General features: G+C 45.1%; 99 protein-coding genes (2 of these 99 running past the window's edge). 44 read left to right on the top strand and 55 right to left on the bottom strand.

The genetic code is table 11. The annotated features are described in order from the left end of the window. The 10 genes from era to rpoE form a co-directional block, all read right to left on the bottom strand. Nucleotides 1-134: the beginning of a GTPase Era gene (era, locus tag ACSSU7_RS00985; RefSeq protein WP_492516893.1), read on the bottom strand. Its footprint begins 796 nt before the window's first position; 134 of the gene's 930 nt are visible here — the first part of the coding sequence; its start codon is at nucleotides 132-134; its stop codon lies beyond the left edge, outside the window. Then, entirely contained in the window at nucleotides 131-823 is a 693-nt protein-coding gene (gene rnc, locus ACSSU7_RS00980) for a ribonuclease III (protein WP_492516892.1), read from the bottom strand. The genes era and rnc overlap by 4 nt, the downstream gene beginning before the upstream one ends. Before the next feature lie 45 nt (nucleotides 824-868). Continuing rightward, nucleotides 869-1258: a DUF4845 domain-containing protein gene (locus tag ACSSU7_RS00975; protein ID WP_492516891.1), complete on the bottom strand. Its 390-nt coding sequence runs from the start codon at nucleotides 1256-1258 to the stop codon at nucleotides 869-871. Nucleotides 1259-1326: 68 nt separating this feature from the next. After that, on the bottom strand, nucleotides 1327-2106 hold the full coding sequence (gene lepB / locus ACSSU7_RS00970; protein WP_492516890.1) for a signal peptidase I: 780 nt from the start codon (nucleotides 2104-2106) through the stop codon (nucleotides 1327-1329). A gap of 19 nt (nucleotides 2107-2125) precedes the next feature. Beyond that, complete coding sequence (gene lepA / locus ACSSU7_RS00965) at nucleotides 2126-3919, bottom strand: translation elongation factor 4 (protein ID WP_492516889.1); 1794 nt, start codon at nucleotides 3917-3919, stop codon at nucleotides 2126-2128. 188 nt (nucleotides 3920-4107) lie between these two features. Then, nucleotides 4108-5517 (bottom strand): DegQ family serine endoprotease, encoded by a 1410-nt coding sequence (locus ACSSU7_RS00960; RefSeq protein ID WP_492516888.1) that lies wholly within the window; start codon nucleotides 5515-5517, stop codon nucleotides 4108-4110. A gap of 63 nt (nucleotides 5518-5580) precedes the next feature. Beyond that, nucleotides 5581-6039 carry a SoxR reducing system RseC family protein gene (locus ACSSU7_RS00955; RefSeq protein ID WP_492516887.1) on the bottom strand — a complete coding sequence of 153 codons (459 nt, stop codon included), beginning with the start codon at nucleotides 6037-6039 and terminating at the stop codon, nucleotides 5581-5583. Between the two features lie 26 nt (nucleotides 6040-6065). Beyond that, nucleotides 6066-7061, bottom strand: a complete 996-nt coding sequence (locus ACSSU7_RS00950) for a MucB/RseB C-terminal domain-containing protein (protein WP_492516886.1) — start codon at nucleotides 7059-7061, stop codon at nucleotides 6066-6068. Next, nucleotides 7058-7546: a sigma-E factor negative regulatory protein gene (locus ACSSU7_RS00945; RefSeq protein ID WP_492516885.1), complete on the bottom strand. Its 489-nt coding sequence runs from the start codon at nucleotides 7544-7546 to the stop codon at nucleotides 7058-7060. The genes ACSSU7_RS00950 and ACSSU7_RS00945 overlap by 4 nt, the downstream gene beginning before the upstream one ends. 70 nt (nucleotides 7547-7616) lie before the next feature. After that, the gene (rpoE, locus tag ACSSU7_RS00940) at nucleotides 7617-8234 is read right to left on the bottom strand and encodes an RNA polymerase sigma factor RpoE (protein ID WP_492517803.1); all 618 of its coding nucleotides are present in this window, start codon (nucleotides 8232-8234) and stop codon (nucleotides 7617-7619) included. Nucleotides 8235-8549: 315 nt separating this feature from the next. On the opposite strand from rpoE, the gene nadB reads away from it, so the two are divergent. From nadB to ACSSU7_RS00910, 6 genes are all read left to right on the top strand, one after another. Continuing rightward, entirely contained in the window at nucleotides 8550-10187 is a 1638-nt protein-coding gene (gene nadB / locus ACSSU7_RS00935; protein ID WP_492516884.1) for an L-aspartate oxidase, read from the top strand. A 282-nt stretch (nucleotides 10188-10469) separates the two neighbouring features. After that, a complete protein-coding gene (locus ACSSU7_RS00930) occupies nucleotides 10470-11975 on the top strand; it encodes a DEAD/DEAH box helicase (RefSeq protein WP_492516883.1) in 1506 nt (501 codons plus the stop codon). A 12-nt stretch (nucleotides 11976-11987) separates the two neighbouring features. Next, nucleotides 11988-12467, top strand: a complete 480-nt coding sequence (locus ACSSU7_RS00925) for a YaiI/YqxD family protein (protein WP_492516882.1) — start codon at nucleotides 11988-11990, stop codon at nucleotides 12465-12467. Between the two features lie 85 nt (nucleotides 12468-12552). Then, nucleotides 12553-13032: an FKBP-type peptidyl-prolyl cis-trans isomerase gene (locus ACSSU7_RS00920; protein ID WP_036302393.1), complete on the top strand. Its 480-nt coding sequence runs from the start codon at nucleotides 12553-12555 to the stop codon at nucleotides 13030-13032. A gap of 168 nt (nucleotides 13033-13200) precedes the next feature. Then, on the top strand, nucleotides 13201-13587 hold the full coding sequence (locus ACSSU7_RS00915) for a hypothetical protein (RefSeq protein WP_492516881.1): 387 nt from the start codon (nucleotides 13201-13203) through the stop codon (nucleotides 13585-13587). 181 nt (nucleotides 13588-13768) lie between these two features. After that, nucleotides 13769-14383: a DUF4202 domain-containing protein gene (locus ACSSU7_RS00910; RefSeq protein ID WP_492516880.1), complete on the top strand. Its 615-nt coding sequence runs from the start codon at nucleotides 13769-13771 to the stop codon at nucleotides 14381-14383. Nucleotides 14384-14511: 128 nt separating this feature from the next. Here the strand turns inward: ACSSU7_RS00910 and ACSSU7_RS00905 are convergent, their stop codons facing one another. The 11 genes from ACSSU7_RS00905 to mutS all read right to left on the bottom strand — a co-directional run bounded on the left by ACSSU7_RS00905 (nucleotide 14512) and on the right by mutS (nucleotide 31461). Further along, the gene (locus tag ACSSU7_RS00905) at nucleotides 14512-17229 is read right to left on the bottom strand and encodes a nitrate reductase (RefSeq protein WP_492516879.1); all 2718 of its coding nucleotides are present in this window, start codon (nucleotides 17227-17229) and stop codon (nucleotides 14512-14514) included. Between the two features lie 5 nt (nucleotides 17230-17234). Continuing rightward, the gene (nirD, locus tag ACSSU7_RS00900; RefSeq protein WP_135278346.1) at nucleotides 17235-17549 is read right to left on the bottom strand and encodes a nitrite reductase small subunit NirD; all 315 of its coding nucleotides are present in this window, start codon (nucleotides 17547-17549) and stop codon (nucleotides 17235-17237) included. Between the two features lie 28 nt (nucleotides 17550-17577). Then, entirely contained in the window at nucleotides 17578-19272 is a 1695-nt protein-coding gene (locus ACSSU7_RS00895; protein ID WP_492516878.1) for a bifunctional protein-serine/threonine kinase/phosphatase, read from the bottom strand. Between the two features lie 53 nt (nucleotides 19273-19325). Further along, a complete protein-coding gene (locus ACSSU7_RS00890) occupies nucleotides 19326-20531 on the bottom strand; it encodes a nitrate/nitrite transporter (protein ID WP_492516877.1) in 1206 nt (401 codons plus the stop codon). Nucleotides 20532-20561: 30 nt separating this feature from the next. Next, on the bottom strand, nucleotides 20562-22991 hold the full coding sequence (nirB, locus tag ACSSU7_RS00885) for a nitrite reductase large subunit NirB (protein ID WP_492516876.1): 2430 nt from the start codon (nucleotides 22989-22991) through the stop codon (nucleotides 20562-20564). 236 nt (nucleotides 22992-23227) lie between these two features. Next, nucleotides 23228-24676, bottom strand: a complete 1449-nt coding sequence (locus tag ACSSU7_RS00880) for an alginate export family protein (RefSeq protein ID WP_492516875.1) — start codon at nucleotides 24674-24676, stop codon at nucleotides 23228-23230. 54 nt (nucleotides 24677-24730) lie between these two features. After that, a complete protein-coding gene (locus ACSSU7_RS00875) occupies nucleotides 24731-25534 on the bottom strand; it encodes an ABC transporter ATP-binding protein (RefSeq protein WP_492516874.1) in 804 nt (267 codons plus the stop codon). 30 nt (nucleotides 25535-25564) lie between these two features. Then, nucleotides 25565-26407 (bottom strand): nitrate ABC transporter permease, encoded by an 843-nt coding sequence (ntrB, locus tag ACSSU7_RS00870; RefSeq protein ID WP_492516873.1) that lies wholly within the window; start codon nucleotides 26405-26407, stop codon nucleotides 25565-25567. A 44-nt stretch (nucleotides 26408-26451) separates the two neighbouring features. Then, complete coding sequence (locus tag ACSSU7_RS00865) at nucleotides 26452-27756, bottom strand: CmpA/NrtA family ABC transporter substrate-binding protein (RefSeq protein ID WP_492516872.1); 1305 nt, start codon at nucleotides 27754-27756, stop codon at nucleotides 26452-26454. Nucleotides 27757-27987: 231 nt separating this feature from the next. Next, nucleotides 27988-28551: an ANTAR domain-containing response regulator gene (locus tag ACSSU7_RS00860; protein ID WP_492516871.1), complete on the bottom strand. Its 564-nt coding sequence runs from the start codon at nucleotides 28549-28551 to the stop codon at nucleotides 27988-27990. A 282-nt stretch (nucleotides 28552-28833) separates the two neighbouring features. Further along, a complete protein-coding gene (gene mutS / locus ACSSU7_RS00855; protein WP_492516870.1) occupies nucleotides 28834-31461 on the bottom strand; it encodes a DNA mismatch repair protein MutS in 2628 nt (875 codons plus the stop codon). Between the two features lie 209 nt (nucleotides 31462-31670). Between mutS and ACSSU7_RS00850 the strand changes: the two genes are divergently transcribed. Both ACSSU7_RS00850 and ACSSU7_RS00845 read left to right on the top strand, forming a co-directional pair. Further along, nucleotides 31671-33494, top strand: a complete 1824-nt coding sequence (locus ACSSU7_RS00850; protein WP_492516869.1) for a GGDEF domain-containing protein — start codon at nucleotides 31671-31673, stop codon at nucleotides 33492-33494. A gap of 120 nt (nucleotides 33495-33614) precedes the next feature. Further along, nucleotides 33615-36809: a methyl-accepting chemotaxis protein gene (locus ACSSU7_RS00845; RefSeq protein WP_492516868.1), complete on the top strand. Its 3195-nt coding sequence runs from the start codon at nucleotides 33615-33617 to the stop codon at nucleotides 36807-36809. 69 nt (nucleotides 36810-36878) lie between these two features. Here the strand turns inward: ACSSU7_RS00845 and ACSSU7_RS00840 are convergent, their stop codons facing one another. The 7 genes from ACSSU7_RS00840 to ACSSU7_RS00810 all read right to left on the bottom strand — a co-directional run bounded on the left by ACSSU7_RS00840 (nucleotide 36879) and on the right by ACSSU7_RS00810 (nucleotide 45779). Then, nucleotides 36879-37757, bottom strand: a complete 879-nt coding sequence (locus ACSSU7_RS00840) for an efflux RND transporter periplasmic adaptor subunit (RefSeq protein WP_492516867.1) — start codon at nucleotides 37755-37757, stop codon at nucleotides 36879-36881. 11 nt (nucleotides 37758-37768) lie between these two features. After that, nucleotides 37769-37966 (bottom strand): DUF1656 domain-containing protein, encoded by a 198-nt coding sequence (locus tag ACSSU7_RS00835; RefSeq protein WP_492516866.1) that lies wholly within the window; start codon nucleotides 37964-37966, stop codon nucleotides 37769-37771. 2 nt (nucleotides 37967-37968) lie between these two features. Continuing rightward, a complete protein-coding gene (locus tag ACSSU7_RS00830) occupies nucleotides 37969-40143 on the bottom strand; it encodes an FUSC family protein (protein WP_492516865.1) in 2175 nt (724 codons plus the stop codon). A 2-nt stretch (nucleotides 40144-40145) separates the two neighbouring features. Next, complete coding sequence (locus tag ACSSU7_RS00825; RefSeq protein ID WP_492516864.1) at nucleotides 40146-41711, bottom strand: efflux transporter outer membrane subunit; 1566 nt, start codon at nucleotides 41709-41711, stop codon at nucleotides 40146-40148. A gap of 40 nt (nucleotides 41712-41751) precedes the next feature. Then, the gene (locus ACSSU7_RS00820) at nucleotides 41752-42255 is read right to left on the bottom strand and encodes a MarR family winged helix-turn-helix transcriptional regulator (RefSeq protein ID WP_492516863.1); all 504 of its coding nucleotides are present in this window, start codon (nucleotides 42253-42255) and stop codon (nucleotides 41752-41754) included. A gap of 310 nt (nucleotides 42256-42565) precedes the next feature. Beyond that, entirely contained in the window at nucleotides 42566-44599 is a 2034-nt protein-coding gene (locus ACSSU7_RS00815; RefSeq protein WP_492516862.1) for a site-specific recombinase, read from the bottom strand. A gap of 367 nt (nucleotides 44600-44966) precedes the next feature. Next, nucleotides 44967-45779 carry an inositol monophosphatase family protein gene (locus tag ACSSU7_RS00810; RefSeq protein WP_492516861.1) on the bottom strand — a complete coding sequence of 271 codons (813 nt, stop codon included), beginning with the start codon at nucleotides 45777-45779 and terminating at the stop codon, nucleotides 44967-44969. Between the two features lie 122 nt (nucleotides 45780-45901). Between ACSSU7_RS00810 and ACSSU7_RS00805 the strand changes: the two genes are divergently transcribed. From ACSSU7_RS00805 to fdx, 11 genes are all read left to right on the top strand, one after another. Next, on the top strand, nucleotides 45902-46645 hold the full coding sequence (locus ACSSU7_RS00805; RefSeq protein WP_492516860.1) for an RNA methyltransferase: 744 nt from the start codon (nucleotides 45902-45904) through the stop codon (nucleotides 46643-46645). A 126-nt stretch (nucleotides 46646-46771) separates the two neighbouring features. Then, complete coding sequence (locus ACSSU7_RS00800; protein ID WP_492516859.1) at nucleotides 46772-47824, top strand: trypsin-like peptidase domain-containing protein; 1053 nt, start codon at nucleotides 46772-46774, stop codon at nucleotides 47822-47824. Between the two features lie 155 nt (nucleotides 47825-47979). Then, complete coding sequence (cysE, locus tag ACSSU7_RS00795; RefSeq protein WP_492516858.1) at nucleotides 47980-48729, top strand: serine O-acetyltransferase; 750 nt, start codon at nucleotides 47980-47982, stop codon at nucleotides 48727-48729. 152 nt (nucleotides 48730-48881) lie between these two features. Next, complete coding sequence (locus tag ACSSU7_RS00790) at nucleotides 48882-49388, top strand: Rrf2 family transcriptional regulator (protein WP_492516857.1); 507 nt, start codon at nucleotides 48882-48884, stop codon at nucleotides 49386-49388. A 22-nt stretch (nucleotides 49389-49410) separates the two neighbouring features. Beyond that, a complete protein-coding gene (locus ACSSU7_RS00785) occupies nucleotides 49411-50586 on the top strand; it encodes a cysteine desulfurase family protein (protein WP_492516856.1) in 1176 nt (391 codons plus the stop codon). A gap of 25 nt (nucleotides 50587-50611) precedes the next feature. Beyond that, nucleotides 50612-51865 carry an IscS subfamily cysteine desulfurase gene (locus tag ACSSU7_RS00780; protein WP_492516855.1) on the top strand — a complete coding sequence of 418 codons (1254 nt, stop codon included), beginning with the start codon at nucleotides 50612-50614 and terminating at the stop codon, nucleotides 51863-51865. A gap of 190 nt (nucleotides 51866-52055) precedes the next feature. Further along, complete coding sequence (gene iscU, locus ACSSU7_RS00775; RefSeq protein ID WP_019897763.1) at nucleotides 52056-52451, top strand: Fe-S cluster assembly scaffold IscU; 396 nt, start codon at nucleotides 52056-52058, stop codon at nucleotides 52449-52451. Between the two features lie 170 nt (nucleotides 52452-52621). After that, nucleotides 52622-52945, top strand: coding sequence for an iron-sulfur cluster assembly protein IscA (gene iscA / locus ACSSU7_RS00770; protein WP_492516854.1), 324 nt, complete (start codon nucleotides 52622-52624; stop codon nucleotides 52943-52945). A gap of 11 nt (nucleotides 52946-52956) precedes the next feature. Further along, nucleotides 52957-53487 (top strand): Fe-S protein assembly co-chaperone HscB, encoded by a 531-nt coding sequence (gene hscB, locus ACSSU7_RS00765; protein WP_492516853.1) that lies wholly within the window; start codon nucleotides 52957-52959, stop codon nucleotides 53485-53487. 34 nt (nucleotides 53488-53521) lie between these two features. Next, on the top strand, nucleotides 53522-55417 hold the full coding sequence (hscA, locus tag ACSSU7_RS00760; RefSeq protein WP_492516852.1) for a Fe-S protein assembly chaperone HscA: 1896 nt from the start codon (nucleotides 53522-53524) through the stop codon (nucleotides 55415-55417). A 112-nt stretch (nucleotides 55418-55529) separates the two neighbouring features. Next, on the top strand, nucleotides 55530-55871 hold the full coding sequence (gene fdx / locus ACSSU7_RS00755; protein WP_135278372.1) for an ISC system 2Fe-2S type ferredoxin: 342 nt from the start codon (nucleotides 55530-55532) through the stop codon (nucleotides 55869-55871). A 173-nt stretch (nucleotides 55872-56044) separates the two neighbouring features. On the opposite strand, the gene ACSSU7_RS00750 is transcribed toward fdx, so the two are convergent. The 3 genes from ACSSU7_RS00750 to ACSSU7_RS00740 all read right to left on the bottom strand — a co-directional run bounded on the left by ACSSU7_RS00750 (nucleotide 56045) and on the right by ACSSU7_RS00740 (nucleotide 58582). Further along, nucleotides 56045-56689 carry a carbonic anhydrase gene (locus ACSSU7_RS00750; RefSeq protein WP_492516851.1) on the bottom strand — a complete coding sequence of 215 codons (645 nt, stop codon included), beginning with the start codon at nucleotides 56687-56689 and terminating at the stop codon, nucleotides 56045-56047. 48 nt (nucleotides 56690-56737) lie between these two features. Next, nucleotides 56738-58291: a SulP family inorganic anion transporter gene (locus ACSSU7_RS00745; RefSeq protein ID WP_492516850.1), complete on the bottom strand. Its 1554-nt coding sequence runs from the start codon at nucleotides 58289-58291 to the stop codon at nucleotides 56738-56740. Between the two features lie 84 nt (nucleotides 58292-58375). After that, nucleotides 58376-58582, bottom strand: a complete 207-nt coding sequence (locus ACSSU7_RS00740; RefSeq protein ID WP_492516849.1) for a hypothetical protein — start codon at nucleotides 58580-58582, stop codon at nucleotides 58376-58378. Between the two features lie 165 nt (nucleotides 58583-58747). On the opposite strand from ACSSU7_RS00740, the gene ACSSU7_RS00735 reads away from it, so the two are divergent. From ACSSU7_RS00735 to ACSSU7_RS00725, 3 genes are read left to right on the top strand one after another with little or no spacing between them, the layout of a single operon-like run. Beyond that, entirely contained in the window at nucleotides 58748-59479 is a 732-nt protein-coding gene (locus tag ACSSU7_RS00735) for a response regulator transcription factor (protein WP_492516848.1), read from the top strand. 29 nt (nucleotides 59480-59508) lie between these two features. Then, nucleotides 59509-61467 (top strand): hybrid sensor histidine kinase/response regulator, encoded by a 1959-nt coding sequence (locus tag ACSSU7_RS00730; protein WP_492516847.1) that lies wholly within the window; start codon nucleotides 59509-59511, stop codon nucleotides 61465-61467. Then, nucleotides 61464-61925: a response regulator gene (locus tag ACSSU7_RS00725; RefSeq protein WP_492516846.1), complete on the top strand. Its 462-nt coding sequence runs from the start codon at nucleotides 61464-61466 to the stop codon at nucleotides 61923-61925. Before ACSSU7_RS00730 ends, ACSSU7_RS00725 begins: the two co-directional genes overlap by 4 nt. 66 nt (nucleotides 61926-61991) lie before the next feature. Here ACSSU7_RS00725 and ACSSU7_RS00720 read toward each other — a convergent pair whose 3' ends face one another. The 3 genes from ACSSU7_RS00720 to prfB all read right to left on the bottom strand — a co-directional run bounded on the left by ACSSU7_RS00720 (nucleotide 61992) and on the right by prfB (nucleotide 66234). Next, nucleotides 61992-63389, bottom strand: a complete 1398-nt coding sequence (locus ACSSU7_RS00720; protein ID WP_492516845.1) for a putative porin — start codon at nucleotides 63387-63389, stop codon at nucleotides 61992-61994. 188 nt (nucleotides 63390-63577) lie between these two features. Next, a complete protein-coding gene (lysS, locus tag ACSSU7_RS00715) occupies nucleotides 63578-65128 on the bottom strand; it encodes a lysine--tRNA ligase (RefSeq protein WP_492516844.1) in 1551 nt (516 codons plus the stop codon). A gap of 1 nt (nucleotide 65129) precedes the next feature. Further along, a protein-coding gene (gene prfB, locus ACSSU7_RS00710) for a peptide chain release factor 2 (RefSeq protein WP_492516843.1) occupies nucleotides 65130-66234 on the bottom strand; the annotation gives its coding sequence in 2 pieces (ribosomal slippage) (nucleotides 65130-66152 and nucleotides 66154-66234; 1104 coding nt in all). A gap of 389 nt (nucleotides 66235-66623) precedes the next feature. Here prfB and ACSSU7_RS00705 point away from each other — a divergent pair. The 7 genes from ACSSU7_RS00705 to ACSSU7_RS00675 all read left to right on the top strand — a co-directional run bounded on the left by ACSSU7_RS00705 (nucleotide 66624) and on the right by ACSSU7_RS00675 (nucleotide 72945). Next, nucleotides 66624-67280: a DUF47 domain-containing protein gene (locus ACSSU7_RS00705; RefSeq protein WP_492516842.1), complete on the top strand. Its 657-nt coding sequence runs from the start codon at nucleotides 66624-66626 to the stop codon at nucleotides 67278-67280. A gap of 10 nt (nucleotides 67281-67290) precedes the next feature. After that, complete coding sequence (locus tag ACSSU7_RS00700) at nucleotides 67291-68292, top strand: inorganic phosphate transporter (protein WP_492516841.1); 1002 nt, start codon at nucleotides 67291-67293, stop codon at nucleotides 68290-68292. Between the two features lie 155 nt (nucleotides 68293-68447). Beyond that, nucleotides 68448-69449 carry a PstS family phosphate ABC transporter substrate-binding protein gene (locus ACSSU7_RS00695; protein ID WP_331019515.1) on the top strand — a complete coding sequence of 334 codons (1002 nt, stop codon included), beginning with the start codon at nucleotides 68448-68450 and terminating at the stop codon, nucleotides 69447-69449. Nucleotides 69450-69543: 94 nt separating this feature from the next. Further along, nucleotides 69544-70491, top strand: a complete 948-nt coding sequence (gene pstC / locus ACSSU7_RS00690) for a phosphate ABC transporter permease subunit PstC (protein WP_492516840.1) — start codon at nucleotides 69544-69546, stop codon at nucleotides 70489-70491. Between the two features lies 1 nt (nucleotide 70492). Then, the gene (gene pstA / locus ACSSU7_RS00685) at nucleotides 70493-71440 is read left to right on the top strand and encodes a phosphate ABC transporter permease PstA (protein ID WP_492516839.1); all 948 of its coding nucleotides are present in this window, start codon (nucleotides 70493-70495) and stop codon (nucleotides 71438-71440) included. Between the two features lie 46 nt (nucleotides 71441-71486). Continuing rightward, the gene (pstB, locus tag ACSSU7_RS00680; protein ID WP_135278386.1) at nucleotides 71487-72266 is read left to right on the top strand and encodes a phosphate ABC transporter ATP-binding protein PstB; all 780 of its coding nucleotides are present in this window, start codon (nucleotides 71487-71489) and stop codon (nucleotides 72264-72266) included. A gap of 181 nt (nucleotides 72267-72447) precedes the next feature. Beyond that, complete coding sequence (locus ACSSU7_RS00675; RefSeq protein ID WP_492516838.1) at nucleotides 72448-72945, top strand: GNAT family N-acetyltransferase; 498 nt, start codon at nucleotides 72448-72450, stop codon at nucleotides 72943-72945. A 9-nt stretch (nucleotides 72946-72954) separates the two neighbouring features. Here ACSSU7_RS00675 and pepN read toward each other — a convergent pair whose 3' ends face one another. Next, nucleotides 72955-75561 carry an aminopeptidase N gene (gene pepN / locus ACSSU7_RS00670; RefSeq protein ID WP_492516837.1) on the bottom strand — a complete coding sequence of 869 codons (2607 nt, stop codon included), beginning with the start codon at nucleotides 75559-75561 and terminating at the stop codon, nucleotides 72955-72957. 133 nt (nucleotides 75562-75694) lie between these two features. Further along, a complete protein-coding gene (locus ACSSU7_RS00665) occupies nucleotides 75695-76885 on the bottom strand; it encodes a glycosyltransferase (protein ID WP_492516836.1) in 1191 nt (396 codons plus the stop codon). A gap of 200 nt (nucleotides 76886-77085) precedes the next feature. On the opposite strand from ACSSU7_RS00665, the gene ACSSU7_RS00660 reads away from it, so the two are divergent. After that, nucleotides 77086-77931 (top strand): zinc dependent phospholipase C family protein, encoded by an 846-nt coding sequence (locus ACSSU7_RS00660; protein ID WP_492516835.1) that lies wholly within the window; start codon nucleotides 77086-77088, stop codon nucleotides 77929-77931. 62 nt (nucleotides 77932-77993) lie between these two features. On the opposite strand, the gene ACSSU7_RS00655 is transcribed toward ACSSU7_RS00660, so the two are convergent. The 5 genes from ACSSU7_RS00655 to rlmE form a co-directional block, all read right to left on the bottom strand. Next, nucleotides 77994-78530: a phosphatase PAP2 family protein gene (locus tag ACSSU7_RS00655; RefSeq protein WP_492517802.1), complete on the bottom strand. Its 537-nt coding sequence runs from the start codon at nucleotides 78528-78530 to the stop codon at nucleotides 77994-77996. A gap of 213 nt (nucleotides 78531-78743) precedes the next feature. After that, the gene (glmM, locus tag ACSSU7_RS00650; RefSeq protein ID WP_492516834.1) at nucleotides 78744-80099 is read right to left on the bottom strand and encodes a phosphoglucosamine mutase; all 1356 of its coding nucleotides are present in this window, start codon (nucleotides 80097-80099) and stop codon (nucleotides 78744-78746) included. Nucleotides 80100-80162: 63 nt separating this feature from the next. Next, nucleotides 80163-80999 carry a dihydropteroate synthase gene (gene folP, locus ACSSU7_RS00645; protein WP_492516833.1) on the bottom strand — a complete coding sequence of 279 codons (837 nt, stop codon included), beginning with the start codon at nucleotides 80997-80999 and terminating at the stop codon, nucleotides 80163-80165. A gap of 160 nt (nucleotides 81000-81159) precedes the next feature. Beyond that, nucleotides 81160-83058: an ATP-dependent zinc metalloprotease FtsH gene (gene ftsH, locus ACSSU7_RS00640; RefSeq protein ID WP_492516832.1), complete on the bottom strand. Its 1899-nt coding sequence runs from the start codon at nucleotides 83056-83058 to the stop codon at nucleotides 81160-81162. 83 nt (nucleotides 83059-83141) lie between these two features. Continuing rightward, nucleotides 83142-83762: a 23S rRNA (uridine(2552)-2'-O)-methyltransferase RlmE gene (gene rlmE, locus ACSSU7_RS00635; RefSeq protein ID WP_492516831.1), complete on the bottom strand. Its 621-nt coding sequence runs from the start codon at nucleotides 83760-83762 to the stop codon at nucleotides 83142-83144. Between the two features lie 72 nt (nucleotides 83763-83834). On the opposite strand from rlmE, the gene yhbY reads away from it, so the two are divergent. Further along, nucleotides 83835-84143 carry a ribosome assembly RNA-binding protein YhbY gene (gene yhbY, locus ACSSU7_RS00630; RefSeq protein ID WP_492516830.1) on the top strand — a complete coding sequence of 103 codons (309 nt, stop codon included), beginning with the start codon at nucleotides 83835-83837 and terminating at the stop codon, nucleotides 84141-84143. Nucleotides 84144-84204: 61 nt separating this feature from the next. Here the strand turns inward: yhbY and ACSSU7_RS00625 are convergent, their stop codons facing one another. The 7 genes from ACSSU7_RS00625 to ACSSU7_RS00595 all read right to left on the bottom strand — a co-directional run bounded on the left by ACSSU7_RS00625 (nucleotide 84205) and on the right by ACSSU7_RS00595 (nucleotide 92308). Continuing rightward, nucleotides 84205-84642, bottom strand: a complete 438-nt coding sequence (locus ACSSU7_RS00625) for a DUF4149 domain-containing protein (RefSeq protein WP_492516829.1) — start codon at nucleotides 84640-84642, stop codon at nucleotides 84205-84207. 14 nt (nucleotides 84643-84656) lie between these two features. Continuing rightward, nucleotides 84657-85139, bottom strand: a complete 483-nt coding sequence (gene greA, locus ACSSU7_RS00620; protein ID WP_492516828.1) for a transcription elongation factor GreA — start codon at nucleotides 85137-85139, stop codon at nucleotides 84657-84659. Between the two features lie 90 nt (nucleotides 85140-85229). Then, nucleotides 85230-88433: a carbamoyl-phosphate synthase large subunit gene (carB, locus tag ACSSU7_RS00615; protein ID WP_492516827.1), complete on the bottom strand. Its 3204-nt coding sequence runs from the start codon at nucleotides 88431-88433 to the stop codon at nucleotides 85230-85232. A 107-nt stretch (nucleotides 88434-88540) separates the two neighbouring features. After that, a complete protein-coding gene (gene carA / locus ACSSU7_RS00610; protein WP_492516826.1) occupies nucleotides 88541-89680 on the bottom strand; it encodes a glutamine-hydrolyzing carbamoyl-phosphate synthase small subunit in 1140 nt (379 codons plus the stop codon). A 164-nt stretch (nucleotides 89681-89844) separates the two neighbouring features. After that, nucleotides 89845-90462 carry a DUF2238 domain-containing protein gene (locus ACSSU7_RS00605; RefSeq protein WP_492516825.1) on the bottom strand — a complete coding sequence of 206 codons (618 nt, stop codon included), beginning with the start codon at nucleotides 90460-90462 and terminating at the stop codon, nucleotides 89845-89847. An 11-nt stretch (nucleotides 90463-90473) separates the two neighbouring features. Continuing rightward, complete coding sequence (dapB, locus tag ACSSU7_RS00600; protein WP_492516824.1) at nucleotides 90474-91283, bottom strand: 4-hydroxy-tetrahydrodipicolinate reductase; 810 nt, start codon at nucleotides 91281-91283, stop codon at nucleotides 90474-90476. A 41-nt stretch (nucleotides 91284-91324) separates the two neighbouring features. After that, nucleotides 91325-92308 (bottom strand): outer membrane protein assembly factor BamE, encoded by a 984-nt coding sequence (locus tag ACSSU7_RS00595; protein ID WP_492516823.1) that lies wholly within the window; start codon nucleotides 92306-92308, stop codon nucleotides 91325-91327. A gap of 90 nt (nucleotides 92309-92398) precedes the next feature. Here ACSSU7_RS00595 and fur point away from each other — a divergent pair, with 90 nt between their 5' ends. Then, complete coding sequence (gene fur, locus ACSSU7_RS00590; protein WP_135278402.1) at nucleotides 92399-92824, top strand: ferric iron uptake transcriptional regulator; 426 nt, start codon at nucleotides 92399-92401, stop codon at nucleotides 92822-92824. Nucleotides 92825-92864: 40 nt separating this feature from the next. On the opposite strand, the gene recN is transcribed toward fur, so the two are convergent. Both recN and ACSSU7_RS00580 read right to left on the bottom strand, forming a co-directional pair. Then, nucleotides 92865-94517 (bottom strand): DNA repair protein RecN, encoded by a 1653-nt coding sequence (recN, locus tag ACSSU7_RS00585; RefSeq protein ID WP_492516822.1) that lies wholly within the window; start codon nucleotides 94515-94517, stop codon nucleotides 92865-92867. 188 nt (nucleotides 94518-94705) lie between these two features. Continuing rightward, nucleotides 94706-95533: an NAD(+) kinase gene (locus ACSSU7_RS00580; protein WP_492516821.1), complete on the bottom strand. Its 828-nt coding sequence runs from the start codon at nucleotides 95531-95533 to the stop codon at nucleotides 94706-94708. 285 nt (nucleotides 95534-95818) lie between these two features. On the opposite strand from ACSSU7_RS00580, the gene ACSSU7_RS00575 reads away from it, so the two are divergent. The 12 genes from ACSSU7_RS00575 to galE all read left to right on the top strand — a co-directional run bounded on the left by ACSSU7_RS00575 (nucleotide 95819) and on the right by galE (nucleotide 109209). Continuing rightward, entirely contained in the window at nucleotides 95819-97711 is a 1893-nt protein-coding gene (locus ACSSU7_RS00575) for a sulfatase-like hydrolase/transferase (protein WP_492516820.1), read from the top strand. 37 nt (nucleotides 97712-97748) lie between these two features. Next, complete coding sequence (gene hrcA, locus ACSSU7_RS00570; protein WP_492516819.1) at nucleotides 97749-98771, top strand: heat-inducible transcriptional repressor HrcA; 1023 nt, start codon at nucleotides 97749-97751, stop codon at nucleotides 98769-98771. A 52-nt stretch (nucleotides 98772-98823) separates the two neighbouring features. Next, nucleotides 98824-99927 (top strand): ferrochelatase, encoded by a 1104-nt coding sequence (hemH, locus tag ACSSU7_RS00565; protein WP_492516818.1) that lies wholly within the window; start codon nucleotides 98824-98826, stop codon nucleotides 99925-99927. Nucleotides 99928-100006: 79 nt separating this feature from the next. Continuing rightward, nucleotides 100007-100996 (top strand): ADP-glyceromanno-heptose 6-epimerase, encoded by a 990-nt coding sequence (gene rfaD, locus ACSSU7_RS00560; protein ID WP_492516817.1) that lies wholly within the window; start codon nucleotides 100007-100009, stop codon nucleotides 100994-100996. Then, the gene (locus ACSSU7_RS00555) at nucleotides 100996-101559 is read left to right on the top strand and encodes an SIS domain-containing protein (protein ID WP_492516816.1); all 564 of its coding nucleotides are present in this window, start codon (nucleotides 100996-100998) and stop codon (nucleotides 101557-101559) included. Before rfaD ends, ACSSU7_RS00555 begins: the two co-directional genes overlap by 1 nt. A 113-nt stretch (nucleotides 101560-101672) precedes the next feature. After that, nucleotides 101673-103133, top strand: a complete 1461-nt coding sequence (gene hldE, locus ACSSU7_RS00550; protein ID WP_492516815.1) for a bifunctional D-glycero-beta-D-manno-heptose-7-phosphate kinase/D-glycero-beta-D-manno-heptose 1-phosphate adenylyltransferase HldE — start codon at nucleotides 101673-101675, stop codon at nucleotides 103131-103133. Between the two features lie 12 nt (nucleotides 103134-103145). After that, nucleotides 103146-104183, top strand: coding sequence for a lipopolysaccharide heptosyltransferase II (waaF, locus tag ACSSU7_RS00545; protein WP_492516814.1), 1038 nt, complete (start codon nucleotides 103146-103148; stop codon nucleotides 104181-104183). A gap of 4 nt (nucleotides 104184-104187) precedes the next feature. Then, a complete protein-coding gene (locus tag ACSSU7_RS00540; protein ID WP_492516813.1) occupies nucleotides 104188-105753 on the top strand; it encodes a hypothetical protein in 1566 nt (521 codons plus the stop codon). A 15-nt stretch (nucleotides 105754-105768) separates the two neighbouring features. Then, complete coding sequence (locus ACSSU7_RS00535; protein ID WP_492516812.1) at nucleotides 105769-106704, top strand: WaaZ-like lipopolysaccharide core biosynthesis protein; 936 nt, start codon at nucleotides 105769-105771, stop codon at nucleotides 106702-106704. Nucleotides 106705-106729: 25 nt separating this feature from the next. Further along, nucleotides 106730-107395, top strand: coding sequence for a cytidylyltransferase domain-containing protein (locus ACSSU7_RS00530; RefSeq protein ID WP_492516811.1), 666 nt, complete (start codon nucleotides 106730-106732; stop codon nucleotides 107393-107395). Nucleotides 107396-107449: 54 nt separating this feature from the next. After that, complete coding sequence (locus tag ACSSU7_RS00525) at nucleotides 107450-108202, top strand: glycosyltransferase family 25 protein (RefSeq protein ID WP_492516810.1); 753 nt, start codon at nucleotides 107450-107452, stop codon at nucleotides 108200-108202. A gap of 23 nt (nucleotides 108203-108225) precedes the next feature. Further along, nucleotides 108226-109209, top strand: coding sequence for a UDP-glucose 4-epimerase GalE (galE, locus tag ACSSU7_RS00520; protein ID WP_492516809.1), 984 nt, complete (start codon nucleotides 108226-108228; stop codon nucleotides 109207-109209). On the opposite strand, the gene ACSSU7_RS00515 is transcribed toward galE, so the two are convergent. The 5 genes from ACSSU7_RS00515 to ACSSU7_RS00495 all read right to left on the bottom strand — a co-directional run. Then, the gene (locus ACSSU7_RS00515) at nucleotides 109190-109852 is read right to left on the bottom strand and encodes an HAD family hydrolase (protein ID WP_492516808.1); all 663 of its coding nucleotides are present in this window, start codon (nucleotides 109850-109852) and stop codon (nucleotides 109190-109192) included. The genes galE and ACSSU7_RS00515 overlap by 20 nt on opposite strands. A 112-nt stretch (nucleotides 109853-109964) precedes the next feature. Beyond that, the gene (eda, locus tag ACSSU7_RS00510; RefSeq protein WP_015832665.1) at nucleotides 109965-110591 is read right to left on the bottom strand and encodes a bifunctional 4-hydroxy-2-oxoglutarate aldolase/2-dehydro-3-deoxy-phosphogluconate aldolase; all 627 of its coding nucleotides are present in this window, start codon (nucleotides 110589-110591) and stop codon (nucleotides 109965-109967) included. Between the two features lie 176 nt (nucleotides 110592-110767). Further along, nucleotides 110768-112582 (bottom strand): phosphogluconate dehydratase, encoded by a 1815-nt coding sequence (gene edd / locus ACSSU7_RS00505; protein ID WP_492516807.1) that lies wholly within the window; start codon nucleotides 112580-112582, stop codon nucleotides 110768-110770. 182 nt (nucleotides 112583-112764) lie between these two features. After that, on the bottom strand, nucleotides 112765-114483 hold the full coding sequence (locus ACSSU7_RS00500; protein ID WP_492516806.1) for a carbamoyltransferase family protein: 1719 nt from the start codon (nucleotides 114481-114483) through the stop codon (nucleotides 112765-112767). Between the two features lie 74 nt (nucleotides 114484-114557). After that, on the bottom strand, nucleotides 114558-115343 hold the 3' portion of the coding sequence (locus tag ACSSU7_RS00495) for a lipopolysaccharide kinase InaA family protein (protein ID WP_492516805.1). It continues 732 nt past the right edge of the window; 786 of the gene's 1518 nt are visible here — the last part of the coding sequence; its start codon lies beyond the right edge, outside the window; the stop codon is at nucleotides 114558-114560.

The raw sequence follows: 115343 nt of genomic DNA, 5'->3' as shown, positions 1-115343 counted from the left end.
ATCCCTAAAATATGGTTTAACAGCGTGGATTTACCCACGTTCGGGCGCCCCACGATTGCCACTGTACCGCACTTAAAGGGGCCATCGAAAGCAGTCACTGCCTTCACTTCAAGCTCTTGATTAATATCTGTCATTTTTTAACTTTTCCAATATGGAGTTTATTTAACGCAAGCAAAGCAAGTTCTGCTGCCTGCTGTTCAGCAATGCGACGGCTCCGGCCTTCACCTACTGTGCGAATTTGATGTTTTTCCACTAAGCACTCCACCACAAACTTTTGCTCGTGCGCTTCACCGCTGGTGTGTGTGACTGTATATTCTGGGACTGCGATTTTTCTACTTTGCAACAACTCTTGCAATAAGGATTTAGGGTCTTTATCGATGACTTTAGGATCTATCGTTTCCAACTTACCTGCGTAGAGACCCAAGACAAAAGTTTGCGCGGCATCGAACCCGCTATCAAGATAAACTGCGCCTATAATAGCCTCTAGCGCATCAGCTAAAATAGAAGGCCTACGCCAACCTGCACTTTTTAACTCGCCTTCACCCAGCAACAGTGCATCACCAAGGTTGAGGGATAGCGCGATTTCTGACAACGTTGCCTCCTTCACCATTTGTGCTCGCAGACGGCTTAAATCACCTTCTGCCAGTTTAGGGAAACGCTGATATAACTGGTGTGCAATGATGAAATTGAGAACACCATCACCCAAAAACTCAAGGCGCTCATTATTTTGGCCAGCATAACTACGGTGAGTGAGTGCCTGCGTTAACAAGCTTTCATTCACAAACTGATGCGACAAGCGCTTTAATAACTCTTGTTTAGACATCAATACCGCCAGAAGTTAGCTGCTTATTCAAATATCTTAAATACACTACTTACCATCACTACGTGCTGAAAAATCTATCAGCACACTTACATTGCCCATAATCGGCTTCACTACTTCATATGAAACAGACACTACCGCATTACCATCAGGGGTTTTTTCTATCACTAAGTCTGAGCCTTTTACCGTATCAACATAGGCAACTGAAGCGCGCTTTTCAAACGAGTCTTTAATTTCTTTATTACTCATCGTGCCCAGAGATTCAGACTGCATGGCTTTCAGCACTTTCTTGACTGACATAAACTCTATATAAGCTGGAGCCATTTTCATCGCAATCAAAGCGACAAACACAACGAAAGCACCAACGATTAGCATACCTAACAAAGTTGCGCCTTGTTGTTTTTTAACGCTTTGCATATGCATTAATTTATTTATCATGTTTATCTCCATGCCTAGTCAAGTTAGTACGGCCAAGTAGTACATTCAAGTTTAGTACAGCCAAATAATTAATCTATTTTATTGCCGATTCTAGAACCCTGATCAAAATTCATCCAGATAAAAAATGCCTTACCGACCAGATTCTGCTCAGGTACAAATCCCCATACTCGGCTATCTGAACTATTATCCCGATTATCCCCCATTGCCAAATATTGTCCATCCGGCACAGTGACTTCTTCACCATCTGCAAATTTAGCGCCTATCGTGTCCGCCTCATAATTGCCAACCACGTTATGCACCAAAATATCATGATTCTTGCTGCCTAATTGCTCATGGTATTGTTTCGCTTGCACCACATTAAGCCCAGACATCACATACTCATAATAACCAGCACTTTCAACCGCAATCGGCTGCCCATTAATGGTGAGACGCTTATCTTGATAGCCCACTTTATCTCCAGGCAAACCTACTACGCGTTTAATGTAGTCAATAGAGGGGTTCGGTGGGTAATGAAACACGATGACATCGCCACGTGCAGGCTTATTCACCGCTAAGAATGTGTTATTTAAAATTGGCACACGCAGACCATAGGTAAACTTATTCACCAAAATAAAATCGCCTGCCAGCAAAGTCGGCATCATAGAACCTGATGGAATCTTGAACGGCTCGACAATAAATGAGCGTACTAAAAACACCACCAAAATAACGGGGAAAAAGCTCTTAGCATACTCAACTAAAACCGGCTCATCAGCCCCAGCAGGGCGTTTCTTACTTAATACTAAAATATCAAATAGCCATATCAACCCGGTAACCAGCAGTACGACTATCATAAAAAGCGCGAACATCATGGCGTTTTACCTTATTTTCTTATTTATCTTCTACTCTTAAAATCGCTAAGAATGCTTCTTGCGGAATCTCAACGTTACCCACTTGCTTCATGCGTTTTTTACCTTCTTTTTGCTTCTCAAGCAACTTACGCTTACGCGTAATATCACCGCCATAACATTTTGCAATCACGTTTTTACGCATGGCTTTTACAGTTTCACGCGCAATGATGTTGGCGCCGATCGATGCCTGAATTGCCACATCAAACATCTGACGTGGAATTAATTCACGCATTTTCGCTGCAACTTCACGGCCACGATAAACACTGTTACTACGGTGCACGATAAGGCTTAATGCGTCTACGCGCTCGCCGTTCACCATGATATCCAGCTTAACCAAATCAGCCGCACGGAACTCTAAAAACTCGTAATCCATACTTGCGTAACCACGTGATACAGATTTTAATCGATCAAAAAAGTCCAATACCACTTCATTTAATGGCATTTCATAGCTCAACATCACCTGACGGCCCAAATACTGCATATTGCGCTGAATACCGCGTTTACCATTACACAAGGTCATCACTGGGCCTACATAATCTTGCGGCATCAGCAGATTCACCACAATCACCGGCTCACGAATTTCTTCAATGCGTGATGGCTCTGGTAAGCGAGATGGATTTTCAATCTGCTGCACCTCGCCATTTTTGAGTAACAGTTCATATATTACTGTTGGCGCGGTGGTAATCAAGTCCATGTCGTACTCGCGCTCTAAACGCTCTTGCACAATTTCCATGTGCAGTAGACCTAAGAAACCACATCTAAAACCAAAGCCTAATGCTGTTGAATTTTCTGCCTCAAATAATAAAGACGCATCATTCAAACTCAGCTTTTCTAGCGCGGTGCGCAACGCTTCAAACTGGTTAGACTCAACCGGATACAAACCTGCAAACACTTGCGGTTTAACCTCTTTAAAGCCTGCCAGCGGCTCAGTTGCGGGCTTGGTAGCCAAAGTCACAGTATCGCCAACTTTAGCTGCAGCCAACTCTTTAATCCCTGCAATAACAAACCCTACCTCACCAGCTGACAATGATGTTTTTTGCAGTGATTTTGGTGTAAACACGCCAACCTGCTCACACAAATGCTCAGAACCAGTCGCCATCAAGCGAATCTTATCTTTAGGTTTAAGTGTACCGTCCACCACGCGCACCAACATGACCACACCCACATAGTTATCAAACCATGCATCAATCACCAAGGCCTTTAATGGTTTAGTGACATCGCCCACCGGTGGCGGCACTTTAGCAATCACTGCTTCCAATACATCACGCACACCCAAGCCGGTTTTAGCTGAACAGCGCACAGCATCTGAGGCATCCACGCCAATCACATCTTCAATCTCTTGAATCACGCGATCCGGGTCTGCTGAGGGCAAGTCAATTTTATTCAGCACTGCCGTCACTTCCACGCCCAAATCCAATGCGGTATAACAGTTAGCTACACTTTGCGCCTCTACACCTTGGCTAGCATCAACCACTAGCAACGCACCTTCGCAAGCTGAGAGTGAGCGCGAAACCTCATAGCTAAAATCCACGTGACCTGGGGTATCAATTAAATTCAGGTGGTAAATCTGCCCGTCATCCGCCTTATATTCCAAAGCCGCTGTTTGCGCTTTAATCGTAATACCACGCTCACGCTCAATATCCATAGAATCAAGCACTTGCGCTTCCATCTCACGATCTGCCAAACCACCACACAGGTGAATAATTCGGTCTGCCAAGGTGGATTTACCGTGATCGATGTGAGCAATAATGGAAAAGTTACGAATATTTTTCATGTTTAATTTTTAATAATGACTAAATTGACGACTAACGGGCTGTTCAGATAACAATAAAAGCGTGCTTAACAATAAGGGCGCACTAGGCGCCCTTATTGTTAACCGAACAGCTCGGATTTTACAGCAAATTCAAAGTATTAACATCTATAGATTAATGCTTACCCTTTAATTATGCGACGAGATGGCATTTACTTAGCACTTGGTATTTTAACCGGCACATACAAGGTGCTCTCACCGCGCAACACAAGTAAAGCAATGGTCTTGCCTGCACCAAAACTAGCTAGCTGCTTGTTAAATTGCTCGAGACTTTGCACTTCGGTATTGTTCAAACCTAGTATCACATCACCACGTCTGATGCCCGCTTGCGCTACAGCACCCAATGCATCCATCACCAAAAGACCATTTTTTCCATTCAGTTTTTTCTTTTGCTGTGGTGTAAGCTCTTTTAAAATTAAGCCAACACGATCAGCTTCCTGCTTCACTGCCGGTTTATTCGCTTGCACAGACTCTGATGCATCTGATGGCATCTCGCCAATCGCTACACTTAAGGTTTTATCAGCGCCTTTACGTAATACTTCTACCGGCACAGCCTTACCTGGTTTAGCAGCGCCAACGGCACGTGGCAAATCGGAAGAGTTTGCAATTGGCTTACCATCAAATTTAATGATGACGTCACCAGCCTCTACCCCACCCCTATCTGCAGGGCCGCCTTTTTCAACACCAGCAACCAAAGCCCCGTTGGTATTCTTCATACCAAATGACTCAGCCAGCTCCTTACTCAATTCTTGAATCACAACACCCAACCAACCTCTAGTTACCTTACCAGAAGCTTTTAATTGGTTGGTTACCTCAAGCGCCACGTCAATAGGAATACTGAACGACAAACCCATTGAGCCACCGCTACGACTATAAATTTGTGAGTTAATACCAACTACTTCACCGGCTAGATTAAACAATGGCCCACCTGAGTTACCTGGATTAATCGCAACATCGGTCTGAATGAACGGCACAAAGTTTTCTTGCGGCAAGGCTCTACCCTTTGCACTCACAATACCGGCTGTCATGGTGTTTTCTAAGCCAAATGGAGAGCCAATCGCAGCCACCCACTCACCTACCTTCAGCTTATTGGGATCACCAATCACTACTTTAGGTAAGCCTGTTGCTTCAATCTTAACCAGCGCAACATCGGTACGCTTGTCCGCGCCGATAATCTTGGCCTTAAATTCACGCTTATCTGATAACTTAACAATCACCTCATCGGCTTCAGACACCACATGTGCGTTGGTTAGGATATAGCCATCACTACTGATCACAAAGCCGGAACCGAGAGACTGCGACTTATACTCTGGCTGTGCTCCGCCATTTTGGCCAGGAAAATTGGGGATGCCAAAACGCTTAAAGAACTCCTGTAGTTGCTCATCACCTAACATACCAGGAAGCTGTGCAGGACTTGTACGCATATTTTGCGTAATACTGATGTTAACCACAGCAGGCCCTTGCTTTTCTGCCAATTCAGTAAAATCTGGCAAATCCTTAGCATTCACATTCACTGCAGAGCATAAAATAAATATAACTGCAGCAAGCCAACTTCTCATCATCTACTCACCCCACTTAATGTTTGAAAATCTGTTTAAGTTTGCAAAATCCAATTAGTTAATACGTCATGCATCGTTGCTTGCATCATCAGCATAGCGCAATACTACAGCTTGATATTGATTAGTATCGCTACCAGTAGGCTGGCTAGCCAAATACCATTTAACCCAGACAAAACCCATGCATAGACCAAATATGGCAGCCAGCACCACATACAACTGGTTGTTAAATAAAACCTCGGCTAACACTGAAAAGAAAGTCAGGCCCACTAGAGGTAACACATAAAGCAGAAAAACCGAGCGTAATGCCACACGTTCATCAATGCCAACCACCACACTGTCGCCAACCTGTGCATTAATGGTATTTTCTGCTAGAAATGTGTGGCTTTTATGACCAAGCATTTTGCCCCAAGTTGCATTGCCACAACCACGTCGCTGCCCACAAATGCTACATGCAGTCCTGCGCTCTATTTCCAGTTCAGCTGCGCCCTGCTTGCATCTAATCACTACTGCGTGTTCTTCTATCATAATGACGAGTAAAACTTACCTGACGATTATTTACCAATAACTACCGCATTTGCAATCTGCACCACAGTCGCCTCAGGCACTTCGCCGACAGCAGTCACAAGATATCCGTTATTCACTCCGGCATAAAAACTGGTATAGCCGCTTGAGGCTAAAGCCACTTTGGTTTTACCGCTTTTATTGGTAGGTTCAATAAACAATGAAACTGAAGCCAACCCATCTGAAAAAATCATATGCATAACCGGATAAGGTTTACCGGGCACCATACGCACAATTTGATCTACTTTACGATAGCCGGCTGGCAGCTCTTTAATTTCCCATGTCACCGACAACTTGCCATCGGGCAAAATCACCGGCTCATCTGCCATCACGTAATTCTTTTTGCTATCAATACGCGGCGTAAACCAATCAAGCCCAACTGAATTTAAGAGTGACAGACGGTTAAAGCCAATACTTTCGATAATCTCGCTACGCTGATTAAACCTGACGGACTTCAATAGCAAGCCATATTCGTCGTCTATCCAAAACTTATAGCTATAACGTAACCTATCTTTAGGCTCTAAGAACAGAATCTGCGCCTGGCGATCTGCTACCCGCTCATGCGTGCTTAGATGCACAGTGTAATTTTCTTTGATCGTATCAAAATTTAGCGGCAACATGGCTGGAAACATATTCTGACCGCGTTTTTTTTCAATGACTATTTTTTCATTTTTTGAATTGTAGATAACGAGATTACTACCCTGACTCAACACCTCACGTGATGCGCCATCTAACACCACATTGCGAGAAAACTCGTTTCTGCCATCAAACAAATGGGTGATTTGCACAGCCTTAGCTTGCTGGCCAGTTTGACAGACAAAAACACCTTCATAACTTAAAGCGCGCGCGGCAACGGCTGCCTTTTGCAACATTGCCCACAGTTCATCATCGGTAGCCGCATGACCAGCAAAACTCGTTACACATAAGACAAATAGCATTACCCCTGCGAAGGGTTTAGCCAATAAAACGCGACTGCTTGAAATCATTCTGAATAATTCACTGATTGAATATAGTATGAGCTCGTTGAGGGTGCTAATGATTGGTGCGCCATTAAATACTCATTAGGGATGGATTCACTAGTTGTTGTCACTTTAGCTACCTCTACGGGAGCAACTGGATTTGGTTGAGACTGTTGCTGTAACGCCATCCAGCCCACCACCATGACCGCAGCAAAAGATGCTGCAATTGACCAGCTAGCGGGTAACTTATCTTTCAACATTTCTGTTTTTGCGTTGCTTGTCACTTTTGATGCATAAGGGGCCAGCACCGTGGGCTCCTGCTCAATTTTTTGCATGAGTTTTTGTTTAAAGCTTGCGCCAAGCGCCACATCGCCACGCATCGCATCGCCAATTAAATGGTATTGATGCCAGGTTTGCGAAGCTTGCCTACTACTGTGTATGGATGTAATCAGATGCTCAGCATCCTCTACTGCAATTTCATCATCCATTAAAGCAGAAATTTGTTCACTCATCACTTACTCCTAATACACTACAAACTACGCATTGATACTTTCGTGCTTTAATTTAACTGCCTAAATCTAACTACCAGCGTTTATTCTCTGGAGTATCTAACAAAGGTCTTAATTTCAGCGCAATTGTCTCGCGTGCTCTAAATATTCTTGAGCGCACTGTGCCGATTGGGCAACCCATGATGGTTGCAATCTCTTCATAGCTCAAACCTTCAATTTCACGCAAGGTGATGGCTGTTTTCAATTCATCAGGTAAGCCCTCAACCGTATCGTTGACCGTTTGCGCAATCTGTTTGGTCATCATGCTAGATTCAGGGGTTTCAGTGGTGCGTAACTCATCACCACTGTCAAAATTTTCAGCATCTTCGATTTCAATGTCGGTAGACACCGTTGGACGGCGCCCCATAGAAACCAAGTAATTTTTTGCCGTATTAATACCAATACGATATAGCCACGTATAGAAAGCACTATCGCCTCTGAAGTTTGGCAATGCGCGATAAGCCTTAATAAAGGACTCTTGCACTACATCTTCGATTTCAGCCTGATCGCGAATCATGCGCGACAACAGGCGTGCCAACTTACGCTGATACTTATCAACAAGCAAACCAAACGCACGCTTATCCCCGCGCTGCGCACGCACAACGAGCTCATGATCAATCTCACGATTACCAGAAACTGGTGCATTAGCCACTACGTGCAACCCCTCTGCCAGACCCACCTTAGTCTGTTCAATTTTATTGTCGAATTTCTCACTTCTGTAAGTATAACCTTGGCTAGCAGGTTGAACGAAGTTAAATTGGACTAATTCCTGAATTTTACTGGGTTGTATCATTACTTTGCCTCCACAGCTTTAAGATTTTTAATCTAATTACTTTTCATTTAATGACAACTAAACAATTACTTTTTTATGTTTACTACGTTATTTCTATTGCCTTTTATAAAGACCGCGATACACTCTTAGAAGTTCCGAACAATTCAACCCTCTCCCACATAATCCTTGTAAATTATGCAGCAATTTGATGTTTTAATTATTGGCAGCGGCCTAGCCGGACTCTCGCTTGCACTAAGAACTGCCGAGCATAAAAAAATCTGCTTAGTCAGTAAACGTAGCATTAACGACACTGCCAGTAATTGGGCACAAGGCGGCATTGCAGCCGTACTCAACAACGAAGACTCTATAGACGCACACATTCAGGACACGCTAATTGCAGGCGCTGGACTTTGCGATGAAGCCGTCACCAAAAAAGTAGTAGAGCATGGTAAAGAAACCGTGGAGTGGTTAATAGAACAAGGGGTGAAGTTCACTCGTGAAAACAATAACAGCAACTATCATCTAACCCGTGAGGGCGGCCATAGCCACCGCCGCATCATTCATGCCGCAGATGCTACTGGCAATGCGGTACAAACCACACTTGCTGACCAAGTAAGGCAGCACCCCAATATCACGCTGCTTGAAAACCACATTGCAGTCGATTTAATCACAACGCACAAGGTTAAAAACCTTGACCCTAAAATCATTGAAAACAATGCTTGCCTAGGTGCTTACGTACTAGACAACAGCACAGGAAAAGTCATTACCATCGGCGCGCACAATACTGTTTTAGCAACCGGTGGTGCAGGCAAAGTTTACCTTTACACCACCAACCCGGATGTGAGTACTGGCGATGGCATCGCGATGGCATGGCGAGCTGGCTGCCGTGTTGCCAATATGGAGTTTATTCAGTTCCACCCTACCTGTTTATTTCACCCTCATGCTAAATCATTTTTAATTTCTGAAGTGGTAAGAGGTGAAGGTGGCCTGCTCAAGCTGCCAGATGGCACTAGATTTATGCCAGAACATGACCCGCGTGCAGAACTAGCATCCAGAGATATCGTGGCACGCGCCATAGACTTTGAAATGAAAAAACGCGGTCTGGATTGTGTGTATCTGGATATTTCACACAAACCGCTTAGCTTTATACAAGAGCACTTCCCCAACATCTACAAGCGCTGCTTGGAGCTAGGCATAGACATCAGCAAGAGCGCCATTCCCGTTGTACCTGCAGCACACTATACTTGCGGCGGCGTCATGACGGACGATAAAGGCCAAACTGACGTTCATCACCTATATGCGATTGGTGAAACCTCTTGCACTGGCTTACATGGGGCAAACCGATTAGCCAGCAACTCATTATTAGAGTGTTTGGTATTTGGCAAAGCTGCGGCTGAAGATATCCTGAGCCAGACACAACACACTGTGACCCACTTACCATATTGGGATGAAAGCCGTGTCACAGATGCAGATGAAGAAGTGCTCATCACCCATACCTGGGATGAACTACGCCGATTTATGTGGAATTATGTTGGCATTGTACGTACTGACAAACGCCTCAGCCGAGCACTGCATCGCATTCATATGCTGCGTGATGAAGTGCATGAGTTTTATAGCAACTTTAAAATTAGCAACGATTTAATTGAGCTGCGCAACCTGCTGCAAGTAGCAGAACTGATTGTATTAAGTGCAATTGAGCGCAAAGAGAGCCGTGGTTTGCACTATAGTAAAGATCATCCAAATTTAGAACAAGAAGCAATACCCACCGTATTAGAGCCGTCTAATTACTATAGCCTGCTGGATAGAGAGCATGGGCTCAAACATAATCATTAAAATCTGCATTTTAAAACCCACATGGCGGAGAGTAAAAGTCCCTCCAAAATCATTTGGGTGAATGGGTAATACAATACATATCAACAAAATCTGACTTTAATCTGAATACTCCGTATAATTGACAGCATTCCCTGCGCAAACCAATCAGCGTAGCGGTCTTAAAATACTAAATCTTTCCTGATTCACACAATCACGTTAATGATTTTTACATATGCCTACCTCGATTGGTGTTGCTTCACAAAGTAATAGGTCGGCTTAAATTTCCAAGCTGAGGCTATCACTTTGACTATTGAAACAACAAACACACTTACATTTGACTCTCTAGGTTTATCTGAACCTATCTTGCGCGCAATTAATGACGCAGGTTACACCGCACCAACCCCGATTCAGGCCAATGCCATTCCACTCGTATTAACTGGTGGTGACTTATTAGCAGGCGCACAAACCGGCACTGGTAAGACTGCAGGCTTTACCCTGCCAATCTTGCACATACTCAGCCAAAAACCACTCGCGGAAACTGCGAAAAGCCGCCCGCGCTGCTTAATGCTCACGCCTACGCGCGAACTTGCTGCGCAAATTGAAGAGTCAGTAAAAACTTATGGCAAATATCTGCCACTGACCTCTACCGTGATTTTTGGTGGCGTTAATGCAAACCCGCAAATTGCGCGCCTGAAAAAACCACTGGATATTTTAGTGGCAACGCCAGGCCGTTTACTAGACCATGCGAATCAAAAGAATGTTGATCTATCTGGTATTGAGATTTTAGTTTTAGATGAAGCTGACCGCATGCTGGACATGGGCTTTATTCGCGATATTAAAAAAATCTTGGCAATGCTGCCTAAGCAACGCCAAAACCTACTATTTTCAGCCACCTTCTCAGAAGAAATCAAAGCATTGGCAGACAGCCTATTGCACAACCCGGGCTTTGTAGAAGTGGCACGCCGTAATACTGCATCAGAGCTGGTGGAGCAAACAGTACATATGGTGCCGCAAGCCCATAAGCGTGATTTGGTGACCCATCTGATTAAACATCATGACTGGAAGCAAGTGCTAGTATTCACGCGTACCAAGCACGGTGCCAACCGCTTAGCGGAGAAACTAATCAAAGACGATATTCAAGCAGCGGCGATTCATGGCAATAAGAGCCAAGGCGCTCGTACCAAAGCACTGGCACAATTTAAAGATGGCAGCATGCGTGTATTAGTGGCTACAGACATTGCAGCTCGCGGCTTAGATATTGATCAATTGCCACAAGTGGTGAATTTTGAATTGCCGAATGTTCCAGAAGATTACGTACATCGCATTGGCCGTACTGGCCGTGCCGGCAGTAGTGGCGCAGCAGTTTCCTTAGTTGATAGAGAGGAAATTAAGCTATTAAAAGACATTGAAAAACTAATTAAGCGCGAAATTCCTAGGGTAAGCGTTGAAGGATTTACGCCAGCAGCCAATCCAGAGCCAGAGGCGCCACGCGCCCCTCGCCCGCAACAAGGCCAACGTCGTAAACCGCAGGAAAACGGCAAGCAAGCTGCACCGCAAAAAAATGGCGCCTCAACTCACGGCCAACAACCTAAACGTACACAAACAGCACCAGCGCAGCCTCGCTCACAAAAGCCAATGTCTGAGGCTGCTAGACATCAGGCCATGCCGCAAGCTGCTATTTTTTCACCACAGCCAACGAACAATGGCAATCGCGGCAATGGCGCGCGTAGTCAGGCACCGCGTGGTCAGCAAAGCCGGAGCAACCAGAGCGCTGGCGGCCAACATAGAACTGGTGGCAGAGGCCGCTAAACAGTATCAGCAATGAAGATATGGGTAGATGCAGACGCGTGCCCAGTGGTGATAAAAGAAATTTTATTCAGGGCCGCTGACCGCACCAAGATTACAACCACACTGGTTGCTAATCAGTTTTTACGCACTCCGCCTTCTGCCTATATTAAAACGATACAGGTTGCCAGCGGCTTCGATGTCGCTGATAACCACATCGTGCTCGCGCTGCAAGCTGGTGACTTAGTAATTACCGCAGATATTCCACTCGCAGCACAAGTAGTTGAAAAAGGCGCCTATGCGCTGAACCCACGTGGTGAACTCTACACCGATGCCAACATTAAAGAACGCTTAAGTATGCGTAACCTCATGGAGGAGTTGCGCAGCAATGGTGTAGAAATCAGTGGGCAATCAGCATTTAATCAAGGTGACCGCCAGGCTTTTGCTTCTGCACTGGATAAACTAATTGCTAAACACCTGAAAAATAATCAGGTTTCACCATCAAATATAAAATAAATATTGCCTACATTTAAGCAATTTCAAAAATATAGATTAAAATTTCAACATTATTTTTTAAAAAACCTAGGTAGAGGATTTCACCATGCAAATTGCAATGAACACTGTTGTCACAATGACTTACGAACTTAAAGATGCTGATGGCAACGTGCTTGAATCTAGCAATGATCCAGTAGCGTACCTACATGGTGGTTATGACAATATTTTCCCAAAAGTAGAAGAAGCTATGCATGGTAAAGATGTAGGCGACGTGGTGATTGTAGATTTACAACCAGCAGATGCTTTTGGTGAATATGATGAAGAGCTAGTACAAATTGAACCAGCAAGTGCTTTCCCTGCTGCTGAGCTTAAAGTAGGCATGCAATTTGAAGGTGAAGATGAAACTGGTGATGTTGTGCTATACACCGTTACTGAGATTGCTGACGGTAAAGTGATTGTAGATGGCAACCACCCTTGGGCTGGTGAGCGCGTTGTGTTCACAGCGACCATTAAAGATGTACGCACCGCAAACAAAGAAGAGGTTGCACACCAACATGTACACGGTGCAGGCGGTCACCACCATTAATCATTAGCAACTAGAAATTAGTTGAGCATATTGATGAAGCCGTTTTTGCTAAACGTGATAGCCTGCGCGTTACTTTGCTGTGCGCAGGCTTTGCCTGCCGCAACGATGTATCGTTGTGGCAATAGCTTTCAGGATACGCCGTGCGTTAACCACAGCTATAGTAAAGCCATGAGCACTGCAGCAAAACCGGCTAATGGTACTGAAGCAAAGAAAGACCTATCCCCCTATGTTGTGGACGCAGGCTGCAAACAACGTGGTGATGCAGCAAAAAAAATCATGTGGCAGCGTCAGGTAGGAAAAACAAAAGAAGAACAGTTAGAAGCAGCACAAGATACGCAAACGCATGCACTAGTCAGCGAAGTTTATAACCATCGCGGCACTATTTTAGAAGTCAGAAACAGCATCGAACAAGCATGTATGCAACAGAAAGAGCAAGACCAGCTTGCCGAGCAACTGTTATTAGCTGCAAAGAAACTGAAGCAACGTAATGGCTCATCAGCCTCAGTTAGTTCATCTGGTGCTGTATCTGAACAGACCGCCACCAGCAAACCCTAAAAACAACTGACCGAATCAAAACGCGCATTTAGCAACTGATATGCGCCCAAACTCAATATCAGCATTTAACCCAAGCCTTTAACCTAAGCCTTGAAACTAGCATACGCTAAATACATCGCACAACTGGCTAAGTAAAATGCTTTTCAAGATACATTAACGTGACAAGGATGCGCATTAGCACATGAATATCTCAGATCAATCAAAGTTTGACCAAGCCATCGCGCGCTTTGACGCATTTAATGCGTTAGACCCTAACCTAGAAGAGGTGGCTGGAACAAGCCAGCCTAAAGAGTTAGTTTATGCACACCGTATGACGGAGATGCTCAAGCGCTACAGCTCAGAGGCCTCTGAGGCATTATTGCTTGCAGCAAGATGCCAGCATATTGGCCGCTGGAAAACGCCGCGTAGCGACTACCCGATGACCAAGCCAGGGTACCACCAATGGCGAAATGCACTGAAATTATTTCATGCAGATACTGCACGCGGCATGCTGAGTGAACTGGCCTATGATGCTACGACTATTGACTGTGTGTGCGCGTTGGTGAAAAAAGAACTACCAAGGTCTAACCATGAAGCACAAACCCTTGAAGACGTCATCGTATTAGTATTTCTTGAACACTACCTTGCGCAGTTTGTCGCCACACATAGTGACTATGAAGAATCAAAATTTGTAGATATCTTGGTCAAGTCTTTGATGAAAACCTCCAAAGAGGCACATCAATTTATTTTATCCATGACCACATTACCAGCGGCACTGGCGCCACTGGTGAAACAATTAGTGACAGAACGTTTCTAGCTAAAACTGACTATGCTTTCAGCCGCATAGTCATGATGATAATAAAAAAGCGCACTACATCAGCAGTGCGCTTTTTTTGTACTTATCTTAAGAACTTAGGCGTTAAAAGCAATGCAACACGGCGCACTTTAATGTTTAGCGTGTATGCGCACCAACTGTTTTAACTCTGGCACACATGAACCGCACTGCGTACCGCACTTAAGCTTGTTCTGCAATGTCAGCAAGTCTGCACCCAATTGGATATTGTCGATAATTTCGTTCTCAGCAACATCCAAGCAGTTACATACGATTTTACCGCGGCTACGCTGACCTGCTGGCGGCGCGCTCAAGGGTGCCAATGCCCAGCGACGCAACTCAGGACTAAACTCCCCGGTCCCCATCACATCTTTAAGCCAAGCAGTGGCTAAGGTTTCACCTACCAACCTAACCCCTGTCACCTCTGCTTTATTTTCCAAGTTTGTTTCAACTAAAATACGCTTACTGATACCACGCTTAGCGTCCAGATAGTTGAGCAAAGGTGCGTCGCCGGTCATGCCAAGCAGCGCATCTATGTCTTGAATCAGTTGCTCATCAGGGGCTTCTGTATGTGCGGCTCTTAAGATAAGCATACCGCAATGCGTTTCGGTCTCACGACCAAACAGCCCACAACTGGCATACTCAAAATGAGATAGAAAACCTCTTATTTTTTGCAATACATCTAAACTATGGATAGTGCGCATTACCGTCATACGCCAAGGCAGCTCTAACTTCTCTATCTTAATCGCAGTGTGCTTTAATTCTGGCTGCTTAGAGGTTTTGTCGTAGCTTGGCGGCATTAATGCATTAACGCCTAAACCGTGCATAGATTGACTACCCCAGTGCATCGGAATAAAGGTCTGTGACGGCCTTACCTCATCTGAAGCTTGAGCTGGCAATACTAAACTACCGCGCTTGTTACTGACTTTGACAATATCCCCGTTTTTAATGGAGCGTCGCATCATATCGTCAGCATTCATCTGAATCACTGGCTCTTCAGCATGGTTAAAGAGCTGGGCAACATTACCGGTGCGGCTCATGCCATGCCATTGGTCGCGCAAACGACCTGTAAGCAAGTGCAGCGGATAACGCGCATCGGTTTTATCGGCAGTAGCTTTATAAACTGCATTCACAAATTGCGCTTTACCATCCGGCTTTTGAAACACACCGTCAGCATACAAGCGTGCTAAACCAGTGACATCACCTTCTTTAAACGGCCATTGTTGCGGGCCTTGCTCATTGAGCAAGGCATAGCTCAAGCCGGTAATATCCAAGTCTCGTCCGCGTGTGGTCTCGCGATGCTCATTAAAGATTTGCTCAGTGGTGCTATAGGGAAATAGTGCACTGTTTTTTGCAAGCCTTTGCTCTAAACGCTGTGCAAAATCCACCACGATCTCCCAATCATGGCGCGCCTCTGCAGGGGTTGCGACTGCTGGGTTCACTCGCGTGATACGGCGCTCAGAGTTAGTCACTGAGCCTTCTTTTTCACCCCATGTGCTAGCTGGTAGCAACACATCGGCATAGGGACCAGTTTCAGTATTATTGAAGGCATCTTGTACCACCACGAACTCAGCAGTGTCTAATGCTTCCAGCACGCTATTCAGATCTGGCATGGAGTGCGCAGGGTTAGTGCAGGCAATCCAGATGGCCTTAATACTGCCCTCTTTTACTGCATCAAACATTTCTATGGCGGATTTACCAGGTGTATCCGGTACGCTTTCAACACCCCATAACTTGGCGACCTCTGCGCGATGCTCTGCATTTGCTAAGTCGCGATGGCCAGATAACAGCGTAGCCATACCACCCACTTCACGTCCGCCCATCGCATTAGGCTGTCCCGTCAATGAGAATGGGCCTGCACCAGGCTTACCAATTTGCCCTGTGGCTAAATGTAAGTTGATGAGTGCAGCATTTTTCTCTGTGCCGTGGATAGACTGGTTCAAGCCCATGCAGTACATAGAAAGGCTTGGACCTTTACCAAACCACTTGGCCGCAGTAATGATATCCGCTTCTTTAATGCCGCAAATATCGGCCACCATTTTAGGGGTATATTCGCGCACGGTTTCTTTTAGCTCAGCAAAACCATTGGTATATTTTTCGATATAAGCATGATCCAACATGCCTTCCCACAGCATGACATGCAACATGCCGTTAAATAACGCAACATCAGTACCCGGCAAAATAGCCAAGTGCAAATCTGCAGCCTTGGCTGTGTCAGTCTGGCGTGGATCAACCACCACTACTTTTAAATTAGGATTCTTCTCTTTCGCATCTTCAATGCGTCGATAAATAATTGGATGCGCAAATGCAGTATTGGAGCCTGCAATAAATAGACACTCAGTATGATCGATATCTTCATAGCAGGCTGGCGGTGCATCTGCACCTAAAGTCACTTTATAGCCAGCAACCGCGGATGACATGCACAGGCGCGAGTTAGTATCTACGTTGTTAGTACCAATCAAGCCTTTAGCGAGCTTATTAAATACGTAATAATCTTCAGTGAGCAATTGCCCAGAAAGATAAAAAGCAACACTATCAGGACCATGTGTTTCAATAGTTCTAGCAAACTTCTCAACCGCTAAGTCGAGTGACTCGTCCCATGTCGCTCTCTTACGTGGTAAATCACGATTGGTGCGCAACTCAGGGTACAACAGGCGATTATCCAGCTTGGCTGAAAGATGCAACGTTGAGCCTTTGGTACATAAGCGCCCAAAGTTTGCTGGATGCTGCGGATCACCTTTAACATCGATAATTTTGTCGTTTTCAGAGTGAATAATCACCCCGCAGCCAACGCCGCAGTAACAACAAGTACTTTTAGTTTGCTTAATCAAGTCAATTACTCTTTTAATTCTAAATAAACTACGCCATCTTCAATCTTAGTATTAAAACATGCAGTCTCGCCTACATCTGGCTCATCAGCCTTGCCATCCACTAGGCTGATTTTCCAGCTATGTAATGGACAAGCGATTCTGTCACCGTACACAATACCTTCTGAAAGCGGGCCACCTTTGTGTGGGCAGCTATTATTCACAGCGTAGATACGGTCATCTTCTAAGCGAAACACACCGATATCAACCTCTTTGCTGCGCACAACGCGTGCACCTAATTTAGGGATCTCTTCAAGAGGTGCAACTCTTACCCAATTACTCATTTTAGTCCTACCTTTATATCAAGTTAAATCATGAAACAGCTAATAAATAAATCAATAAAAAATTCAAGATAAGCGAAAATATCGCTATCCATTGCCACTTAACCAGCCTAGCGCGTGCAATTAATGGTGTGCGTGTCGGCGGCAAAATGGGCTTTAATTCCCCATGTTCCAGTGCTAGCAACATTTCTTCTGCAGTTTCAAAGCGTTGCTTAGGGTCCGTTGCAATTGCTTTTAAAACTATATTCTCTAACCAGTACGGAATATCAGGGCGGTATCTGGTTGGCGCAGTTGGACTGCCAAATTTTGGATTCTGAAAAGGTTCTATTTCACCATGCGGATACTTGCGTGTCAGCAGATGATACAACGTAACGCCTGCTGCATAAATATCGCTCTGCGGCGTTGCCACTTCACCTTCAAACAATTCTGGCGCCATATAGCTAGGCGTACCTGGATTTTGCACCACATCCGATTTAGACATCTGCATGCTTAAAGCCACACCTAGATCCAATATGCGCAGCCGCTGATCACTACCTTGATGCACATTAGCAGGTTTAATATCACGATGTACAATATTTAAACGATGTAACGCGCCTATACCGCGCATCATATCCACGCCCACTTTACCGATACCGGCCACCGTAAAGTGATGTCCGCTATCTAAGCGCTGTTGCAGGGTTGAACCTTCATGCCAGCTCATTACGTAGTATAGTTTACTGCGCTTTTCTACAGAAACCGGGAATACTTGCGGTACATACTGAGAAACAACACGCTTTGCCAGCCACTCTTCATTGAGCAGCCCATTACAACTCTCGGTATCTGTTGCCAGGGCAGGCTGCAAGGTTTTCAGCACAAAAAATTGTTTAGTCGTCGTGTGCCTTACTTTATATAGCAAACTAGCGCGCGACTCATACATGACCTCAAGCACTTCAAAATCATCAATCAGGTCACCCACATTGAGCTTATCTGGCACGGTGAGGTGCTTGCCACCTGCTAATAGTTCGAGCAAAGTATCTTCGCCCAAGGCTGTCACCCGTAGCGCAACTGCAGTAGAGTTATCTTGACTACCTTTTTCAATAGCGGCTTTAGTCAGGTGATCGCACATCATTTGCGGGTTGTTGTATAAGCCTAACACCTTATGGATGGTTTGCTCACCTACACTATCCCACACACCATCGCTCATTAAGGCGAATACATCACCTTCTTGCAAAGCGCCTTCAGAAAAATCAACCTCAAGATGTCGATCCAGCCCTACAGCACGCTTTAAAACGTGACGCATATCTGGCCTATCCCACACATGGTCTGTAGTCAGTTGCTTTAATACACCATTGCGTAATAGATAAATACGCGTATCGCCAACATGCGCAGCGTAATAACGCTGACCACGCAATACCAGCAAAGACAAAGTGGTTGCCATGCCAGCCATGTCACTGTTGGAATTGGCCTGTGCAATTAACCAGCGATTAGCAGCGACCAGCACTTTATCTAGAGAAGTAAACGGCTCCCAAGTATCCGGTGTGGCGTAGTAGTCTGTAGTGACAGTTCGTACCGTCATCTCAGAAGCTTCGCCACCACCGGCATTGCCACTTACGCCATCGGCGATTGCAAACAGTGCGCCCTTCACACTTAATTGCTCACCGGATGGCGTTACAACACCAACATAATCTTCATTACGTGTTCTAGGCCCGGTTAGGCTAGACTGACCAACAGTGAATTTAAGTGACATATTTTACTTCGTTACCTAGCTTGACGCCTTGGGTTTTATTATTGCTTTGGGGATTATACCTTTGCAGTTGTTGCTGCACCCCAAGTTGTACGCCAGCGTGTTTTCACACCAGTTAAACCCAATACCGCTAAAGCAGCTAAGCCAGCAAAAATCAATATGCCTACTTGATAATTACCTGTAGCTTGCTTAATGAATCCTAAGCTTGAAGCTAGGTAAAAACCACCTACGCCGCCTGCCATGCCCACCAAACCGGTCATCACACCGATTTCTTTACGGAAACGTTGTGGCACTAACTGGAACACCGCACCATTACCCATGCCCAAAATTGCCATGGTTGGGATAATGACCATCAGCGCTGATTGATAAGTTGGTTGACCGAAACTCATGATCACCAACAAAACTGCAGCCAGTATATACATCGTTAACAAAGTACGGATACCACCGACACGGTCAGCTAACCAGCCACCTAATGGACGTACAAGTGAACCTGCAAACACACATGCAGCAGTACAGTAACCAGCAACGACTGGGCCTAATGCATACAAGTCATTAAAGTAAATGGTTAATGATGAAGCTAAACCTACAAAACCACCAAAAGTAACGCTGTAGAAGAACATGAACCACCAAGCGTCTTTGTCTTTAAGAATCATCAGATATTGGCTTAATGATTTTGCGGGCGGTGCATCAGGCGCATCTTTAGCAAAAACGATATAAACAAACATAGCAATAGCTAATGGAATCAACACTATGCCAAATACATTATTCCAGCCATAGGCAACCGCTAAGCTAGGTGCAAACAATGCTGCAAATACAGTACCTGAGTTACCTGCACCCGCAATACCTAATGCAGTGCCTTGATGTTCTGGCGGATACCAACGGCTAGCCAAAGGTAAGGCCACAGCAAATGCTGCGCCAGCAAAACCTAGACCCAAGCCCAGCATTAACGCATGCTGGAATGTTTGCAAACCATGCAACCATGCTGTTAGCAAGCTTGCCATCACAATTACTTGGCCAATCAAACCTGCCATTTTAGGTTTAATTTGATCAACCAACACGCCCATTACAATACGCAATAAGGCGCCTGCCAGCACAGGCGTTGCCACCATTAGACCTTTTTCTGCCGGAGTAAGCTGTAGGTCTGTAGCAATTTGCACTGCTAACGGGCCTAACATTACCCACACCATAAAGCTTAAATCAAAATATAAAAAGGATGATAGTAAGGTCGGGGTATGACCTGATTTCCAAAAACTAGACTTCATTATGTCGTTTCCTAATCTTTAAACAAAATATTACACAGTAATTGTTTCATATTCTTTATGTTGTTCACGGTTGTTCACGCGTTCAGCCCAAGGGTCAGATGCGCCTTGTAGTGCGTAAATCAAGCGCTCGTATGCAGCTTTACGGCCTTCCGCATCTTCCAGAACACGCTGTTTCACGTACTCTAAACCTACACGCTCAATCCAATGCACGGTACGATCCAAATAGCGCGCTTCTTCACGGTAAATCTGGATAAATGCGCCAGAGTACTCCATGACTTCTTCTGAAGTTTTCACTTTGCATAAGAAGTGCGCAGCCTCGGTTTTAATACCGCCGTTACCGCCTACGTAAATTTCCCAACCTGAATCCACACCGATAATACCAACGTCTTTAATGCCTGACTCAGCACAGTTACGTGGGCATCCTGAAACCGCAAATTTCACTTTATGTGGTGCCCACATATGGTCAAATGCTTTTTCGATATCAATACCTAATTGCGTAGAGTTTTGTGTACCAAAACGACAGAACTCAGAACCTACACAGGTTTTCACTGTACGAATGCTCTTACCGTAAGCATAGCCAGATGGCATGTCTAGGTCTTTCCACATATCAACCAAATCATCTTTTTTCACGCCTAGCAAGTCGATACGCTGACCGCCGGTTACTTTAACCATAGGCACTGCGTATTTATCTGCAACATCAGCAATTTTCCTCAGTTGGTCTGGTGTGGTTACACCACCGTACATACGCGGAATCACTGAATATGTGCCATCTTTTTGGATGTTTGCATGCACACGCTCGTTGATGAAACGTGATTGCGGATCATCTTTTGCCTCATGTGGCCATGTTGATAGTAAGTAGTAGTTAAGCGCTGGGCGGCAAGTTGCACAGCCGTTTGGTGTAGACCAAGCCATACCTTGCATTGCATCTGGGATGCTCAAATATTTATGGGTACGGATTTCTGCACGTACTTCTTCGTGGTTCTTCGTGGTACATCCACACACCGCTTTGCTGGTTGACGGAGGTGCATAACCACCACCTAAAGTAGAAGCAAGAATCTGCTCAACCAAGCCTACGCAAGAACCACAGCTAGAACCTGCTTTAGTTTGTTTCTTCACATCATCGATAGTGAATAAACCTTTATCTTGAATTGCTTTAACGATGGTACCTTTACATACACCGTTACAGCCGCACACTTCCATCTCGTTGGTCATGGCTGCGGCTTTATCCTGGCCTTGGTGACCAGTGTTGCCAAGGCTATCTTGACCAAACATCAAATGGTCGCGAATCTCATGGATTGCCTTGCCATCTCTAAGCATTTGAAAATACCACGAACCATCCGTGGTATCCCCATAAAGCACGCTACCAACGATTTTGTCATTTTTGATGATGAGCTTTTTGTAAACCCCACCAACTGCGTCGTGCAAAACAATCTCTTCTGTATCACCACCACCCATAAAGTCACCAGCACTAAATAAATCAATGCCTGTTACTTTTAGTTTAGTAGAAGTGACTGATCCTTTATATTGGCCGATACCAAAGTTAGCCAAGTGCGTTGCGCAGACTTTAGCCATTTCAAACAATGGTGCTACTAGCCCGTATGAAATACCGCGGTGCGCTACGCACTCACCCACTGAATATACGCGCGGGTCATAGGTTTGCATGGTGTCATTCACCACAATACCTTTATTACAGTAGATGCCAGCTGACTCTGCCAATGCATAGTTAGGACGAATACCAACCGCCCACACGACTAAGTCTGCCGGGATTTCTTGACCATCGCTAAATCTCACCGCCTTCACGCGACCTTTGTCATCTCCAACCAACTGCTCTGTGTTTTTATTCAACAAGAAATTCAAACCTTTAGCTTCAAGGTTTTTTTGCAGCATGCCGCCCGCAGTTTTATCTAACTGACGCTCCAGCAACCACTCGTTCTTGTGGATAACAGTGACTTCCATGCCTTGGATTTTCAAGCCATTTGCAGCCTCCAGACCCAATAAACCACCACCGATCACCACTGCATGCTTGTAGACTTTTGCAGCCTCAATCATGTCATTGGTATCTTTAATATCACGATAGCCCAGCACGCCTGCAAACTCATTACCTGGGATTGGCGGCATAAACGGCTTAGAGCCTGTTGCAATTAATAGTCGATCGTAGCCGGCACTCACACCATCTTCCGTATAAACCACGCGGTTTTTACGATCGATCTTGTTCACCCGTGCACTTGTGTGCAGGGTGATATTGTTCTCTGCATACCATTCTCTGGTATTTAAAATGATGTCATCAATCGTTTGCTCATTTGCAAGCACCGGAGACAACATAATGCGGTTGTAATTAGGGTAAGGTTCATCGCCAAACACGGTGATATCGTAAAGATCGGGCGCTATTTTCAGCAACTCTTCCACTGTACGCATCCCGGCCATACCGTTACCAATTACTACTAATTTCATCTTTTGCATGTTTTCACCATCAATTAATCTAAATTGTCACTCTGCTCACATATAGGCAGGATTCATGCCAAGTTCCACATTTTAGTAAAATAATTTTTATTATTAAAAACAATTACTTATTTTTTTAAGGCAATAACCACTTTTAAAAAGCAGGCTCTCTAACAGTGCTAATGCACCATTATGGAATTCCATAATGGTGCATTTTATTTTACACCTATTCTATGCAATATCTTTTGGTGCAATATTTAGAATGTGTACATTGCAGTGGCCCAAATGATTTCTTTATCGCCTTTACGGAACGCAGTAGTTTTCGAGACGCCATATAAATCACCCTCTCTAAAGTTTGCATACTCTAGCTTACCGGTTAGGTTATTATTGAACGCATAGGTCGCACTCACATCAAACTCTGTACCGTACTTGTCACCAAACTTATTAACAGCTCCTGATTGGAATTTCTCATCAGACTTAAATACATGGTATTCAGCATACAGTTTTACTTTATCGATGGCACCAGCCACTGTCACAAAGCTATCTTCAATACCTTGACGCGGCGTCACCAAGAAGTGATCCGCCCAACCTTGGAACAAGTGGTTAGTACCTAGTGGCGTTTGGAATGCATACTGACCATCATTACTTGAGAGTTTTTCATGATCAAAACGGACTGACCATGCACCATAGGCTGCACCGCCACCAAGCTTGAAGTAATGCGCATCAATCAAATCGCTACCACCACGATAATCTGTTTGTTTTGCGTATTCTGCTGTGTATAACACTTTCCAATCAGGATTGATAGCACGCACACCATCTAAACGCAAACCAAAAGTTTTGCTGCTTGCATCAGTAGTTGCCGTAGAGGTAGTCGCTGTATCTTGACTAGCGCCCAAACCGTTACCACCACCTGCTACATAACTAGCAGCATTAGGACCACCTGTCGGCTGTCCATTCTGACCCAAATTATCTACATCGATCAAATAACCATAACCAATCACTGATTCAGATGGTGAGATACGGTATTTAGCATTCAACACTTCAATGTTGCCACGACGATCTTTAGTTGTAATCTGACGTACGTTATCAAAGTGCGCAGCAAATAACTCTACATCAGGGATGCTCTTATTGATGACAGAAACACCATCAAACACCTGCATATTTTGTCTAAAGCCGATGTCACCAACAAAACGTACGTTATCTAGGTTCAACTGCTGGCGACCTAGACGCAGCTTGGTGTTTTTAATACCGGTCCAATCCACATACAATTGATTAATATCGGTATAACCTGGGTCTACAATATTTGGATATTGCGCTTTATCCAGACCAAAACCAGTTCTACCACCACGACTATGCTCAGGTACATTATTTCTACGATCATTAAAGTCGTCGTTAAACTCATGCACATCGGTGATTTGTGCACCAATGCTGAAGTTTTTGTATGGAGCAGTCTGCCAGCCGATCAAGCTGCGTAAAGTGAACGCTTCGCCAGTCTTCAATTTCTTACCATTGGCATATGCCTCTTGATTCACATTTTCGTAACGTAAACGAAAGTTAGTCATTTGCTTGCCTTCTTTGATTGAATCCAAGAAGGTATATTCTGCAACCGCATCTTCCTCTGCGAAAGCTGATTGCCCCATTCCAGCCAAAGCTAGCGCGGTGCAAGCCATGACCATATTTGTCTTAAATGTTGCTTTAGTTTTCATGTTAGTAATCCCTTTTAAATTAAAATTAATGTCGCAATGTTTAAATTACAAGTTTTATGCTGATTTTTTAGCATGACGCTCATACAAGAAGCGCAATACTTCACTACGTAAATGGTTGTACTCTTTGTCTTCTGCCAAGGCTAAACGCGCTCTTGGACGAGGTAAGTTAACCTCCAAAATTTCGCCGATAGTAGCACTTGGGCCGTTAGTCATCATCACTACTCGGTCAGATAACAACACAGCCTCATCCACGTCATGCGTCACCATCACTGCGGTGCAGCCTGACTTCGCCATAATTTTCATCAACTCATCTTGCAGGTTAGCACGGGTCAGTGCATCCAGCGCGCCAAATGGCTCATCCAACAACAGAACTTTTGGCTCCATCGCCAATGCACGCGCAATACCAACACGTTGCTTCATACCACCTGAAATCTCACTAGGTCGCTTGTCACTAGAATGTGTAAGCCCAACCAACTCAATTGCCGCATGAGTGCGCGCCTCAAGCTGTGCTTTAGTTTCAGTTTCAAATACACGCTCTACTGCCAAGTACACATTTTCAAAACAAGTGAGCCAAGGCAATAATGAATGATTTTGAAACACTACCGCACGCTCTGGGCCTGGGCCTGCAATTTCACGGCCAGCACAGAAGATCAAACCATCTGACGGATTTAATAAGCCTGCAATTAAATTCAATACCGTAGACTTACCACAACCAGAGTGCCCAATGATTGAAATGAACTCACCCTCTTTAATATTTAGATTAATACCCTTAAGTGCATTGAATGTACCTTTTTTAGTATGAAAGGTCATATCAACATGCTCTAACTGTACGTATTTATCGGTGTTTGCTTTTTCCATGATCATTCCTAAAGGATATATTTAAGTGTGTTACTCGTAACTAAATCTTTTGGCGATTTGTGTGAGTGCATACTCAAGCAACAAACCAACAATACCTACGACGAAAATTGCGATGATGATATGTTCCACATTCAGATTGTTCCATTCATCCCACACCCAGAAACCGATACCAACTCCGCCCGTCAGCATTTCAGCTGCCACAATCACCAACCATGCCACGCCGATAGATAAGCGCACACCGGTCATCATGTAAGGCAATACGAACGGAAACAAAATTTTGGTTACGATTTTCCACTCACTTAAGTTCAACACTTTGGCAACGTTCATATAGTCTTGTGGGACTTTATTCACACCAACCGCCGTATTGATAATCATAGGCCATACTGCAGAAATAAAGATTACCCAAATCGCCGCAGGATTTGCCGCTTTAAACACCAGCAAACCAATCGGCAACCATGCCAGTGGGGAGACTGGGCGCAGCAAACTGATGACTGGTGCGGTCATTCTTGCAACAAACTCAAAACGACCGATAATAAAACCCAGTGGTATTCCAATCAGTGCAGCCAATCCAAACCCTAAACCAACGCGTTGCAATGATGCCAAGATATTCCAACCCACCCCTTTATCATTGATGCCATGGTCATAAAACGGATCACTAAACAACTCAACGGCAGAAGCCCATGTTTTGATTGGTCCAGGCAACTCTGGTGTGTGCTCAGCAATCATGGCCCAAATTACAGCCAACAAGAACAAACCAAAGATAGGTGGCAATATCCATCTAAAAAAACGATATGCCTGAACATTTAAACTACGTGAACTGCCGAAAGAGAAACATTTAGCAATAGGCATTAATTTATTTACAGTATTTGTCATTTCAATTCCTTAAGGCGCAACTCTATTGACGCTGTGTATATGGCTTACGCTTTAATCTTAAATGATGCAGCATAAGCAGCTGGATTAGAGCCATCCCACACTACGCCATCCATCAACTTACTGCTACGCATTGTGCTTTTTGGCACACTGATACCTAATTGCGATGCAGCTTCAGTATAAAGTTTGGTTTGGTTAACCTTGGTAGCAACCGCTAAGTAGTCAGGGTCTGACTTGAGCAAGCCCCAACGTTTATGCTGCGTTAAGAACCACATACCGTCTGACAAGAATGGGTAGTTCACTTTGCCATCATCAAAGAACTTCATGTAGTTAGGGTCTTTCCAAACTTTACCATTACCGTTGTCGTAATCACCCACAAAACGGCCAGCAATCACTTGTTCTGGTGCGTTCACGTATGCTTTACCTGCAATCAATTTAGCTACTTTTGCACGATTCTCAGTTGCATCAATATAGCGACAAGCTTCCAGAATCGCCATCATGATGGCACGTGCTGTATTTGGGTTTTTCTCAACAAACTCTGCAGTCGCGCCCAATACTTTTTCAGGGTGATCTACCCAGATATCTTGTGTAGTTGCAACCGTAAAACCTACTTTGTCGAAAATAGCCCTAGCGTTCCATGGCTCACCTACACAGTAACCATCCATATTACCAATACGCATATTGGCAACCATTTGCGGTGGAGGCACGACGATATTTTTAACGTCTTTTACCGGATGGATGCCATTTGCAGCCAGCCAGTAGTTAAGCCACATCGCGTGGGTACCGGTAGGGAAAGTCTGTGCAAAGGTATAGTCACGATTCTCGTTATCAAGTAAACGTTTTAAGCTCTTACCATCTTTCACACCTTTGTCTTTAAGCTGGTTAGAAAGCGTAATACCTTGACCGTTATGGTTTAAGCCCATCAGCACTGTCATGTCTTTTTGCTGACCGCCGATACCAAGCTGAACGCCATACACCAAGCCATATAGAATATGCGCTGCATGCAACTCACCGTTAGCTACTTTATCGCGCACAGCAGCCCAAGATGCTTCTTTTGAAGGCGTGATTTTGATACCGTATTTCTTATCAAAACCCATCTCCGCAGCCACAATAATTGGCGCACAATCGGTAAGCGGAATAAAGCCAATTTTCACTTCTTTGATTTCTGGTGCATCAGAGCCTGCTGCATATGCCTGTGTACGGATACCGTTTGGTACTAATCCCATCATTGCCGCTGCTCCCAATGCGCCAACTGCACTCATTTTAAAAAAGTCACGGCGTGCTGGGTCAACCACCACATTTGATTGCTGACCTAATTTTTCCGCCTTGTTACTTGTATTGTCATTGCCCATCTTAGCTCTCCTAAAATAATCCAAACAATCTAAAAAATTTATAAAAAAAGGCGTCTGATAAGTTGAACCAACTCCTCAATAAAGAGCTGATTGCTTATCAAGACGCCTTTGTCTTGTATTACTTGATCTGGGCCACCATTGGCCCGTATTTACTGCTTGAGCACTCACGTAGACTGCCCGTCATTGGGCTTTTATACGCCAGTACTACCGAATTCTTAACTTACTATTCTGTTAAAGCAGCAACTCCGCTGCTTCTACAATTTGTGTGGCTAAAGCCCCGATGCGCGTGTGCTTTTCCATCGCCATCTTTCTTAACATGCTATAAGCCTCGTTTTCATCAACATTACGTTGCTTCATGATTAAACCTTTTGCACGTTCAATCACTTTACGTTCGCTTAGCTTGGTGTTTGCCTCTTGCAAGGCAGTACGTAAATTCTTAAATTCTTCAAATCTGGCCACTGCTGCGTCTATCACCGGCTGTAAGCGCTCGTTTGGTAAAGTACCCACTACATAAGCACATACACCTGCCTGCGTTGCCAATTTAATCTGTTCTTTATCCCCGTCATGGGTAAACATCATCACAGGGCGCGGATCATTCATCGTCATCACACAAATATGTTCTAATGTGTCACGACTCGGTGAGTCTGTATCAATCACCACCACATCCGGCTGAAGCTTACTGCATGCGTCATTCAAATTGATGGTATCTCTCAGATGCGCAATCACATCGTAACCACTATCAATCAAAGATTGCTTAAGTGGCTTAATGCGCTCTAAATTATTATCAACTATCATTACTTTTAACATGGCGGCTTAAACTCTATCAGTTGACCTAGTATAAGCAATAGATATGCCAACTATTAAAAACAAGCATAACCACTTGTTTCATATGGAATCTGCTGTTTTAAGAGGTGATGGGAACAACTTAAAGATTAGGAGTTCGCCCTAATAAAGTGCGTATGCACGCGCTTGTGCCAAGATGAAGCACGATTAATGACTAACGCCAGCATTGTGGCGCATACGTACATTTGCTCTCCGAGAGTGAGGGAATGTGTGTAGGAAAAACAAACGTACGGTTTAAGCTTGATTGGCAGCCTCTTTTAGACGATATAACACGTCTAACGCTTGTTTAGGCGTGAGGTCATCAACTTGCAGCGAGTCTAACTCTAGCAATACTGGGTGCAATGGTGCATCGATAGCTTGCTCATTCAACATAAACATATCGACCTGCGGTACTGCAGATGCGTCTTGATTTACCACCTGATTGAGTTCTAACTGAGCGAGCTTTCTTTTTGCTGCACTAATAACGGGCTTAGGGATGCCAGCTAATTGTGCAACTTGTAGCCCATAACTTTGGTTAGCAGCGCCCTCTTCTACCTTGTGCATAAATACAATGGTGTTGCCGTGTTCCACTGCATCTAAATGTACATTGGCCGCATATTTAAACTCATCCACAATGCGTGTCAGCTCAAAATAATGCGTTGCAAATAATGTATAGGCTCGGTTCTTCTCTAGCAACTGCTTAGCAACTGCCCAAGCCAAACTCAAACCATCAAAGGTAGAAGTACCGCGCCCGATTTCATCCAACAGCACCAAGCTCTTATCGGTAGCGTTATGCAGGATATTGGCGGTTTCTGTCATCTCCACCATAAAAGTGGAGCGCCCGCCCGCCAAGTCATCCGATGCACCAATTCGCGTCATGATGCGGTCGATTTCACCAATCCTCACACTCGTCGCCGGTACATAGCAGCCACAATACGCCAATAACACAATCAGCGCGGTCTGCCGCATAAAGGTAGACTTACCACCCATATTCGGGCCAGTAATTAACAATAATTGGCGGTAAGGATTAAGTACAACATCATTGGCAATAAACGGCTGGCCTGATGCTTGCAGAGAAATCTGCTCAACCACAGGATGGCGGCCATTCACCACCTCCAGCCCAGCTTCTGTGGTGAACATAGGCGCCACATAATTTAAACTGATGGCGCGCTCGGTAAAGCAGCACAGCACATCTAAGGCAGCAACTGCGCCTGCATTGGTTTGCAATGCGGAGATATATTGCCCAAGCTGTACTAATACCTGCTCATACAACATTTTTTCACGCGCTAACGCACGGTCATTGGCGCTCAGCACTTTATCTTCAAACGCTTTAAGCTCAGGGGTGATAAAGCGCTCTACATTTTTTAGGGTTTGGCGGCGCCTGTATTCCGCAGGTGCAGTTTCCGCCTGCGTGCGGCTCATTTCAATATAGAAGCCATGCACACTGTTATATTCCACCTTCAGGTTGGTAATCCCTGTCCGTTCTTTTTCTGCGGCTTCAAAACTCAGCAAGAACTCACCATGGTTGGTTTGTATCGCCCGCAGTTCATCCAGCTCTGCATCATAACCGTCGGCAATCACGCTGCCCTCACGCAGCACCACACTAGGCTCCACTTTAATCGCCGTGACCAATAAACTCAGCACTTCTGCTGGTGGCATTAAATTAAGCGCCAAGGTTTGCAGCAAGGCTGCAGACTGCGGCTCAAGTTGTGCTTGCAGTAACGGTAATTGCTGCAAACTCAAAGCCAAACCGGATAAATCTCTAGGCCGTGCCGTTTTAAGTGCAACGCGTGCGGTGATACGTTCAATATCAGCAACTGACTTTAATGTCTGGCGCAGATTCAAAAACTGGTTGGTTTGTGTGAGGTCCGCAATAGCCTCATGTCGCTTCATCACCAAGTTACGGTCTTGTAAGGGGTGGTGTAGCCAATGACGCAATAAACGCGCGCCCATCGCAGTCTGCGTAGTATTCAATAAAGAATACAAGGTAGGGCTAGCCTCACCGCGCAAGGTCATGTCAATTTCCAGATTACGCCTAGTTGCCGCATCTAGCTGCAAGTAAGCGCTAGTAGTTTCCACACTTAAGGAATTGATGTGGGGCAAAGTGGTGCGCTGTGTATGTTTCACGTAGTCCAGCAAAGCACCCGCCGCACAAATCGCCGGCCGCATATCAGCACAGCCGAAGCCATTTAGGTCATAAGTATTAAACTGCTTGGTTAGGGTAGTAAACGCACTGTCAAAATCAAACTGCCACGCACTTAAACGCCGTTTAGCCACTTTGCTTGTATTCAATGCATGGTGTTGAAAATCATCGGCAAGCAGCATCTCGCTAGGGGCAATACGCTCAAGCTCCTGCGCTAATAAACCTACTGCAACCTCGCTCAAAATAAAACTACCAGAGGCGAGATTCAAGCGCGCTAAGCCAACTACACCATCCGCCTGAAAAATACTGAGTAATTGACTATCACGAGACTCATCCAATAGCGCGGCATCAGTAAGCGTGCCTGGGGTAAGGATACGTGCCACTTCACGCGCCACTGGGCCTTTGGTAGTTGCAGGGTCACCCACTTGCTCACAGATAGCTACCGCCTCACCCATTTTGGCAAGCTTAGCTAAATATTGCTCGGCTGCATGATACGGCACACCAGCCATTTTAATCGGCTGCCCGTTACTGCTGCCACGCTGCGTTAAGGTAATGCCTAGCAACCGCGAGGCTTTTTCGGCATCTTCAAAAAATAGCTCGTAAAAATCGCCCATACGATAGAACAGCAACATATCAGGATGCTGCGCCTTTAAGCCCAGGTACTGGCGCATCATGGGGGTGTGGCTCTCTAAGTTATGCGCTGAAGCGTTAGCAGCCTGCGGAAGTGGTGCAGTAGTCATTCAACAATTCACAGATTTTAAGTAAGTTAGATTTTAACCCATCACGCGCAAATGACAGCATTAAACTCATGTCAAACCTAGCTGATAAATGTATATCACATTAAAAAACTGGCGCTAAAACCAATTATTAAATGTCATCAAAGTGTCACGCTCATGTCACATTGGCGCGTCAATATTGCTACCCATGATAAGACGATCTAGAGGTCTAAATGAGTACAGTGAGTAATCCGGCATGGATGACGGAACTCGGCCCATGCGCCAATGAAGCTGCTTGCTTGCATTTACACGATATTATTCAAAATAAGCAGCTCACCGCTGTTTTCCAACCGATACTTAATATGCAGCAAAGTAAGTTTGTTGGCTACGAAGGTTTAATCCGCGGGCCAATCAACAGCATGCTGCACTCCCCCATGGCTTTATTTGCAATGGCTAGGAGCTGTGGCTTGGTGACCGAGCTGGAATATCTTTGTCGCCAAACGGTGCTGGAGTCATTTGCCAAGCAGAACCTGCCGGGCAAGATATTTCTCAATATTAGCCCGGATATCTTATTACAAAAATACTCAAAATCTGGTGAAACTCTTAAATATATGGAGGCACTAGGCTTAAAGCCTAACCAGGTCATCATTGAGCTAACTGAAAATGCGCAAACGCTTGACTACCAGTTGATGCGAGATGCCACCCATCACTATCGGAACATGGGGTTTGAAATTGCCATCGACGACCTAGGTGAAGGTTTTTCTGGGCTGCGCTTGTGGTCAGAAATACGGCCGGACTATGTCAAGATTGATAAGCATTTCACACAAAATATCCACCTAGACCCGGTAAAGTTGCAGTTCGCGCGCTCTATTCAGGAAATTGCCGAAAAATCAGGCGCACAAGTGATTGCCGAAGGGATTGAAACCCATGAGCAACTGATGGCAATCCGGGACTTGGGCATTGCTTACAGCCAAGGCTACCACATTGCCAGACCACACCCAACACCAATACTGGAAGCCTCATCCGACATTACCAACAGCCTCATCAGGGTTGAATCAGGTCGTGAAAACCTGTTACAAAACAGAGCGACTGTTGAAAAACTACTTAAATATTCAGCGCCAGTCAGCCCGACTTGTCTGAACGAAGATGTATTTAAGATGTTCGATGAAAATCAGGAGATTTACTCTATCCCGGTTGTGCAGGATGGCAGGCCGATTGGTCTAATTAATCGCAGTATCATGATTAACGATTATGCCCGCCCATTCCGCAGAGAGCTATATGGGCAGCGCCCATGTGAAATGATGACGGATAAATCTGCACTGATTGTAGACAAAGACACCAGCCTAAAAAATCTGAGCGATTTAATCCTGCAAAGCAAACCGCATCATCTTTCTGCTGGCTTTATTGTCACAGAAAATGGCCAGTACGTTGGCATGGCAAGCGGGCATGATTTGCTCAGGCTTATCACCAAAATGCAGATTGATACCGCACGCTATGCTAACCCGCTTACTTTACTGCCGGGCAACGTACCAATTAGTGAGCAAATTGATAGCCTACTGCAATCCGGCACGCAGTTTGTGGCGTGCTACTGCGACCTTGATTACTTCAAACCATATAACGATGTGTATGGATATAAAAAAGGCGATGAAGTCATCCAGAGAACCGGCCAAGTGCTGGCAGATGCCTGCGGCCCCTATGACTTCGTTGGCCATATCGGCGGTGATGACTTTATTTTACTGTTTCAAAGTAAAAACTGGGAAAGCCGCTGCCATACGCTGTTGTCCCAGATTGCTAAAGTGTCCCCTTCGTTTTACTCAAGCGCTGACCAAAAGAACGGCGGCATCATCACGCAAGATCGCCAGGGTGACCAGCGCTTCCATCCATTCATCAGCTTATCGATTGGCGCCTTGATTGTAAGTTCCGATCTTTACCACTCACATCACGAGGTTTCCACCGCGTGCGTTAATGCCAAGAAGCAAGCCAAGGAAATTGCAGGCAATAGCCTCTTTATAGAACGCCGAAGCCCTCACGAATCCGTTGTAGAAATGGCGGCGTGACTAGCAACACATCATGACAGGATTCGCAAAACCAAAACTGAAGTCAGAACATAGCGCATGTTTTTGTCATCAATCAGCGCTATTCCATGTTTGTTATAGAAATAATAAAAAAGGTGTGCAATGAAAGAAAATATCACGTTAACGCAAATTGAACGAGAGATTAACGAGTCAGTTTCCATCGTCTTAAAAACTGATTTAGAAGGAAAAATTACCTACGTAAACCGTGACTTTATCGAAGTGACCGGCTTTAATGAGCAAGACCTGATAGGCAAAAAGCAAAGCGTTATCCATCACCCAGAGATGCCAAAAGAAATTCTCACCGACATATGGATGACACTGCAAAGCAAAAAACCATGGATAGGTGTGGAACAAGGCTTATGCCAGAACGGTGATCATTTTTGGGTATATTCTTGTGTCACCACAGTGCGCGAACATGGCAAAGTAGTTGGCTACATGTCTGTCAGTACCAAAGCCAGCAAAGCACAAATTGAAAAAGCGCGCGCGCATTATCGCGCCATCAAGCATGAAGAGCGCTGGCATACCGCGCTACTGAGAAGAGCTAAAGAGTTTACCAACCGCATTACCATTAACAACAAAATTGCCTGCATTTTTATCATGGTGGCATTAACCACCTCTATGCTTGGTTTTAGCGGCATTTCAGGCATTAAAGAAAGTAACCACGGCCTAGAAAGTGTCTATAAAAAAAGAGTGCTACCGTTAAAACAATTAAAAGTAATTAACGACATGTTCAGCACTAATATTGTTAGCACTGGCCAAAAACTACAAAGAGGTATTATTACCTCGGCCGAAGCGGCTGCCAATGTTGACCAAGCACTGCTGGTATTAGACAAAGAGTGGAAATCCTATTTAGCCAGCCCGCATGCAGAAACCGAATCCGCCTTAGCCGCTGAGATTCAGCCTTTATTTGATACAGCGCTGGAATCTGCGGTGTTACTGCAAGGCATTATCCGTAGCGATGACATTGAACGCTTAATGACATTTAATACTTCAGATGTATATAAAGCGATAGACCCACTGACTGAAAGCCTGAACAAACTGAGTAGCCTGCACTATGCAGGGGTGGCCGCTGAGTATGAAGTCACACAAGCTAACTATATCAAACATAGAAATTACGCGATTGCATTTATTGTTGTCGCCCTCATGATATGCGGCCTACTGGGTTGGAACCTCAACCGCTCCATCATCCCGCGTTTGCGGGCAATTGGCAGTAACTTGCGTGAAAGTGCGGAGGAAATGAACAACAAGCTGGTGCCAAGGTCGGAGCATCGGGATGAGTTAACTGATGTAGTCGATGCTTACCATGCACTAAAAACCAGACTGGATTTTGACCACAAAGAAGCTGTCAGCAGCATTCAGCGCATTAAAGCGACGTTAGACCAAGCATCGATTGCCGTTACTTTATCTAGTCGCGACAACCGCCTCATCTACATGAATAATGCGGCAAAAACTTTGTTTGAACAAATGAGCACTGGCATTCAGAAATATCAGCCTGAATTCGATTTAGATAAAATGATGGGTGAGAATCTAAGCCAGTATCTGGAAAATGCAGCAGACCGTGAGCAGCTTGCTACTGAGATAAGCAGCCAAAAAAACATAGATACAACCATGGCAGACCACCACCTGCAATTGGTTGTTAGCCCGGTATATGATGAAACAGATGGGTACGCACTAGGCCAAATGACACAGTGGAGCAACCGTACTGCGGAAGTGATTGCAGAGAAAAATGTAGCCGAGCTTATTAAGCAGGCAGTTGCGGGCAACCTAAGTGAACGCATTGATACAACCACCTTGCCAACCGGCGTGATTCAGGACATCAGCAGCGGTATTAACCAGTTGCTAGACGCTATCATTACCCCACTCACGATGGCGGCAAACTATGTGGATAGTTTATCTAAAGGCATCATTCCATCTGAAATTACAGATCACTACCACGGTGACTTCAATATCATCAAAAACAACTTAAATGCCTGCGGCCTTGCCATTAAAGCGCTGGTGGCAGATGCCAACTTGCTGGCAAAAGATGCAGAAGCAGGTGCATTAACCACCCGCGCCGATGCTTCAAAACATTTAGGTGAGTATCGCAAAGTGATTGAGGGCCTGAACGCCACATTGGACGCTATCGTCACACCGCTGAACATGGCCGCCAATAACCTAGAGCATATTGCACGTGGCGAGATTCCTGAAAAAATCACCGCCAGCTTCAATGGGGACTTTAATAACATTAAAGACAACCTGAACACCTGCATTACCTCTATTAACGCCTTGGTCAGTGATGTGAACATACTGTCTAATGCGGCGCATGATGGCAGGGTTTCAGTGCGCGTAGACGCAAGCACGCACTTGGGCGACTTTAGAAAGATTGTAGAAGGCGTGAATGAAACCTTAGAGATGATTGTTGGCCCGATTGCCACGGTCAAAGCTTCGGTAGAAACCATTAATACCGCAGCGGCAGAAATCACCTCAGGCAATAATGACTTATCAGCACGTACTGAAAAACAAGTCTCCAGCCTAGAAGAAACCGCCGCCAGCATGGAAGAGCTAGCCTCAACTGTGAAACGTAATGCAGATAACGCTAAGCGTGCCAACCAGTTGGCGCTAAGTGCTTCAGGTGTTGCGGTGAAAGGTGGTACGGTTGTTTCAGACGCGGTAATTACTATGAGCGCCATTAACGAAAGTGCACGAAAAATTGAAGACATTATCAGCGTGATTGATAGCATTGCCTTTCAAACCAACATTCTCGCCCTAAATGCGGCAGTTGAAGCCGCCAGAGCGGGCGAACAAGGCCGCGGATTTGCCGTGGTTGCCGGTGAAGTAAGAAGCTTGGCACAACGTTCGGCCAGTGCAGCTAAGGAAATCAAGGCACTGATTAATGACTCGGTAAGCAAAACTTTTGAAGGCACCAAACAAGTAGAAAATGCTGGTAAGACCATGGAAGAGGTCGTCTCCTCAGTGCAACAGGTAGCCAATATCATTAGTGAAATCGCAGCTGCATCTGTAGAACAAAGTACGGGCATTGATCAAGTCAATGCGGCCATGACCTTAATGGATGAAGCCACACAGCAAAATGCATCACTGGTGGAAGAAGCAACCGCTGCGGCTGAATCGCTGCTAGAGCAAGCCAACGCCTTGGCAGATGCAGTCAGCGTATTTAAGTTAGATGAAACAAATATCATGTTTGCAGACAATGTGATTAAAATTCACCCCGTAGCCAAATCTCAGTTTATCAGCGCCCCAAGGCAAGAGCCCAGAGCAAAGGTAGCAGATTATGGCAATACACATCGGGATCACTATTAACTGCTAGATGGCTGCCGTCTCTGCCTGCAACTTGTAATGGTTACAGTCGCTGGTTAAGTACGGCAGCACTTATTTTTTGGTACTGGGGTGAACAATCACCGCGCAGGTCATCCCAGCCACCAGGGTCAAATCTTTAGGGATGCTGTCCAAACTGATACGCACCGGCACCCGCTGCGCTAAGCGCACCCAATTAAAACTAGGATTCACATTAGCCAGTAAACGCACATCCGTTGGGTTATCTCTATCGGTAATCCCGTGCGCAATACTTTCAACTCGCCCATGTAGCTCACGATTGGAACCAAGCAATTTCACCTCTGCAGGATCACCGATTTTGATAAGGGCTAATTTATGCTCTTCAAAGTAGCCATAAACCCAAAATGAGTGCTGATCAATCACTGCCAATTTGGCAGCGCCAACCTGTGCAAAATCACCAGGACGCACCAACAGATTGGACACCCAACCATCTACAGGAGAGCGTACGATGGTACGCTCCAAATTTAGCTTAGCTTGGTCAAATTGCGACAATGCAGCCTCGTACTCGGCCCTGGCACTGATCGCAACCATGTCGGTATCTTCTCTATTTTCACGAGAAATCACTTGGTCATCCAGCGCCGCACGGCGTGATGCCTGACCACGCTTCATATCCAGCATGGCTTTACGCTGACTGACGTTTGCTTTTGCTTGGTTAAGAGCATGTTGATAGTGCTCGCTATCAATACGGAATAATACATCGCCTCGGCGCACCAACTGGTTGTCGTGCACGGCAACCTCGGTGACCAAGCCTGCTACGTCTGGTGCAATATTCACTACATCTGCCCGCACCCTACCGTCACGAGTCCAAGGCGAGTCCATATAGCGCACCCACAGCATGCGTCCGAGGGCGATAGCAAGCACCACCAATAGCAACGTGATGGAGACTCTAATGAGCGTTTTATTCAGACCTTTCATGGTGTTTCCTTTCAGTAGATGCAAAGCCCAAGCACGGCAAACAGGCAAATGAATAATGCGAGCCGAAATAGAGCCGGGTACCATAGATAACTGTAAATTTCATAACGTACAAATATCCAATCCAATATTAATGAGCCTACTCCCGCAGCGATAAAGGCAAATAGCAGACTGGGAACAAGCGCATCTAACAATGCAATTTCAACGGGCATAGTTAATGTTTCTCCAATTTGTTCTGCGTGCCAGCGGCAAGCACAGACTCTTCGTCCAGCAATGCACTGCGAATAAAATGCAGCATCACTGTGATTTGGTGCTGGTTAGCTTGTGGTAAATTAAATTCGATATTGGCCTGGTTAATTTCTGCCATGGCATGATCAATCGTATTAATGGCCTGTATGCGGTACGCTTCAGAAGGCGCGTCGTATAATTGCGCAACGGACTCCAGACCAAGCGACAACATCTTGCTGATGTATGGATGCTCCACCACTTGCATATACTCACGCAGTGCAATCACCGCATGGCCGATTTCTAAAGTGGATAACAGCCACTCCATCACGATACGGTCTTCTTTGTCTCCAATACGTTGCGCACTGCCGGCGCGCTGCACCAGTTCACGTGCGCCTGTTTCCAAACGGCTACGGCGTAGCGCTACCGTGTCGCGACACGCCGCTACCACCAAGTTACGCAGAGATTTTGCAATGCGCTGACGTGACCAACGGCTGCTGCTAAGGTCAATTAACCCATACATGATGCCGGAGATAAGCACGGCTAGTAAATCTGCAATCGCATCATTAATGAACGTTACCGGGTTGCTGTTATAGGCGCTATTAAATCCAATGTGCATCAGGTATACCATAAACACGCCTGCACCCACAATTGCAGTAGCCGGTCTGGTTGTAAACCATGCGGCAATGATAATGCCGGGCGCAACGGCAACCGCCAGCATCCAAAAACCATGCGCCTGCGTTAATAAGTGAAAGTTGCAGAAATACGCCAATAAGGTGCCGATGATGGCACCAATCATAAAGTTTTTGATAGTGCGTGTGGGTGACGGAGTCGTGGCAAATAGCGTACTAGAAATCACGCCCAGCGTGATGGCCTCTACACCAGAGCGCCAGTCTGTCAGTATCCACAACGCAGACAGAATCGCCAATGACAAAGTGCCACGTATGCCGGCTAAAGTAACGGCCAGTGGGTCAAAGTGCATTTCCAGTTTTGGTGCAGGCACAGTTTCTGTCAGGCTGATATTACTGCCTTGGCTAGCCGCAAGTGATGCATAAGTACTGGTATACACATAAAGCTCATCTGTCAGGCGCTGCAGTAACTCGCAGCCGGTTTCAAAGTCTAACCGTTCACTTGCACTGATATCAGCACTTAGCTGTGCACGCTCAGTATGAAGTTTGGCAGAAAATTGATTGCGGAAAGCAGAAAGTTGCCGGCTCACAATCATCGCCTCCTGCTCAGTTTGTGCACTGCGGCCTTCTACCATGATAGCCGCGCTTAAAGTCTGGTAAACCCTTTTCAAAGCCTCACTGACCTGCGGCTGCGTACTGTTGTGCTGACGCCGCAGCAGTTGCTCAAAAGCATGGAAGCTAGTTGAGACCTCCATAAACTCATTGTTCATCCGGCTTAGCTTTTGTCTATGCAGGCGTGATTTGTCATTTTCCATGCCAGTTGAGGCTTGAAACGTCTCTAAACTGAAAATATCCCCAAGAAAACGCAGCAAAGTGGGCGTTGCAGTAGTCGAGGCTACGGGTTTAGTTGCGGTGGTTTGCAGCAAATCTGAAAAGTCTTTAAATCTTCTACGCACAGCCGCCAGCATGACATTCCACATGCGCTGTGGAAAAATCAAATCACTGACTAGGGTTGCACAAATAAGGCCTATCAATATTTCAGAGATGCGGGTTACGCCTATATTAAAGGTCAGCTCCGGGGTAATGGCTGAAGGCAAACCTACAATACATAACGTGTACCCTGCCAGCACGAAGGCATAGGACTGGAAGTTACGAAATATCATGGAGCCTGCCGTGCACAAGCCTATCCATAAACCCATACATACCAAGAACAGTACACGCTCCTGAGCAAATAGCGCCACCAACAGAAATGACACCAAAATACCAACACTAGTCCCTAAAAAGCGATAATAGCTTTTGGCAAAGACCATACCAGAGCGAAACTGCATCACGATAGCCACTGTCATCATGGCAGTGCGTGGCTGGTCTAGCTCAAAACGTAATGACAGCCACATTGCCAGCAGGCATGCCAGCAGCACTTTAAAGATGTAGGCAATAATCGGCGCATCTTCGGTTAGCCACTCACGCCACGCAGCCTGTAGTAATACCAGATCATGTGGTTTGCGATTAATAATGAAGTTAGGGATAAATCTCACAGCTATTTATGCTCCGTAACGCCGGGATTAACTGGCGTGCTTTGCTCTACACCTTGTTCATTGAGGTGATAGCCATCAGTGCCATTGACAATAGTTCCGCCGCCAAGTGCGCGCATCAGGTTAGCATAGGCATCCAGCCATATCGCTTCTAATTGAGTCGCTATTTCCTGCTGCCTTAACACGATTGCATGCGTGTCGAGCACATGTTGATAGTTAGTCAAACCAGCGTGATAACTTTTTTCTGCCAGCGTATGGGCTTTATGTGCCGTTGCGACTGCAAGTGATGCGTCCTTGCGCTGTTTAATGTTGGATTGCAATATCACCAACTGGTCAGAAACATCCTGCAAAGCACGAATCACCGCTTCATTATAATTTTCAACCGCAAGGTCATAAGACGCTGTTTTTGCAGATAAATTACCGCGGCGACGCCCGCCATCAAATATCGGCAGAGAAACCGCCGGCCCTACACCAGCAATGCCTGCCGCGCTTGATAAGAGCTGGCTGAATCCAAGTGCCTGAAACCCGACAAAAGCTAGCAGGTTAATGTTTGGATAGAATGCGGCTTTTGCGCCATCAATATTGTGCGATGCAGCCTCTACACGCCACCGGTAAGCCAATACATCCGGGCGGCGTCCGATTAAATTAGCCGGCAACTGATCTGGCAGGCCAACTAAATTATCGAGTGACATGCTCGGGCGCTGAATCACTTCACCCGCGCCAGGGCCTTGGCCAGAAAGCGCGGCCAGTTGATGACGTAATAAATCAATACGTGTGTTGATTGCCTCGATATGCGCATGAGCAGTCGGTAGCGGGGTCTCAGTCTCGATGACCTCCATCTGTGTGCCAATGCCAGCAGCCAATGCACGGCGAGCAATCGCTGTGCGCTCCTTCAACTGCGCTTGATGCTCTTCTGCAATGTCGCGCAACTCAAATTCCATGGCTAATTGCACATAGCTACGGATAATTGCAGACTCCAGCCCCAATTTAACTTGCTGCATTTCTGCCGAAGCCGCCTTGGATTCATCCAGTGAGCCTTGCCAAATACTTTCTTGGCGCCCCCATAAATCTAAATCATACGCAAGAGAAATTGCCGCTTTGTTGTTCCAGTCTGTATGCCCACCCCATGGCGGCGGTATAAATTGCAGTTCAGTAAAGCGCTCCCGTGTCACAGAAACATTTCCGCTAATGTTAGGTAGTGTTTCTGCGTGCATACTATCGGCAATGGCCTGTGTAAGTGCCACTCTGGCTTTTGCTGCATTGATTGTAGGGCTGCCTTCTACTGCTTTTGCAATCAGGCTATCTAACTGTGGATTATGATAGATTTTCCACCAATCTTCTTTAGGCCAAGCTATATGTGCAGCTGTAGTAATCGCTTTACCTGCGTCCAATTTTTCTGATGTTACTAGCTGGGCTTGCGGGGATATGCCAGACATGCTCACGCACCCGACTAACAAAATCAAGCTGATGCCTAAACCTAACTTAGGTAGGGATTTAAATACAGCTGGAAGCATCACTGTGGTCATCACCGTGTTGATTGTGCTATTAGATTTTAGAAATGTAAATTTCAATTTTGTTCGGTTCCTAACTAATTAGGCAAAAAAAATATCGCTACTTCATTACATCTACATTGGCTGCCAATGATTTTAAGCTGTTAAGCATTGCCGTGCGCTCGGTATCGCCTAGCACTGTCATTAGAGCATGCACCTTTTTATGATAATCCGGCATAACATCATCCAGCTTTTGTTGCCCTGCTGGTGTGAGCTTAATTAAAAACTTGCGACGATCCACACTATCCATAAAGCGCGTAATCAGCCCTTCGCGCTCCAGATTATCAATAAACCCAGTCATCGTGGCTTTGGTCACCCCTACTTTTTCAGCAAGCTCGGATGGTGAAGAGGTTAAATCATCCTGACGCATCAGCAATACCAGTATCCACCAGCGGCCTTGCAACAAACCGTGCTGACCAAGCAGTTTATCTAAAGCATCAGAAATATCCGAACATGCACGCAGTAAGTTGGCAAAGTCAGAAATGGCGTGCGTATCCGCATCGGGATAGCGCTCCGCGAATTTCTCTAAACTCTTGATTGTTGGTAAATCTTTAAGTAGCAACATAGTACGGATAATGATATTAAGGAACCGTACTATGTGTCAAGCATATTTTTATAAATCAAAAGTATTGAATAATACAAATTGCTAGAGCAGAAAGCTGACAATAAGAGAGGAGCAATAAAGAACGATAACTAGACAAGGCTAGGCAAATGCCAAAACTGCCCTGACTTAGCTATAAATGCTGAATATGAGGCAGACGTCTGCCTTGCCACTTTAACATTGCCATCAACCACCTCTGGCAAGTGAGTACTTACCGTTACAAAAAATGGGTGGCACTTTGCCGCCCAGCTACTGCACACAGTTCAGAGCTGATTTAGCCTGCCTGCGTCGGCTCTTTTGGTGGTAAATCCTCACGCGGCAAATCTTTAGGTGGCAAAATAAATTCTATCGGGTGCTGATTTAAGCGGCTAGCTAGATTTTTTAGCAATAAACGCCAGTCATTAAAGCGCACTTTTCTCGACTTCATGGCAACATACAGTGCCAAACTAAAGCTCACCATTAAGTTACCTAGCCCAATCAGCGCAAGCCCCAATGCAGCACAAGCAACAGCTTGCCAAGTCAGCATAAAGTCTAAGCTAAAGCTGGCAAAGCCCACAAACGCTGATGAAAATGAAATATGCCGGATATCAATCGGCAAGCCCAACAGCACCCCCACAGAACCCATGCCACCCAACATGCAACCGAAGTAAAAGTTACCGGCCAACGCACCCAGGTTATGCTCTACATAATGTGCTACACGTGCTAAACGTTCCACCCCCAAAAGCCGCTGTAACCAGCGCACAGCCTTCAGGCGCTGTGGAATCTTGTTATAAATAGCCAAATTATCGTGATAGCCAGAAATTAAGCCGGCTAAAAACAAGCAGACACCGGCAATTCCCGCATAAAAGAATGCACCGCTAGTCACAGGATGAATATCAAGCAACAATTGATGCGCCTTCTCTGGCGTTACAAAATGCTGCCCAGATAAATAAAATACAGCCCAAGACAGTAGCATTGCCATAGGAATCGCCACCACTACATTACCAAATATAGCAACGGCCTGACTACGCATGGTATTGGTCACCGTAGTCACTAAATTATGCATGTCCTTGGTTTTGCCATCAGAGGCATTATCAATGGTGGCTGCAATTGCGGCCGCAGTCATTGCTGGCTGCTTAGTCGCTACTGTGAAATGCAGGATATGAATCAACATAAAGCCGATACCATAATTTAAACTAAAGAAAATAGCTTCTGCCAACGGGGCAAAATGCTGTTTAGCTAGCACTAGCTTAAACATCGCCATGAGCGCAATAATGACACCCGCACCCATGGCCGAACGCATGAGTGCGAAATATTCACTGCGGTTTTCCGTGATGTAATGCTCACCGGCGCGGCTTGCGTTCTCCGTCACACGCACCGCCATCACCTCTACACTCTCTTGCCAGTACTCGTGCAAATCATTTTTATGGCATTCGCTGTAAACCAAATCTTTAAACAACGGCACTACCACTGCATCTGCAGATTGCTTATGCTGAAAGAAATGCAAAATCGTCAACAGCTCTTCCAAACGCGCAATCTGCTTCAAGATGCGTTGCAGCAGTTGGGTTAAATGTATGCTGGTGCCGGTAAGTGCACTATTCCTACGCACCTTTGCCACAATTGCCTTACATTGATCCAGCATCACCAATATATGCTTGATATCAACGTGTGTATCATCCACGTCTTGTGCGCCCATAAACTCGGCCAATTCAGCTTGCTGCATGATAAATGGTGAGCTGTGCTGCTCAAGTTCAGGATAGTTTTTCAACAACTCAGGCTCTAGCCCTAATGCAGCCGTGCGATACGAAAGCACCTGTGCAGCAGCAAACAAGTTTTGCTGACAAGACAAACTAAGCGCTTCATCTGCCAAATCAAAGCGCATGACACCTATCAACTGCGCCCAAACACTATCAGGCACAGCATTGACCCATATTTCATCCGTTGTTTTTGTAAAGAAAACTGAAAACAAATCAAGCAGATAAGCACCATCAACCGCCTCAGGCAGAATTTTATGTGAGATGCGTCTGCGCATTTCAGAAAAGAAACCGGTAAATACTGAGTGACGTGCAATCAAAAACAATGACAAGGGATTGTAAGCACTTAACAACTGCAAAATGGCATCTCTCAGCTGGCTGGCTTTTGCTGGATCGGTACTCACCAAGTAACAAAGTGCCTGTATGGATTTAATCGCAGCATCTGTTTGCTCAGACTTTTCTGGACGAATCTGCGCCAATAAATCGGCAACCAACTGGGGTGCATCGGCATGGCGCGTATGTCGCTCAAATGCCTGCTCCATCAAATTAGTATGGCTAATCACCTGATGACTCATATTAAAGTGGCTCCATGTAAAACAAGGCAGTGCTATTCAATTAGAAATGTGCCGATAAAGTTTAGTGTTCAGATTAAAAGTTAAGCCGGATGCATGCGTTATCTAAAATGCGTTATTAGCATCACTTATACTCAGAATAACCTAATGCAAAGAAATTATCTAAAATGTATGGTTCAGCAGACAAACGCCTCAGCATAAAATTCAACACCATCCAAATTATAGGCGAGCCAATGTAGTGCTAGTGTGCACCAGGGGACACAAAGCAACAAACAGAAAACAACTAGCAGAGAGAGTGGCTAAGCAATACGGCTCAGCCTTTAGAAACGTCTGCCAGTTTGGCAGACGTATTTGATCACAACAAATAAACTTAAGCGTTTTTAGGCGTTTTGAGTGCTGGGGTTAGATGCGGATTCAAAACCTGCAACATTTGCGCAAACACTTTTGGGTTAGCCGCAACAATATTACCTGTTTCCAACCAGCTTTCGTTACCCTCAAAATCGCCTACGATACCGCCGGCTTCCTGCACAATTAAGCCACCTGCAGCAATATCCCAAGCAGATAAATTGATTTCAAAGAAGCCATCAACCCAACCCACAGCAACATAAGCTAAATCCAAGGCAGCAGAGCCTGGGCGGCGAATCCCGGTGGTCTTTTTAATCATGTCTTTAAACATGCCTAAATAAGTATCCAAGTGCGTAAAGTCGCGGTATGGGAAGCCTGTGGCAATCAATGAGTCTTGCAACTTGCTACGGTTAGTCACACGAATACGCTTGTCGTTTAAAAATGCGCCACGACCTTTGGTTGCGGTAAACAAATCATTACGCACTGGGTCGTAAATCACAGCTTGCGTCAGCACGCCCTTTTGCTGCAAAGCAATCGAGATACAATATTGCGGGAAGCCATGCAAGAAGTTAGTCGTGCCATCTAACGGATCAATAATCCAGATATTATCGGCTTCATGGTTGTCATGACCGCTTTCCTCACCCCAAAAACCATGGTCTGGATAAGCATCTTTCAAAATATCAATAATTGCCTGCTCGGCTGATCTGTCTACATCGCTGACAAAGTCATTGTACGTTTTAGTTTGAATGGCAATCGCACCCACATCTTGTGAGGCTCGGTTAATAATACGTCCCGCTTCACGGGCGGCTTTTACTGCAATAGATAGCATTGGATGCATGACTAGATTTTCTTAAAGAGCTGATAAAATGCTATTTTAGCTTTTATCGACCTTAATACCAAATTCTTATATCAAATTAAGGTTCGCTAAGTAAATAATTTTTAACAAATTAGGTCAGTCAAGTGGATAAACAAAACATTTTCAATAACATCCGTGTCGTTTTATGCCAAACCAGTCACCCTGGCAATATTGGGTCTACCGCACGCGCCATGAAAACCATGGGCCTAAGCGACCTATATTTAGTGAATCCACTACACTTTCCAGACCCACAAGCCACCTCACTCGCCACCGGTGCGGCTGATTTACTAGAGTCAGCCACCGTTTGCAGCAGTCTGCAAGAAGCCCTCACAGGCTGCGTATTGGCAATCGGCATGAGCGCACGTAAAAGACAAATCTCGCATGAGTTAGTGAACGTACGCGAAGCAGCGCACCGTGCAGCTTCGCTCGCACAAAACCAGCCGATAGCTCTGGTATTTGGCACAGAAATGAGTGGCCTCTCCAATGCAGAGTTGGATTGCTGCCAGCTACTTGCAATGATTCCGGCAAACCCAGAGTATTCATCACTCAACCTTGCTGCCGCGGTGCAAGTCATGACTTATGAAATTCGCATGGCGATATTAGAAGGCAAGCTGGACACTGCAGATAACCAGCCAGAGCTAGCCACCAACGAAGCACTTGAAGGCTTTTATACGCATCTGGAAGATACTTTAATCAAAATTGGCTACCTCAACCCTACTGCACCTAAAAAACTTAGCGAACGCATACGTCGTATTTATGCGCGTGCCAAACTAGAAAAAGAAGAGGTCAACTTACTCAGGGGCATACTCACCTTATCGGTTACGCCAAAAAAGCATCAAAAATATTAAGCAATGCAACAGCAGCAATTATTTGTTAACAAAGGCTTTATATTGAATTAATAGAACTTTTCTTCATCACTATTTTCTTATCAAAATAGTTCTATCAAGTTTTATCCATCATTTGGAGATTCTTTGATGCGAAAATTGACACTCGGCCTTGGCTTCATTTTCAGCATTGGTTGTATTTTCATCCATAATTCTGCTATTGCTGCTCCGCCTGATAGCTTGGTGTATGCACTCAAATCCACCGTGGTAAAAATCCGCGTCGTGCTACCTAATGGCCGCTACGGTGTAGGCTCAGGCGTAGTGGTAGCGAAAGATCAAGTGGTCACCAATTGCCATGTCATCGCAAATGCCTATGCGATTAACATCATCAAATTTGGTGAAAGCCACCGCGCCACCAGCCTCAGGGCAGACTGGGAACATGACCTTTGCATTGCGGGCTTTGACAGCCTAGACACCACAGTTGCAACACTGGGAGAAAGCACCAACCTGCAATACGAGCAATCCGTGTTCACGATCAGCTTTCCCAATAACTCACCCAGACCACTTACCACCTACGGCGCAGTGAAAGCACTGTACCCCATGGATGACAGCGTCATTATTCGCTCAAACAACGACTTCAGATTAGGTGCCAGCGGTGGCGCTATGTTTAGTGACGATGGCAAGCTGGTGGGCATCATTACCCTAAAATCCCCAGGACGCAATGCGTTTTACTACAACATGCCCGTAGAGTGGATTAAGAACCTACTGAAACAACCCGAAGTCAGCCTTGATACTAAAGCTGAACTACCTTTTTGGGACGCTCCTGAAGAAAAACGCCCATATTTCATGCGCGTGATTCAACCTTTCCAAACCCACGACTGGACAGCCTTAAAAAAACTGTCTACGGAGTGGGTGCTCGCAGAGCCATCCACCAGCGAAGCAATCAACTATTTAGCCATTGCTGAATACAACCTAAAAGAAACAAAAAATGCTGAACAACATTTCAGTCAACTTTACGCACAAAACAAACACCACTCCAACGCCTTATTATATTTAGGCATGATAGCCGCAGAATCTGGCAATAAAGACGAAGCCATCAAAACGGCGGCGCTGCTTGATCAACTAGATAAAGACGCGGCAATACAGTTAAATGAGAAACTGGGCATTAAAACCAGTGGCGACTGTTCAGTCAGCCAGTGTTGATTGACTACGCTAAAGCATGTATAGGCCATCAAAGTGCATAGCTTTGTCACGTACATCTCTATCTATTAAGGCCCGCACCCAGAGCCCTAGTAAATTAGTCAACCATTGTTGTTTATGGCATAATTACGCCCTATTTAAAACCAACGCCCAACCACATGTTTGACCACATAAAAGAAGATATTTCTATTGTTTTCGAGCGCGACCCTGCTGCGCGCACGCATTGGGAAATTTTAACCACCTACCCTGGTGTACATGCACTATTGATGCATCGTTTAAGCCATTGGTTATGGAAGGCTAATTTTTTCTGGCTAGGTCGCTTCTGTTCGCACATAGGGCGCTGGTTTACCGGCATTGAAATCCACCCGGGCGCCACGATAGGCCGCCGTGTTTTTATCGACCACGGCATGGGGGTAGTGATTGGCGAAACCGCCATTATTGGTAACGACTGCACCCTGTACCACGGCGTGACATTAGGCGGCACCTCATGGAATAAAGGCAAACGTCACCCCACACTAGAGTCTGGCGTGGTGATTGGTGCCGGCGCCAAAGTGCTGGGACCTATCACCATTGGTGAAGGTGCAAAGATCGGCTCTAACGCGGTTGTGGTAAAAGATGTACCCGCCAATGCAACAGCGGTAGGTATCCCTGCGCGTATCTTAGAAGAAGAAAAATCTAAAAAACGTGAAGAGACCGCACAAAAAATCGGGTTTGCCGCCTACGCGGTTGGTAATGACGAGAATGACCCTATGATTAAAGCGATACACTCATTACTTGACCATGCGGCAAAACAAGATCACGCCATTTCTGATTTGCAAGCACAGTTAGCACGTTTAAATACCGATGAGCATAGCGATACCGAAGTGGCTGAAGCCTTTAAGGTGCCAACAACAAACCAAAAACCATAGCTTGCGACTAGCCAAACCCAAGACTACAAGCAACTACCCCAAGTTTCAGCCAAGCCTAACAAGGCTAAAACCAGCACGCATAATAGTTGACTAAAACTGTAGGGAATTATACAATTCACCCATCCATGATACTTAAACATATTTAGAACACTATGCGATTAACCACTAAAGGTCGATTTGCTGTTACGGCAATGTTGGATCTAGCGATCAATGAAACAAAAGACGCACTCGAAGCCAAACCAGTCACCCTAGCTGGCATTAGTGAGCGACAAGACATATCACTTTCATACTTAGAGCAGCTATTTAGCCGCCTACGCAGACAAGGTTTAGTCAAAAGTATTCGCGGACCAGGCGGTGGCTATAACTTAGCAAAAAGCCACGCTGAAATTTCAGTGGCTGAGATTATCAATGCTGTGGATGAGCAAATTGATGCTACACAATGCGGCGGTCATGAAAACTGCCGTGACGAAGGTCGATGCATGACGCATGACTTATGGTCTGCATTAAACACCAAAATTTTAGAGTATTTAGCAGGTATCACCCTTGCAGACATGGTAGCGTCGCAAAAAAGTGGTCAAAAAGTACTAATCACACCACGTAACTGCACAGCAGCGCATGACAAAGCAGTTGCCATTAATACTGCAGCGATTGCTAACTAGACGATCTGATTAAGTTTAAGCGATGTCCAGCATTTATCTAGATCATAACGCCACTACCGCGCTACACCAGCGCGTGTTAGAAAGCATGTTGCCTTGGATGCAAAGGCAAAGCGGCAATCCTACAAGCCGCCATGTGTTTGGCAGATCCTCGCGTGACGCCATTGAGCATGCCAGAACCCAAGTAGCTGAAGCATGTGGCGCATACGCCTCACAAGTGATTTTTACTGCATCAGGTACTGAGGCCAACAACTTTGCAGTCAAGGGTATTGCTGGCAGCCAAGCTGGCAGCCAAATTTTACATAGTGCGATTGAGCACCCTTGTGTATCACGGCCAGCTAAAGCAATGCAGCAAGCAGGATGGTTGAGCGATGCCATCGGGGTGGATGAACATGGCGTGCTAGCTGTTGCGCAGTTGCAGCAACAGCTGCAAATAGCGACCAGTGTTACCTCCGTAATGCTCGCCAATAATGAAACCGGCGTTATTCAAAACATTGCCGAGATTGCTGAACTTGTACGTAAAGCCGGTGCTTTTATGCATACAGATGCAGTGCAGGGCTTAGGCAAAATACCGGTAAGCTTTATGGATTTAAACGTGCATGCAATGACAGTCTCAAGCCATAAAATTCATGGCCCACAAGGCGCAGCAGCACTGATTTTAGATAAACGTGTGGATATACAGCCGCTATTACATGGTGGTGGCCAAGAGCGTGGATTGCGCAGCGGAACAGAAAATGTGGCTGCCATTGTTGGCTTTGGCACAGCATGTGAGCTGGCGGTCGCCAATTTGGCGCATTTTGCCAGCCACACGCAAATGCTACGCGACACATTTGAGCTGGGCTTAAAATCGATGAATGTCACGATATTTAGCCAGCATGTGACACGTATACCCAATACCAGCTTTTTTGCATTAGACGGTATTGAAGGCGAGACGCTGGTCACAGCATTAGACCGTAAGGGATTTGCCGTTGCCAGCGGCTCGGCATGTTCAAGCGACAGCACGGAGCCTAGCCATGTATTACTGGCAATGGGCGTTAAACCAGACTTAGCCCGTGGTGCAGTACGCGTCAGCTTTGGTGCCCACAATACTTTATTGCAAGTAACAGATTTTTTAGCAGCACTTAAAAATGAAATTTTGAGATTAAAACAGCTCACTGGTGTGGCAGCTGAAGTCGCCAACACCAACACTGAATATATATAACGTAACTGGTAAGGATAATTAAGAAATGTCAGCATCAATTGAAATGCAAGTATTGAAAGGCTCAGGGGATGACCTTCATCCAATCTATTTGGATTACTCAGCCACTACGCCTGTAGATCCTCGCGTTGCCGCAAAAATGATTCCGTACATTACAGAGCATTTTGGCAACCCAGCCTCACGTAGCCACCCCTATGGCTGGACAGCAGAAAAAGCAGTAGAGAACGCACGTGAAGAAGTGGCAAGCCTAGTCGGTGCAGACCCGCGTGAAATCGTATGGACCTCAGGCGCCACAGAATCTAACAACCTTGCCATTAAAGGTGCTGCCAACTTTTACTCAGCCAAGGGTAAACATATTATTACCGTGACCACTGAGCATAAAGCAGTGATTGATACCGTGCGTGAACTGGAGCGCCAAGGTTTTGAAGCAACTTACCTAGACCCAGAGCCAAGCGGCTTATTGGATTTAGAAAAATTCAAGGCGGCTATCCGTCCTGATACAGTGTTGGCTTCTGTGATGTTTGTAAATAATGAAATCGGTGTGATTCAAGACATTACTGCCATTGGTAATATTTGCCGTGAAAATGGCGTCATTTTCCATGTGGATGCGGCACAAGCCACCGGTAAAGTGCATATTGATTTAGAAAAATTGCCAGTGGATTTAATGAGCTTTAGTGCGCATAAAACATACGGCCCTAAAGGCGTTGGTGCTTTGTACGTGCGTCGTAAACCACGTATCCGTATTGAGGCACAAATGCACGGCGGCGGTCATGAGCGCGGTATGCGTTCAGGCACATTGGCAACACACCAAATTGTTGGCATGGGTGAAGCGTTCCGCATCGCACGCGAAGAGATGGATGAAGAAAACGTACGCATCCGCCGCTTACGCGACAAGCTATTGCACGGCCTGCAAGACATTGAAGAAGTATATGTTAACGGTGACCTTGAGCAGCGTGTACCGCACAACCTGAACATCAGCTTTAACTATGTTGAGGGTGAGTCACTGATCATGGCAGTAAAAGGCATTGCGGTATCTAGCGGCTCAGCATGTACATCAGCCAGCTTAGAGCCTAGCTATGTATTGCGCGCACTTGGCCGTAGCGATGAACTAGCGCACAGCTCAATCCGTTTCTCAATTGGCCGCTTCACTACTGATGCAGATGTTGATTACACCATCAGTTTAATGAAGGGCAAGATTGATAAATTAAGAGAACTCTCACCACTTTGGGAAATGTTTAAAGATGGTGTAGATTTGTCAAAAGTAGAATGGGCAGCACATTAAACATAGATACTTGCATCATGATGATGCGCTTAGTGTATTCACCTATCAATAACAAACGAATACACTCACGCATGGTCAAAATTGCAGATAGGCACTTAACTTAGTTGCATTATTAGATGTACTGGAAAGCGTAGCAATAATTGCTAACAATTACGTAAAAGGCTTTCTAGTACATAACAGGAGAACGAAAATGGCATATTCAGACAAAGTATTAGATCACTACGAGAACCCGCGTAATGTTGGTTCTTTAGATAAAAATGACCCGCAAGTGGGTACTGGCATGGTGGGTGCACCAGCTTGTGGCGACGTGATGAAACTGATGATCAAAGTGAATGACAGCGGCATTATTGAAGATGCTAAGTTCAAAACTTATGGTTGCGGCTCTGCGATTGCCTCTAGCTCATTAGTAACTGAATGGCTAAAAGGCAGAACCATTGAAGAAGCATATGCAATTAAGAACTCTGAAATTGCAGAAGAACTTGCATTGCCGCCAGTGAAAATTCACTGCTCAGTGTTGGCTGAAGATGCAATTAAAGCTGCAGTGGCGGATATTAAAGCTAAGCAAGCTGCAAAAGAGGCCGCTTAAGCTCGCATACACGATAGGCTAATCCAGAACATCAATCTGATTATTGTTCTGGCACAGCTGGATTAAGCGTAGGTAAGCGTTACTGCTCATGCCGAGTCCAAAAGTATGCTAAGAAATTAGCGTTGCTTTGTAGTATAAAATAGCAGTCTAAAAGGATTAAACAAAGAACTATGGCAATTACACTCACAGAAACCGCGGCCAGCCGCGTTGAAAAATTTCTTGCGAATCGCGGTAAAGGCGTAGGTCTGCGCTTGGGCGTTAAAACCACGGGCTGTTCAGGCATGGCTTATACCCTAGAGTTTGTGGATGACATGCAGCCAGAGGATGTTGCGTTTGAAAGCCATGGCGTTAAAGTGATTATTGATCCAAAAAGCTTGGTTTACCTTGATGGCACTGAGTTGGACTTCACCAAAGAAGGCCTGAATGAAGGCTTTAAATTTAACAACCCTAACGTTAAAGATGAGTGCGGTTGCGGTGAAAGCTTCACTGTTTAATTTTGATGCCCATGCAGAGCACTCCACCGAATCATTTTGAACTATTCTCTATTGCAGAACAGTTTAATCTCGACACAAGCACGCTAGAAAACAATTATCGCAAAATTCAGTCTGCGGCCCATCCGGATCGATTCATCACTGCACCGGCTGCAGAAAGACTTTCTGCCATGCACTTGGCAACCACTGCCAATGAAGCATATTCCGTATTAAAAAACCCAGCCAAGCGCGCCAAGTACATGTTGGAGCAACATGGCATTGACGCGGTTGCCGATACCAACACCGCCATGCCGATGGATTTTTTAATACAGCAGATGGAGTGGCGTGAACGCATCGAAGATGCCAAAATGGCACGCGACATCCCCGAGCTAGATAATATTGCTGACGAACTAGCCACCGAAGCCAAAGCATTGACCGGTGACTTGTGTGAGTTATTCGATATTAAGCAAGACCTAGCCACGGCAACAGAAATCACCCGCAAACTGATTTTTATCGATAAAGTTTGCGCAGACATAGACCAAGTCATTGAACAGTTAGATCATTAGCGTAGCAATTAACAGATAAGCAACTCGTAAACTTATGGCATTACTCCAAATTTCAGAACCAGGCATGAGTGCCGCACCGCATCAGCACAGACTTGCTGTAGGCATAGACTTAGGCACCACCAATTCATTGATTGCAACTGTACGCAGCGGTATGAGTACCGTATTACAAGATGATTTTGGCCATGCGTTATTACCCTCTGTGGTACGTTACATGCCTAATGGCGATATCGTAGTTGGCCATGAGGCGCAAGCGCACCAAAGTGAAGACCCGGTCAACACGGTTATTTCGGTCAAACGCTTTATGGGCCGCAATTTAAACGACATCACCAACAAGGCACATATCCCATATCGCTTTGTTGAAGGCACAGATGCAGCCACAACACGCAGTTTGCAGCTACAAACCCGTGCCGGCCTTAAAACACCGGTTGAAATTTCAGCCGAAATTCTTAAAACACTGAAAGCCCGTGCTGAGAAATCGCTAGGGGGTGAGTTGGTGGGTGCGGTCATTACAGTACCCGCCTACTTTGATGACGCTCAACGCCAAGCAACAAAAGATGCAGCACGCTTGGCCGGCTTAAATGTATTACGTTTACTCAATGAACCTACGGCTGCCGCAGTAGCTTATGGTTTAGACAACGCAGCAGAAGGCACTTTTGTCATTTACGATTTAGGTGGCGGCACATTTGATGTATCTATCCTGCGCCTATCAAAAGGGGTATTTGAGGTACTCGCCACCAATGGTGACGCAGCACTGGGCGGTGACGACTTTGACCACCGCATCTATTGCTGGGTGCTGGATCAAGTACGTGCAGCCAACGAAAACTTCGCCCCGCTGACTGAAGAAGACACCAGACTACTGCTCACCAAAGCACGTCAGGCAAAAGAATGGCTCACTGACAATTTTGAAGCACAAATTGTCTGTAAATTAGCTAATGGCATGTTGGTCGACGTTACCTTAACAGCACCTCAGCTTGTCGAAGTTACCGAACATTTAGTCAGCAAAACCTTATCGCCAACACGTAAAGCTATGCGTGATGCCAAATTAAGCATTGAAGATATTAACGGTGTGGTGCTAGTAGGTGGCGCTACCCGCATGCCTCACATTCGGCATGCAGTACAAGAATACTTTCAACAAGAGCCGCTCACCAATTTAGATCCAGACAAAGTAGTTGCACTAGGCGCTGCGATTCAAGCCAATATCTTGGCTGGCAATAAGAGTGATGACGACCTATTGTTACTGGACGTCACCCCACTATCGCTGGGCCTAGAAACCATGGGCGGTCTGGTAGAAAAAGTCATCCATCGCAACAGCACATTACCAATTGCGCGCGCACAGGAGTTCACCACCTATAAAGATGGGCAAACTGCCATGAGCGTACACGTAGTACAAGGTGAACGCGACTTAGTGAGCGACTGCCGCTCCCTCGCCCGCTTTGAGCTACGCGGCATCCCGCCAATGGCTGCTGGTGCGGCCAGAATCCGCGTGACGTTCACGGTAGATGCTGATGGTTTATTATCAGTATCAGCGCGCGAACAAAGCACAGGCATTGAAGCACACATCGCAGTGAAGCCATCTTATGGCCTGACTGAGGATGAAATCACCAACATGTTGAAAGCTTCTTTCAACAGTGCAGAAGATGATAAAAAAGCACGCATGCTGGCAGAAGCAAGGGTAGATGCCGGCGCCATTATCGGCTCTATCAGCGCAGCGTTAGCCGCAGATAGCAATCTGATCAGCACAGATGAAGTAAAGGCTATTGAAGCCGAAATTCATAAACTGCAGCAACTGGCCGCGGCGGACGATGCAACCGCAATCCACAAAGCAGTAGATGCACTCAACCACGCAACTGAAGCCTTTGCCGCAGTGCGTATGGATGCGAGCGTGAGTCGTGCATTAGCTGGTAAACATTTAGAAAACCTAGATTTATAACTTTGAAAACAATGTCGTGCTAACAAAACCATTAAGTTTATGCGCAACTAATACAAGTAAACGCATGAACTTAAAGCTAAAGTTAGCGCTACAGTATTATTGAGAAACCAATATGCCACAAATTATTATCCTGCCTCACGTAGAACTTTGCCCAGATGGCGCAGCCATAGAAGCGCAAACCGGTGAGTCTATTTGCGATGTCTTGTTAAATAACGATATTGATATTGACCACGCCTGCGACAAAGCCTGTGCATGCACAACATGCCATGTGATTGTACGTGAAGGGTTTAAATCACTAAGTGACTCTACCGAGCAAGAGGATGATTTACTGGATAAAGCTTGGGGTTTAGAGCCAAATTCCAGACTCTCATGCCAAGCTGTAGTGGGCACAGAAGATTTGGTGGTAGAGATTCCAAAATATAGTATTAACATGGCAAAAGAAGGCCATCGCTAGAAAAAATACGGATGCTGTACGCTAAAAATAGCCAAACTAGCTAACGCAGCATTACTACATTGGGGTTCAGTGTACATTGATACCCCACTTACAAAAAAGCCACCTCAATGAAGGTGGCTTTTTTTATTAATGCTTGACCAATGTCATGATTAACCTAGGGATTAACGTGAGCATTAACCAACGTAAGTATCTTCTAAGAAACTCACTTTACCGGTGGTCAGGTCATAAATAGACCCAACAATCGCAATTTGGCGCGCTTCAATCATATCGTTAACGATATCACTTTGGCGGATAATGGTCTCAATCTGGTGTTTAACATTCAACGCATTGATTTTCTCAACAAAGTCCGGATTTTTTGAAGTTCGGTCTTCTTTATTTAACACCGTTTTTTCATGGCGAATCGATGGCTTAATAAAGTTGATAATTTCACCGATATGCCCATCTTTAAAGTCATCACATGCTGCTTTCACTGCGCCACAGCTACTATGACCCATTACCACAATCAGCTTGCTACCTAAATATTTAGAGCTGAACTCTAAACTGCCGATCGCTTTATCTGAAGCAATATTACCGGCCAAGCGCACACTGAAAATATCGCCAAGCGCTTGATCAAACAACAGCTCAACTGGTGCACGCGAATCACTACAGCTCAGAAATGATGCAAAAGGATGTTGCTTGTCTTTAGTAATATTCAGCAGGCTTTGAAAGTCTTTATCGTGTGAATAGTTATTCATAAAACGAAGATTACCTTCCACTAAAATATCTAAAGCCTCTCTGGGTGACATTTGATCGCGGTTAAGTAATGGATGTTTATACATGCTTATTTCCTATTTTAATAATAATGAGCAAACTTCTAATTCTGTTGATTAATATTTAGGTTGAATAAATTTAATCGTTTCCACTTCAATATTCTTTAATTTTGCGTGAAGCGGGTAATCACGGATATATTCTACAACATCGTATGCAATTGATTTGCAATTAGAACAATCGATAATCACCTTTGCATTACCAGGAATCACTTCCAGCACTTTCAAGATACTCGCTTTATTAAAGAATGAGATCTCTTCAGCCAGCACAATATGATGCACCTCACGGCCGTCCTCCGTTGTTGTGGTTTCTTTCATATAGTGCGAATTACGGTAACTATGGTGCAAGGTATAAAACACACCCACCACCAAACCAATCGCAATGCCCGTTAATAAATCCGTTAGTAAAATAGCCACAACCGTTGCAATAAATGGTGCAAATTGCTCCCAGCCTAATTTATACATATGTGCAAACAGCGATGGCTTTGCTAACTTATAACCCACCATAATCAAGATGGCTGCCAAGCTGGCTAAAGGTATCATATTTAACAGACCAGCAATGGTAACAGCGCTCAATAATAACCAAATACCGTGCAAAATCGCTGACAATTTAGTTTTAGCACCAAAAGTGATATTAGCAGAGCTGCGTACAATCACCTGTGTAATCGGTAAGCCGCCAATCAATCCGGACAGCACGTTACCAATACCTTGCGCTTTAAGCTCCTGATTGGTGGGGGTAACACGTTTTAGCGGGTCTAGCTTATCGGTGGCCTCCACGCATAATAGTGTTTCCAAACTTGCCACAATCGCCATCACTAGAGCAACTTTATAAATTTCAATATTCGTGATTTGTGAAAAGTCAGGCGTTGTAAACTGTCCTACCAAGTCGCCCACACTATGCGCTACTGGCAGATGTACAATCTGATTATCTGCTAGAGAGAAATTTAGAATGCCGTTTTGAAATAGCCAGTTAAACAGAATACCAACCAGCACCACTACAATCGGCCCTTGTAGCAACTCAAATATGCGGTGCTTCTTTGTTAACAAAGTATCCCATAATACCAATATCAGCATAGACACTGCTGCAATCAATAGCGCACCTGGCGTTAACAAGGCCCACGCATCAGCTAGGGCAGAGAACGTATTACTACCATCTGCCTGCACAAAAGATTCGCTACCTTGGTAATCAAAATCATAACCCAGTGCATGCGGTATTTGCTTTAGTACAATCAACAAGCCAATGCCGGTTAACATACCCTTGATGACTGACGAAGGGACAAAGTACGCAATAAACCCCGCTTTAAAATAACCTAACAAAAACTGAATCACCCCAGCCATCACAACGGCCAATAAAAATGCCTGAAATGAACCCAAGGTACCGATTGCAGTGAGCACAATAACCGCCAAACCAGCGGCTGGGCCACTCACACCCAGCTGAGAGCCGCTAAACATCCCCACCACAATGCCGCCCACGATACCGGCAATTACGCCAGAAAATAATGGCGCGCCTGAGGCAAGTGCAATACCTAAACACAAAGGTAGCGCTACAAAAAACACCACGATGCTTGCAGGCAAATCATTTTTAACTTCACTAAACCATGTAGCTATTTTCATTATTACTATCTCTACAATATTATTTCTGAGCCAAGGATGGAAGCCATGTCACCGACTGGGGACATGGCCTTAATTTAGTTAACGTTATCTAACCTTACTTTCCATGTAAGGTCTGGATCCTAAAAATTTAGTTTTAAGTACGTCATGCTTATCTGACTTATTCTCTTCTACCAACTCTGCCTTAGTATCTGTGGCTGGCTCTGCTTTTTCTTTTTCCACGTCCTGCTTTTCACTGGCAGACGCACTTAGCGCAAACATCAAACCTAGCAACCATGCTGACAATACTTTCATTCTTTTCTCCTAATCTATCTTTCTAAGTGTTGTATCTGAAACTAGCCTACGTTGATTCATTAACAACGAGAGCCATTGTATAGAGAGAGATTGCAACAAAAGTCTACCGATATAGGTATATCAGTATATACTGAACGGCATATATAACTTCCACATATAGACACCATGGAAAGCGCTAGAGAGTTTCGATTAAATAATCGCGAATCGCAGGCAAAAGAAGCCCAAGTAAGGCTATTTAATGGCTTGGGTGCCGCATTGTTTGAAGATGGCTGGAAAACAGATTCACCACAATATTTTTTAGATTTAATTGCGGCGTACATTGCGGCAGAACATGGCATGATCGCAACAGAATCAGCAGGAAAGCTCAATATTGTTGCAACTAAAGGACAGACCTTACCGCAAGGCACGCGTGTGCCTATGTTGGGTATTTTTGCCACGCTATTAAAATACCCAGTTAAATTTAAAGCCCATCAGTATCAGGGCAGCATGTTCTGGACCTACACACCTAGCGATATTGATCAAGAGTACCTTATCCCAATTGCAATCGGCCAACAGTCTGTCGGCCTCATCGCACTGTCTGGTCAGAACCTGCAACTCTCCCCGCATGAACTTATCACGCTGCAATCAATCAGTGGCATTCTAGGCTTAGCATTGAAACAAGCATCGACCATGAGTACTGAAGATAAAGATTTAACCGTGATTGAGCGACTCACCCCCAGAGAGCGTGAAGTATTCGCCTTACTGCCATCAGGCTTGAGCAATAGAGAATTAGCTGCAAAACTGGGAATCTCAGCCGGAACCGTTAAAATTCATGTAGAAAGAGTTTTAAGCAAACTCAATTTACGCGATAGAACCCAAGCCGCGGTTAAGGCTTACGAACTTGGTTATAGAGCCTAGCAAAATAAATTAGCACGATGAATATTCAGATGAAACTAAACGCATACATACAGCAGTTACGGGCACCGTCATCTATTTGGCAAGATCTGCCATTGCGGATTAAAGGCCCGATTGTGATTGCATTGCCACTCACCATTTTACTGTTATCCCTACTCTCACTTTATTTGCATGAAAAACAAGCCGCCATACTAGAAAACAAATTAAGAGTCGCCCTGCAAAACCAGCGTGATATTCAAGCGGTACATACGCAGCTGGTGGAGGCCTCTACGGGAGTACGTGATTATTTACTCACTGGAGAAAAGTCTTTTCTCGCCATTTATTTTCAAGCCAATAAAAAACTGGCCTCCACCCTTAGTAAACTGGAAGCCGAGCTGGAAGATGAAGAACAAATCACAAGGCTCAGCCACATCAAACCGTTGGTGAATCAAAATCTGGCAGACCTGGCAAAACTAGCCAGCAGCAACCTAGAGATTGACAGCACTGCACTGGTAAAACAATTTAGCGTGCAGGGTAAAACCTTAAACAATCTACGCACGTTAATAGAAGAAATGAGCACGCGTGAGGCAAAGCTTGTTGCAGATGACCAAAAGCAAGTGAACTATGAGCGGCAGCGCAATATCAACCTGACCATTCTTTCCGCACTGGCAGGTATTTTGGGTACACTAGCCAGTGCATGGGTATTTTCCAGAACCATCGTCAAACGCGTGCAATTAATCCGGGACAGTGCCGCACACTTAGCCAGAGGTGAAGCGCTCGCACTCCCCTCCATCAGCCAAGATGAACTTGGCCAATTGGCACATGAGCTAGATCAAGCCGCCCAACTGCTGACCAACAGCATGTATGAAGCAAACTTGGCAAAGCTACAGGCACAGGAAGCCAACGCAGAAAAAAGCATATTCTTATCAAGAACTAGTCACGAGCTAAGAACACCGCTAAATGCAATTTTAGGCTTTGCACACCTGCTGGAAACAGACTTAACCGACATTAAGCAAAAGGAAAGTCTGTCTATGATTTCTGCCGCCGGCAAACATCTGCTTAAACTGATTGACCAAGTATTAGATATTGCCAGAATTGAATCTGGAGATATGCAGATTGATATTCAGGCATGTGATATCTCAGCTCTACTAGATGAAGCAACGCACTTTATGCATCCGCTGGCCAGGGCGCGGGACATTCAGATTAAAACCTACTACCCGCCGGACCTCACTATTGCCACAGATAGGCAAAGACTACTGCAAATTGTGCTTAACTTAATTTCTAACGCGCTGAAATACGGCCCAGCCCATGCAAAAGTGTATGTGCAGGCTTACAAAAAAGATGACAAAGTCATCATCGAGGTAGCAGATGAAGGTAAAGGCATTCCAAAATCCATGCATCACCGTGTGTTCACCCCGTTTGAACGCTTGGGTGCAGAAAATACTAAGGTAGAGGGCGTAGGCCTAGGCTTGGCACTCAGTAACCAAATGATGGCAGCACTTGGTGGTGAAATTCATATCGCGAGCGATAAGAGCCTATTCCAGCTCACCCTGCCCTACAAGCAGCTTGCAGAAACGCCGGAACCTGCGATTGATGCACCGTCTACCTTAAATAGCATCTCATTGCGGCATCAGGCAAAAATTCTATATGTAGAAGACAACCCTAGTAACCGGGCGCTTATCGAGGCAATTATTGCCAGAAACGCTAACTTTCACTTGTATGCCGTCAGCACCATACAAGAGGCTAGAAGTTTCTTGGTAAAATCCACACCAGATATTGCCTTAATTGATTTGAACCTGCCGGACGGCTCTGGTGTGAATCTAGTCGAGCATATTCAAAACAACGCCAACCATGCACATATCCCTATCCTGATTCTATCGGCAGATGCAACGCCCGCAAGTATTGGCAGACTAAAGCGTATGGGGGTATATGAGTACTTTACTAAACCATTAGATATTGCGGCATTTAACCAAACGCTCAATAAACTACTCAACTCGATCGAAAAGAAATGAACGAAAAGCTAATCCTTAACGCAAAGATTCTCATCATTGATGACTCTGATGCTAATTTACGCCTGCTCGAAGAGCTACTAGCAAGGGAGGGGTTCAGCCAGGTGCTCAGTACCACAGACCCAACACGCGCGATGGATTTATTTAACGCACTGCAGCCCGATATTATTCTGCTAGACCTTATGATGCCAGAGCTAGACGGCTACGCCGTGCTAGAGCAGCTATCCAAGCGAATCACGCCGGATGAATACCTCCCCGTGCTGGTACTCACCGCAGACAGCACGATTACCGCCAGAAGAAAAGCACTATCGTTAGGTGCCAAAGACTTTCTCACCAAGCCGTTTGATTCTATTGAAGCCATGCTCAGGGTATGGAACTTACTAGAAACCCGCATGCTGTTTCGCGCGTTAAAAACACACAACCCGTTATTTGAAATGCCTAGCCACACTATAAGAGAGTGAGTTATTACTCATAAAAAAAACCCGCTACTGGAGCGGGTTTGATGTCACTAACTTAGTTAGTTCTAATTAGAATTTATAAGTTAAATCTAATTGATATAAGTCATAGCTTTTCAGATTGTAACCAAGATCACCGGCTACGCCTGCGGTAGATATCTTGTCATTTTTATTTGTAGCATGACCAGCTGCAAAATTGATGAACACATTTTCTTGTAAGTTATATTGTGTCTTAAGTACAACGCCCTTCATGTTAACTTTTGAATCCATAAAGTCTGAATCAACAGCATTAGGATCAACAGCATAGACACCTACATCTTGATACCAAAGTTTAGCAGACCAATCACCTTTAGCAACTTTTGGACCGGCTTTATAATTGATACCAACACCTAGCAACCAAGCGCTATCATCGTTAGAATCTAACTTAGCCTTATTTGCTGCACCTGCAATACCTTCAACTGCTGCATCACGGCGATCATTACCATCTAGGTTTTTAACATAATCACCAAATAACGAGTAACTTAATGGACCTGATGTACTAAAATTCAACTCGGCTGGAACTTCAATTGTTCTTAAATTATTTGTACCAACGACATTAGTACCTAGTGTAGTAGCAGAACCAATCGCAGGTACAAACTTACCAGCACGATCATTATTAGAGTATGTTGTGTAAGTTAATGCAGCCTTACCTTTAACACCATCTGCCAATGGAACTTCTGCACCAGCTTGGAAAGCCATAATCCAGTTTGATATTGAATCAGCTGTAGTTGCTGTACCTCCGTACTTTCTAGTATCACCGAGGTATTGTGACTGAACACCTGTTAAGAAAAACTTATTATCACCGACTTTGAAATTAGCTTTTTCCACTAAACCTTCAAAAGTTAAATCTGAATCCCATACCATTTGCGTGGTGTAAAGTGGATTTGCCACACGACCAGCTTCGAGAGCCAACCAATCAGTCGCTTTGTAGCCAACCATTGCTCGTTTGATATAAGCAGCTTCTTTAGTATTAGATCCATTAGAACCACCTGATGCCGAACCAAATGTTGCATTATCTGAGCGACCATGTTGCCCCATTGCCAACGCTAGATCAGTATAAAAGTTACCTGACTCTGTTTTCACACCCAATGTTAACTTGTAACGATCACGTGTTCTGTCTTGCTCTTTACCTGCGACATCTTCACCGTTTCTTTGCTCAACACGAACGCGAATATCACCATAAAGCTCAGCATTATCGATCGCATCAGAAACTTTCAGTTTAGAAGCTTTTTTCATCGATTTAGCTTGACTTGCTGATTCCATCTCGCGACCTTTAGTCAGCAATGCGCCTTCTTCTTCAGTTAATACGCCCTTTGCAACCAACGCATTAACAATATCCATAGTAGAATCTGCAGATGCCTGTTGTGCAACACCTAACATTAATGCACCTGTGATACTCGCAGCTACCAAGCTACGTAATTTATAGTTCATTTACATTCCCTCTATTAATTTAATAATTATTTACTGCGTTTTTTGACAGAGGCGATTTTGCGGTAGCTGTATTACAGTTTCATGACAGATCAAACTTTATAAAAACTATTTCTCTCCAGTTGTATTTTTACAACAAAAAAGCCGTCGCTAGCGACGGCTTTTTTAAAACAAGTAATGCTGATTAGTGCTTAAGCTTCTGGACGCATATGCGGGAACAAAATCACATCACGGATACTTGGACTATCGGTAATCATCATCACCAAACGGTCAATACCAATACCACAACCACCTGTCGGCGGCATGCCGTACTCTAGCGCACGGATAAAGTCAGCATCGTAGTACATCGCTTCAGCATCGCCCGCTTCTTTTGCTTTCATTTGCGCATGGAAACGTGCTGCCTGATCTTCAGCATCGTTTAACTCGCTAAAGCCGTTAGCAATCTCACGGCCTGTCACAAACAATTCAAAACGCTCAGTAATTTCAGGGTTAGCATCTGATGCGCGTGCTAGCGGTGAAACTTCTACCGGATAATCAATAATGTAGGTAGGCTCCCACAATTGGCTTTCTGCAGTTTCTTCAAACAAGGCCAATTGCAATGCGCCTAAGCCTGCATGATCAAATGGTTTGGTGCCAAATTTAAGAATTTCTGCACGCAAGAAGTTGCTATCGTTCAGTTGCTCTAACGTATATTGCGGTGCATATTTTTGGATTGCGCCAACAATCGTCAAGCGTTGGAATGGCTTGCTTAAATCCAACTCACGACCTTGATATTGCAACACGGCTGAGCCTGTCGCCGCAATCGCAGCAGTACGGATACAGCGCTCGGTAAAGTCCATCAGCCATAGATAATCGGTATAAGCTGCATAAAACTCCATCATGGTAAATTCTGGATTATGGCGTACGCTCAAGCCCTCGTTACGGAAGTTACGGTTAACCTCAAACACACGCTCAAAACCACCCACAACTAAACGCTTCAAATACAACTCAGGGGCAATACGCATATACATTTGCATATCTAACGCATTGTGATGCGTAATAAACGGCTTAGCCGATGCACCACCTGGAATAGGATGCAGCATTGGCGTTTCTACTTCTAAAAACTGATTTTCCAGCATAAAACTGCGAATCGCTGACACCACTTTACTGCGTGCAATAAAGGTTGCACGGGTTTCTTCCGACACCATCAAATCCACATAACGCTGACGATACTTAACTTCTTGGTCTTGTAAACCATGAAACTTCTCTGGCAACGGACGTAATGATTTAGTCAACAATCGCAACTCAGACACTTTTACTGATAGCTCGCCAGTTTTCGTCTTAAACAATACGCCTTTAGCCGCAATAATATCGCCCAAGTCCCAGTGCTTAAACGCCTCGTAAACAGCCTCACTGTTTTCGTCAGTGAAGTTATCTTTAGAAATAAACAATTGGATACGGCCAGTGCTATCTTGCACTGTGGCAAAACTAGCTTTACCCATCACACGTTTTAACATCATGCGGCCAGCAATGCTCACATGCACGGCACGAGGTTGCAGTATTTCATTATCAAAGCCGCCAAACTCAGCATGCAGTGCTACAGCATGATGCTCTGGCTTGAAGTCATTCGGGAAAGCAGCTGAGCCAGTTTGCTTGGCATTTTCACGAATCGCATTTAATTTTTCGCGGCGCTCTGCAATCACATGATTTTCATCCACTGCAATCACTTCATTATTTTGTTCATTATTTTGCACGTTACTCACACTACACTCCCTGCTTCAAACTTTCGGTAATAAATGGGTCAAGGTCGCCATCCAGCACGCCTTGCGTATTGCCAATTTCCACGCCAGTACGTAAATCTTTAATACGTGACTGGTCTAGCACATAAGACCTGATTTGATGCCCCCAACCAATATCGGTTTTAGCATCTTCAAGTGCTTGTTTTTCTTGATTGCGCTTATTCAGCTCTAAATTATAAAGTGCACCCTTCAGCATGTTCATCGCCTCTTCTCGATTGCGATGTTGCGAGCGGTCGTTCTGACACTGCACCACAGTGTTAGTCGGAATATGCGTAATACGTACCGCAGAATCTGTCTTATTAATGTGCTGACCACCCGCACCACTGGCACGATACGTATCTACACGTAAATCGGCAGGGTTGATATCAATTTGAATCGAATCATCCACCTCAGGGAATATCTGCACACTGGCAAAACTGGTATGTCGCTTGGCATTAGAATCGAATGGCGACTTACGCACTAAACGGTGCACGCCATTCTCGGTGCGTAAAGTACCGTAAGCGTAATCGCCAGACACTTTAATCGATGCGCCCTTAATGCCAGCAACATCACCTTCAGACTCTTCCAACACTTCAACTTTAAAGCCTTTGCGCTCGCAATAGCGTAAGTACATACGCAATAGCATATTAGCCCAGTCTTGTGCCTCGGTACCACCACTGCCTGATTGAAACTCGATAAAACAGTTCGCGGAGTCTAGCTCGCCAGAGAACATACGTCTGAACTCCATCTCGGCGATTTCTTTTTCTAGCGCCAAAGAATCATGCTCAACACTTAGTAAAGTATCGTCGTCATTCTCTTCCCGCGCCATCTCAAACAACTCTTGCGCATCTTTCAGCCCGCCTTGCACTTGGGTGAGTGTGTTCACCACTAGCTCAAGGGCGCGCTTTTCTTTACCTAATGCTTGGCTTTTAGCATTGTCATCCCAAATCTTGGGGTCTTCCAGTAAGCCATTAACCTCTTCTAAACGCTGGCTCTTAGACTCAAAGTCAAAGATACCCCCGAAGAGCAAGGTTACGCTCGCCTAAATCGCCTAAACGATTAGCAATAATATTGAGTTGTTCTGCTTCCATAATACTTACGTGTTGCTAAAAAACGCCATTATACAGCAAAGGCTTAACACGCCATATTGCAGGATTTAAGTAGCGCCTACTAACAACAAAGTGCACCAATTGATAGGTACATCAATACAGCTGGCAATGTTTGATAGCCTGCTGGACACAATGTCAAATGAGGATACCTGACTCACCACTTGCCAAGACTTTTTAGCCAGAATGCATACATTAAACAGTTTATTAAAGACGCCAACCTCACTCATTACTTAATTTTCGGCATTGAAAAAAGTTCCATTAAATACATATAAATACTCGCAGATTTCGGCCCAGACGGTTAAACTTGCGATATTCAAGAATTTTTAATCTAAAAGTAACAAAACAGTAATAAATAAGGGAGTTAAAAAACTATGGCAAATGCTGCACTTGGTCGATTAATGGCTGCAATTTCACCTCGTAATGACAATTACTTCGTACTTTTCAACAACCTGGCAGACTGTGCTGTCAAAGGTTCAAAAGTACTCGCCATGATGGCCGCAGTAAGAGATAGCGAAAAATTCGATGAGCATTTTGCTGAAATTAGAAAAATCGAATCTGAAGCAGATGAATATACAAAAGAAATTTTACTCTCCCTACATAAAACATTTATTACCCCATTTGACCGTCGTGAAATTCGTGAACTGGCGATGGCATTAGACGACATCATCGACTACATGGAAGCCATTCCACAAAGTGCAAAAATATACGGTCACACCGCGTTTACACCAGAAATGGTAGCGCTAGGTCAAATTCTGCTACGCGCATCAGAGAAAGTACGTGAAGCGGTAAGTATGTTATCTGACATGAAAAACTCTGGCCGAATTTTGCAAACCTGCGAAGAAATCAGCAGTATCGAAGGCGAAGCTGATCACGTGATGCGCTCAGGCATGCATCGCTTATTTGCTGAAGAAGAAGATGCCCGTACCTTAATCCGCTCAAAAGAACTCTACGATTTATTTGAAGAAGCAGTTGATAGCTGTGAAGACGTTGCAGATGTAATCCATGGCGTTGTACTTGAGCGCATTTAAGGGGTAAACAATGGATCACGCAATTCTCATCATGGCGTTTCTCGTGGTGGTTGCCCTCATATTTGACTTTATGAACGGCTTCCATGACGCAGCCAACTCTATTGCACTCATGGTTTCAACGCGCTTACTCACACCGCAGGCAGCGGTCGTATGGGCAGCATTCTTCAATTTCAGCGCATTTCTGTTCTTCGGCTTACATGTGGCTGACACCGTAGGCAAAGGCATTATCGATCCTAACATCGTGAACAATGCGGTGATATTTGGCGCACTGATTGGTGCAATTGCATGGAACATCATCACATGGTGGTTTGGCATTCCGTCATCATCATCTCACGCATTAATTGGTGGTTTGCTCGGTGCTGGCGTTGCGCATGCCGGTACTCAAGGCATTATTATCGGTAGCAAATTAATCACTACCGGTGTTGCGATTGTCTTGTCGCCTTTATTTGGGATGCTACTGGCGATGCTATTTTCTGTCATCGTGCTATGGCTATTTCAAAAATCCTCACCTTACAAAACAGAGAACCGCTTTAACAAGATGCAATTTATTTCATCTTCTCTATTTAGCTTAGGTCACGGTGCTAACGATGCGCAAAAAACCATGGGTATTATCACCGTGCTGCTATTTGCAAACGGTTATCTGCATGGTGATTTCCATGTGCCGTTTTGGGTAGTCATTTCATGCCAATTAGCAATGGGCTTAGGTACATTGATGGGTGGATGGCGCATTGTGCGGACCATGGGTATGGGCATTACTAAAGTACGCCCAACCGGCGCATTCTGTGCCCAAACCTCTGGCTCTATCGCATTGTTTTTAGCTACATCACTTGGTATTCCAGTTTCAACCACCCATACCATCACAGGTGCGATTGTGGGCGTAGGCGTATCACGTCGTGCTTCTGCAGTGCGCTGGGGCTTAGCCTCAAGAATCGTATGGGCATGGGTGCTTACGATTCCATGTGCGGGCTTAATGGCAGCAATTGGCTACCACTTAGGTCGTAGCTTTATGTAACAAGCGCCTGAATATCAGGCAATCGTAAAAAAGGGCTCAGTTTGAGCCCTTTTTTATTTGGCTAATTTTACTAATTTAATTTTTGTCATTATATTGTCACATTAGCTTCATATGATACGTACAGTTCAACAACTGACTACTCTAAGGAGCAACAAATGCAATACCAGTTTACTAAATATTCAACAATAGCTAGTTTGGTTACATCATTATTTGCATTACCAAATTTTGCTGTAGCTGCTGATAAAATCATTAAGATTGACGGCTCTAGCACGGTATACCCAATTACTGAAGCGGTTGCTGAAGAATTCCAAAAATCAACAAAAACCAAAGTAACCGTAGGTATTTCAGGTACAGGCGGCGGCTTTAAGAAATTCTGCCGCGGTGAAACCGATGTGCAAAATGCTTCACGCCCTATTCTGCAAAAAGAAATTGATGCGTGTAAAGAAGCTGGTGTACAGTTTATTGAGTTACCAGTGGCTTATGATGCGTTAACTGTGGTAATTAACCCAGCTAACGATTTTGCTAAGAAAATGACCACTGCAGAACTTAAAAAATTATGGGAACCTGCAGCGCAAGGTAAAGTAAAAACTTGGAATCAAGTAAACCCAGCATGGCCAAACACGCCAGTTAAACTATTTGGCCCAGGTGCTGACTCAGGTACTTTTGACTATTTTACAGAAGCAATTGTTGGTAAAGCAAAATCAAGCCGTGGTGACTTTACTGCATCAGAAGATGATAACGTCTTAGTTAAAGGCGTTGTAGGTGACAAAGGTGGTCTTGCTTACTTCGGTTATGCTTACTATGAAGAGAATCAAGACAAGTTAACAGCGGTTTCAATTGTTGATAAACCAGGTAAACCAGGCGTATTGCCTTCAAAAGCAACGATTGAAGATGGTACTTATCAACCATTGGCTCGCCCTATTTTCATCTACGTTAATGCAACAGCAGCTGCGTTCAAGCCAGAAGTTAAAGCATTTGTTAACTATTACCTTGAAAATAGCAAACCGTTGATTGAAGAAGTAAAATACGTTGCGTTACCTGCAAAAGAGCAAAAAGCAGTGATTACTCACTGGAAAGCACTTAAACCAGGTACTGGCTTTGGTGGTAAACCTGAAGTTGGTGTAAAAATTGAAGAATTGCTAACGCGTATTAAGTAGTATGTTTAACTGACACTTGTTTGAAAGCACAATAATGACTGCTTTTCTTACAAGTGTCTTTTACCAACCATGACAACAAGCTGGTATATATAACGTGAATACGGCAACTCAAGTGTTAAATAAATCATTAACCCCTCAAATTAGCGCTCGCTTATCAAAGAACTTCACCCGCCACTTAAAAGAGCGAGTGATTGAGTTTATTTTGATGCTGGCGGCATTGTCTGCGGTATTAACAACCGCGGCCATTATTGGCATTTTGTTGTATGAGTCTTACGGTTTTTTTGAGTATGTATCTTTGTCCGACTTTTTAACCGACACGGTCTGGACCCCATTATTTGAAAACCCACGTTATGGCATATTGCCTTTAGTTTCTGGCACATTAACTGTGACAGGTGTGGCATTAGTGATTGCTGTGCCGATTGGTACGATTAGCGCCATTTATCTGTCTGAGTTTGCAACGCACAGGGTGCGTGAAACAGTAAAACCAGTGCTAGAGTTACTCGCTGGTGTACCAACCATTGTGTTTGGTTTTTTTGCGTTACTGTTTATTACTCCACTATTACAAAAAATCATGCCAGAGTTGCCAACCTTTAACATGCTGAGCTCGGGCATTGTGATTGGCATTATGATTATTCCTTACATTGCATCGCTCTCAGAAGATGCGATGCGCGCAGTACCGATGAGCATGCGCGAAGGCTCTTATGCAATGGGTGCAACACGCTTTCAAACAGCGATTAGAGTGGTAACGCCAGCTGCCATTTCAGGCATTGTGGCCGCTTATATTTTAGGTATATCGCGTGCTATTGGTGAAACTATGGTGGTAGCCATTGCAGCAGGTCAGCAACCTAACCTGACATTTAACCCAATGGATGCAGCGGCCACCATTACCGCTTACATTGTGCAAGTTGCAATGGGTGATTTACCGCATGGCAGCATAGGTTATCAAAGTATCTTTGCTGCAGGCTTGGTGCTGATGTTGATGACACTAACGCTCAACATTATCGGCCACATCACACGCAAGAAATATAGCGAGAGATACTAAAATGAACAATCCATCCACAAATCATATCAATAAAAATTTAGACGAAGTGCGTGCCATGATTCATCGGCACAAGCTCAATGACTATATATTCTCCATCATTGGCTTGCTGTGTCTAATGGTTGGCCTGATTACGTTACTAACCCTGTTTATTGACTTAATCATTCAAGGTTATCCTAAGTTATTATCTTTAAGCTTTTACACAGACTTTCCATCACGCCGTGCTGCTAGTGCTGGTTTGCTGTCAGCACTGGTGGGGTCATCTCTCGTGATGTTAGTCACGTTCTTATCAGCAGTACCAGTAGGCGTAATGGCTGCCATCTATTTAGAAGAGTACGCACCTAAAAACTGGTTTTCGGATCTTATCGAGATTAACGTTTCTAACTTAGCGGCTGTACCTTCTATTATTTACGGCTTGCTGGCACTGGGCTTATTTGTGTACATTTTAGATCTAGGTCAAAGCATAGTCACCGCAGGCCTGACGCTAGGCTTACTGATATTGCCAGTTGTGATTGTTGCAACACGTGAATCAATCCGCAGCATCCCAATTGCGATTCGCGAGGCGGCTTACGCAGTGGGCGCAACCAAATGGCAAGTGGTGTATGACCATGTGATCAAATACTCTTTCGGTGGCATTTTGACTGGCGTCATTATCGGCATGGCGCGTGCCATTGGTGAAACTGCACCAATCATTACTATTGGCGCATTAACCTTCATCGCATTCTTACCGCCATCGCCAGTGACAACCAGTGCACCATTCCTTAACTTTGAATGGCTATCATCTGGCTTCACGGTATTGCCGATTCAAATGTTTAGCTGGTTATCTCGCCCAAGCGAAGCATTCCATGTGAACGCGGCAGCGGCTGGTGTCATCATCATTTTAGTAACCCTAATCATGAACGGCTTTGCCATCAGAATGCGTTACAAAATGCGTAAAAACATTAAATGGTAATTCACGGCTTATCTCTATATATCTATCAACAGGAATCTAAATTCTCATGATGACGACAACTACACCAGTAAAAGCTGAAGCACGCAATCTCAGTTTTTTTTATAACGGTGGTCACAACGCGGTTAAAAATGTTTCAATGCCTTTGTATGAAAATAAAATCACGGCACTGATTGGACCTTCTGGTTGCGGTAAATCTACATTTTTACGCTGCTTTAATCGTATGCATGATTTGTACCCCGGCAATAAATACGACGGTCAAATTATCATGCATCCGGATGACACAAACATTTTAGAAAAAAATGTAGACCCGATTGAAGTGCGTATGCGTATTAGCATGGTGTTTCAGAAGCCAAATCCATTTCCAAAATCGATTTACGAAAACGTAGCTTACGGTTTACGTGTACGTGGCGAAAAGAACCGTCGCGTTGTGGATGACAAGGTAGAAGAAGCGTTAAAAGGCGCTGCGCTTTGGAATGAGGTAAAGGACCGTCTGCAAGACTTGGCTTTTAACTTATCTGGTGGTCAGCAACAACGTTTATGTATTGCGCGCGCCTTGGCAACCGACCCTGAAATCATGCTGTTTGACGAACCGACGTCAGCGCTTGACCCAATTGCCACAGCAAATATTGAAGAACTGATGAGTGAGTTACGTAATAAGCTAACGATTCTAGTAGTGACTCACAACATGCAACAAGCAGCCCGGGTTTCTGACTACACAGCGTATATGTACTTAGGTGAGCTAATTGAACATGGCGAGACTGATCGCATTTTCACCCGCCCTTCACGTAAAGAAACTGAAGACTACATTACAGGCAAGTTCGGCTAATATTTAATCTCAGCTGTTAGCTTGTCCACCCAAACAATAAAAGCCAACATCGTTGGCTTTTATTGTTTGGGTGGCGTCAAATGTTAAAGCAATGAACATGCTCTCAGGCTGATACATTACCTATAATTCGATAGTTATCCGATTTCACCTTTTAAAACTTAGCGCATTAATTAGGTAGTGTATGAAAATTCGTCTTGCGACCGATGAAGACCGCCCCGCCATTTGGGCAATTATTGAACCCATTATCAGGGCAGGTGAAACCTATGCTTTAGATTCAACAATGGGTCGAGGCGATGCGCTAGACTACTGGCTAGGAGCTGACAAAACCACCTTCATCGCAGAAAATGATGGCGAGATTCTAGGTACTTATTACATACGTACCAATCAATCGGGCGGTGGTAGCCACGTTTGCAATTGCGGCTATATGACCTCAGCGCACGCGACTGGCAGAGGAGTGGCACGCACCATGTGCCAACACTCGATTGAGTATGCACAGTCAGCAGGCTATCTTGCGATGCAATTCAATTTTGTAGTTAGCACCAATCATCGCGCAGTGGGGTTGTGGCAATCTCAAGGTTTTGAAATCGTGGGAAAACTACCAAAAGCGTTTAACCACCCTTCTGCAGGTTATGTTGATGCATTGGTAATGTTCAGAACACTAGACAATATATCAACATAGCAAGTCACCCTAGCCCTTCAAACTTTTACTCACTAACTCGAACACATCATTGGATAGGTTCGGGGTGTTCATAATCGCTTGTAAGGCATCCTGCATCTGCGTTTGCAGTACTGGCGTGTAACGCTTCCATTCACGTAACGGCGTTACCAAACGTGAGGCAATTTGCGGATTAATCGCATTTAATTCAATAATGGCATCCCTCAAGATAGCATAGCCTTGCCCGCTAGGGTGATGGAACTGTACAGGATTATTGAGCGCAAAAGCAGAGTAAAGTGAACGCACGCGATTTGGATTTTTAATATTAAACTCATGATGCTGACGCAGTTTTGCAAAGTCATCAAAAATGACCGATCTGTTCGCCATTGCTTGCAGCGTAAACCATTTATCAACGACCAGTTGATACGATTTAAAGCGCTCATAGAAGTCAGCAAACACTAACTCACGTTCAGGCTGCGTACTATCCGTCAGGCAAGCCAGTGCCGCAACACGATTGGTCATATTATTAGCGCCATCATAGTGCGCTTTGGCTCGAGCGGCACAGCCGGTACCGTTGGTCACGGTGAGTAATTCAAGCGCTATGTTTTGCAGTGCCCGGCGCCCCATGGCCGCAGGTGATACTGAAAACGCACCGGTGTTTACATTGTCATCATATAAACGTGCTAAAGCATCTTTGTGTGCGCGCTTAATGCTTTTAAGGATATGAGTGCGCGCTTGGTCTATCGCTGCAGGGTCAATCACGGTTTGTGTTTGCGCAATCACAGCTATCGTTGGTAAGGTAAGCGCTCTTGAAAACAAGGCTTTATCCCCTGTACCAGCGATGGCTTGATCTATCACAATGCCAAAATCATCTACAAATTGCGAGATATCAGCCTCGCTGTCAGCCATCACACGTTCAATGTTGCGTAAGGCAAGGGTTTGGCCAGACTCCCATTTATTAAAACCGTCGGTGTCTTTCAGTTGCAGCAAGCGCAGGTCGTCATCACTTAAGTCTGTTGTTAGTTTCACCGGCGCAGAAAAACCACGTAAGATAGAAGGCACAGGGCGTGACGCTACATGATCAAATGTGAAGCTCTGCTCGCGCGCAGTCATTTCCAGTATCTGTGTTGCATGCGTTTCATTGCCCTGCTCATCTAGCAGCCCAACTGCAACAGGAATGTGTAACGGTTTTTTATCGGCTTGGCCGGCGGTATCAGGCTGTGATTGCGTCAAGCTTAAGGTAAATTGCTGCTGCGCTGCGTTATATTGACCAGAGGCTTTTAATGTTGGGGTGCCCGCTTGTTTGTACCACAAGAAGAATTGTGACATGTCACGCCCAGAGGCATCTGCCATGCACTGCACAAAATCATTACAAGTAACAGCATGCCCGTCATAACGCTCGAAATATAGGTCAGTTGCTTTACGATAGGTATCCTGCCCCAGCAAAGTATGCTGCATGCGGATAAGCTCGGCGCCCTTTTCATACACAGTCGTAGTATAGAAGTTGCTGATCTCGATAAAGTTATCGGGCTGCACGGCATGCGCCAGAGGACTAGCATCCTCTGAAAACTGCAGACGGCGTAATTGATCCACATCATCAATCCGTTTCACCGCGCGCGAGCTCATATCCGCACTAAACTCTTGGTCTCTGAATACGGTTAAGCCTTCTTTGAGTGATAGCTGAAACCAATCACGACAGGTGACTCGGTTGCCAGTCCAGTTATGGAAATACTCATGGCCGATTACAGCTTCCACACTATCAAAGTCAGTATCAGTCGCCGTCTCCTGGTGAGCTAGCACTAACTTCGTGTTAAAAATATTGAGTGATGTGTTTTCCATCGCCCCCATATTAAAATCACTCACGGCGACAATATTAAACAAATCGAGCTGATATTCACGACCATACTTTTCTTCATCCCACTGCATGGCTTTTTTAAGCGACTGCATAGCGTGGTCGCACTGCTGCTCATCACCGGCACGCACATAGATATGCAAAGCCACCTTACGCCCAGACATGGTTTGGAACGAGTCTTCAATACGAACCAAATTACCAGCCACTAGCGCAAACAGGTAACAAGGCTTAGGAAATGGATCACTCCAAGCCGTAAAATGGCGCCCATGATCAAGATCACCGGCATCTACTAAGTTGCCATTAGATAGCAGCACGGGGTACTTATTTTTATCCCCCTCAATACGTACTGAGAACGTGCTCAACACATCTGGTCGATCTTGAAAGTAAGTAATGCGGCGGAAACCTTCTGCCTCACATTGCGTGCAGTAACTGCCTTGGGATTTATACAAACCCTCAAGCGCGGTGTTGGATGCAGGGTCGATCTCAGAGGTAATGCTTAGGGTGAATTTCTCACCGGCATCTTTGATGGTCATTTGATGCTCGGTAATGGTATAGCCATCAAATGCAATGCCATCCATCTCTACAGCGGTAATGACTTGATCTTGTCCATTTAAAACCAAGTCACTAGCAACGGCATCTGGGCTTTTAATATATTGCACCTCTGATTTCACAATTGTTTTGTCTTCAAACAATGCAAATGAGAGGTTTACATGCCCTACCCGATACGGCGCAGGCGTATAGTCCTTTAGATAGATGGTCTTGGGCGTGGCGTTAGATTCTATTTCCATAATTAAGCAATAACTTTATTGATTGTGTTGCTTAACAGTATAAAAGAGATTACGTTCGTATCATCCGCTTTCATCCATTCTTAATTGAAAATAACGCAATTTCCATGTACAGATGCAGTTAGTACCGCTGTAATTAGGCAATTGACACATACGCACCATCGACAGCAGGCCGCGCACTAATTAACGCACCATAAAACTGCACCATGCGCTCAGCCTGTATAGATGCCGTCCACTTAGCAAGCACATAAGACCTGGCACGCACTCCAAGCTCAAAGCGCTCTTCTGGGTACATTAACAAATGTTTCACTTTGTCAGAAAAGCCCGCAGCGTGATCTGGCGCAATCAACGCCCCTTGCCCATCTACCAATATTGAGGCGGTACCAAGCTCGGCAATGGCCACCACCGGTGTGCCTTGTGCCATGGCCTCGAGCAAGACCAAACCCTGTGTTTCACTTTTTGAAGCGAACACAAACACATCAGCCGCCTGATAACAGTCATTGAGTTCCAGCTCACGATTTAAGTAGCCAATAAACTGCACGTTATGTGCAAGCCCCAACTCTTGGGTTAACCGATGCAAGCTAGTCTCAGCAGGGCCCTCGCCAGTAATCACTAGCAGTACATCTGGCACGTCTTGTACCAATACTTTTAGCATTTCCAGTAAGAAAGCAATATTCTTCTCAAATGCAACACGGCCTACATATAACAACATGGGCCGCTCTAAAGGTATTTCATATTTTTGTCTGAACGCTTTACCATCCGCAGCTTTAAAGCTATGCATTTGCAGGCCGGTAGGCACCACTTCCGCACTCACATTCACCCCGTAGCCTCGCAAAACATCCAGCATGGGCTGCGACGGTGCCACAATCGCATCAACCGCATTGCATTGGCGCTTAGAGATCATTCTGGCAATACCGCGCGCCATTGACTTAGGAATCCACGGTAAATAATGATGTAGATAATCTTCAAAGAACGTATGGTAGGTTTCTACACATGGCACATTTAACTCACGCGCCAACTTTAACCCTACATAATGTGCAACAAACGGGGTATGGATATGCACGATGTCATACCTTTCGCGACGCAGCCCTGGCAAACGCTGTATCACCTCTCCATACTTCATGAGTTTATCCTCTGGATCAAAATAAATACTACGCGCCGGAATGCGCTTAACCCATGACTCGTCTTGAGTGGTAATGCCGTAGTCTGGCGCAATCAAATGCACCTCATGGCCAAGGCCTTGCATCTGTTCGACAAAAGTTCTAATCGAAGTTGAAACGCCATTAATACGTGGGAAATATACATCAGATATAAATAGTATTTTCATGCGTGTTATTCACTCATCTGTTAATAAATTCAATCCGTTATCAACAATATAAACATGCTATATGACAGTTTAATGAAATAAAAATCACGTAATTTCAGCACAACAACTGAATAACACCCCAGTACTGGCAATAAGCGTTTTCCATAAAACATCATCGTATTGTCATTTTTATTTAATATCGCACTGGCACAGTAGCTCGCATGCAAGTACCTAAGCTAATCAAACAATATTACTGGTGGTTGCCATGCTGCATGTACTCAGCTGATGCAAACGCATGGGGGCTGATGACTCATCTCTACTTTGCACAATCCTTGTTATGGGCCATGCCGTTGCTAGACCCTAAGTTGCAAAGAGCTATCAAAAAATTCCCTGATTTAGTCATGGCAGGGGCATGTATTCCTGACTTAGCGCTAGTGAGCCAACCGTTTAACAATACCCATGCTTGGAAAAGTGCGCATCAACTACTTGATGCAGCAAATTCTGATGAAGAAATAGCGATTGCCATTGGTTACGCCAGCCATCTATATATAGACGTAATTGCGCACAATCATTTTGTACCAGCACATGAGGCTATGTGGTTTAAAAGCACAATGTTCACCCATATCACCTCAGAATGGGCTATGGATGCATACCTAACGCCTCTGATCCAAACCTCACCACATCGTTTGCTGAGCAAACACCGCATAACCATTACTCAATTTATCAGCAATCATTTTAATTGTGCAGAAGATATCACCAGCAATGCACTTAAGCGTCTTGCATTAGGGGATGGTCTATTAAGGCTAATTAGACTACCGCAGCTTATTCACAGGTTTGCACGGTTAGTTGACCGCGGCCTTAGCCAGAATTTTGTGTACTACATCTCCAAAACGCAAATTGCGTTGGCAGACATCGGGGAAGTATTAGACGGGAATCAACCCGCATTTGAAGCTGAGTTAAAGAATATCACTATGGAGCAATTAGAACACTGGCGTGAACAGTGCTTAAATCATTTGCAGCATATGCACCCACAGCCGGTGCAATACTTCACACATCCTAAACACTAATAACTGCACAGCAAAAGATTTAGTGTAAGCGCATCGCACGCTTAACACTACTACGTTAGTATTTATACCATTAAGAAAGACAAGCCAGCGATTGACGCACCGATCAACGCACCTGCCAACACATCACTTGGATAGTGCAAGCCCAACACCACGCGAGACAGCGCTACCATCATTGTAAACGGCACCAGTACAAAAGCTAGTTGCGGATAATAACTTAAAGCCACCATGCTAAATACCACTGCGTGCAAGGTATGACCTGATGGAAAGCTAAATTTATCAAGAGGCGTACCTGTTAACCATATATCTTGCCTTACTTCATAAGGGCGTGGACGCAGAGTTTTCCCTTTCAACCACTTATAGAGCAAAGTGCCAGACAGCCCAGCCAAGCCCATGTGCAATACTGGCACTACTCCATCGCTGCCATACACCAGCAATACTGTTGCCATCAGTACGTACCAAAATACGCCATCACCCAGCCGACTCGCTAATCTAAAGCTATCACGTACCAAACGGTAGCGACTGGTATGGTTAACTGCCACGCAGACATTGCTATCTAACTGATGCATGCGGTGCAAATATAAACGTGTTTTAGATGTCATCATTCACCTCCAATATTTAGTTAAAGTGGAGTTAGCTTGTCACTGCAATGTGAACAATTGATGAAAATGAGATGAAGCTTTGTTGAATCGAACACTCAACACATTGAATGTTCAACCCAACAAGCCTATTGAGATACACAGCCAATCAGCATGGCTGCAAAGCAGTTTATAACGCTAATAGGTGCACTACACCACCTGAGGAGCCTTAACGCTTTAAGACGCAACCTGCTTAACTACATCTGCAATGCTTTGCGCCAATGTAGTGACTTGTGATTGATTTTCACCTTCCACCATCACGCGGATTTTTGGCTCAGTACCAGAGGCTCTGAGCAACACTCGTCCTGAGTCTTTCAACTCTGCCTCAGCCTGCTTAACCGCGGCTTGAATCAAGGGGGTGTTCAAATCAACCTTATGCTTAGTGGTGACATTAATTAACACCTGCGGATACAGTGTTAAATCTGCACCCAACTCACTTAAGGTTTTGCCACTTTGAATCACCGCATGCAGCACTTGCAGCGCAGCAATAATGCCATCACCGCTACTATGCTTGTCCAGCGTTAGAATATGGCCTGAGTTTTCGCCACCTAATTGCCAATGATTTTGATTCAATAATTCAAGCACGTAGCGATCTCCTACCTTGGCACGAGCAAAAGGAATATTCATCGCTGCAAGCTTATGCTCCAACGCTAAATTGGTCATCAGCGTCCCTGCTACGCCGCCCTGTAAAACACCTGCCTGCTGACGCGCAGCGGCAATGATGTAAAGCAGTTGGTCGCCGTCTAACAATCGGCCGGTATGATCAACCATCATCACACGGTCGCCATCTCCATCAAAAGCGATGCCTAAATCTGCCTGATGCTCCACCACCGCTTTTTGTAACGCTTGCGGGTGCGTAGAGCCAACTTGTTCATTGATATTCAAGCCATCCGGTTGGTTACCAATGACCACAATCTCTGCGCCTAACTCATGAAATACTGGTGGCGCCACATGATAGGTAGCGCCATGCGCGCAGTCCAACACAATTTTTAATCCACGCAAATCTAAATGATTGGGGAAAGTACTTTTACAGAACTCAACATAACGCCCTGCTGCATCATCAATACGACGCGCTTTACCTAACTTTGCAGATTCCATCACGTGCATCGGCTCATCTAGCGCAGCTTCAATGGCATGCTCAACCTCATCCGGCAACTTAGTACCCAAGCTTGAGAAAAACTTAATGCCGTTGTCATAATAAGGGTTATGTGATGCAGAAATCACAATACCAGCCTGCGCACGCAAGGCTCGTGTCAAATACGCAACCGCCGGTGTTGGCATCGGGCCGGTTAGCAAAACATCTACGCCAGCAGCTGATAAGCCAGCTTCCAGCGCGGCTTCCAACATATAGCCAGAAATACGCGTATCTTTGCCAATTAACACTGCAGGGTGTGCGCCTTTGGCCAAGTTGCTATCAATACTGGTCAACACGCGTCCTGCCGCATAACCTAAACGCATCACAAATTCTGGGGTAATCGGTGCATCCCCGACACGACCACGAATTCCATCTGTACCAAAGTATTTTTTACTCATTCATGTTTCTTTCAAGCGTTTAATTACAATCTTATGTTCACTAGCAGCCTATACTCAGGCAAGCTAAACAGGTAGTACTGCCGTCACTACTTTTAGTGCATCTACCGTTGCCTTAACGTCGTGCACACGTACAATTTTTGCACCCTTCATAGCCGATATGACCGATGCAGCTAATCCTGCGTGCAAGCGCTGCTGCTCATCGCCACCGGCGATTCTCCCCAAAACCGCCTTGCGAGATAAACCAACCAGTAAAGGCCCAAGCTCACCAATTTCGCCCAAGTGCTGTATCAACGCAATATTATGCGCAGTTGTTTTGCCAAAGCCAAAACCAGGATCTAACACGATGCGCTCTTGTGCGATGCCAGCAGACATTACCACCTGCATGCGCTCGATTAAAAACTGCTTCACTTCGGCAACCACATCTTGGTAACTAGGCGCGAGCTGCATAGTTTGCGGCATACCCTGCATATGCATCAAACACACGCCCACATTACTATTCGCGACGATTTGAACAGCTTGCTCTTCTTGTAACGCACGCACATCGTTCACAATATCAATACCCGCCGCAATCGCCTGACGCATAACCTCTGGCTTATAAGTATCAATCGATAACGGCACGGTGGAAACTGCGCGCAAAGCCTCAATCACTGGAATCACACGCCTTAGTTCTTCATCAAGGCTCACGGGCTCAGCACCTGGCCTAGTGGATTCACCGCCGATATCTAAAATATCGGCGCCTTCTGCGATCAACTCTAACCCATGCGCTACTGCTAAATCCGTACTAGTGTACTTGCCGCCATCAGAAAATGAGTCTGGTGTCACATTGACGATACCCATGACATGGGGGCGATTTAAGTTAAGCTGAAATTTACCGCAATTAAATAGATATTGAGTCTGCATATGTTAATTATACTAAATCCGTTTAAAAGTCGTTAGGAGATACAGGCTAATCTTGAGACACCTACCCGAGCATGCATCAAATCACCTGGAATCATGCGCGATTTTTGGCAATAAAAAAGGCTAGTTTGCGCTAGCCTTTTTTGAACATCACTTAATCAATTTAAGTATTTGCAGAGTGCTGTGGTTCGCCAGCTGCTGTCGGACTTGACCCAGAGTTTGATGAACCAGCTGCCGGTGGTACCGTTGCCTGTCTAGGCTTAGGTTCACGCACTGGATTGCCAGCCATAATGTCATTAATCTGATCAGCATCTATGGTTTCATACTCTAACAAAGCAGCAGTCATTGCTTCAACTTTGTCGCGGTTATCTTCTAGTAAACGACGAGCGATACCATATTGCTCATCCAAGATGCGACGAATCTCAGCATCAACCTTTTGCTGCGTAGCTTCCGAAACCGTTTTAGAACTCATACTGCCAAAGAATGAATCCTGCTCACTACCGGTATATACCATGGTACCCAATGCATCACTCATACCATAACGCGTCACCATGTCTCTTGCCAATTTTGTCGCACGTTCAAAATCGTTTGATGCACCGGTTGACATCTGATGCATAAAGATTTCTTCTGCAATACGGCCACCAAACAAAATAGAAATCTCTTCCAGCATCTTGTCTTTGTAGTTGCTGATACGATCAAACTCTGGCAACTGCCATGTTAAACCTAGTGCCCAACCACGCGGCATAATCGTTACCTTATGCACAGGGTCAGCTTTGGGTAGCAATTTAGCTACTACTGCATGGCCAGATTCGTGATATGCAGTATTGCGACGCTCATCTTCACGCATCACCATAGACTTACGCTCAGGACCCATGAAAATCTTGTCCTTAGCATCTTCAAAGTCCTGCATATCCACAGTGCGCTTGTTACGGCGTGCTGCAAACAATGCAGATTCGTTCACAAGGTTTGCTAAATCCGCACCGCTGAAACCAGGCGTACCACGTGCCAAGATATCCGCTTTAACATCAGGATCAATCGGCACTTTACGCATATGTACAAGTAAAATCTGCTCACGACCTTTAATATCAGGCAAGCCTACCATCACTTGACGGTCAAAACGGCCAGGACGCAACAATGCTTTGTCCAACACATCAGCACGGTTAGTGGCCGCAATCACAATCACGCCTGAGTTAGCCTCAAAGCCATCCATTTCAACCAACATTTGGTTAAGTGTTTGCTCACGCTCATCGTTACCACCGCCAGTACCTGCACCACGGCTACGACCTACCGCATCAATTTCATCAATAAAAATAATGCAAGGTGCATTCTTTTTAGCGTTTTCAAACATATCACGCACACGTGAAGCACCAACACCCACAAACATTTCTACAAAATCAGACCCTGAAATTGTAAAAAATGGAACCTTAGCCTCACCTGCAATCGCACGTGCCAGCAATGTTTTACCTGTACCTGGAGGGCCTACCATCAACACACCACGTGGGATACGGCCACCTAGTTTCTGGAACTTAGATGGATCACGTAAAAACTCCACTAATTCAGATACTTCCTCTTTAGCTTCATCGCAACCTGCCACATCAGCAAAAGTAGTATGGTTGTTACCTTCATCTAACTGACGTGCCTTGCTTTTACCAAATGAAAATGGACCGCCACCTTTGCCGCCACCTTGCATTTGACGCATAAAGAAAATCCACACGCCGATCAATAAAATCATCGGGAACCATGAGACAAAAATGCTCATGAGCAATGATTGCTCTTCTTCTGGTTTTGACTCTACAGCAACATTATATTTAAGTAGGTCAGACACTAACCATGGGTCAGAAGGTGCATACGTATTGAACTTCTTACCATCTTGAGTTGTGCCGTGCAGTACTCGACCATCAATCTGCACCTTGGCAATACGACCACCCTTAACATCTTGAATAAATTGCGAATATACGATTTGGTTGTCCGCGTTACCCTTAACGCCGGACAAGTTAAATACCGCCACAAGTATCATGCCGATTGCTATCCAAATAGCGACATTCTTAAACACGTTGTTCAAAATCTTTATCCTTTATCAACAACAATCACGCTTAAAACTTCTTAAGCATTTTAGATCTTACAAAAGCAGTTTAACCCAATTTTTTAAGGTTTACGACCTATTCCTAGCAAATAAACTTCACTGCTTCTATCACGTGACGCCTTAGGTTTACGCGTCACGACTTTATCAAACATTTGACGCATAGTTTGCAAGATTTCCTCGAAGCCAGCCCCGATAAATACCTTGACCAGAAAGTTTCCACTTGGTTTCAACCATTCTTTACTAAAATCCAGTGCCAACTCCGTTAAATAGGCAGCACCGGCTTGGTCAACATCCTTTACTCCACTGATATTGGGGGCCATATCTGCAATTACAAGGTCTACTTGCACATTATTTAAGGTTTGTTCCAATAATTTAAGCACCGCATCTTCACGAAAGTCACCTTGCAAAAATGTTACGCCAGCAACAGGCGTCATCTCTAAAATATCAAGCGCGATTACTTTACCTTGACCTTTTAAACGCTGAACCGCCACTTGCGACCAGCTACCGGGCGCAGAGCCCAAATCCACGATAGTCATGCCAGGCTTGATTAGTTTGTCTTTATCGTCAATTTCCATTAATTTATATGCAGCACGCGCACGATAGCCATCTTTTTGTGCGAGTTTTACATAAGGGTCGTTTAAATGCTCTTGCATCCAAGCTTTACTGGTACGTGTAGGTTTCATCGTTGATACTTTGCCATCAAATAAACATTGCTTCGTGTTAAAATAGTTAACTAATTAATTCTGTTAAAAAATATGAAACTAAGTACTAAACAAATCGCACACCTACGAGGCCTTGCTCATAGCTTAAACCCTGTTGTCATGATAGGCAACAATGGTTTAACGGAAAATGTAGTTAAAGAAATCGAGCTTAACTTAAACGTTCATGAACTCATTAAAGTACAGGTAGCAGGAGATGACCGCGTGGCACGCAAAGCCATGTTTGATGAAATCTGCAAACTTACCAATGCTATTGCAGTGCATCACATTGGAAAACAATTGGTATTTTACAGAGCGAGCAGCACTGTAAAAGAAAGTGCCAAAGTAGTCATTCCTAAGCTTTAAAAACATTCGGCCTGCGTTTAATCACCAGGCCGAATTATTGACTGTTGCTGGCGACTAAACACTAACGCGCTTTAAGCACCATCACAACCGCGAGCACGCATTCAAAAACATAAGCTAAACTGGCAACACCATGCCAGTTTCTAAACCTGTCTGCAAATACACTTTGCATCACGTCGGCTGGAAAGGCTTGTGATTTTAAGCCCTCTAAAATTGGTTGAATACCAAAATGACCGGCCAACACCAATAGCAGCATCACAAAAACAGCCCAAAAGTATGATTGCTTCAAAGCTACTGTGCCAAACTGCGCTAGGCGATGAATCAACAAGTAAAACGCACTGGCTAAGCCAATGTAAGTCACCACATTAAATAACTTACCGGCAAGACTACCCGCTAACTGTTTATCTTGCAGTGCATCAAACAGCACATACGCACTTACGCCAGTGCTCCACAATGCACCAGCCCACAACGCAATCAGAATCAAAGATAGTCGGGAAGCCATTGTCATCACCTTATTTAGATATACAGTACATCAAGAACTTCATACTCTCTAACGCCGCCTGGTGCTGAAACCTCAGCAATATCACCGGCAGATTTACCAATCAAGCCACGTGCAATTGGCGAGCTGACAGAAATCTTACCATTTTTAATATCAGCTTCATCTTCACCCACGATTTGATAAGTTTTATTGTCGCCTGAATCCAAATCTTCAATATTCACAGTAGCGCCAAATACGATACGCCCTTCTGCATTCAGTGTTTGCGGATCAATAATTTGCAAATTCGATAGCTTTGCCTCTAACTCAGCAATGCGGCCTTCAATGAAACTTTGACGCTCTTTTGCTGACTCATACTCTGCATTTTCAGACAAGTCACCTTGCGCACGCGCCTCAGCAATTGCCTGAATAATATTAGGACGATCAACACCACGCAGGCGCTGTAATTCCTCTTTTAACAATTCTGCACCACGAACAGTTACTGGAAATTGACTTAATGCCATATTACACCCTCAAATAAAAAAGAAACCACACTCACATGAGCGTGGTTCCAGAAATAAAATAAATTATAGATAAACTAGCTTTAGTTTATTTTAGCTTAATTGCTTATGCAAGTTCTGTAATGACTCTACTTGTATCTCTTGCATATGCGCCATACCAATGCACGCAGCTTTAGCACCAGCAATAGTTGTGTAGTAGGTCACTTTATTTTGTAATGCAGAACGACGAATCTCGTATGAGTCAGCAACCGCACGCTTGTCTTCAGTCACATTCACAATAAAGCTAATATCGTTATTCTTAATCATATCAACGATATGTGGACGGCCTTCAGCAACCTTATTCACAGCCTGCACCTTCAAGCCATGTTCAGCTAACGCTGCTGCTGTACCTTTAGTTGCAACCAACTCAAATCCTAGTTGATGCAGTTGCTGCCCGATTTCCACTACTTTTAAATAGTCTTCTTTACGTACGCTAATAAAAGCGCGGCCGCCTTCAGGTAGCTTGGTAGATGCACCTAGTTGTGATTTTAAGAACGCCTCAGCAAACGTACTACCTACACCCATCACTTCACCGGTAGACTTCATTTCAGGGCCTAGAATGGTATCCACACCAGGGAATTTAATAAATGGGAATACCGCTTCTTTTACTGAGTAAAATGGTGGAATGATTTCTCGTGTCACATTTTGTGACGCCAGCGATTGACCCGCCATGCAGCGCGCTGCAACTTTAGCTAACTGCAAACCGCAAGCTTTAGATACAAAAGGTACAGTACGTGATGCACGTGGATTTACTTCCAGCACGTAGACCGTTTCACCCTGAATTGCGAACTGCACATTCATTAAGCCAACCACACCCAAGGCTTTTGCCATTTGTTTGGTTTGCACACGTAACTCATCTTGCAACTCAGCAGATAAGCTATAAGGTGGCAATGAACATGCTGAGTCACCAGAGTGCACGCCGGCTTGTTCAACGTGTTCCATAATACCGCCAATGATCACTTCTTCGCCATCAGACAATGCATCTACGTCGACTTCCAGCGCATCATTCAAGAAACGGTCAAGCAATACTGGTGACTCGTTAGAAACTTTAACCGCTTCGCGCATATAGCGCTCTAGCTGGCTTTGTTCTTGTACGATTTCCATCGCACGGCCACCTAGTACATAACTAGGACGCACCACTAATGGGTAACCAATTTCCATTGCCAAACGAATTGCCTCTTCTGGCGTTCTCGCTGTACGGTTTGGTGGTTGTTTTAAGCCTAATTCTTGCAACATTTTCTGGAAACGTTCACGGTCTTCAGCTTTATCAATCGCATCTGGTGTCGTACCAATAATTGGGACACCCGCTTTTTCTAGATCACGCGCTAGTTTTAGTGGTGTTTGTCCACCGTATTGCACAATCACGCCTACTGGTTTTTCCAGTGCAACAATTTCCAACACGTCTTCCAGTGTTACTGGTTCAAAATACAAGCGGTCAGAAGTATCGTAATCGGTTGAAACTGTTTCAGGGTTGCAGTTCACCATAATGGTTTCGTAACCATCTTCACGCATTGCAAACGCAGCATGTACGCAGCAATAGTCAAACTCAATGCCTTGACCAATACGGTTCGGACCACCACCTAGTACCATGATTTTCTTTTTATCAGTAGGCTTAGACTCACACTCTTCTTCATATGTAGAGTACATATAGGCTGTGTTGGTTGAAAACTCAGCAGCACAGGTATCTACACGCTTGTAAACCGGGCGCACACTTAACGCTTGACGGTACGCGCGCACTGCATGTTGATCTGTGTCTAGCAATCTAGCTAGGCGTCTATCAGAAAAACCACGACGTTTTAATTGCAATAAAGCAGCTTTATCTAAATCAGCAATATGTTTGCCTTTGAGCGCTTGTTCACGGTCAATAATGTCTTTTAACTGCACTAAGAACCATGGGTCTATTTTTGAAATATTAAATACTTCATCAACACTCAATCCCATTCTAAATGCATCACCTACGTACCAAATACGCTCAGGGCCTGGTACACCAATTTCTTTGGTGATTGTATCTAAATCTGTGGTTTTTTCGTCTAAACCATCTACACCAACTTCCAAACCGCGTAACGCTTTTTGGAATGACTCTTGGAACGTACGGCCAATCGCCATCACTTCACCAACAGATTTCATCTGCGTGGTTAAACGAGAGTCTGCTTGTGGGAACTTCTCGAAGGCAAAGCGAGGAATCTTAGTTACAACGTAATCAATACTTGGCTCAAATGACGCTGGTGTTGCACCGCCAGTAATTTCATTACGCAACTCATCCAATGTAAAGCCTACCGCCAATTTAGCGGCTACTTTAGCAATTGGGAAACCTGTCGCTTTTGAAGCTAGTGCTGATGAACGCGATACGCGTGGGTTCATCTCAATCACAATCATACGCCCATCGTCTGGGTTAATGGCAAACTGCACGTTTGAACCACCAGTATCCACGCCGATTTCGCGCAACACAGCCAATGAGGCATTACGCATGATTTGGTATTCTTTATCGGTCAATGTTTGTGCTGGCGCCACAGTGATAGAGTCACCGGTATGCACGCCCATTGGGTCCAAGTTTTCAATTGAACAGATAATGATGCAGTTATCAGCAGAGTCACGCACCACTTCCATCTCATACTCTTTCCAACCGAGTAGAGACTCTTCAATCAACAGTTCATTAGTAGGTGACGCATCTAAACCACGTTCACAAATAGTAATGAACTCTTCACGGTTGTAAGCGATGCCACCGCCGCTACCACCCATCGTGAACGATGGGCGAATAATCGCAGGGTAACCAATACTAGCCTGCACTTGCAAAGCCTCTTCCATACTGTGCGCAATAGCAGAGCGCGCAGAACCCAAACCGATTTTGGTCATGGCTTCTTTAAATTTTTGGCGATCTTCAGCTTTATCAATCGCCTCTTTTGAAGCACCAATCAACTCAACGTTAAACTTAGCAAGCACGCCGTGCTTGTCTAAATCTAAAGCGCAATTTAATGCAGTTTGACCGCCCATGGTAGGCAGCAAGGCATCTGGACGCTCTTTTTCAATAATCTTCTCAACCACTTGCCAAGTTACTGGCTCGATATAGGTGGCGTCAGCCATTTCAGGGTCGGTCATAATCGTCGCCGGATTAGAGTTAACCAAAATAACGCGGTAACCCTCTTCACGCAGCGCTTTACATGCCTGTGCACCTGAGTAGTCGAATTCACAAGCCTGGCCAATTACAATTGGACCTGCACCGATGATAAGAATTGATTTTATGTCTGTACGTTTTGCCATTAGATTTACTTTTTAACGAATTTATTTTGCATCAATACACGCAAATTTACGTGATGATTCATATCCAAGCCATCTTCAACAACAGTAGACAGCTGGATGAATTCCATTTACTGCGCCCGCATTAAGTCTATAAACTTATCGAACAGATAACTCATTTCGGTTGGGCCAGGGCTCGCCTCTGGGTGACCTTGAAAACTAAATGCAGGTTTATCTGTACGCGCCATTCCTTGCAAACTGCCATCAAACAACGACACATGCGTCACTTTGACATTTGCAGGCAAAGTAGCGGCATCCGCTGCAAAACCGTGATTTTGGCTGGTAATATAAACACGTTTTGTTTCAACATCTTGCACAGGATGGTTTGCACCATGATGGCCGAATTTCATTTTAAGCGTCTTAGCGCCAGAAGCAAGTGCCAGCAGTTGATGTCCTAAACAGATACCAAAAGTAGGGATGCCTTTATCTACAATCGTTTTAATTGCAGAGATTGCATAATCACATGGCTCCGGGTCACCAGGCCCGTTTGATAAGAACACACCATCAGGATTAAGCGCTAACGCCTCTTCTGCTGTTGCTTGTGCAGGTAAAACAGTTACTTTACAGCCGCGCGAAACCAACATGCGCAGAATATTACGTTTCACACCGTAGTCAAATGCAACCACATGGAATTGCTCTTCAGGTGCTTTAGTAAAGCCTTGACCTAGCGCCCACTCAGCTTCAGTAAATTGATAAGGTTTATCACAGCTCACAACTTTGGCTAAATCCATACCAGCCAAGCCAGGGAAACCAGCGATTGCATGTGTTGCCAATGATAGCGCCGTGGCTTCATCGGCCTCGCCAGCAACGATTACGCCAGTTTGTGCGCCTTTTTCACGCAGGATTCTTGTCAGTTTACGCGTGTCGATATCAGCAATCGCCACCACGTTATTAGTCACTAGGTATTCAGATAAAGACTGGGTGTTTCTAAAGTTACTATGTGTTAATGGCAAATCCCTAATCACCAAACCACTGGCATACACTTTGCCAGACTCTACGTCTTCATTGTTAACGCCATAGTTTCCAATGTGCGGATAAGTCAGCGTAACAATTTGTTTGGTATAAGATGGGTCTGTCAGTATTTCTTGGTAGCCTGTCATCGAAGTATTAAACACGACTTCAGCTACAGCATGCCCAGAAGCTCCGATCGACATGCCACGAAACACGGTTCCATCTGCTAGTACAAGTATGGCGGGCAGGTTTTGTGACACAATAACTCCTCGGTTTTACGATAATTAAAATTTACGACATTAAAAACTTCTAATCTTTAGTCCATCATGAACAGATGGCAGATGTGCAAAACGGGAGGAGCTGTATATACTCTTCCCGTTTCAGAATTAACGAATTATAGCGAAAAAAAAGCGACTAATCAATGTCAACGTGACACATTCGTCATCTGCCGATCATGAATTTTTGCCAAAAACACTTGCGCAACGACCGCTCCCACCAGCGCCATCAACATATCCCACTGGGTATCCCACACATCGCCCTGCGTGCCCAAAAAAGCATCTGCAGCACCGCCCTCATAGGCTGCCACCCACCATTCAATAAACTCGTAAACCGCACTAATACTAAGGCAAATACAGCTCACAATAAAAAACAGCCAGCGACCGGATACCAAAGGAGACTTTCGCAATAAGATTTCACGCGCCACCATAGCAGGCACAAACCCCTGTACAAAGTGCCCAACCCTATCGTAATAGTTACGAGATAACTCATAAGCGTCGCGCAACCAATTAAACCAAGGCACTTCTGCGTAAGTGTAATGCCCGCCGACCAACAAGATGAGTGCGTGAATCAATATCAACGTATAAACCAGCGGAGTGAATACAAAGGAGTGGTAAGTAAAAACCAGTATAGGCAATACAATCAGCACGGGCGCCACTTCCAGCACCCATGTCAACCTATCAGCAGGATGAATGGCAGACCAAACAAACACAGCACTGAGTATGCTGAGTAAAACCATGTAGAAGTGACGGTTAGATAACGACATCTCTACTGAGACTAACGCAAACCTAATACATCTCGCATATCGTACAGGCCAGATGTTTTATCTGATAAATATTTAGCAGCCCGCAATGCACCTAACGCAAAGGTAGCGCGACTGCTCGCTTTATGCGTAAGCTCTACACGCTCACCAATACCAGCAAGCACCACGGTATGATCACCAACCACATCACCGCCACGCATCGTTGCAAAACCGATTTTCCCTGCCTCGCGCTCACCGGTTACACCTTCACGTGCATATACTGCACAATCTTTTAGGTCTTGACCTAGCCCAAGCGCAGCCGCCTCACCTAAACGCAAAGCTGTGCCAGATGGCGCATCCACTTTATGACGATGATGCATCTCCACCACTTCAATATCGTAGCCCTCATTCAACACGCGGGCCGCCTGCTCAACCAGATTAATCAACAAGGTCACGCCTACGCTCATATTGGGCGCGAATACAATTGCAATATCCTTTGCAGCAGCCTCAATGACCTGCCTTTCTTCGACAGAGAAGCCAGTCGTACCAATAATCATTTTTACTCGATGCTTTTGACATGCCGCCAAATAAGCCATGCTTGCTTCCGGTCTGGTAAAGTCAACCAGCACGTCCGCACCCTTTAGCGCAACGTCAATATCTGAAACCACTTTCACACCTGACACACGGCCAAACTGCTCACCCGCGTCGCGGCCTAGATGAACATTATCAGCACGATCTAGCGCGCTATGCAGCACCAACTCAACATCCGCAAACACGCCTTCCAACAAAGCATGCCCCATACGACCTGAACAACCAGCAATTACAACCTTTAATGGATTTACCATATCAAAAAACCTATCAATTTCTACTAAATTACTTTAAAAGATTAAAAACCAATCTTTTCCAACATGCGATCAAAAAAGCTAGGCTCACTCTCCGGCGGCAGGTCTTGAGGTGTTGGTGCAACCTTGTTGCCAACGCGCGGCGCGGCAACAGCAGTTACCGCTTCTGGCTCAACCTCTTCTGGCAATGAGCGCAACTTACGATCAAACACCATGCCCGATGCAGACTCATAAAGCATCGCATTCACTGGATGCTCATCAGGCATGACCACTGGAGGCAGAGCAACCGGAGCCGCGACTTCAGCTACGGGCGCCTTAACCATCTCAGGCTCAGGAGCAGGGCTAACTTCGGTAACCACGGCAGCAGGTACAGCAATGGAGGCCTGTGCAGAAGCTTCTACTGCTGGAGTCACCGCCACGTCAAGTGGTACCGCCAACATAGATGGCGCAGCATCTGCATCTGAGACTGCACGCGATTCAGCAACGGCAGCCTCTACTTTAGGCTCCAAAGCTTTAGTTTCCGGTATTTTTTTAACATCAGGCTTCACAGCAGGTTCTTTAGCCGGTGCAGCTTCGTCTTTTTCCCAGAACTTCAACTTATTCATTAAGCTTTTTTCTTCTGGCTTTTTATACGGCTCGACCAAGCGGGTCCCAGTATTTGCACGCTCATCTTCAGGTGCGGCAGTTCCTGCAGGAATCACGTCACCACGCACCGTTTTTAACAGGTCTTTTTCAAAGTCGAGAATCACACGGCGCTGCTCAGTCACCTTGCCAGCCTCACGCATTTGATACACATAGTCCCAGCGATTGCCATGGAAGCTGTCTTGAATCAGCGGGGTCCCCATAATAAAACGTACTTGAGACTTGGTCATCCCTGGACGCAGTTGCAATAGCATTTTAGAGGTGACCACATTACCCTGCTGAACATCCAGCTTATACGGCTTAATGCTAGGGACGGCCGTGCCGCATGCAGAGCAAAGCAAAACCAGTAAAACAACTAGATAACGTAACGTAGAAAAATAACGCATATCATGACTTTAATTTGAATTGGCGTTAATATACCACGTAGCGACTGAAGCCAAAACATCCACCTTATTAATTGTGAATATTCCAAAATCATGCAAGATCAAAAAGATTTAAAAAATGCTGGTCTAAAGGCCACCTTACCAAGACTTAAGGTGCTCAACCTATTTGAAAACAGCAAAGACCGACACCTGTCTGCCGAAGACATCTACAAAATCATGATTAACGCTGGTGAGGATGTGGGTTTGGCTACGGTATATCGCGTACTCACACAATTTGAGCAAGCTGGGCTCTTGATTAGACACCACTTTGAAAGTGGCAAAGCAGTATTTGAGCTTAACAGCGGCGGACACCACGATCACATCGTCTGTATTAAATGTGGTCGCGTTGAGGAGTTTTACGACCCAGAAATCGAGAAAAGACAAGAAAGCGCTGCGGCAAAATTAGGCTTTACCATGCAAGACCACTCACTGACTATTTACGGTGTTTGCACTAAACAACCTTGCGAGAGCAAGGACTAAAAGGGCGAACTTTTCACTACAGCCAACGCACAGGCTAAACTTACCCTAACAACATTTCTTTCGCATGCTGCCTTGTTGTTTCGGTAAGCTCTATACCGCCCAACATTCGCGCAACCTCCTCAATACGGCTAGCAGCATTTAATGCCACAATCGTACTTAAGGTTTGACCATAGGCTTGCGACTTACTTACCCGCAAATGATGCTTACCAAGCGCGGCCACCTGCGGCAAGTGTGTAATCACCAACACTTGTCGCTGCTCGCCCAGCTGCTTCAGCAAGTTACCTACAACTTCCGCCACGCCGCCGCCAATACCAACATCAACTTCATCAAAAATCATGGTTGGAATACTGCCCTGCTGTGCAGTAACCACACGGATTGCCAAACTAATCCGAGACAACTCACCGCCAGAAGCCACTTTACTTAGAGAGCGCGGCGCAACGCCTGCGTGCCCTGCTACTAGAAACTCAACTTGTTCCAACCCGTTAACACTCGGCGCAACAGGCGTTAGCGCTACCGAGAACTGACCTCCACTCAAAGACAAGCGCTGCATCTCAGCAGTGATTTTTTGATGTAGCATTGCAGCAGCGCCAGCCCTGCCTGTGCTTAAAGTTTCGGCTAACTTTTTATATTCACTAAATGCTAAACGCTCTTGCTCGGCAAGCGCGCCATCGTCTGCGAAGTTAGACAACTCAGCCATTCTCGTCTGCCAACCCTGAAGCAAGGCAGGCAAATCTTCCACACGCGACCTGTATTTACGTGCGGCAGCATGTATGGACTGTATTCTTGCATCTACCTCACTCAAGCGAGCGGGGTCCAGTTCCATACGCTGAATATAGCGATTTAAAGAACGGCTAGCTTCTTGCAGTTGAATGACGCCAGAATCAAGTGACTCAGAAACCTCGGCCAAACTGGCATCGTAAGTCTGCATGTTTTGCAGATGATGCTGTACTTGCGCTAATAAATTTAGTGCAGACAACTCACCCTCGCTCAGCAGATCCAAGCAAGTTTCTCCGCTGGTAATTAAGCTAGCTCCATTTGAGAGCAGTAAGTGCTCATGCTGCAGCGCCTCCCACTCTTGTGCATCAAACGCTAGTGCCGAGAGCTCACGTACGTTGTCTCGCAGCAATGCCAATTCATCAGCATAGGCTTCAGCATTTTTTTCCAATTCCAAGCGCAAGCCATGTAGGTGATACCAGCGCTTGTATTGTTCAGCCACATTTTTTGCCACATCCAATAAACTGCCAAACTCATCTAAAATTTGACGCTGCGTGGCTGACTTAAGCAGTGAGTGATGCGCATTCTGGCTATAAATATCAACCAAAAACTCGCCCAACTCTTTAAGCTGCTGCATAGTTGCTGGGCTGCCATTAATGAACGCGCGTGAGCGGCCATCCGCGTAGATAACCCGACGTAGTAGCAACTCGGGCTCATCCTGTGCAATTTCCTGCTCCACCAGCCAATTTAGCGCTTCAACATTATTGTTCAATGAAAAACATGCACTAATCTCGGCTTTATCGCAGCCAGCACGGGTAACGCCGCCTTCGCCACGCGCGCCCAAGGCCAGAGACAATGCATCAATCAGAATAGATTTACCTGCGCCAGTTTCACCCGTCAACACCGTAAACCCAGATTGAAAATCCAGATCAAGCTGATCAACAATGACGAAATCGCGAATTGAAAGTGTTTGCAGCATAATTCAATTAGTCCATTTTATTGCCACATCAAAATGACAAGGCTTAGAGCAGTGCAGTTGATTTAGAACAGTTATACGAATACAACATAAGATCGCTAGACTGTTGTTGCAGACCATCGCACACGGCTATTGCAACACCTTTTGCCTAAGAGACACGGCACCAGCAAACCTATGATAAAGAGTAGGCATCAACCCCAGTTGAGTTTATTTCTGAGCATATCAAAGTAGCAGTACTCTACAGGATGTAGCAGTGAAATTGTTTTCTCTGCACGGCGGACTACAATTTTATCGCCCACTTCCAAACCGAGTTGGAATTGACCATCAAAACTTAACTGTGCCTCATCGAACTGCACCACGGTAACCACGATATTGCTTGCACTATTCACTGCAATTGGACGGTTACTCAGCGTATGCGGACAGATTGGCACTAGGGAGATTGCTTCTAAATTAGGGTGTAAAATCGGCCCCCCGGCAGACAATGCATAGGCAGTGGCACCGGTTGGTGTGCTGATAATCAGGCCATCACTACGCTGTTTGTAAACAAACTTGCCATCAATTTCGATTTCCAGCTCGATCAAGCGCAAACCACTTTTAATCACCACGTCATTCAGGGCATGGCTGCTGTAAATAATCTGATTATCTCTCACCACATCAGTAGATAACAACATGCGCGGCTCTTTAATAGAGTCTCCAGCAAGGATGCGGTCAATCTCAATCAGCATATCTTCTGCGCGTAAATCGGTTAAAAAACCAAAACGGCCGCGATTGATGCCCACCAAAGGCACATCAGCGTCAATTAAGCTACGCGCAACGCTGAGCATGGTGCCATCACCACCCATCACGATTGCAAGATCTGCGACTTGACCAATTTCGCCTATAGCCAGCGTTTGATAGTCAGTCAACTGCGCATGATGCGCGGTATTTTCCTCAATCCACACCTCATAGCTTTTAGCGGATAAATGTCGAGCTAAGTCAGCTAAATCTGCCTGCATCAACTGTAAAGCCGATACATTCATATATTTGCCAATAAGCGCTATTTTTTTAAAGTTTGTCTGCACGGCAGAATTAAAACATAGTCATGAAATCTTAGCAAAGCCAAAACAATACATAGCATGCAATAAATATCATCCATCCCTACATTTTTTGCGTCATAATAGCCAGCTAGCCTCATGGCAATGTGCCAAGATTGATTAATTAAACATTATAAACAATAAGTTAGCTAAATAAAATATAACAAAACTGTACTGGCGTATTTTTTGCTTATACACCCCAATCTAACATTATCAAATAACAAAATATATATGACGGCTTCAAATCAAACCAACATACTGAAAACATACTTCTTACTCACTTACGTTGCAGTACTATTTCTTGTGTCTGACTCAATGTCTGTCACGAGCATTTTTCAGGATGGCCTATTGCCTTTTGGCTTTATGCTCATTACATGGTTACTGTATGGCTTGTATTACTTGCTGCCTGCCATTGCCATTACCGCACTAGTCAAATTCATCAGTAAGAAAAATACTAGCGCGGTCTATACAGCCGCGGTCATCACTGGCGGCATTACCACGTTACTGATGTACGCAAACGCCAAGCTCTTTTCGCTTTATGGCATGTTCTTTAATGGCTTTATTTTCAATCTGGTGTCCACGCCTGGCGGTATCGAGTCTTTAGGTGGCAGCAGTGCTTCTGACGTAGGGTTTGCACTGATTACATTGGGATTTATCAGCTTGCAAGCCGCCATTTTATGGCTAGCTCACTACTTATATGTAAAAAAATCAGCGCCGCAATTATCGTTCAAATTTCTGCCTGTCACCGCACTCATTGTCACAGTGCTGGTACATATGGGCTTTGCGTTAGATAGTTACACAACAAATCAATTAAACGTAGTTGCACAGGCGATTCCGTTTTACCAAACTGTATCGGCTAGAGGTTTCTTTAAAAGCCTTGGATTTACCACGCAGCGTGAAGCTAAGATTAAACTAAAAGGTAAACTCAACTACCCACTTAACCCTATCCAATTCAAACAACCTGCCAAGCCGTACAACATTATTTGGCTGACTTCTGAGTCCTGGCGCGCAGATACCCTCAACGAAAAAATCATGCCTAACAGCTGGGAGTTTGCAAAAGGCGCAGCTAGATTTACACGTAACTACAGCACCGGCAATGGTACGCGCATGGGCGTGTTTGGCATGTTTACCGCCATGCCTGGAAACTATTGGTTTCCATTTTTAGAAGAGCGCCGCGGTGCTGCAATTATTGATGTATTGGAACAACAGCAGTACCAAATGAGTTTTTACACCAGCGCTAAATTTTCTTATCCGGAATTTGATAAGACTATTTTTGCACACGTTCCCACCAGTCAGTTACACGATAACAATAAAGGGGCGAGCGGCTGGGAAAATGACCGTAATAATATCACAAGCTTGCTGTCATTTATTGATAACCGAGACAAAACCAAACCATTTTTCACCTTTATGTTTTTTGAGTCGCCGCACGCGCGTTATTACTTCCCGCCTGAAAGCGTTATTGCAACGCCATATCGTGATGACCTTAATTACGCAACTTTAAGTAAAACTGCATTACGTGACGACATTGTGCCGATTAAAAATCGCTACATTAACTCTGTGCATCACTTAGATATGCAATATGGCCGTATCTTCGACTACCTCAAACAACACCAGTTACTAGATAACACCATTGTTATCCTAGTAGGCGATCATGGCGAAGAGTTTATGGAGCATGGCTTCTGGGGACATAACTCAACTTTTGTAGACCAACAGGTACGCACGCCGCTCGTTATTTACAAACCAAACTCAGCACCGCTGGTGAGCGACCAAATGACCAGTCACATGGATATCGTGCCTACCATCATGCCACTACTTGGTGTTAGCAACCCAAGCAGCGACTACGCTACCGGCTACAACTTGCTGGCTGGTGAAAAACGTAACCATACTTATGTCTCAGATTGGGATAAAGTCACTTACGTAGATGATGAGGTTAAAATCACCCAGCCTGTGAATGCAAAAAGCTTTGCACTCATGACCGCCAGCAGGGGTGATGACACAGCGCTACCTCATGATGAACGTAAAACAGTATTGCAGACAAAACAACCTGCCATGCTGCAGCTCGTGCAAGACTTAAGCAAGTTCTTCAAGAAAAAAGATGCTAAAACACCAGCACCGCCCCGATAACATTGCCTTATCAGGCTAACTGACCGATAATTTGCGCATGAGCTCCAGTATAGACAAACGTGCGCAAATTTTACTCAAAACCCTGGTTGAACATTACATTAGTGATGGTCAACCCATTGGGTCTCGTACCTTATTGCAACACTCTGGCCTAGATGTTAGCCCTGCAACTATTCGCAATGTCATGAGCGATTTAGAGCAGCTGGGATTCATCGCCAGCCCCCACACCTCAGCAGGCCGCATTCCTACACAAAAAGGCTATCGCTTATTTGTAGATTCGCTGCTTACTGTGAAACCACTAGAATCACAAATAGTACAGCAGCTTAAAAGTGGCTTAGCATCGCCTAACCCGAGTGAGCTGATTACCAATGCAGCCGATATGCTTTCGCAACTCACCCAGTTTGCCGGTGTGGTCATGACACCCAGACACAAACGCATTGCATTTAAACATCTGGAATTTTTAACACTTTCCGATAAAAGAATACTCGTCATCATTGTCACTAGTGATGGCAACGTACAAAACCGCATCATCCTCACTGAAAAAACTTTCAGCGCCAGTGAACTGACCCAAGCAGGTAACTATTTTAATGCGCACTTTTCTGGCCATACGTTTGACGAAGTGCAACAGAAGCTGCATGCCGAACTTAAACAAATGCAAAATGACATGAACAAACTCATGACAGCGGCACTAGAGGCGAGCAACAAAAAAGCGGATGAGGATGGTGTAGTCATTGCTGGCGAACGCAATTTACTACAAGTAGACGACCTTTCCACTAACGTTGCCAGCTTACGCAAGCTATTTGAAATCTTTGAACGCCGCACTAGCCTGATGCAGTTGCTAGACAACAGCCAGCGTGCGGATGGCATACAAATCTTTATCGGCGGCGAAAGTGGTTACTTACCCCTAGACGAGTGCAGCATGATTACCGCCCCGTATGAAGCAGATGGGCAAGTCGTAGGTACGCTAGGCGTAATTGGCCCTACGCGCATGGCATATGAACGCGTGATTCCCATTGTAGACATCACCGCCAAACTACTATCAAATGCACTTTCATCAAGCTAACGTGTCGCATACAAAGTACTAAGACAACCATTTATACTAAAAGACTGGCAACATGGCATATTACAACCCTGAACCGAAATACGAACACGGCGACCAACTAAAAGTAGGGATTCTATTGGCGAATCTTGGCACGCCAGACGCACCCACAGCGCAGGCATTGCGCCCTTATCTACGCCAGTTTTTAAGCGACCGTCGTATCGTGGAAATTCCGCGCCTAGTTTGGTGGTTTATTTTAAACTGCATTATTCTAGCCATCAGACCCAAAAAATCCGCTGAGAAATACGCAAGTGTCTGGACCAGTGACGGCTCACCCTTGCTGGTACATGCAAAAAAACAAACACTGCTGTTACGTGGCTTTTTAGCACAAAAAATCAAGTCACCGTTTACCGTGGAATTAGGGATGAGCTACGGCAACCCATCCATGGAAAGCGCCATACAAAAACTAAAAGCACAGCACTGTGACCGCATACTGGTATTTCCGCTTTACCCGCAGTACGCAGCAAGCAGCACCGCCAGTGCACTAGATGCAGTTTGGCGGGTACTGCTTAAAACACGCAATATGCCAGCGATCCGCACCATCAAGCACTACCATGACCATCCGGCTTATATTGAAGCGTTGGCGCAAAGTGTACGTGAACACTGGCGCATCAATGGGAAGCCCAATAAATTAGTCATGAGCTTTCATGGCGTGCCTAAGTTTCATTTACTCAAAGGCGACATGTACCACTGTGAATGCCACAAAACCGCAAGACTGCTAGCAAATGCATTAGGCCTCAATCAAGATGAGTATGCCATCGCATTTCAGTCAAGATTTGGTAAGCAAGAGTGGTTAAAACCATACTTAGCTAATTTATTAGAATCTTTAGGCAAAGCCAAGGTCAATCGTATTGATGTTATCTGCCCCGGCTTTTCCAGTGATTGCTTAGAAACGCTGGAAGAAATCGCCATGGAAGGCAAGCATATATTCCAAAGCAACGGTGGTGGCGAATACCATTACATCCCAGCCCTCAACGAAAATGAGGCGTGGATACACGCCATGACCACAATTGCATTGGAAAACCTGCACGGCTGGGTGAGTGCCGATTGGGATGCAGACACGGCTAAAAAAGAGGCAGAAATGACAAAATTAAGGGCGCAAGGTTTAGCCAACAATTAATAAGCGTTATACTGAACGCTTTACAACTTCAAAAACGCTGCTTATTTTTGTGGCGTAATAATGATTTAGGTACTGAGCAATGATTGTAATTACTGGCGGCGCTGGCATGATAGGCTCTATCATCGCATGGCATCTAAATACCAAACTTCAACGTGATGACTTAGTCATCGTAGACCGCATCACGCACGAAGAACAATGGCAAAATCTGGCGCATCGCCAATATGCGCATTATCTTGATAAAGACCAGCTTATGTCGTGGCTGGAAGGCCGCATGGATATTGAAGCCGTTATTCACATGGGCGCGATTAGCGCCACTACCGAACGCGACTTTAACAAACTGGTCGAGGCAAACATCCAGTACTCCCAAAACTTATGGACATGGTGTGCCAACCACCAAGTACCATTTTTCTATGCAAGCTCTGCCGCTACCTATGGTGATGGCAACTTGGGCTATGACGATGCAAGCATAGACAACCTGAGGCCACTCAATGGTTACGGTTACTCCAAGCACTTTTTCGACCAGTGGGCATTGCGCCAAGTAAGCAAAAACTTACCAACACCACCGTCATGGGCTGGTTTTAAGTTCTTTAATGTGTATGGGCCCAATGAATACCATAAAGAGCGTATGGCGAGCGTGGCGTTTCATACCTTTAACCAATTCAGTGCAACTGGCACCATGAAGCTATTTAAAGGCACCAAGGCTGGGGTTGAAGACGGCATGCAGATGCGCGATTTTGTCTATGTCAAAGATGCTGCCGCGGTAGTGAATCACTTTGTGACTTCCGCCTTATCTAAAAAAGGTGTGCCGAATGGTATTTATAACATCGGCACAGGCCACGCAAGAAGCTTTAAAGATTTAGCTACCAGCGTGATGCAAGGTATGCAGCGTGAGCCGCACATTACCTATGTGGATATGCCTCAAGATTTACAGGGTAAATATCAATACTTTACCGAGGCAGCGATGCATAAACTAGCAAGCACCGGCTACACCCAGCCCTTCCACAGCCTTGAGGATGGTGTGCGCGACTACGTACAGAACTACTTAATGCAAGAGGATAAATACTGCTAATGAAGTATGTTAACTACCTAAAAGATGAACATGCAGCCCACATGGCAATGTTTAATGCCCTAGAGCCACTGTTTCCACTGATTAGCGATGTAGGTATTGCCATGCAAAACACCATTAAAAATGGTGGAAAAATTTTACTGATGGGCAATGGTGGTAGCGCCGCCGATAGCCAGCACATTGCAGCCGAAATTGTGGGCAGATTTAAAAAAGAGCGCAAAGGCATGCCGGCAATCGCGTTAACAACAGATACCTCCATCCTCACCTCTGTCGGTAACGACTACGGCTATCACTATATCTTTGCAAGGCAAATTGAAGCATTATGCCGCCCAGAAGACCTTGTCATCGGGCTGACCACTAGCGGCAATAGCGCAAACGTAGTGAGCGCCATTGAGGCTGCCAACGCAATTGGCGCCACAACGGTAGGCTTAACCGGTGGCACAGGCGGTAAGTTGAATGAGCTATGCACTTACAATATAGTGATTCCATCCAGCGTAACCGCACGAATCCAAGAAGCGCATATTTTTGTCGGGCATTCACTCTGCGAAATTTTAGAGTCTGCTTAAAGCGATGGATTGAGACTAGTGCGCTCAATCCGCGTCGGCAACACATCAAATGCCGACTTTCGTCGGCATGACGAAATGCATATCATATTCTTAGATGTATAATCTCCTCCACCATGACTCAGCAAAAACTTCTAGATACAGTTAAACATTTTGGCAACTTCACTGAACACGCACTCGTGATTGGCGATGTCATGCTTGACCGCTATTTAATGGGCGAAGTGAATCGCATCTCTCCAGAGGCTCCCGTGCCTGTTGTGTTAATCAAATCACAACAAGACAGAGCTGGCGGTGCAGCCAATGTTGCGGCAAATCTATCCCTGCTAGGCATCAATACACGTGTGATTGGCTGTGTAGGCAGCGATATCGAAGCCGACATACTACTTAACTTAATGACAGCAACCAATATCAATGTTGAGCATGTGATTCGCTCCAAACAACGCCCAACCGTAGCCAAAACACGTATTCTGGGCGGGCATCAGCAAATGATGCGGCTAGACCAGGAAGACAATACAACCTTCAGTGCAGAAGAAAACACGCAGCTATTAAACGCAATCAATGCAGAAATTGCACGCAAACCTGCCGTGGTCATTTTATCGGACTACGCAAAAGGCCTACTAAGTACAGATATCTGCCAGCAGGTGATCGCGCAATGTCATGCGCAGGGCATCACCGTACTGGTTGACCCTAAAGGTCATGATTACTCTAAATACCGAGGTGCGACCGCACTCACCCCTAACAAAAAAGAAACGGCAGAAGCTTGCGGCACATCTATCCATGATGCCAGCTTAATTGAAAAAGCCACAGCGCTAAAAAACGCGCTAAACCTAGCGTTCTTGGTGGTTACACGCGGCGAAGAAGGCATCTCGCTAATTGATGACAGCAGCCACTTATTACCAGCTACAGCAAAACAAGTGTTTGACGTATCTGGCGCGGGCGATACAGTAATTGCCACACTAGCTGCCGGCTTAATCCACGAGCTCAGCCCATTAGAAGCATTGCAGCTTGCTAACATTGCAGCAGGTGTGGTGGTTGGTAAAGTAGGTACAGTACCGATTAACCGCGATGAGTTAATTGAGGCACTAGCCAGTGAGCAATCTTCAGAGCAGGCGCATAAAGTATGTGATTTAGCTCACCTGATGCAAAAAGTTGAGGCTTGGAAAAAAACCGCGCAAAAAATTGTATTCACTAACGGTTGTTTTGATTTACTGCATGCCGGCCATGTGACTTATTTAGAAGCTGCAAAAAAACGTGGGGACAAACTGATTTTAGGTTTAAATACCGACCGCTCTGTCAGTGCACTTAAAGGGCCAACCCGCCCAGTAGTGCATGAAAATGATCGCGCACGCGTGCTTGCCGCACTGGAATCTGTAGACGCTGTTATTTTGTTTGATGAAGATACCCCGCTGAATCTAATTAACGCGGTGAAACCTGATGTAATTGCCAAGGGTAGTGACTATAAGGCCGACCAAGTAGTGGGTGGCAAAGAGGTCGAGTCATGGGGCGGTGAAATTGCCTTAATTGATTTAGTTGCTGGACGCAGCACCAGCAACATCATCAAAAAACTTGAGAGTTAATACTGTACTAAAATGTCAGCTGAAAAAATCTTGATTCTCGGCCCATCTTGGGTGGGCGACATGGTGCTGGCACACAGCCTATTCCAAACGCTTAAAGCCCAACGCCCCAATGCCATCATTGATGTGGCAGCACCAGCATGGACACTACCGTTAATCGCGCGTATGCCTGAAATTAACCAAGGCATTGCATTGCCGTTCAAACATGGTCAGTTAGCATTACTGGACCGTATAAAATTTGGACTATCCCTTAAAAAACAAGGTTACACGCAGTCAATCACTCTGGTTAACTCCCTGAAGTCGGCAATTTTACCTTTGGCTGCAGGGGTTCCGCAGCGCACCGGTTTTTTGGGCGAATGCCGCTACGGTTTACTCAATGATATCCGCTCATTAGATAAAACCAAGCTACCGCGCACCGTGGATAGATTTGTTGCTTTAGGTGCAGATAAAAATCAAGCACAGATACAGAACAACGCTAGCATCCCTAACCCGCGCCTGATTGCCGACAGCAACAATGCGCTGCAAGCCTTGTCCAAGCTAGGACAGGATGCTCCCACTACAAAGGTATTAGGGCTATGCCCAGGTGCAGAATACGGCGAAGCCAAGCGCTGGCCAGCTGAATATTATGCAGAAGTCGCCAATGCGGCATTAAGCCATGGTTGGCAGGTATGGCTGTTTGGCTCAGATAAAGACCTGCCTGTGACGCAAGAAATCAATCGGCTTGCAAACAACCGCTGTCTGGATTTGGGTGGTAAAACAAAATTAGGTGACGCCATTGATTTAATGTCACTTTGCGACACGGTCATCAGCAATGACTCAGGTTTAATGCACGTTGCTGCAGCGCTTGATAAAAAAGTGATTGCGATTTATGGCTCCAGTGACCCACACCACACACCGCCTATGCATCCTGAAGCAGTCGTTGCATATTTGGGATTAAGCTGCAGCCCATGTTTTAAGCGCCTGTGCCCGTTAACTGAGCCGAATGCGCACCTTGCATGCTTAAAACGGCTAACACCGCAATCCATTATTCATGATATTAAGTTTTTAGCGTAGCCAGATGCAAAAGATTACAGCTTACATTCAACAATTAAGTGATAAAAAATTCATTTTATTAATGTCGTTCTTAGCGGTCATCACGGCTTGGCGCATCCTGTATATTCAACATGGCTGGATTAACGTAGACTCTTTGCTCTATTTTGAGTCTGCCAGATTATTTGCCATTGGTGAGTTTAAACAAGGGGTTGCAGTATTTAACTGGCCGTTGTACTCACTACTGATTAGCGCAGTGCATCGCATCACAGGGCTAAGTATCTATACCTCGGCGCAAGTGCTGGATGTTGTATTTTTTGCAATTAGCACTTTTAGCTTCAGCTATCTGATTAAACTGGCTGGCGGTAATAAACTAACCATCGCTTGCGGTGTATTTCTGCTATTAAGCACACCGTATATCGTTGGCGATGTGTTGCCGATGCTATTACGCGACCAAGGTTTCTGGGCAGCTTTCTTAACCAGCCTAGTATTTTTTGTGCAGTATTATCGTACGCAAAAAATCAGTGATGCCTTGCTCTGGCAGGTATCAACAATTGTTGCCATGCTGTTCAGAATTGAAGGCATTACTTTCCTAATCGGCCTACCGTTCATTTTATGGCTACGCCATGACCTAAGTTTCAAACCAAAACTTAACCAATTTTTGTTGATTAACAGCCTATCCATACTAGCGGCGCTATGTATGTTAGCAATGTTACTGTTCTCGCCGGCAGTCAGCCTTAGTGACTTTGGTCGCATCAAAGAGGTTATTTCTCTGGCATCAGATGTTTCTCATGCATTTAACGCCAAAGCAGCGATGATGGGCAATGTGCTTGGTGGGTATTTTGAAGACTATGGGCTCATGGCTTTAATCGCTGGCCTACTCAGTATTTTGCTATTAAAAATTGCCAGTATCATTAGCTGGCCAGTGATTGCACTTTATGCAATCAATCGCAATACATCCAATCGCACGCAACAAGACTCTCCAGCACTCCCGCTACAAGTAGATACACGTATTATTTTTTATGGTGTGGTTGCGATTACCATCATCAACGCCAGCGCTAGCATGGCTAGAGTGTTTGTATTGTCCAATCGATATATTGTCACCATAGGGTTTATCGCACTTATTTTTGCGGCGTTTTGCCTAGCATCACTTATTACCAAGCTGCGTACCAACACATTTAATAGGCCATGGCAGAAGTGGCTCACCATCGCGTTAATCGTTATTTTTAGCGCATCCTATATCAAGAACACCCTGCCTAAAAAAGCAGGTTACACTTTTGAGAAAGACGCGGTTGCTTATATAAAGCAACAAAATATTACGAACGATAGAATATTCTTTGTGACCGACAAAACTGTTTTTTATGCAGGTGCCAGCTTTAATGGCCGCCACTCAGACCACTGGCAACTTACACTGGATGCAATCAAAGACGGCTCTATCTATCATTATGATTACTTGATGCTTTATGCTGAAGCGGGTGAAAACACCGCTGAGCAACAAAAGGTAATCCGTGAGCAATTAAGTCAGTACCGATTAGAAAAAGAGTTTTACGGCGTTAATCAAAAAAAGAAAATTATGCTTTTTGTTAAGCAGTAACAGGCCTTCAAGTCCATGAACAAGCTCACATCTATTTTTCGTCGTTTGCGATTAGGTGCAAAATTCAAACATCAGTATAGCTGCCACCCTGATTTTGATATTAAACGCAATACAGACCGTTGCACCATTATCTGGAAAGGCAAAGCAATTGTTGATATTCCATTTGCACATACCTTAAGCCGTCAATATACGGGCGCGTGTTTTACCGTTGCTACAGGCCCGTCTCTAGCGGAGACTGATCTCAATAAACTCGCTGCTTTTGAGACAATTAGCCTAAACTGTGCCATTAAAAAATTTAAAGATGCTGACTTAATACCAACGCACTGCATCATTGTGGATCGCCGAGTATTTGAAAATCAATGGGCATGCGTTAGAGACTCCATCCTATCTGGCGCAAACTGCTTTTTTTCATACGTGGGCTTATCTAGAATTTGTGAGAGAGAGCCAGAACTACTCCAGCACGGTAATATTTTCCTCATCGAATCTATCTCCAGAAAGTTTGGTGTGCCTCGTATCAGCAAAACTGATTTGCTGAAAGAGGCCGCAAACGATACTGAAATATTTTTAGATGCAAAGTTTTCAGAGCTATGCAGAGCGGTTGGCTTTAGTGCCAATCTGAAAAAAGGCCTATTTTCTGGAAAAACAGTCGCCACTTGGGCAACGCAGTTAGCACCGGCATTAGGCTATCAGCAGAACTTTATTATCGGCATGGATTTAGGCGGCACCGGTAAAAAGCATTTTTATGCTGACGGCAACCATGCGCCACCTGACTTTATGCGCGACTACGAACCGTATATACGCGTTTGCTTTGAACAAGCCAAGCGTGCAAGCACTGCTATTGGATTTGAGGTTTATAATCTGTCAAAAGATAGTACACTACCGCATGAGATTATTCCGAAAATTAGTATGCAACAAGCACTAGAGTTGGCTACAGTACATCATCAAAAATAACTATTAAATTGCACCAGCACACAATATGAAAATTATCATTCCGCTACAAACCTGCTCTACACGTATTCCGTTAAAAAATATTCGCCCTTTTTATAACGACGATTCTTTGTTCGATATTAAGGCAAAGCAGATTTTAGAGTTTGAATCAGCAGACAATGTCTATGTGTCTTCAGAGGATGAAGAAAAAGTGCGCCCGTTATGCGAAAAATACGGCTTTCACTTTATGCTGAGAGACCCGTCTTTAACCGGCAATAAAATCTATCAACCAGACTTGGTTAAAGCACTTACCGAGCCATTGCCGGGCGATGATGACATTATGTGGATACAAGTCACATCACCGCTATTTAATCAGTTTAAAGAGGCACTGGCAGAGTGGAAAAAGGTACGCGATGATTATGACTCATTAGTGGCAGTCAAACCGTTTAAAGGCCATTTACTCGACGACAAAGGCAACCCAGTCAACTATAGCTTTGGCTACTGGCATAAGGTATCGCAAGATTTACCTAAGCTTTACTCAGTACTGTGGAGCTTGTTTATCTTAAAACGCGCTACGGTTAATCGTTTTAATTACCACATAGGCGTCAATCCTTACCTATTTGCTTCGGACAATATGGTCGTTGATATTGATTACCATGAGGACTTTGAGCTTGCGCGCCATATCTATACTAAGATTCATGGCAATAACGACTAACAGCCATTAGCCGCACTAGTCAACAAGCTAACAAGCCACCTCAAGAAGCTGAATATGAACTTACCTTTTTTTAAATACATTTGCTGTATTAATCTAGACTCTCGCCCTGACCGCTGGGAAGCCATGCAAGCCCAGTTTAGCAAAGTGAACATCGTGGATGCACAAAGGTTTTCTGCGGTGTCATTTGAAAAACTGCAAGACAACCCGCCGCCAGCAAGCTTTAAGGCCAAGATTATGGCCGCATTGCAGCGTAAAAATGAAGCGCAAAATGCCGAGCATCAAATTAAAGCCATGTGGGGCTGCTTATCCAGCCATGTAGCTGTGATTAAGCATGCAAAAGCCCAAAACTGGCCATATGTACTGATCTTGGAAGATGACTGTGAGTTTGAGCCTTACACCAATACCGTAATGCAACGCGTTATGCAGCAGGTAGGTGACCTGGATTGGGATATGCTTTACTTAGGTGGCAATCAAAAGAAATATGGCCTACGTCAGCGTAAAAGCAAAAACTTAGTCGCCGTGACCGGCATCACTTTGACCCATGCTTACATGGTAAGAGCCAGCGTATACGACAAAATCATCGATGAAGCCCCACAGGCCAGCATGACTATTGATGACTTCTATGCCAAACAACTACAGAACCATGTAAAAACTTTGCTGGTAGAACCACCAGTAGCCTACCAGGCACCTGATGAAGTCAGCGACATTAGCCAAATGGCCAGAAGAAAAAAATACAACTGGAAGAGCCTGCTCAGGCGCAGCAAACGTTGGCTAGCAAATATTAGATATGGCGCACAGGCCAGCTAGTTTCTATAGAGCTTAAAATTAAAATGAAGATACTGTTAGTCGGCGGCGCAGGTTATATTGGCTCGCACATGCTAAAAATGCTGCTGGCTGAAGGCCACCAAGTCGTTACTTTTGACAACCTTTCCAGTGGCCATCGTGATGCGGTACTCGGCGGTGAGTTTATACAAGGTGACCTAGCCGACACGGTAGCCTTAGACCAAGTATTTAGCCAACACCAGCCAGAAGCAGTAATGCATTTTGCCTCCTACATTCAAGTGGGTGAGTCAGTTAAGCGGCCTGACATTTACTACCAGAACAACGTCGCTAATACGCTTAACCTGCTCAACGTAATGCTGAAGTATGATGTCAAAAAATTCATTTTTTCATCCACCGCAGCAATCTTTGGCGAGCCTAATGCTGTACCCATAGACGAGCTACACCCTAAGCAACCTGTTAACCCTTATGGCAAGTCCAAATGGATCATAGAGCAGGTATTAGCTGACTATGACTTGGCTTTTGGCTTAAAGTCGATCTGCCTGCGTTACTTCAATGCAGCAGGTGCAGACCCAGAAGGCCAGCTTGGCGAGCGCCATGACCCTGAAACGCATCTCATCCCGCTGTTACTGCAGGTAGCCTCAGGCCGTAAACCTGATATACATGTATTTGGTCGGGACTATGATACGGAAGATGGCACTTGCATTCGAGATTACATACACGTGATAGATTTATGCAAAGCGCATTTGCTTGCCTTACAATACTTAGACAAACAACAGCAAAGCAATCAGTTTAATCTAGGCAATGGTAAAGGCTTTTCGGTGCAGGAGGTTATTAACACCGTACAGCAGGTCACTGGGAAGCCTATCCACATCATCAACAGCGCACGCCGTGATGGTGACCCTGCACGCCTGATTGCTGACGCTACACGTGCACAACATGAGCTAGGGTGGAATCCTAGCCTTTCTAGCCTAGAAACAATAGTGCAGCACGCATGGCATTGGGAACAAAAAATTACTGGCACATATCCTTGATTGCATCTAACACTAGAATTTGATGTTCTGCGCAAAAGCTTTTCCAGTCTTTCACCTCGGTCCAGCCACTGAGAAACACAAAATCCAAGCCGGCACGTGTTGCTGCTTCATAATCATATTTACTATCACCGATAAATAATGCGGGTAATTGTAAATTACCCTTTTCTTTTTCGCGCGCGAGTACTGTATCTTTATTATCCGGGCTGCCAAACAAGCCACCATCAAAATACTTGGCTAGATCACGCTTAGCAAATAAAGTACGTATCTCCTGCTGGTCGCCGCCTGACAATATCATCCAGTTAGCTTGCGGTGAGACTGCACGTAACTCGGGCAAACCCTCAGCCACAGCGCACTCCATCAACACCACTTCAAGCTCACGTGCAAACCCATCTAACAATACCTGCACCGCCTCTTGTGTGGCAGGCTGGTGCAGCACCTCACGCAAGTACCAGTCAAACTTGTGATAGCGCGAAATACCACCTAGCCTCACATGGTAATCAACCAGCGCCTGCGCTTGCGCATCGGTTGCTCCTAAGCTTTTAGCGGTGCGGAAATAGGCCTCAGTTTTCACCAAGTTGGAGTCAAGCACGACACCATCACAATCAAATACGATGGATTTATATTTTTTAATATCTAGCTGCACACTTTAAGTCCCAATAAAAAAGGGCTTTGCACTAAAACTTAGTACAAAGCCCGATGATAGCTTGCTGATATTAAACTTGAGTGAAACTCACTCACCAGCTCACAGCATTCAGTTAAGCGGCTTTAATTGCACTCGCTTCTTTAGCCAATTTAGTAATATGCGCCCAATCGCCGCGTGCTACTGCATCAGCTGGTGTTAACCATGTACCGCCGCAAACTACTACGTTAGGCAGAGCCAAGAACTGTGGTGCGCTTTCAACTGTTACGCCGCCAGTAGGGCAGAATTTCACATCGCCAAATGGACCAGCAAAACCTTTTAAGAGGTTGATGCCACCCACAGCAACCGCTGGGAATAGTTTTAAGAAGTAGTAGTCATCAGCATTTGCCATCATGATTTCTGAGCCAGTAGAAACGCCTGGCAACAACGGCAAACCAATTTTGCGTGCGTATTGACCTAATTCACTGGTATAGCCTGGGCTAACTGCAAACTGACAGCCAGCATCTTTAGAAGCTTGCGCATCTTTAAGGTTACGTACTGTACCTGAACCTAAAATTGCATCTGGTACGTGTTTAGCAATTTGTTCCATACCTGCTAGTGCACATGATGTACGCAATGTTACTTCCAACACCTTGATACCACCTTCAAGTAGCGCTTCTGCCATTGGCACAGCATCTTCTACTCGGTTAATCACAATCACTGGAATCACTGGACCGTGATTAGCTAAATCTAATGTACTCATTTTTTCTACCTATTTAATAAATTTATGTTTTTTCGGTTTAAAAACCGGTTAAAGCAAAATATCTAGGGTGCGTAATCTAACCGTTTCAAAATTAATTTGGGCAAGGCACTTGAGCGCAGACAGTACGAACAGTACGGCAAGCGAAAGTAACGTCGCATAATTATATTTTCAAACGGTTATAGCCAAGTTACTGCGCCTTCTTCTGCGGATAATACATTCTTACGCATACCTCCAAACAACTCACGGCCAAAACCATGCGAATTGCTATGGCGCTTGCTATCAGAAAGCTCGGCAACTTCACGCTCTGCCCACTCATCTTCATCCACCAACACGTTTACCATGCCTACCGTTGCATTTAAGCGAATAATGTCACCATCACGCACTTTAGCCAATGGACCACCCGCTGAAGCTTCTGGGCTTAAATGGATAGCAGCAGGGATCTTCCCTGATGCGCCACTCATACGACCATCGGTCACAATCGCAACTTTAAAGCCTTTGTTTTGCAACACAGCCATTGGCGGTGTTAGTTTATGCAACTCTGGCATACCGTTGGCTTTAGGGCCTTGGAAACGCACCACAGCTACAAAGTCTTTTTCTAACTCACCACGGTCAAATGCAGCCAGTAATTCTTCTTGTGCATCAAACACAATCGCTGGCGCTTCAATAATGTGACGGTCTTCAGGTACTGCTGAAATTTTAATCACGCTACGGCCCAAGTTACCTTTAAGCAAACGTAGACCACCGGACTCGTTGAACGGGAATGCCGCTGTACGCACAATGGTTTCATCACTGCTCTCTTTTGGCAGATCTTTCCAAACCACTTTATTGTCTTCTTTGACTGGTAGTTTGCCGTATTCGCGTAAACCACCGTGTGCAATGGTTAATACATCTGGGAACATATAACCAGCATCAATCAACTCACGAATCACAAATGCAGGACCGCCAGCAGATTGGAATTCATTCACGTCAGCTTTACCGTTAGGGTAAACACTTGCCAACAATGGGGTTGTTTTAGCTAAATGGTAGAAATCTGTCCAGTCAATGATAATGCCTGCTGCACGTGCAATCGCTACCCAGTGGATCAAGTGGTTGGTTGAACCGCCTGTCGCCAGCAAGGCAACCATGGCGTTCACAATGACATGCTCATCCACTAAGCGACCAATCGGCGTGAAGTTCTTACTTTTAATGCTGTTCAATACCATTTTCACAGATTCACGCGTTAATAACTCGCGTAAGCCTTCGTGCGGATGCACAAATGCAGCACCTGGTACATGTAAGCCCATGGCTTCCATCAGCATTTGGTTGCTGTTCGCAGTACCGTAGAACGTACAGGTACCAGCACCGTGGTATGCGGCAGACTCAGAAGCGAGCAGCTCTTCGCGCCCTACTTTGCCTTGCGCATATTGCTCACGCACTTTTGATTTAGTGGTGTTATCAATACCGGTGCTCATTGGGCCAGCCGGTACAAACACACATGGCAAATGCCCAAACTGTAAAGCACCAATCAACAGACCAGGCACGATTTTATCGCACACACCTAACAGTAATGCTGCATCAAACACATCATGTGAAAGTGCAATCGCTGTACCCATGGCAATGGTATCGCGGCTAAACAGTGAAAGCTCCATACCTGGTTCGCCTTGGGTAATGCCATCACACATCGCAGGCACACCACCCGCTACTTGAACGGTTGCACCGTATTTATGCGCTTCATCACGAATGATTTCTGGATAGTTCACATAAGGCTGATGCGCTGAAAGCATTTCATTGTATGCGGTCACAATACCAATATTAGGCGCTTTTTCTACAACAACACGTAACTTATCATTAGCCGGCATCGCAGCAAAGGCATGCGCAACATTAGCGCAACCCAATCTGTCGGCACCGCGTGGTCGATTGACAATATCATCTAAACGATTCAAATAGGCAGCGCGCGTTGGGCGGCTTTTCTCAATAATACGTTCAGTAACTTCTATATGGGACTGTTTCATAATTTTAGACACTCTACTCAGATAACTGACTTAACTAGCGGAACTTAATAATAAAAATGACTTACTAAGTAAAGACGAACCTCAACCCCGATTATCGCTAAAGTAAGGCTTATCGTCAAACAAAAGCCGCTAATTTAGCGGCCTGTTTGATATGAATTTACACTTACTTGATTGATATCAAATCATTTTTTTGTGACCAAAACATCTTCCATCATCAAATATTCTAGGTCACAGCCATAAAACATATTCAAGGCATCAGTCGGTGAACAAATCATGGGTTCGCCTCGGCGATTCAACGATGTATTCAACACCACAGGTACTCCTCGCAACTGCTCCAGATGCTCAATTAGCTCGTAATAGCGCGGGTTGGTTTCACGCGTAACGACTTGTGCACGCGCGGTGCCATCCTCATGCACCACTTCTGGAATACGTGACTTCCAATGCTCTGCAACATCAAACGTAAATGTCATGTAAGGCGCAGGATGCTCAGTTTGCAAAATATCAGGCGCAACACGATCCAACATACTTGGACAAAATGGACGCCAGCGCTCACGGTATTTGATTTGCGCATTGATACGATCCGCTACGCCAGGGTAACTAGGGTCACCTAAAATGCTACGACAACCCAACGAGCGCGGGCCAAACTCCATGCGGCCTTGCAGCCATGCCAGCGGATTACCGCTCGCCAACAACTCGGCAGCTTTTTGCGGTGCATTTTCTACACGCGTGAAAATTGGCTTTTCCGGATGCGCTTCACAGGCAGCAACACACTCTTCTGAGGTGTACGCAGGGCCTAAATACGCATGCTCCATTTTTTGAATAGAGTCACCCGCCAAGTGTGCAGCATAAGTCGCAGCGCCTAATGAGGTGCCATTATCGCCAGATGCAGGCTGTACAAACAACTCTTTTACGTGAGGCATTGCAATAATGCGTTGGTTCAATTTCACGTTCAGTGCTACACCGCCCGCCATTGCAATACGGCCGGTTTCCTTGATGATGTCACCAAGGTAATAATCAATCATTTTCAGCGCAACGTCTTCTAACAGCGCCTGCACAGAAGCCGCATAGTGAATATAAGGGTCATCAATTTCATCGCCATGACGCTTAGGGCCCAACCATTCAATCAGCTCGGGCGTAAAGTAGTAACCCTTGCCATTTTCTTTGTAGCGACGTAAGCCGACCACATTCACTAGCTCGGTATTCACACGTAAGTCACCGTTCTCAAACGTGACTAACTTAGATAAATCATACTTACTTGCATCGCCATACGGCGCCATGCCCATGACTTTAAACTCGCCATCCAGCATCTCAAAACCAAGATACTCGGTAATCGCACCGTACATGCCACCTAACGAATCAGGATCATAAAACTCTTTGATTTTATGAATTTTCCCGTTTTCACCATAGCCAAAGAATGTGGTCGCGTACTCACCTTTGCCATCAATACCTACGATCGCCGTTTTTTCTTTAAAGCCGCTCAGGTGGTAGGCACTGGAGGCATGCGCCAAGTGATGCTCAACCGGCACGAATTTAGCATTGCTTAACCCTAAATCAGCCATGAGTTTTAAAGATTTATCACGGTTACGGCGGAAACGACGGTTACCGTTAAAAATAGCATCCAATGCACGGTCAGGTGCATACCAGTGACGCTTAGCGTAGTGCCAGCGTGCGTTGGTGCTCAACGGAATTTCCGCATAGGGGAAAGCGACAACATCCACATCTTCCGCCTTGATACCAGCCTGCTTCAAGCAGAACTTGGCAGCTTCATATGGAAATTGATTTTTAGCGTGTTTATCTCTGATAAAACGCTCTTCTTCAGCTGCAGCAACAATTTTGCCATCGACTAATATAGCAGCCGAGGCATCGTGACCTAAAGCACCAGATAAACCTAATACAATCATGCGATTACTTTCAAATTATGTTCTTACGCAAATACCGTTTTTATGACCAATACAATTATTGCTATTTTACTGGCTTAAGCTATTTTTGCACGAATTAAAATATCATCTTGTTCAGATAAGCCATGTGCGCCGTACTTTTTAACAAAAGCCTCTTTCAATAAAGCCTGCATTTCCGCATCATCAGCCCAGTTTTTCATCAGCCGTTTTAAATCTTTTATATGCTGCAGCTTGAACCATGATGCGGCCAGCCTATGCATTGAGTATGCCTGCATACTGTCCAAATCAATGAGCATCGGAGCGCCATCCACAATTTTAATATTAGTGGCTTTGCAGTCCCCATGTGCAATCTTCAGTAAATACATTTTATAAAACAGCGCTGCCAGATTTTGCGCCACGGCTTTTTTATCATGCAAACGCTCAGTTTGGGAAAAATACTGCAACGCGTCTGGCGCCTCAACATAGGCACTCACAAAGTAAGCACGGCGCCTAAAGCATCCCCACCGCTCTTCTATTAAAGCAATTGGTTCGGGGGTTAATATGCCAGAAATCATTAACCGATACGCATTCGCCCACGACTTAGCCGCCCTTGTCGTACGCAATGCCCGACTTAAACCATGCCAAAAGTTTTTTATGTTGTAACGCTTAATGACCACGTCAGCGCGTGCCAACTTGGCTTTGGCAACAGTGCAAGTATTGCCATTTTTGAAGTTGGCATTTTGATCCAGCAATGCGCTATCCAATGCCGGTACGGCAAAATCTTCAGCATTAAATGCACTGGCAACAGCGATAAAAGACCTAAAGCTTTTCACTACTTTAACGTCAGTACAGGTTCTAAATACCTTTTTATCCGCATAACCGCT

The sequence above is a fragment of the Methylotenera sp. E1MeOHC1 genome (genome assembly GCF_058745595.1).
The sequence above is the reverse complement of the archived record's forward strand: the minus strand, read 5'-3'. Positions and strand labels throughout refer to the sequence as shown.

Excerpts from the sequence above, each read along its gene's own strand:
- waaF (WP_492516814.1), top strand. The coding sequence starts at position 103,146 with ATGTCAGCTGAAAAAATCTTGATTCTCGGCCCATCTTGGGTGGGCGAC.
- rnc (WP_492516892.1), bottom strand. The coding sequence starts at position 823 with ATGTCTAAACAAGAGTTATTAAAGCGCTTGTCGCATCAGTTTGTGAAT.
- ACSSU7_RS00660 (WP_492516835.1), top strand. The coding sequence starts at position 77,086 with ATGCAAGTACCTAAGCTAATCAAACAATATTACTGGTGGTTGCCATGC.
- ACSSU7_RS00890 (WP_492516877.1), bottom strand. The coding sequence starts at position 20,531 with ATGAAGTCTAGTTTTTGGAAATCAGGTCATACCCCGACCTTACTATCA.
- cysE (WP_492516858.1), top strand. The coding sequence starts at position 47,980 with ATGTTTGACCACATAAAAGAAGATATTTCTATTGTTTTCGAGCGCGAC.
- ACSSU7_RS00910 (WP_492516880.1), top strand. The coding sequence starts at position 13,769 with ATGAATATCTCAGATCAATCAAAGTTTGACCAAGCCATCGCGCGCTTT.
- ACSSU7_RS00875 (WP_492516874.1), bottom strand. The coding sequence starts at position 25,534 with ATGGAAAAAGCAAACACCGATAAATACGTACAGTTAGAGCATGTTGAT.
- ACSSU7_RS00820 (WP_492516863.1), bottom strand. The coding sequence starts at position 42,255 with ATGTTGCTACTTAAAGATTTACCAACAATCAAGAGTTTAGAGAAATTC.
- ACSSU7_RS00530 (WP_492516811.1), top strand. The coding sequence starts at position 106,730 with ATGAAAATTATCATTCCGCTACAAACCTGCTCTACACGTATTCCGTTA.
- ACSSU7_RS00655 (WP_492517802.1), bottom strand. The coding sequence starts at position 78,530 with ATGACATCTAAAACACGTTTATATTTGCACCGCATGCATCAGTTAGAT.
- fdx (WP_135278372.1), top strand. The coding sequence starts at position 55,530 with ATGCCACAAATTATTATCCTGCCTCACGTAGAACTTTGCCCAGATGGC.
- hscA (WP_492516852.1), top strand. The coding sequence starts at position 53,522 with ATGGCATTACTCCAAATTTCAGAACCAGGCATGAGTGCCGCACCGCAT.
- hrcA (WP_492516819.1), top strand. The coding sequence starts at position 97,749 with ATGAGCTCCAGTATAGACAAACGTGCGCAAATTTTACTCAAAACCCTG.
- ACSSU7_RS00575 (WP_492516820.1), top strand. The coding sequence starts at position 95,819 with ATGACGGCTTCAAATCAAACCAACATACTGAAAACATACTTCTTACTC.
- pepN (WP_492516837.1), bottom strand. The coding sequence starts at position 75,561 with ATGGAAATAGAATCTAACGCCACGCCCAAGACCATCTATCTAAAGGAC.
- ACSSU7_RS00955 (WP_492516887.1), bottom strand. The coding sequence starts at position 6,039 with ATGATAGAAGAACACGCAGTAGTGATTAGATGCAAGCAGGGCGCAGCT.
- ACSSU7_RS00850 (WP_492516869.1), top strand. The coding sequence starts at position 31,671 with ATGAGTACAGTGAGTAATCCGGCATGGATGACGGAACTCGGCCCATGC.
- ACSSU7_RS00975 (WP_492516891.1), bottom strand. The coding sequence starts at position 1,258 with ATGATAAATAAATTAATGCATATGCAAAGCGTTAAAAAACAACAAGGC.
- ACSSU7_RS00740 (WP_492516849.1), bottom strand. The coding sequence starts at position 58,582 with ATGAAAGTATTGTCAGCATGGTTGCTAGGTTTGATGTTTGCGCTAAGT.
- ACSSU7_RS00790 (WP_492516857.1), top strand. The coding sequence starts at position 48,882 with ATGCGATTAACCACTAAAGGTCGATTTGCTGTTACGGCAATGTTGGAT.
- ACSSU7_RS00705 (WP_492516842.1), top strand. The coding sequence starts at position 66,624 with ATGGCAAATGCTGCACTTGGTCGATTAATGGCTGCAATTTCACCTCGT.
- ACSSU7_RS00920 (WP_036302393.1), top strand. The coding sequence starts at position 12,553 with ATGCAAATTGCAATGAACACTGTTGTCACAATGACTTACGAACTTAAA.
- ACSSU7_RS00960 (WP_492516888.1), bottom strand. The coding sequence starts at position 5,517 with ATGATGAGAAGTTGGCTTGCTGCAGTTATATTTATTTTATGCTCTGCA.
- ACSSU7_RS00665 (WP_492516836.1), bottom strand. The coding sequence starts at position 76,885 with ATGAAAATACTATTTATATCTGATGTATATTTCCCACGTATTAATGGC.
- ACSSU7_RS00730 (WP_492516847.1), top strand. The coding sequence starts at position 59,509 with ATGAAACTAAACGCATACATACAGCAGTTACGGGCACCGTCATCTATT.
- ACSSU7_RS00840 (WP_492516867.1), bottom strand. The coding sequence starts at position 37,757 with ATGAAAGGTCTGAATAAAACGCTCATTAGAGTCTCCATCACGTTGCTA.
- ACSSU7_RS00580 (WP_492516821.1), bottom strand. The coding sequence starts at position 95,533 with ATGAATGTATCGGCTTTACAGTTGATGCAGGCAGATTTAGCTGACTTA.
- ACSSU7_RS00800 (WP_492516859.1), top strand. The coding sequence starts at position 46,772 with ATGCGAAAATTGACACTCGGCCTTGGCTTCATTTTCAGCATTGGTTGT.
- ntrB (WP_492516873.1), bottom strand. The coding sequence starts at position 26,407 with ATGACAAATACTGTAAATAAATTAATGCCTATTGCTAAATGTTTCTCT.
- lepA (WP_492516889.1), bottom strand. The coding sequence starts at position 3,919 with ATGAAAAATATTCGTAACTTTTCCATTATTGCTCACATCGATCACGGT.
- ACSSU7_RS00750 (WP_492516851.1), bottom strand. The coding sequence starts at position 56,689 with ATGTATAAACATCCATTACTTAACCGCGATCAAATGTCACCCAGAGAG.
- hldE (WP_492516815.1), top strand. The coding sequence starts at position 101,673 with ATGACTCAGCAAAAACTTCTAGATACAGTTAAACATTTTGGCAACTTC.
- iscU (WP_019897763.1), top strand. The coding sequence starts at position 52,056 with ATGGCATATTCAGACAAAGTATTAGATCACTACGAGAACCCGCGTAAT.
- pstA (WP_492516839.1), top strand. The coding sequence starts at position 70,493 with ATGAACAATCCATCCACAAATCATATCAATAAAAATTTAGACGAAGTG.
- ACSSU7_RS00500 (WP_492516806.1), bottom strand. The coding sequence starts at position 114,483 with ATGATTGTATTAGGTTTATCTGGTGCTTTAGGTCACGATGCCTCGGCT.
- fur (WP_135278402.1), top strand. The coding sequence starts at position 92,399 with ATGCAAGATCAAAAAGATTTAAAAAATGCTGGTCTAAAGGCCACCTTA.
- ACSSU7_RS00725 (WP_492516846.1), top strand. The coding sequence starts at position 61,464 with ATGAACGAAAAGCTAATCCTTAACGCAAAGATTCTCATCATTGATGAC.
- ACSSU7_RS00845 (WP_492516868.1), top strand. The coding sequence starts at position 33,615 with ATGAAAGAAAATATCACGTTAACGCAAATTGAACGAGAGATTAACGAG.
- ACSSU7_RS00625 (WP_492516829.1), bottom strand. The coding sequence starts at position 84,642 with ATGGCTTCCCGACTATCTTTGATTCTGATTGCGTTGTGGGCTGGTGCA.
- pstB (WP_135278386.1), top strand. The coding sequence starts at position 71,487 with ATGATGACGACAACTACACCAGTAAAAGCTGAAGCACGCAATCTCAGT.
- yhbY (WP_492516830.1), top strand. The coding sequence starts at position 83,835 with ATGAAACTAAGTACTAAACAAATCGCACACCTACGAGGCCTTGCTCAT.
- ACSSU7_RS00700 (WP_492516841.1), top strand. The coding sequence starts at position 67,291 with ATGGATCACGCAATTCTCATCATGGCGTTTCTCGTGGTGGTTGCCCTC.
- nirB (WP_492516876.1), bottom strand. The coding sequence starts at position 22,991 with ATGCAAAAGATGAAATTAGTAGTAATTGGTAACGGTATGGCCGGGATG.
- ACSSU7_RS00675 (WP_492516838.1), top strand. The coding sequence starts at position 72,448 with ATGAAAATTCGTCTTGCGACCGATGAAGACCGCCCCGCCATTTGGGCA.
- ACSSU7_RS00895 (WP_492516878.1), bottom strand. The coding sequence starts at position 19,272 with ATGTCACTTAAATTCACTGTTGGTCAGTCTAGCCTAACCGGGCCTAGA.
- greA (WP_492516828.1), bottom strand. The coding sequence starts at position 85,139 with ATGGCATTAAGTCAATTTCCAGTAACTGTTCGTGGTGCAGAATTGTTA.
- ACSSU7_RS00595 (WP_492516823.1), bottom strand. The coding sequence starts at position 92,308 with ATGCGTTATTTTTCTACGTTACGTTATCTAGTTGTTTTACTGGTTTTG.
- ACSSU7_RS00780 (WP_492516855.1), top strand. The coding sequence starts at position 50,612 with ATGTCAGCATCAATTGAAATGCAAGTATTGAAAGGCTCAGGGGATGAC.
- ACSSU7_RS00735 (WP_492516848.1), top strand. The coding sequence starts at position 58,748 with ATGGAAAGCGCTAGAGAGTTTCGATTAAATAATCGCGAATCGCAGGCA.
- iscA (WP_492516854.1), top strand. The coding sequence starts at position 52,622 with ATGGCAATTACACTCACAGAAACCGCGGCCAGCCGCGTTGAAAAATTT.
- nirD (WP_135278346.1), bottom strand. The coding sequence starts at position 17,549 with ATGAGTAATTGGGTAAGAGTTGCACCTCTTGAAGAGATCCCTAAATTA.
- ACSSU7_RS00925 (WP_492516882.1), top strand. The coding sequence starts at position 11,988 with ATGAAGATATGGGTAGATGCAGACGCGTGCCCAGTGGTGATAAAAGAA.
- ACSSU7_RS00810 (WP_492516861.1), bottom strand. The coding sequence starts at position 45,779 with ATGCATCCAATGCTATCTATTGCAGTAAAAGCCGCCCGTGAAGCGGGA.
- ACSSU7_RS00945 (WP_492516885.1), bottom strand. The coding sequence starts at position 7,546 with ATGAGTGAACAAATTTCTGCTTTAATGGATGATGAAATTGCAGTAGAG.
- ACSSU7_RS00605 (WP_492516825.1), bottom strand. The coding sequence starts at position 90,462 with ATGTCGTTATCTAACCGTCACTTCTACATGGTTTTACTCAGCATACTC.
- rlmE (WP_492516831.1), bottom strand. The coding sequence starts at position 83,762 with ATGAAACCTACACGTACCAGTAAAGCTTGGATGCAAGAGCATTTAAAC.
- rfaD (WP_492516817.1), top strand. The coding sequence starts at position 100,007 with ATGATTGTAATTACTGGCGGCGCTGGCATGATAGGCTCTATCATCGCA.
- ACSSU7_RS00865 (WP_492516872.1), bottom strand. The coding sequence starts at position 27,756 with ATGGGCAATGACAATACAAGTAACAAGGCGGAAAAATTAGGTCAGCAA.
- ACSSU7_RS00540 (WP_492516813.1), top strand. The coding sequence starts at position 104,188 with ATGCAAAAGATTACAGCTTACATTCAACAATTAAGTGATAAAAAATTC.
- nadB (WP_492516884.1), top strand. The coding sequence starts at position 8,550 with ATGCAGCAATTTGATGTTTTAATTATTGGCAGCGGCCTAGCCGGACTC.
- ACSSU7_RS00745 (WP_492516850.1), bottom strand. The coding sequence starts at position 58,291 with ATGAAAATAGCTACATGGTTTAGTGAAGTTAAAAATGATTTGCCTGCA.
- ACSSU7_RS00525 (WP_492516810.1), top strand. The coding sequence starts at position 107,450 with ATGAACTTACCTTTTTTTAAATACATTTGCTGTATTAATCTAGACTCT.
- ACSSU7_RS00815 (WP_492516862.1), bottom strand. The coding sequence starts at position 44,599 with ATGAGTCATCAGGTGATTAGCCATACTAATTTGATGGAGCAGGCATTT.
- galE (WP_492516809.1), top strand. The coding sequence starts at position 108,226 with ATGAAGATACTGTTAGTCGGCGGCGCAGGTTATATTGGCTCGCACATG.
- dapB (WP_492516824.1), bottom strand. The coding sequence starts at position 91,283 with ATGGTAAATCCATTAAAGGTTGTAATTGCTGGTTGTTCAGGTCGTATG.
- folP (WP_492516833.1), bottom strand. The coding sequence starts at position 80,999 with ATGCAGACTCAATATCTATTTAATTGCGGTAAATTTCAGCTTAACTTA.
- lepB (WP_492516890.1), bottom strand. The coding sequence starts at position 2,106 with ATGATGTTCGCGCTTTTTATGATAGTCGTACTGCTGGTTACCGGGTTG.
- mutS (WP_492516870.1), bottom strand. The coding sequence starts at position 31,461 with ATGACTACTGCACCACTTCCGCAGGCTGCTAACGCTTCAGCGCATAAC.
- edd (WP_492516807.1), bottom strand. The coding sequence starts at position 112,582 with ATGAAACAGTCCCATATAGAAGTTACTGAACGTATTATTGAGAAAAGC.
- ACSSU7_RS00880 (WP_492516875.1), bottom strand. The coding sequence starts at position 24,676 with ATGAAAACTAAAGCAACATTTAAGACAAATATGGTCATGGCTTGCACC.
- eda (WP_015832665.1), bottom strand. The coding sequence starts at position 110,591 with ATGAGTACATTAGATTTAGCTAATCACGGTCCAGTGATTCCAGTGATT.
- hemH (WP_492516818.1), top strand. The coding sequence starts at position 98,824 with ATGGCATATTACAACCCTGAACCGAAATACGAACACGGCGACCAACTA.
- ACSSU7_RS00950 (WP_492516886.1), bottom strand. The coding sequence starts at position 7,061 with ATGATTTCAAGCAGTCGCGTTTTATTGGCTAAACCCTTCGCAGGGGTA.
- recN (WP_492516822.1), bottom strand. The coding sequence starts at position 94,517 with ATGCTGCAAACACTTTCAATTCGCGATTTCGTCATTGTTGATCAGCTT.
- ACSSU7_RS00785 (WP_492516856.1), top strand. The coding sequence starts at position 49,411 with ATGTCCAGCATTTATCTAGATCATAACGCCACTACCGCGCTACACCAG.
- glmM (WP_492516834.1), bottom strand. The coding sequence starts at position 80,099 with ATGAGTAAAAAATACTTTGGTACAGATGGAATTCGTGGTCGTGTCGGG.
- ACSSU7_RS00835 (WP_492516866.1), bottom strand. The coding sequence starts at position 37,966 with ATGCCCGTTGAAATTGCATTGTTAGATGCGCTTGTTCCCAGTCTGCTA.
- ACSSU7_RS00860 (WP_492516871.1), bottom strand. The coding sequence starts at position 28,551 with ATGATAGTTGATAATAATTTAGAGCGCATTAAGCCACTTAAGCAATCT.
- ACSSU7_RS00695 (WP_331019515.1), top strand. The coding sequence starts at position 68,448 with ATGCAATACCAGTTTACTAAATATTCAACAATAGCTAGTTTGGTTACA.
- hscB (WP_492516853.1), top strand. The coding sequence starts at position 52,957 with ATGCAGAGCACTCCACCGAATCATTTTGAACTATTCTCTATTGCAGAA.
- ACSSU7_RS00915 (WP_492516881.1), top strand. The coding sequence starts at position 13,201 with ATGAGCACTGCAGCAAAACCGGCTAATGGTACTGAAGCAAAGAAAGAC.
- ACSSU7_RS00720 (WP_492516845.1), bottom strand. The coding sequence starts at position 63,389 with ATGAACTATAAATTACGTAGCTTGGTAGCTGCGAGTATCACAGGTGCA.
- ACSSU7_RS00535 (WP_492516812.1), top strand. The coding sequence starts at position 105,769 with ATGAACAAGCTCACATCTATTTTTCGTCGTTTGCGATTAGGTGCAAAA.
- carB (WP_492516827.1), bottom strand. The coding sequence starts at position 88,433 with ATGGCAAAACGTACAGACATAAAATCAATTCTTATCATCGGTGCAGGT.
- ACSSU7_RS00555 (WP_492516816.1), top strand. The coding sequence starts at position 100,996 with ATGAAGTATGTTAACTACCTAAAAGATGAACATGCAGCCCACATGGCA.